Genomic DNA, 112,380 nt, shown 5'->3' with positions numbered 1-112,380 from the left:
TTTGAGCGCCTGACGGCCGGTGAAAATCGTGCCGTCCGCAAGCTTTTGGACCTCGTCACGCGGCAGCTTGCGCCGCTCGGCGACGAGATCGACGAACCAGCCATAGCTGTCGACAATCATATTGTTAATCATGGCCTTGGCCTCTTCGCTCGCCGGATGGAACGGCGAGGGTTCGGCCTTCAACGGTGACGATTTGATTTCTTCCAGTGAAACGCCGATCTTGTCGAGCAGTGGCTTGACCTGCGGGTATTGGAAGATTACCCCGATCGAGCCGGTGATGGAGCTGTCTCCGGCAATAATCATGTCGCCGGCGGTCGCGATCATGTAGCCGGCGGAAGCGGCCAGCGTGCGCACGTCGGATACGACAGGCTTCTTGGCGGCGATGGCGCGGATCGCCTTGAAGATCCGCTCGCCGCCATAGGTCGTACCTCCCGGGGAGGAGATAGAGACGACCACGGCCTTCACCGCATCGTTCTTCTCGATCTTCTTCAGCCGTTCCAGCAGCTCGTCATCATCGGTAATCAACCCGGAAATGGTCACATGGGCGACGTGCGGCCGGCTGGTTGCGATGTCGCCGACGAATAACCGGTAGGCTGCGAATCCCAATACCACCAGCAGCAGTACCGCGACGACGCGCCAGAAACCGACCTTGCGGCGAAGCCTGCGGCGGTCGGCGATCATCGAACTGTCCATTCATTCCTCCAGGATGGCGAACACGCGGGATCCCGTAAATCTAGGGTTCCAGCGCCGTTCGGGCACGTTGATTTGCCACGCGTCGGCGCCTTTCTTGTTTGTTGCAGAAAAAAATCCATATTGGCAAGTCGGTGTAATAATGCGAAACGAACTGTGATCGGGCGCGACAATGCCTATATACGCTGCCTGATCACCCACACGGACCTTGTTTATGCTCAACACTTTGAACAGCACCGGAGAGGCTGACTACGTGAGGCCGGAGCGAAGCGCCTATGGCGCCGCGCGCTTCCATTCGGCGCGCGTGCGCCGCCTGAAGATCATCCTTCCAATCGCCGCCGTCGTGGTGTCGCTGGTCTTTATTGGTGTTTCCGTAATCCGCACCTATCTACCGGAGAACATCAAGATCGAGGGCGCGAAGATCGAGAATGGCAAGGTCGTTATGGAGAAGCCCGCGATCTCCGGTCGCAATTCCGATGGCATCAACTATTCGATGTTGGCCGAACGGGCGCTTCAGGATATCAAGAATCCGAATCTGATGACGCTGCAGAACATCAAGGCCGCGGTGCCGATGAAGGACGATCTGATCGCCCGCGTCGAAGCCACGGCTGCAGATTACGACCGTGCGACCGATAATCTCGATGTCAAATCACCTTTTGCCGTCCTTTTGAGCAACGGGCTGACGGCCAAGTTCCAGAGCGCCAAGGTTGACATCAAGGGCGGGAAACTCACGAGCGAGGATCCTGTAAGTATTCAGAAAGATAGCGCGTCTATTGTTGCGCGCTCGATCAAGATGACGGATAAGGGGCAGACGATCACATTCGAGGGGAATGTACGTATGAATGTCGATCCGTCCGCTATTCACAAACAGGGCACTTAACAGCCGGGTCACCATGACAAACGATTGTCGCATTTCTACCCGCAAGGCGGGAGCAGTATTTCTTAGTGGTGCGGTTGCGCTGCTGCTGTTGGCCGGAGGCGCCCTGGCGCAGGCAACAACCAGTCAGATGGACGGCCTGAAGCTGAACAATGACGAGCCGATCCAGATCGAGAGCGACAAGCTGGAGATCCATGATCAGGAGCATACGGCCGATTTCACGGGCAATGTGAAGGTGGTGCAGGGCAAGACGACGCTGCAGGCCGGACATATGACGGTCTATTACAAGCCGAAGGCCGACGATGCGAATGCGGCTCCGGCGGCTGGCGCAAAGACCGCTTCGGCGTCGATTTCGTCGGGCAACGCCGATATCGATCACATTATCGTCACGGACAAGGTGTTTCTGAACTCCGGTACGCAGACGGCCACGGCCGACAACGGCTCTTTCGATATGGCCAAGCAACTTTTCATCCTCAAGGGCGACAAGGTGATCCTTACTGATGGACCGAACGTCTTCACGGGCTGCCAACTGACGGTGCACATGGAGACGGGACAGGCACAGTTGGAGAGCTGCGGGGGGCGCGTCCAGATTCAGCTTGATCCGAAGTCACAGAAACAGAACTGACCCCGGCCTTACCACGTGAAGTTATTCTCGCTATCGACCATGTTCGGCAGGTCCGGGGCCCAAGTGGCTGCTGAGACCCCCGCCGGTGACAAGAGCCGTTACCAGGGCACGCTGATTGCGCGCGGTCTGACCAAGACCTATAGCACGCGGCGTGTCGTGAACGGCGTGTCGCTGGTCGTTCGACGCGGCGAGGCTGTTGGCCTGCTGGGTCCGAACGGCGCCGGCAAGACGACCTGCTTCTATATGATCACCGGGCTTGTGCCCGTTGACGAGGGTACGATCGAGATCGACGGCAACGACGTGACGACGATGCCGATGTATCGACGCTCGCGGCTGGGCGTTGGCTATCTGCCGCAGGAAGCGTCAATCTTCCGGGGATTGACCGTCGAAGAGAATATTCGCGCCGTTCTGGAAGTGCATATCAACGACAAGGCCGCACGCGAAAAGAAGCTCGACGAACTGCTCGATGAGTTTCACATTCGCAAGCTGCGCAAGAACGCGGCCGTGTCGCTTTCCGGTGGCGAGCGCCGTCGCCTCGAAATCGCCCGCGCGCTGGCAACCGATCCGACTTTCATGCTCCTCGACGAGCCGTTCGCGGGCGTCGATCCGATTTCCGTGGCCGACATCCAGCACCTTGTGCATCACCTGACGGCACGCGGCATCGGCGTGCTGATCACCGATCATAATGTGCGCGAGACGCTCGGCCTGATCGATCGCGCCTATATCATCCATGCGGGCGAAGTCCTGACCCACGGTCGTGCCAACGACATCGTCAACAACCCCGAAGTGCGCCGCTTGTATCTGGGCGACAATTTCAGCCTTTGACGCGCTCCGCCGCCGCGGAAATTCACCTTCTGTGACAGTTCCGCTTGACCAAATAGAATAAAAAAGCAATTTTTGGGCCAACTTGGATTTCCGTGGCCTGAGCCCGTGGCAGGACGCGGTTTCCCGGAGGAGACGAACGGGAGTTTCGCGTCCGCTATGGCACTGTCGGCCAATCTTTTCCTGCGCCAGAACCAGTCGCTGGTCATGACACCGCAACTGATGCAGTCCATCCAGTTGCTGCAAATGACGCATTTCGAGCTGACGCAGTTTATTGCCCAGGAGGTCGAAAAGAACCCGCTGCTCGAGATTCCGTCAAATGATGCGGAATCAGGCAGCGAGCGCGGCGGCACGGAAGAAGAAACCTACGCGCCACAGGTGGAAGAGCCCGGCGACGGTGGCTACGACAGCCGAACCGAGGTCTTGTCGGGCGATTGGTACGAGAGCGGCAACAACAGTGGTGCCAGCCGCCTCAACGACGAGCTCGACGCCAACTATGCCAACGTCTTTCCCGATGACGGCGTTCCGCAGCGCGCCGATGCTCCCGAACTGATCAGCCAGTGGAAGTCGATGCCGGGTAATAGCGAAGGGGCCGACAGCTACGATCTCGATGACTTCGTTGCCGGTCAGATATCGCTTCGCGATCACCTTGCCCAGCAATTGCCCTTTATCCTGCCTGATATGTCCGATCGCCTGATCGCCCAGCACCTTGTCGATCTGCTGGACGAGGCAGGCTATCTCCAGGGCGATGCGACGGAAGCGGCCGATCGACTGGGCGCAAGCGTCGACGATGTCGAGCGCGTGATCACCGCTTTGCAGACGCTTGATCCGCCCGGTGTTTTCGCGCGCAATCTGGCCGAATGCCTGGCGATCCAGCTTCGCCAGAAGGACCGCTTCGATCCCGCCATGCAGGCGCTGGTCTGCAATCTCGAGCTTCTGGCCCGGCGCGACTTCGCGACGCTGAAGCGGCTATGTGGCGTGGATGAGGAGGACCTTCTCGACATGCTGGGCGAGATCCGCCAGCTCAATCCGAAACCGGGCGCCGGCTTCGAGGCGGGAATGTCGGAAGCGATCATGCCCGACGTCGTCGTGCGGGCAGGCTCAGACGGCGGCTGGCTGATCGAGCTCAATCCCGACACGCTGCCGCGCGTTCTGGTCAATCAGGCGTATTTTTCAAAAGTCACGAAGAATGGTGACGATCATGCCTTTCTTTCGGAGTGTCTGCAGACCGCCAACTGGCTGACCCGGAGCCTGGATCAGCGCGCCAAGACGATCATGAAGGTGGCAAGCGAAATCGTGCGCCAGCAGGATGCCTTCCTGATGCACGGTGTCGATCATCTGCGCCCGCTCAACCTGAAGACGGTAGCCGATGCCATCAAGATGCACGAATCCACCGTCAGCCGCGTGACGTCGAACAAGTATATGCTGACACCGCGGGGGCTCTTCGAGCTCAAGTATTTCTTCAGCGTTTCAATCAGCGCCGTTGAAGGCGGCGACAGCCATTCGGCCGAGGCCGTGCGCCACAAGATCCGGACGCTGATCTCGCAGGAAAGCCCGGAAGCCGTGCTTTCCGATGACGACATCGTCGATATCCTGAAGCAGGGCGGCGTCGACCTTGCCCGTCGAACGGTGGCCAAGTATCGCGAGGCGATGAACATCGCTTCGTCGGTCCAGCGCAGGCGGGAGAAGCGGGCTTTGGCGAAGGTCGCTGGCTTTTGATAGTTGCCTGAAGCGACTACTGCGTGTATTCGGTAATTCTAATGCATGTGTCTGTTGACATTTTGGTAACTTCTGGCTAGAAGCGCGCCGCAATTGGCGCTGTGGACAGCGTTGGAAGTTATCCCCATCATCCTCAGGGTGCCTGAAGCCGGGAACTTCGGCCGATCTTGCTTGGGATCGCGCGAAGTGCTTGGATGAGGGTGAGCCTTGGCGTAGACTGGTACTCGCAAACCATCATAAGAAGGGAAACTCCATGAGTGTGCGTGTATCCGGTAAACATATGGAAATTGGTGACTCGTTCCGTCAGCGGATCGAGGACCAAATCGGTGTCGCCGTCACGAAATACTTCGACGGAGGGTATTCCGGTCAAGTGATCGTGCAGAAGGCCAACGCCCGGTTTTCCGCCGACTGCAAGCTTCATCTCGATAGCGGAGTTGTATTGCACGCCGCCGGGGAGGCGATGGATCCGCAGTTGGCCTTTGATGCAGCGTCCGAACGGATTGAGAAGCGTCTTCGCCGCTACAAGCGCAAACTGAAGGATCACCACTCCGGAAATCACCAGAATGGTTCTGCCGAAGTCGCGTATACCGTGATGGGTGGGATGTCGGATCACGACGACGAAATTCCGGATGATTTCGCGCCGGCGATTGTCGCCGAAAGCACCAAGCAACTGAAAACAATGTCGGTCGCGACCGCCGTGATGGCGCTCGACATGACGGACGAGCCGCTGCTGCTTTTTCGCAGCCCAGGCAAGGAACAACTAAACATCGTTTATCGTCGGCATGACGGTAACATTGGCTGGATCGATGCAGCCAGCATCAAAAGCTGAGATCAAGGCGAAGGGCGGCAGTTAGGCTGCCGCTCTCCTTTCTCGGCGCAGAAGGAAAATAAAATGGCATTGGCAGATTTGCTGCAGCAAAATGCGATAATTCCCGCCCTCAGGGTAAATTCCAAGAAACAGCTCCTCCAGGAATTGGCTGCAAAGGCGTCGAAAGTCACAGGGCTTTCGGAGCGGGAAATTTTCGATGTTGTCCTGCAGCGCGAGCGCCTTGGTTCGACCGGCGTCGGCAACGGTATCGCCATACCGCACGGCAAGCTCGCAAGCGTCCACTCCATCGTCGGCATCTTCGCGCGTCTCGATCAGCCGGTCGATTTTGAGGCTCTGGACGATCAGCCCGTGGATCTGGTGTTTCTGCTGCTGGCGCCTGAAGGTGCTGGCGCCGATCACCTCAAGGCCCTGTCGCGCATCGCCCGCGTGCTGCGCGATCATGATCTTGTCGCCAAGCTGCGTGCGACCGACTCCGCTTCGGCGATCTATGCGTTCCTCAACGAGGAGCAGACCTCGAACGCAGCCTGAGCATTCAACATTTCAGTAAAAAGGCGCCTGATTGCTCAGGCGCCTTTTTTTGTTTCAACCGGTCGAACTCGGCTTAGAACTCTTCCCAGTTGTCCTGGGCAAGTGCTGCCGAGCCGTGTGTTTGAGGAGCCGCGCGGCGGGGGGCCGGTGCCGCGGCCTGACGATAGATCGGTGCCGCGGCTGGCGCGCGCATCTGCTGAGCCGTCGAGCGCAGTGCGGAAGCGTGACCCATGCCGGATACCCGGAAACGTGTCACGAGTTGCTTCAGCGTCTGGGCCTCGTCGTTGAGCGTGACGCTGGCTGCCGTCGTCTCCTCGACCATGGCGGCGTTCTGCTGAGTAACCTGGTCCATCTGGTTCATGGCCTGGTTGATCTCCTTCAGGCCGATCGCCTGTTCGCTGGCCGATGCCGAGATCTGGCGGATGAGGCCATTGATGCCCATGACCTGCTCGGAGATCTTGTGCAGCGTATCGCCGGCGCGGCCAACCAGATCAACGCCTTCCTTGACCTGCACGGCCGAGGTGTTGATGAGCGTCTTGATCTCCTTGGCAGCATTGGCGGAACGCTGTGCAAGTTCGCGAACTTCCTGCGCGACGACGGCAAAGCCCTTGCCGGCTTCACCGGCACGTGCCGCTTCGACGCCGGCATTCAGCGCCAGCAGGTTGGTCTGGAACGCAATCTCGTCGATGACGCCGATGATGCGCGAAACCTCGGTGGAGGATTGCTCGATGCCCTGCATCGAGGCGATCGCCTTACGTACCACTTCGCCTGATTTCTCCGCATCCTGGCAGGCGAGGTTGACGTTATCAGCTGCTGTGCGGGCGTTGTCGGCGCTGGAGTTGACCTGTGCGGTGAGCTCGTTGAGTGCGGCCGCCGTCTCTTCCAGGCTTGCCGCCTGCTGCTCGGTGCGCTTGGCGAGATCGGAGGCGCTGCCGCTGATTTCGCTGGTGCCGGAGCCGATGTTCACGACGCTGAGATTCATCGTGTTGATGGTTTCCTCGAGGCTTTCGAGCGCCGCGTTGAAATCCTGCTTCAGCTTTGCGTATTCGCCCGGGAAGTCCTCGGTGATGCGGTGGCCGAGATTGCCCTGCGACAGCTCGGACAGACCGGAGCCGACGATCGAGACGATGTGGCGCTGCAACGTGATCGACTGCTGACGCTCCGTTTCCGAGCGGCCGCGCTCGGCTTCGGCGGCGTCACGCTGGCTGTTCGCCTCGGTCTCAAGGCGCTGTGCGTCAGCTAGCGCAAAGCGGAAGCCTTCAAGGGCCTTCGCCACAGAGCCGATCTCGTCGGCGCGATCCTGGCCGGCTACCGGCTGTTCGTACTTGCCGTCGCTGAGCGCCTTGACGGTGGCGACCAGGCCGCCGATCGGCCGCTGAACGAAGGCGCGGACCGCGAAGTAGAGAGCGATCATGACGGCGGCAAGCACGAGGATGCCAGCGACGATCATCAGGAAGGTTTGATCCTGCACAGGCGCGTTGATGGCTGTGTGTGGCACATCCACGAGGATCGCCCAGGTCGAGTTCACATCCGGCAGGGCGAAGGGATAGATGACGCGGTCGAAGGGTTCGTAGCCGTCGAAAGTCAGGTTCTTGACGACCGCGGGCTGCAACGTCGAGAGCGCGCTCTTGACCGCATCAGCGCCTTCGCCGTCATAGTCCTTCATCGATAGATCGGGGATCGGCGCGACGATCCATTTGCCGGTCTGCGAGAGCAGCGTGACGCGGCCGGAGCCGAATGGATGAAGCGTCGAGAGCTTGTCGCGGAGCGATTTCAGTGAGATATCGACGCCGCTGACACCAATCATCTTGCCGCCGGACATGACCGGATAGGCAATCGAGGTCATCGCGGTGTTTTCGCCGGTCGTCGTTTCCGCGTAAGGCGGCGTCAGCGCGCCCTTCTTGCTTTCCGCGGCAAGCGCATACCAGGCGGCCTTGTAGTCGGAATTGAAGGTGGAGAAGGTGAAGCCGCCATCCTTGCTCTTCGTCCAGTACGGGTTGAAAGTACCATCCTTGGCGGCACCGAAGTCGGCCTTACCTGCCATGGACGGCGACTGGCCGTCGAAGGCGTTAGGCTCTTCGGCAAACCAGCTGCCGAAGGCGAATTGATTGCGCTCGACGTTCGCCTTCAGCATGTCGAGAACGGCCTTGCGATCGAGGTATTTACCTTCCTGACCACGGCCGATCGAACCGGCCATGGAACGTGCCGCGCCGGCCAGTTCTCCAACTGAGGAGGCGACCTCGTTGGCGATCGCCTTCGCTTCGAGATTGGCCTGATCCATGGTGAGGGTCTGGACGCGATTGCGCGTCTCACCGATCAGGAAGTAGTTGGAAACGAGGAGGACGAGCGCGATGGCAATGCCGGTAACGAGGATAAGCTTGGCTGCAAGCGATTTCATGCGAAAGATGAACATGGGTTCCTCGGGAAGCAAGGATGCGCCGAACGGGGCATTCATCGGCACAGGGAACGAGGCGTCGCCCCCTCATGGAGCAGCCGTTACAGAGCCCGGCCCCTGGAGAGGTCCGGTGATGGCAGGACCATCGCCGGAAACCTATTAAATTTGAATGAAATCTAATGAAAATCGACCGCATCTGCGCCAAGCAGTCGCGGCATGTCGCGGGAGGACTTGCCCTATAGCGCTTTTGCGACTTCGGCGTTCAACGGGATCGATGGCTGAGCGCCCTGCTTGAGGCACGCGATCGATCCAGCGACCGCCGCGCGGCGTAGGGAGGCTTCGAAATCCAGCCCCTCGTCCAGGCTCGCCGCGAAGTAGCCGCAGAAGGTGTCACCGGCCCCGACCGTATCGACGGGCTCGATCTTCAGTCCCTTGGCGCGGGAAATGACACCATCGCGGATCGCGATCACGCCGTCCGCGCCGAGCGTCACGATCAGGGTCTGCCCGGTTTCTGCATTGAGCCGCTTCAATGCAGCCTCGCGATCATCCGCCGCCATGTTCTCCTGGCCGGCGAGACGCTCGAACTCTGTTTCGTTTGCGATCACGATGTCGGCAAGGCGACCGAGGCGAGCGGCATCGTCGATCAGCGGGGCGAGGTTGAGGACGGTCGTCACGCCTTTGGCGCGGGCGCCGGCCAGCGCCTGCTCGACGGCCGGAACGGGAACTTCAAACTGAAGCATCAGGATGTCGTCCTTGCTCATGGCCCCCACCGCCGCGTCGGCATCGGCTGGCGTCACCGTACCGTTTGCGCCGGGCACAACGGCAATCATGTTTTCGCCGTCACCGCCGACGAGGATCAGTGCGGTTCCTGTCGGCTCGTCGACCTGCTTGACTGTCCCAAGCTCCGTACCGGCGTCTTTCAGGAGCGCGAGCGCGGGCTCCGCGAAGCCATCGCGGCCGACGGCCCCTGCCATGTGTACGGTGCGTCCAGCGCGTCGTGCCGCCAGCGCCTGATTGGCGCCCTTGCCGCCTGCGGCGGTCGAGAAGCCATTGCCAGCGACCGTCTCGCCGGGTTTCGGCAAGCGTGCGGTGGTGGCGATGAGGTCCATGTTGATGGAGCCGAAAACTGTGATCATGGGTGTCCCGTCCGGTGTTTTTCTTGGGCGCGACACTGCCCGAAGGCCTTACTCGTCGTCAACCACCCTGAGCTTGAGAAGCCCACTGCGACTGTCGACGGATTTTGGTGCGGGATCATTGTCGCGCCCGGCCTTCCCGCCGTCGCCGCCCTCGAATTCCAGAGCCTCGATCTTCGCGCCGCGCTTGGTGAGCTTATCGGCGGAGGTGAGGATCTGGTCGACATCTCTCTGGGCCATGGAAAAATGGTTCTGCAGCTTGCGGACGCGCTCGTCGAGACGACCGAGATCGTCCATCAGATTCGCGACTTCGCCCTGGATGACGTGTGCCTGCGCCCGCATCCGCTGATCCTTCAGCACAGCCTGGATGACCTGGATGGACAGCATCAGCAGCGAAGGAGACACGATGACGATGCGCGATCGATGCGCCTTCTGCACGATCGCTTCGAAATTCTCGTGGATCTCCGCGAAGATCGATTCCGACGGCACGAACATGAAGGCCGTGTCCTGCGTCTCCCCCTGGATCAGGTATTTCTCGGAGATGTCGCGAATATGCGTTTCCATATCGCGGCGAAACTGCTGTGAGGCGACTTTGGCTCCATCCGGACCACCGGCATCTCGGATCGCGTTCCAGGCCTCAAGCGGAAATTTCGCGTCGATCACCAGGGGCGGTGCGCCGTTGGGCATACGGATCGTGCAGTCGGGGCGCGAGCCGTTGGACAGCGTTTGCTGGAATGCATAGGCGCCCATCGGCAGGCCGTCGGCAACGATCGTCTCCATTCGCGATTGGCCGAAAGCGCCGCGCGTCTGCTTGTTGGAGAGGATCGCCTGCAGGCCGACGACGTCCTTCGCCAGCGTCTGGATGTTGCTCTGGGCGGCATCGATGACGGCGAGACGCTCCTGCAGCCGTTGCAGGTTCTCGTGCGTCGATTTGGTCTGTTCGCTGATCGTCGTGCTGACGCGCTGCGACATTCCGTCCAAGCGCTGGTTGATCGCCTGGTTGAGCTCGGACTGTCTCGAGCCGAACACTTCGGCCATCGTCGACATGCGTCCGTGCATCTCTGCCTGGATCTTCAGAAGTTCCGCCATGCGGGCATCCGTTTCGGCCGCACGAAGACTCGCCACCTCGGCCTGCTCGCGTCGCACCTGCCCGCCGCGGACGAGGAGGACGACCAGAAGCAGGATGAGCGCGGCGATTGCGCCTCCGGCGAGGGCCAGCATGGCGGGGCTTGTCTGCGACAGGGCGAGGAGAAACGACTCAGGGCTGGTGTTCATGCCGGCAACAATAGCAAACTCAAATGAGATATCTAGATCAAAACGTGAACAACTCACAAGCGTTTTGGCAAGCGAGATGACCGGAAGGAACAAACGACGGCCGACAAATGAGGGACCTACTTAACTATTGCTCAACCATATTGCGCAAAAGCTCTTCTCAAATTCCCTTTCGTATCAATCACAAAGCAGAGACATCATGACCAGCCAGCAATCCGACAGCGCGCTCAAGCAACGCCTCGATTTTATCGAGCTGGACGATGGAGCTCGCACGGCGCTCCGCGAAATGCGTCCGGCGATCTCGGAGCTACTCGGCGGTGCCCTCGACAAATTCTACGCGAAGCTGGCGAAGACATCCGAAGTCGCGAGTTTCTTTGCCGACAAGGCGCATATGGGGCAGGCCAAGAAGCGCCAGGAAGACCATTGGGCCAATCTGGCTGGCGGCAACTTCGACGAGGCCTATGTGAAAGGTGTTGTCGCGGTCGGCAAGACGCATGCCCGCATCGGCCTCGAGCCGCGCTGGTACATCGGTGGCTATGCCTTGCTGATGAGCGAACTCGTCAAGGGCCTGATGGCCAAGCAATGGCCCTCTATGTTCGCAAGGCAGCAGGGCAAGGTGCTGGCTGAAAAGCTCGCCGCCGTCATCAAAGCCGCGATGCTCGATATGGACTACTCGATCTCGGTCTACCTCGAAGCGCTTGAAGAGAAGCGCCGGAAGCTGGAGGAAGAGCGGGCGAAAGCCGAGCACGATCAGACAATCGCGCTCGATCATCTTCGCCGCAGCCTGGAAGCGCTCTCGAACGGCGATCTTGAGGCGACACTGCCGTCCGACCTTCCGGGCAACTTCAAGGACATGGCCGACGATTACAACCGTGCGGTCGCGGCTCTTCGTACATCTTTTGCCTCAGTGCGGGCAACCTCGGGTGAAATCCTGAGGGGCACCGATATTATCGCCAAGGCTTCCGATGACCTTGCCTTGCGGACCGCCCAGCAGGCCGCGGGCGTCGAGGAAAGCTCGGCGGCGCTCCAGCAGCTTTCCGTCAGCGTCGGTCAGACTGCCGCAAACGCCGAAAAGGCATCGGGTGCAGTTCGGGAGACGCAGCAGAAGGCCAAGAGTTCGGGCGAACTCGTCACCAGCGCCGTTTCGGCGATGGCCGGCATCGAAAAGTCGTCGACCGAGATCGCAAAGATCATCGGCGTGATCGATGAGATTGCCTTCCAGACGAACCTGCTGGCGCTGAACGCCGGTGTCGAAGCCGCGCGCGCCGGCGATGCGGGCAAGGGCTTTGCCGTTGTGGCGCAGGAAGTCCGCCAGCTCGCGCAACGCACCGCCGACGCCGCCAAGGAGATCAAGAACCTGATTTCGGAAAGCTCGGTCCAGGTGAACGAAGGCGTCGACATCGTCAGCAGCACCGGCGAGGCGCTGAGCGACATGATCAACCGTATCGATGTCATCAACCGCTTCGTCGCCGACATCGCCGCCGCCGCCCGTGATCAGGCAACAGGCGTCAATGAGGTCAGCGTCGCCATCCGCAACATGGACACGATCACCCAGCAGAACTCGGGAATGGTCGAGAATACCTCTGCCGAGACGCGGCACCTTCGTGGCGAAGTCGACAATCTGGTGGCATTGCTGCAGCGCTTCCGGACCGGCATTGAAGGTCGTTCGATGATCGCTCCGCGTCGCGCCGCCTGACACGAATACGGCAAATTTCCGGGCTGGAGCGCAAAAAAGCGCTCCGCCCGCCTCTCGGATAATTCCATCCTGGAAAAAGATGCGTTATGGGAACGCCATGACCATCAAGCCACTCATCATTCTCCCCGATCCGCTGCTTCGTCAGGTTTCCAAGCCGATCGAGCGCGTCGATGCCGATTTTCAGCGCCTTGCCGACGACATGCTTGAAACCATGTACGATGCGCCGGGCATCGGCCTTGCTGCCATCCAGATCGGCGTGCCGCGCCGCATGCTGGTCATTGACGTTTCCCGCGAAGGCGAAGAGAAGCAGCCCCTCGTATTCGTCAATCCGGAGATCGTCGTATCGTCCGACGAGCGCTCGGTGTACGAGGAGGGATGCCTTTCTATCCCTGACTACTATGCCGAGGTCGAACGCCCGGCGACCGTCACCGTCAAATATCTCGACCGGGACGGCAAGGAGCAGACGGTGGAGGCCGACGGCCTGCTCGCGACCTGCCTGCAGCACGAAATCGATCACCTGAACGGCGTTCTCTTCATCGACCACATCTCTCGCCTCAAGCGAGACATGGTGATCAAGAAGTTCACCAAGGCGGCCAAGTCGGCGAAGGCGCTTTAGCTCCAGGCTGCGGCGGTAGCCGGCTTGCGATGCGGCGTTGTGGTCCGACCGCGCCGGCACCGGCCCCGTCCGGGTAGCGATGTCGTCGAGCACGGGTTCGCAGGGGGCTTGATATGGCGCTCGCAAAACCCGTTTGAAGAGGCTGACCGGAAACATGGCGGATAAAATGTCGCTTCGCATCATCTTCATGGGCACGCCCGAATTCTCCGTGCCGACCCTGCGTGCATTGGTCGACGCCGGGCATACGATTCTTGCCGTCTACACGCAGCCGCCAAGGCCCGGCGGACGGCGCGGGTTGGACCTGCAGAAGTCGCCCGTGCATCAGGCCGCCGAACTGCTCGATATCCCGGTCTTTACGCCGGTGAATTTCAAGGATCCGGAAGAGCGTGAGCGCTTCAAGGCTCACGATGCCGACGTTGCCGTTGTCGTCGCCTATGGCCTGCTGCTGCCGGAGGCGATCCTGAGCGGCACGCGTTACGGCTGCTACAATGGACACGCCTCGCTTCTGCCACGGTGGCGGGGTGCCGCCCCGATCCAACGGGCGATCATGGCCGGCGACGAGAAGACCGGCATGATGGTGATGAAGATGGACAAGGGCCTGGACACCGGCCCCGTCGCGCTCACCAGCGAGGTTAAGATCGGCGCCAATACCACGGCTGGCGAGTTGCACGACAAGCTGATGCATGTCGGTGCCAAGGCGATGGCTGACGCGATGGTCAAGCTCGAGATGGGCGATCTTCCCCTTATGCAGCAGCCGTCGGACGGCGTGGTCTACGCCGCCAAGATCGACAAGGGCGAGACTCGGATCGACTTCTCGCGGGACGCCGTGGAAGTCCATAACCACATTCGCGGTTTGGCACCATTTCCGGGCGCATGGTTCGAAGTGGCGATCGGCGGCAAGCCTGAGCGCGTCAAGGTGCTGGCCTCCGAACTCGCGCAAGGTAGTGGCAGTGCCGGCGAACTGGTGACAGATGATCTGGTCGTTGCTTGTGGAACCGGCGCCGTTCGCCTGACCAGGCTGCAGAAGGCCGGTGGCAAGCCGTTGCCTGCCGCCGATTTTCTGCGCGGGACACCGCTTGCATCTGGCTCGAGGCTTTCCTGATGCATCGCTACCGCATGATCGTCGAATATGACGGTGGTCCTTATGTCGGCTGGCAGCGGCAGGAAAACGGGCCTTCCGTCCAGGGCGCGATCGAGAAGGCGATCCTGTCGGCAAGCGGTGAGACTGTCTCGATCCGTGGGGCGGGCCGCACCGATTCCGGCGTTCATGCCATGGGTCAGGTGGTTCATGCCGACCTTACCAGAGAGTGGTCGGCCTTCAAGCTCCAGAATGCTCTGAACGCTCATCTCAAGATGGCCGGTGAGCGGGTCGCAATCATCAGCGTGGAAGTCGCCAGCGAATTCTTCGATGCACGGTTCTCGGCGCTCAGGCGCCACTATCTCTATCGCATCATCAGCCGCCGGGCGCCGCTGGCGCTCGAAGCCGGCAAGGCCTGGTGGGTGCCGAAGCCGCTTGACCATGAGGCTATGCATGCGGCGGCGCAGACCTTGGTCGGCAAGCATGATTTCTCGACATTCCGTTCCGCCCATTGTCAGGCAAACAGCCCTGTCCGCACGCTTGATCGGCTGGATGTGACAAGAAATGGCGAGCTGATCGAGATCCGTGCCACCGCCCAAAGCTTCCTGCACAACCAGATCCGTTCCTTCGCGGGAACACTCAAGCTTGCAGGCGAGGGCAAATGGACGCCGGACGATGTCCGCGCCGCATTGGACGCACGCGACCGCAAGGCCTGTGGCCCTGTTGCGCCGCCGGATGGACTCTATTTCATGCTGGTGGATTATCCGGCGGTGATCTCCGATCGCCGGCAGACAATGGCAGACGACGATGACGATCTGTCATGATCCGTCCTGCTGTACCTCCCGCAAAAACTCGCCATGATCCGCCAGTCCGGCGAGGAGCCTTTCAAGATCATCGAATATTTGAAGACGCCTCCGGTTCGGCAGGGCTACAAGGCCCGATAGACGGCCTTGCCGATATCCAAAGGGAATGTGCCGAACAATCCTTCGAGCGCGGTGTTCGTGAGGGCTACCACTGTCAGTTTCCTCTCCTGATCGACGAACCAAGAGTGGCCGTAGACGCCGCCCCACTGGAACGCTCCCCGTGCCAGCGGCAGATCGGCACGATCCGGATCAGTGACCACAGCCCAACCGTAGCCGAAGCCGAGCCCGGGTCGCTCGAGTCCGGCGAGGCCGTTCGTCTGGTCGCGGACCATTGCTGAGACTGTGCTTGTGTCGAGCAGCGGCGCTCCGCCGCGTCTAACGGTTTCGAGGATGGCGAGGATGTTCTCGGCTGTGCCTGCCATGCCGCCGCTGGCGGAATGATAGGTATCAGGATCAAGGATGCGCTCCGTCGAATAGCGGACCACGCCGGAAGAGGTGACAACCGAATCCTCGCATCCCATCGGCTGGGGTTCCGGCGTCGCATTCTTGTAAGGGACGGCAAGGCGGGCGCGATCCGTTACATGAAACGCAGTATCGGAAAGTCCGAGCGGTCGAGTGACGAGCGCGGCGACCGCTTCGCCCAGCGGGCCGCCGGTCTCCTTCTCGATGACGCCGCCGAGCACATCCATCGAGATCGAATAGCGCCAGCCCGTGCCGGGTGCGTAAAGCAACGGTGCGTTTGCAAGCCGGCGAAGCTTTTCTTCGAGCGCGATGCAGGCAGGGTGTCCACCCGCGAGATTGGTACCGCCTAGCCTCCCTTCGCCGGCATCTCCTGGCAAACTGTCGTCGAGGCCAGCCGTATGCATCAGCAGATGATGGATCGTGATGGCAGGCGTGGGCCCGTCCGGAAACCGGGGACGAAAATAGGGCAGCCAGCGGGTAACAGGATCAGCCAGATTGATCCGCCCTTCTTCGACGAGCCGCATCGCGGCGATGGCGACGATTGGCTTGGTCACCGAGGAAAGCCGGAAGATGGTATCCGTGCGCATCGGCAGGCTGTTCTCGCGGTCCGCCATGCCGGCGGCGCGACCGTAGATGATGCTGCCCTCTCGGGCGACGAGGACAACAGTTCCGACGAGCCGCTTCTCCTCCAACGCGGAGTCAATTGCGCTGTCGAGCAACCGAGCCATTTGCGGGTCCGGTCTGATGGCGATTGCGTCGGAAGACATGTTTTTCCTCTCAAAGAAAATGGTGTGCAGTATCGGTCTGCCGGTCGGGGGGCCGGCAGTGTGTAAAGTCGGAAAATGTGGGGTCTCGCCGAGGAGGGGGACTTCCTAGCGTCATTGACGACGGGGAGGACCTTAATACTTGCGCACCATTGCGATAATCGGCTCTATATCTGCAAGAGCTTGGCATGGAGCGCAAAGATGACGGGTTTCGCGGATCGACTGGACATCTTCCTCAAGGTCGTTGCCACGGGAAGCTTTTCCGCTACCGGTCGGGATCTTGGCATGCAGGCGTCATCGATATCGCGGCAGATCGACCTGCTGGAAACTGAGCTCGGAGTCGAGCTATTCTATCGGTCGACGCGCCGGCTCGCATTGACGTCAGCAGGGGAGACACTTCGCCACCGCGCCCGGCAGGCGCTTGGCCAGCTCGAGGAGACCAGGAGCGTCGTCGCGGCAATGGCGAGCGAACCGCAGGGATGGCTTACGATTTCGGCGCCGGTCTGCTTCGGGCAGCGTCATGTTGTACCGCTCGTGCCAATCTATCTGGAACGGTTCCCGAAGGTGCATCTCGAACTGTCTTTGGAGGATCGGGCCGTGAATCCGATCGGGGAGAACATCGATCTCGCTGTCCGCATCGGCAAGCTACAGGATTCCGCGCTTCTCGCGACGAAGCTTGCGACAACGGCGAGCGTCGTCTGCGCCGCGCCGTCCTATCTTCAGCGGCACGGTGTTCCGGCCGTCCCGGCAGACCTCGTGCATCACGCCTGCCTGAGCACGCCGAAGCCGATGAAGGCCGGGATGTGGCAGTTCGACGACGCTGGATCCGAAGACCGGCTCGAGGTTTCCGGTCGTTTTGTCTGCGCCGACATGGATGGGCTTCTTGCAAGCGCCATCGCCGGCCTGGGGATCATCCATCTGCAAACATGGCTGGTAGCCGAACCACTCAGGGACGGCAGGCTGGTGCGGCTCTTCCCAACGCTGCCACCGAGACCGGATGGCAGCGGCATCCACGCGCTCCGACCGCCGGGCGCGCTGACGGCGAAGGTGAAAGGGATGATCGATCTTCTGAAGGCGCGGATGGCCGCACTATCGGAATAGGTCGATTCCGACGGATCTATATCGGATAGATGCCGAGAAAGCGTTGCAGATCTTCGGACAGCATGAGCGACGGCACGAGCAGCACCAGCGTGAGCGCGCCGACCATCAGGCCTTGGCCGTAGAAGATCATCCTCAGGATGCGGGCGATCGCAAAAACCTGCGCAAGCATGAAGGCCAAGAGCAGCAGCGAGACCAGCCCGACCAGCTGCGGCAGGAAGAAAACCAGCGCGAGCAGCAAGCCGTTGATGTAGGAAAGCGGAACGCCGAGCCAATTAACGCTGACAATGACGGGCGCAAAGCGCTCGCCCTTCTTGAAGGCGAGTAGCAGTAAGCCCGCAAAGACCAATGGCACGAACCAATTGGCGGCTTCGACAAGTCCGAGCCGGAAATAGAAGAGCGCCCCGACATTGGTATGCGGCGGCATCGTTTGCAGGAAGGCCTGGCGCCACCAGAGCCACGAGATCCCCATCGGCGGCAGGCACCAGAAGATCGCCCAGAACGAGCGGTTGACGCCCCGCTCCGACATGTCGAGGAAGCGGAAGCCGCGCGGATCCATGCGGATCAGCAGCCAGATCCCCGCTAGATAATACTGAACTTCTCTAAAGCCCGGCATTCGCGAACCAGCGCTCGATGAAGGTTTCATAGATTACCGTGAGTCGCTCGAGGTCGGAAACAGCAACGCGCTCATCGACCATGTGCATGGTCTGGCCGACGAGACCGAATTCCACGACGGGGCAATAATCCTTGATGAAACGGGCGTCCGACGTGCCGCCCGTGGTGGAGAGCTTCGGGGACTGGCCAGTCACGCTCTCGACGGCGGACGAGAGCGAGGCGATCAGTGCATTGTTACGCGTCAGAAAGACGTGGCTCGGTCGCTCCGCCCAGACGATATCATACTTGAGTGGCTCGCGACCGGGACGGAGGACACCCTCAGCCGCGGCGGCATCAAGGCGGCGCAGGATCTCCTGCTGCAGGCTCTCCGCTGTCCAGGTATCGTTGAAACGGATGTTGAAGCTGGCCGTCGCCTTGGCCGGCACGACGTTCGTCGCCGGATTGCCAACGTCGACGGTCGTCACTTCGAGGTTGGATGGCTGAAAGTTGTCGGTGCCGCCATCGAATGGCGGGTGCATCAGCGCGTGCGTCAGCTGCAGGATGCCGCGCACGGCATTGTCGGCAAGATGCGGATAGGCGGCGTGGCCCTGGACACCGTGCACGGTGATCTTGCCGGAGAGCGAGCCGCGACGGCCGATCTTGATCATGTCGCCGAGCTTGTCCGGATTGGTCGGCTCGCCGACGAGGCAGGCATCCCAGCGCTCGCCGCGCTCGGCGGCCCATTGCAGCAGCTTGATCGTGCCGTTGATCGCCGGGCCTTCCTCATCGCCGGTGATCAGGAAGGAAACTGAGCCCTTCGGCGCGCCATGTTTTTCGATATGGCGGGCAATGGCCGCAACAAAGCAGGCGACGCCGCCCTTCATGTCGACAGCGCCGCGTCCGAAGAGTTCGCCGTTCGCGATTTCGGCGGCAAAGGGCGGATGCGTCCAGGTGGCTTCGTCGCCGATAGGCACCACGTCCGTATGCCCGGCAAACATCAGGTGCGGACCCTCGGTGCCGAACCGTGCGTAGAGGTTCTCGATATCGGGCGTTCCCGGCGCCGTCGCCTTCACCTTGTCCACCTTGAAACCGAGCGGCAACAGCATCGCCTCTAGCGCCGAAAGCGCACCGCCCTCGGCGGGCGTGACGGACGGGCAGCGAATCAGGGTCTGAAGATTGGCGACGGGATCGGTAGCGGTCATGGGAGTGGAACTATCCAGCGGTAGTGGCAAAGAAAAGGCAAGGCGACGATGCCGCCTTGTTGAAATGTGCCGTTCATTTTGCCGGATCAAGTCCGACTATCAGCGTTCGGGCGGCGCGCGTCGTTTCAGGCGCGCTGACCGCCGGAACCTCAGGATTTATCAGTCGCGAAGCAGTTCGTTGATGCCAGTCTTCGAGCGGGTCTTTTCATCGACGCGCTTGACAATAACGGCGCAGTAAAGGTGCGGTGCCGGCTGGCCGTTGGCCATGGTGGCATTGCCCGACGGCATCGAGCCTGCGACCACGACGGAGTAGGGCGGCACTTCGCCGTACATCACTTCGCCGGTGGCGCGATCGACGATCTTGGTTGACTTGCCGATATAGACGCCCATGCCGAGGACCGAGCCCTCGCGGATGATGCAGCCTTCGACGACTTCCGAACGCGCGCCGATGAAGCAGTTGTCCTCGATGATCGTCGGGCCGGCCTGCATTGGCTCAAGCACGCCGCCGATGCCGACGCCGCCCGAGAGATGCACGTGCTTGCCGATCTGCGCGCAGGAGCCGACCGTCGCCCAGGTATCGACCATCGTGCCTTCATCGACGAAGGCACCGAGGTTGACGAAGGATGGCATCAGCACGACGTTCTTGGCGATATAGGCGGAGCGACGGACGACGCAGTTCGGCACGGCGCGGAAGCCGGCGGCGCGATATTGGTTTTCCCCCCAGCCTTCGAACTTGGACGGCACCTTGTCCCACCAGGTCGAATTGCCCGAGCCACCCTTCACGACTTCCATGTCGTTCAGGCGGAACGAGAGGAGCACGGCCTTCTTCAGCCACTGATTGACCTTCCAGGCGCCGTCGCTGCCACGCTCGGCAACGCGTGCCTTGCCGCCGTCGAGAAGTTCGAGCGCTGCCTCGACGGCATCGCGAACTTCGCCCTTGGTGGACGTATTGACGTTGTCACGGTTATCGAAGGCGGCTTCGATTGTCTTTTCAAGGGAAGAAAGGTCACTGGCGCTCATGGGAATTCCTTAAACTTCGATCTCTATCGTGGAGACCGAAGCCTCCGGAATTGTGATTGGCGGGATGCGATCTGCTCTATCGCATGAACGGCTAAAATGGAATGATTTTTCCGCGGCGATTCAACGCTTCGAGACGACATACCGGCTATAAAGCCGGCGGTATTGAAAGGCATTTTGACATGGCAAAGGCACGGAACGGCAGGCTGCGGCGCAAGGATGGCGTCTGGGATCCGCTGAAGACGAGCGCAATCGACAAGCACCGTGCCGAGGCCGTGCCGAAGACGCCGCAGACGCTGTCGCCGTCCTATCGCCTTGCCTATGTTGACGAAGAGTTTCTGTGCCGCGAGGAACTGCGGCCGATCCGACTGCAACTCGAACTGCTGAAGGTCGAGATGATGCTGGCGGAACGCGGCATCCGGTCGACGGTCGTGATGTTCGGCGGCGCCCGCATTCCCGCGCCGGGCCAAAGCGCATGGGCCGCTAGAAACGAAACGCAGCGTGCCAACCTCGAGGCGGCATCGGTCTACTACGACGAGGCGCGCAAGTTCGCGCGACTATGCTCGAAATATTCGGCCGGCTTCGATTTCCGTGAATACGTCATCGTGACCGGCGGCGGCCCGGGCGTAATGGAGGCCGGCAATCGTGGCGCAGCCGACGAAGGCGCCCCTTCGATCGGCCTCAACATCGTACTTCCGCATGAGCAGGCACCAAACGTTTACGTGACGCCGGAACTGAGCTTCAATTTCCATTATTTCGCGATCCGCAAGATGCACTTCATGGTGCGCGCCAAGGCCATTGCTGTCTTCCCGGGTGGCTTCGGCACCCTCGATGAATTTTTCGAGTGCCTGACGCTGATCCAGACCGGTCGCATGGAGAAAATGCCGCTCATCCTGTTTGGCGAGAAGTTCTGGAGGAGCATCGTCAATTTCGAGGCGCTTGCGGAGTTTGGCACCATTGCGCCTGACGATGTCGATCTGATCAGCTTTGTCGATACCGCCGATGCTGCCTGGAAAATCATCCAGGATTTCTACGAGCACCACGAATAGAAAAGCCCGCCGAGGTGGCGGGCTTCGGTTTCGGTAAGTTGCCGCTTACAGGAACGGGCGATCAGGCATGTCGTCGAGCGAGATAACGCCGTCCTTGTTGCGATCCATCCAGGTGAAGAACTTGTCGAATGCGGCTTCGGCTTCCTGCTTGGAAATCTGACCATTCTCGTCGGTATCGAAGCGCTGCATCATCATCATGCCTCGCATCATACCGCCATGCATGCCGCGGCGATCCGGTCGGGCGTCGGGCCCAGGCTGCGGTGGTGCCGGCTGGGCGTTGTCGGCATCCGGAGGCGGTGCCATCGGCATAGTGTCGTCATCTGTGGTATCATCAGCGGACGCCTTTACCTTGGCCATCTGGGCTTCGCGGTATTTGCGGATTTCGCCCGGCGTCAGCGAGCCGTCCTTGTCGGTATCAATCGCGACGAAGATCGCCTCCATCCCGTCCTTGGCTTCCTGCTTGGAAATCTGTCCATCCTTGTTCGTGTCGAATTGCTTGAGCATGCGAACGAAGATGACTTCGCGGATCGCGCCCATGCGCGGTCCCATCATCATGCCCATGTCGTGTTGCGGACGGGGCGGATGATGCTTCTTGTCGTGAGACGCAGCAAAACTGGTGCCGGCTGCGGCACCGACGATCATGACGGAGGAGAGTGCGGCCAGTATCAGCTTGTTCCGAGACATTTCAGCTCCTTTCAAAGTGCAATCGCAATGGGATTACAGACAAAAGGGTAGGGCCGATGTAGCAAATCGCCCAATTAAAGATCGGTAAGCTGGATGAAACTTTAGTAATCTAGCCGGCAATCTTCGCAAGAAAATCAGTGAGATCGTCGGTCACGAAGTCGATGTGATCATCCTCGCCACTGGTCTTTTCCCACCATTCGACAACCGTCTCCTCAAGGTTGTTCGGCACCAGCAGGACAGTCTGCATGCCAAGCGTCTTTGGAACCTTGAGATTGCGGGGAAGGTCCTCGAACATCGCTGCCTTGCCCGTCTCGATCCGCTTCAGTGCGGCGAACTTGTCGTAGGTTACCTGCGCTGGCTTCGGCACGAAGTCCGCAGCCACGATGTCGAAGATATCGTCGAAATGCTCGAGTATGCCGAGCGCGCCGGCCGCCATCTCGGCATGCTTGACGCTGCCATTGGTGAAGATGAACTTGCGACCCGGCAGTGCCTTGATGGCTGCACCCAGTTCGGGTTGCGCCGTCAGGCTTGAATAGTCGATCGCATGCGCCTTCTCGAGGAAGTCGTTCGGATCGACGCCATGGTGGATCATCAACCCCTGCAGCGTCGTGCCGTGATCAAGATAATATTGCTTCTGCAGCTTGCGCGCCTCCTCCCGCTCCATCTGCAGCAACGTTGAGACGTAGGCCGTCATGTTCTTGTCGATCTGCGCGAACAGGTTGACATGATGCGGGTAGAGCGTGTTGTCGAGGTCGAAAACCCACTCGGTCACATGCGAGAAGTCCGCCTTGGTCGGCGTGCGATCTATCTTGGTCATGGGGGCGTTATGGCACGGCTGGCCGAGCAAGGAAATCGGCAAGAAAAAATAGACGCCCGATTTGCGGCGGACGCGGCCCGCAAGGAATGGTAGAACGCCTCATGCTCTTCGACCTCCCCAGTGACGATGCGCTCTACGATGCGCTGATTGCCCGCAGCCCGGCCTACGAAGGCCTCGCCTATGTCTGCGTCAAGACAACCGGCATTTTCTGCCGGTTGACCTGCCCGGCTCGCAAGCCGAAGCGGGAAAATACGCTCTTCTACGAATCCATCGCCACCTGCATGCAATCCGGTTTCCGGCCCTGCCAACGGTGTCGGCCACTGCAAGAAGCAGGCCGGGAGCCGATCGTCGACCAGCTCCTCGCCGCGCTCGACCATAGTCCAGCAGCGCGATGGACGGAGGACGATCTGATCGCGCGCGGCTACGATCCCTCGACCGTGCGGCGGGCTTTCAAGCGATCAACAGGCATGACGTTTCTCGATATTGCCCGCTATCGCCGTCTTGGCGAGGCGGCAAAGCAACTGGCGAATGGCGCGCGCGTCATCGATGCTCAGATCGAGGCAGGGTACGAATCGGGCAGCGGTTTCCGCGCCGCGTTTCAGCGGCTGATCGGCAAAGCGCCTGCAATGTCGCAGAATCGCGATCGCCTGTTCGCCGATTGCTTCGAAACGCCGCTCGGCCCAATGGTCGCTGTGGCCGACCAGACACATCTGCATCTCCTCGAGTTCCACGATCGCAAGGCACTGCCTGCGAAGCTGGAAAAGCTGCAGCGCAAGACGCGCTCTACGGTCGCAACCGGCCGCACGCCGGCGATCGATCAGATCGAAGCCGAGCTGAAAGTCTATTTCGATGGCAGGTCGGCCGCCTTCCGGACGCCGCTCGCGCTGGGCTTCGGCACGGCGTTCGAGCGCCGAGTCTGGTCGAAGCTGATGGAGATACCCGTTGGCGAGACACGCGCCTACGGCAACATTGCGCGTGATATGGAAAACCCGCAGATGGTGCGCGCCGTCGGCCGCGCCAATGGGGCGAACCAGATGGCGATCGTCATCCCATGCCACCGGCTGATCGGTGCCGACGGGTCACTGACGGGCTATGGCGGCGGGCTCTGGCGCAAGCAATGGCTTTTGCGACACGAAGATGAGATGAAAACCAAGGGATTGTTTGTGGAGGAGATCCAATGAATCAGGCTGAGAAGGCAAAGGCATTCGGCGCGCTGCATCAGAAGGGTAATCCCGTCGTTCTTTACAACATATGGGACGCGGGAACGGCGAAGGCGGTGACTGAGGCGGGCGCCAAGGCTCTGGCGACTGGAAGTTGGTCGGTTGCCGCAGCACAGGGTTATGGCGATGGCGAGAAGATTCCGATGGACGCGTTGGTCGCCACGACCCGCCAGATCACGGCGGTCAATGACCTGCCGCTCTCCGTCGATTTCGAAGGGGCATACTCAACCGAGCCTGCCGGCGCTGCCGCCAACGTCGAGAAGCTGATCGACGCCGGTGCTATCGGTATCAACTTCGAAGATCAGGTGGTCGGCGGCGATGGGTTGCACCCGGTAGAGAAACAGGTCGCCCGCATCCGCGTCATTCGCGAGTTGGCGGACCGCCGTGGCATTGCCTTCTTCATCAATGCGCGCACCGATCTGTTCCTGCGCGAAGGCGACCTCTCGAAACATGCGAGTCTGGTCGATGCGGCAATCGAGCGTGGCAAGGCTTACGCTGCCGCTGGCGCCAACGGCTTCTTCGTGCCCTGGCTGATTGAGCCGGCGCTGATCCAGAGAATCTGTGACGCGTCGCCACTGCCGGTGAACATCATGATGCGGCCGGGTGCGCCGGATGTGAAGACGTTGGCGAAACTTGGCGTCCGCCGCATCAGCTACGGGCCGGGACCCTACCGGATGATGATGGAGAAGCTGAAAGAGGCAGCCGCGGCGGTCTATGCCGCCGCGGGCTAAAGCAATTCCACGGTTTTTTCGTCCGGAACTGCGTAAAGTAAAGGCTCAGGGAACGATCAGCGTTCCCGCGCCGTGCTCGGTGAAGATCTCGAGCAGCACGGAATGGGCGGTCTTGCCGTTCAGGATGACGACGCCCTGGACGCCCGCCTTGATCGCGTCGATGCAGGTCTCGACCTTCGGGATCATGCCGCCGGAGATCGTGCCGTCGGCGATCAGGGCGTGCGCCTGCGCGACGGAAAGTTCCTTGATCAGGTTGCCCTGCTTGTCGAGGACTCCGGGGACATCGGTCAGGAAGAGCAGGCGGGTGGCGTTCAGCGCACCGGCGATCGCGCCGGCAAAGGTATCGGCGTTGATGTTGTAGGTTGCACCGTCGCGGCCGGGAGCGACCGGAGCGATGACAGGGATCATTTCGGAGCGGGCAAGCAGGTCGAGTAGCGTCCGGTCGACTTCGACCACCTCGCCGACGAAGCCGAGGTCGAGCACGCGTTCGATGTTCGAATCCGGATCCTTGACCTTCTTCTGCGCCTTTTCGGCGAAGACCATGTTGCCGTCCTTACCGCAAAGGCCGATCGCCCATTCGCCCGTCTGATTGATGAGCGCGACGATCTCCTTGTTGATCGAGCCGGCCAGAACCATTTCGACGATCTCGACCGTCTTGGCGTCGGTGACGCGCAGGCCGCCCTCGAACTTCGATTCGATGCCCATCTTGGTCAGCATTGCGCCGATCTGCGGGCCGCCGCCATGGACGACGATCGGGTTGACGCCCGACTGTTTCAAGAGTGCGATGTCGCTGGCGAACGCCTTGCCGAGCTCGGGATTGCCCATGGCATGGCCGCCGTACTTCACGACGATCGTCTTGTTTTCGTAACGCTGCATGAAGGGCAGGGCCTGCGCAAGCAGGCGTGCCTGGGTTTCGCTTTCAGACTGGTTCATGGGATACCCCGCGGAATTGATCGCGGCCTTTTATCGCAAGTTTTTGACAGATGGAATAATCCAGAGACCATTAGTTTAGCGTATCTGCTGGCAAGTGAGGGCAGGACGACACAGCTGTCGCCAAGAGGCATGAAATGACGGGCGACGAAATCGCGCATCTGATCAGCCAGGTTGCAATCGGCGATCGCAAGGCCTTTGCGATGCTCTATCGCGAGACCGGCCCGAAACTCTTTTCCATCTGCTTGCGTATCTTGAAGGACAGAACGGACGCCGAGGAAGCGCTTCAGGAGGTCTATGTCAAGATCTGGCAGCGCGCCGGCGTCTTTGCCGCCGGGGCAGGCGCGCCTTCGTCCTGGCTCGCCGCAATTGCGCGCAACCAGGCGATCGACATCATGCGCGCGCGCAAGCCGATCGCCGACGAACTGGATAGCGCATACGACCTCGCGGATGACGATCCTTCCCCCGAGATACAGACTGTGATCAAGGATGAAGGAAGGCGCATTGACACCTGCATGGAAGAGTTGGAAGCTGATCGGGCAGTGGCGGTGAAGAGAGCTTACGTCGAAGGGCAGAGCTATCAGGAACTGGCCGATCAGTTTGGCGTCCCTTTGAACACGATGCGCACATGGCTGCGTCGCAGCCTCTTGAAACTGAGAGAGTGCATGGAACGATGACATCGCCGGATCAGAGCAAGGGAGGCCGCTCCCGCGACGAGGTACTCGCCGGTGAGTATGTTCTTGGTGTTCTTTCCTTCAAGGATAGGCGGGTGGTGGAAGAGCGTATGCGCCGCGACCGGCAGTTCGCAGCTATTGTCAGCCGCTGGGAGACTAATCTCTCCGCTTTCAACGACGACTACGATGTCGTCAGCCCCGGTCAGGAAACGTTCAAGCAGATCGAAGCGCGGCTGTTCGGTACGTCGGAAGCTGCCCCAACACCGGCACGTGGTCTGTGGGCTTCCATCGTCTTCTGGCGCTGTCTTGCGCTCGTCTCATTGCTGATTACAGCAGGTGCACTGACGATTGCTACCGTTGCTGTCACTCCACCTCAGACCTCCGCGCCGCTCGTGGCCGAGCTGACCGCTTCCAACAGCCAGGTCAACCTACTGGCCTCCTATGAGCGGCAGAGCGGAAAACTGAGGATCGTGCCTATCGCCACTGGCAAACCTGAAGAAAAGTCACTGGAACTCTGGCTTGTTCCGGCAAGCGGTGCGCCAAGATCGCTTGGTGTGTTCCCCCCGGGTCAGGCGGGCGAATTGGTCATACCTGTCGATATGCGCGGCAATATAGACGAGGGCGCGGCCCTTGCCGTCAGCCTCGAACCCTTCGGCGGTTCGCCGACCGGGCAGGTCACCGGGCCGATCGTGGCAAGCGGCACGGCGCACCGTCGCTGACCTTTTTTCACCAAGCTTGCGCTCTCGCTGAAACTCTCCCCACAAGCCTCCCGTAGATCCTCATGTCCGCAGGGAATGTTGGCATTCAGCCGGTCCTTTGCGCGGACGCTAGAGGAGAACCACCATGATGAAGTCTGCACTGCGCCTGACTGCGCTTGCCGCTGCCGTTTCCGCATTTGCGTTTACCGCGCAGGCCAAGAACCCGATGGTTGGCGGAGCTGCCATGTATCCGACCAAGGATATCGTGCAGAATGCGATGAACTCCAAGGATCACACGACACTGGTTGCTGCCGTCAAGGCCGCTGGCCTGGTATCGACGCTGGAAGGCAGGGGGCCCTTCACGGTCTTTGCCCCGACCAATGAGGCCTTCGCGGAATTGCCCGCCGGCACAGTCGATACGCTGCTGAAGCCGGAGAACAAGGCCCAGCTGACAAAGGTCCTGACCTGCCACGTCGTTGCCGCTGACGCGATGGCCAAGACCGTCGCCAAGATGATCAAGGCCGATGGCGGCGAACACGACATCAAGACGGTCGGCGGCTGCGTGCTGAAGGCCAAGGAAAGCATGGGCAAGATCACCCTCACCGATGAAAACGGCGACGTCGCCCATGTGACCATCGCTGACGTGAAACAGTCCAACGGCGTCATCCACGTCGTTGACAGGGTTCTGCTGCCGAAGATGTAAAGAAGTTCAGGCAGTCCGTGGGCGCCCTATTCCCGGGGCGCCTCATTTATTTCCAGTTGGCGACGCCGACCGTCTGCGCGATGGCCTCGCGCAAGTCATCGAGGCCTTCGCTCTTTTCCGATGACGTGGCAATGATCCCGGGGTAAGCGGCCGGTCGCTTCTTGATCTTTTCCGTCGTCTCCGCGAGCAGCTTGGTCACGGCCGGCGGCTTGATTTTGTCCGTCTTGGTCAGAACGATCTGGTAGGAGACGGCCGCCTTGTCGAGCAGATCCAGGACCTCGTCATCGTTCTTCTTCACCCCGTGACGGCTGTCGATCAGCACGTAGACGCGCTTCAGCGTCGCGCGCCCACGCAGGTAATCGAAGACGAGTTTCGTCCAGGCATCGACCTGATCCTTCGGCGCCTGTGCGTAACCGTAGCCTGGCATATCGACCAGCGCCATTGGTGGCAGGTCGCCAGCTTCACCTGAATAGCCCTCCGGCACGAAGTAATTGAGCTCCTGGGTGCGTCCCGGCGTATTGGAGGTGCGTGCCAGCCCCTTGTGACTGACGAGCGCGTTGATCAGCGAAGACTTGCCGACATTCGAGCGACCGGCAAAGGCCACTTCCAGCGGTCCTTCCGGCGGCAGGAATTTCAGGGATGGAACGCCGCGGATAAAAGTCCAGGGGCGCCCGAAGAGCGGCTTGTCGTTCTTGTTGTCGGTCATTCGGCCTTTTCCAGTCCAAGTCCAGTGTGCCTATGGCATTCAGGTTTCGGGCGATTTTGTCAACCGCCAGGCCGGCAGTCGCCCAGATAGGGGGCGATGCCGGCACAAATGAAAAGCCCCGCCGAAGCGGGGCTATCATCACTTTTCTGTTGGAGCCGGCCTTCGTTTGAAGAGCCCCTTCAGATTGTCGAAGAGCTCGATCTTCACGCCGTGGCGCTTCATGATCACCGACTGCTGGATGACCGAGAGCGTGTTGTTCCAGGCCCAGTAGATGACCAGACCGGCCGGGAAGCTCGCCAGCATGAAGGTGAAGACCAGCGGCATCCAATTGAAGATCATTGCCTGCGTCGGATCCGGCGGCGTCGGGTTCATGCGCATCTGCAGGAACATCGTCACACCCATGATCAGCGGCCAGACACCGAGATGCAGGAAGGTCGGAGCCGCAAACGGCAGGAGACCGAAGAGGTTGATGAACGAGGTCGGATCGGGCGCCGAAAGGTCCTGGATCCAGCCGAAGAACGGCGCGTGACGCATCTCGATGGTGATGTAGATCACCTTGTAGAGCGAGAAGAAGATCGGGATCTGCAACGCGATCGGCCAGCAACCGGCGATCGGATTGATCTTCTCTTCCTTGTAGAGCTGCATGGTCGCCTGCTGCAGCGCCATACGGTCGTCGCCGAACTTCGCCTTCAACTCCTCCATCTTCGGCTGCACGCGCTTCATGTTAGCCATTGAAGCGTACTGCTTGCTGGCGAGCGGGAAGAACAGCGCCTTGACGATGATGGTGGTCAGCAGGATCGCCACGCCGAAGTTGCCGAAATAATGGAAGAAGAAGTCCATCAGTCGGAACATCGGCTTCGTCAGGAAGTAGAACCAGCCCCAGTCGATCAGGCGATCGAAGCGCGGGATCTGATAGGTGTCTTTGTAGCTGTCGATGACAGGAACGACCTTGGCGCCGGCAAAGATCAGGTTCTTGAGCTCAGCCGATTGGCCGGGCGCGACAGTGACGGCATTCTGCTTGTAGTCTGCCTGGAAGCGCGGCTGTCCGTCCGTGAAGTGGCTGAAGCGGGCGTCGAAGGCGGTCTGCTGCGGGGGGATGAGCGTCGCTGCCCAATACTTATCGGTGATACCGAGCCAGCCGCCAGTTGCGTTCGCCAGATTGACGGCTTCCTTCTCCACGGCGGTGTACTTGCTTTCGACAAGCCCATTGTCGCCAACAACGCCAATGAAGCCTTCATGCAGCACATAGGTAGAGGCGACAGCCGGCTTGTTGTAGCGCGTGATGCGGCCGTAGCCCGAAAGCGCGACTGGAGCCTGACCGGCATTGGTGATCTTGTCCGTGACGGTGAACATGTAGTTTTCGTCAACAGAAATGGTGCGCGCGAAAGTGACGCCCTTGTCATTGGTATAGGTCAGCGTGACCGGGGTCTTTTCGGTCAGCTTGGCATCAGCGGGCGCCGTCCACAGTGTGGAGGGGCCCGGCACGCTGCCGGTGGCATCGCCGCCAATATAGCCCAGTTCGGCAAAATACCCGTCCTTCGTTTCGGAGGGGCTGAGCAGGGTGATGATTGGGCTGTTTTGGTCGACCGTCTCGTGGTAGCGCTTGAGCCGGAGGTCGTCCAGGCGGGCGCCGACAAGGTTGATCGAGCCGGAAAGTGCCTGCGTATCGATCGTGACGCGCGGGTTCTTCGCGAGCGCATCTGCAATCGATGCCACCGCCGGAACCTGGCCGGTGGGAGCCGCACCGTTCGGCTGCGCCGTACCCGCGCCGCCGGCCGCCGGCGTCTGCACCTGTTCGGTCTTTTGCTGGGCCTTCTGAGCCAGTTCGGCCTTCCGCTGCGCTTCGATGCGCGGGTTCATATAGAGAAATTGCCAGCCGAGAACGATCAGCACCGAGAGAGCGATCGCAATGAAGTAATTGCGGTTGTTTTGCATCATACGTTCCTGGGGCGGCCGTCTCCGGACCGCTTGTGTTTCGGCTTGGTTTCGACGCGAGTTTTGAGCTCTGCGGCTAATTCTTTGAAGGATGCTTTCAGCACGTCCCTTCGCGCGACAACCACATAGTCGTGTCCGGGCTGCATTGCAAATCCTGCATGAAGTCGCACCGCCTCTTTCAGGCGCCGCCGCATGCGGTTTCGCTCAACTGCGTTGCCGTGTTTTTTGGTGACGGTGAAGCCGACGCGGGCTTCGGTTTCGGGTTCCTTCCGGTCGAGCACTTCGAGCAGGAAGAAACCGCCCTTGCGTTTTTCGCCTTGGCGGACAGCAAGAAACTGCGGGCGGCTTTTCAGCCGCCCGGCAGTCATTTTCTTTTTATTGGTCGTCAATTCGCCCGCCATCTCTTATCGGGCAATTCCGGCCTTAGGCCGAAAGACGCTTGCGACCGCGTGCGCGGCGAGCAACGATAACCTTACGACCGCCCTTAGTGGCCATACGTGCACGGAAACCGTGGCGGCGCTTGCGAACAAGCTTGGATGGTTGGTACGTACGCTTCATTTATTTAAACACCGCGGAGTGCGGCCCTTCTTGAATTTGCATATTGCAAGGAGCGTTGTTTTTCGAACGGGCGAGGCTAACGAGAGCCTTATATGACCGGACGTGCGGCGGCTTATACGGATGAAGGCTGCCAAAGTCAATTATCGCCCGGAATTTCCGCGTCTCAGGCTGCGGTACAGGATTTAGCGAAGCGCATTAAGGTTTGTGACGATGTGTTAACCGCTGCGTCTGCGTAATATTTTTCTTCAATCGCAACTGTCGCGCGCATTCTTGCGATAATCTAACGCTTTCGGCGCAAAAAATGAAACGGTGGCGACTAAGTACAGGTAATTTTTTGTAGTGACGCGGGCGAGCATCCGAAAGCGAACGTTAATTTATTTCGGCCAAATTTAGCTATCGGCCGGAATGCTTTCCCGGCTTGTGATTAGTCTTGGGAGGCTTTCTTTGAAAATTCGAGGTAAGATCAATCTGCTTGTCTCCGCCATGTGCGGCGTTGCACTGCTGATCGGGGCAACGGCAATTTGGGCCGTGCGTCAATATGATGAGAACCTGTCGGCGTACGCAGATGCGTCCGATCGCGCCTATGCCGGCGAACGCCTTAACCGTTTTGTGACGGCGACGGTAATGGAGGCACGCGGAATCTACGGTGCGCCGTCGACGAAGGAAGCTGCCACCTTCGCAAAGGGGCTGCTGGCCGACCTCGACCAGATCGACAAGGTCATTGCGTCCTGGACCCCGCTGGTGCCCGAAAGCCAGAAGGACGCGTTTGCAAAGTTGGTTGAGCGCGCCAAGGAGTTTCGGACGTTCCGTGCCGAAACAGCGCGCCTCGGCACTGAAGTGAACCCACAGGCTGCGAACGAGCAGGGCAACAACGACGCTAACCGCGCCAACCGAAAGGCTTTCCAAGCGGAGATCGATGCGATCGTCGCCACCGACAAGGCGACGCTGGACGCCGTCAATGCGCAGGTCGAAAGCTCGCGCACCTTTGTTCTGTGGCTGGTGGTCGCGATCACCGGCATCGGCATCGTTGCTGGTGTCGGTATGGGCGTCTACATCGGCACCATTCAGCTCAGCCGCCCGATCAAGAAAGTGACGGACGCGATCAAGGCGGTCGCCGATGGCAACTTTGATGCTGATGTGCCGTTCGCTGGCCGTCAGGATGAAATCGGCGAGATGGCGGCCGCTGTTGCCGTCTTCAAGGAAAATGGTCTCGCCGTTCGCCGCATGAATGCGCAGGAAGCTGCCATGCGTGCGAAGAGCGACGATCTGCAGTCAAGCATGTCCGTCGTCGTTGCGTCTGCAGCTGCGGGCGATTTTAGCCGCCGCATCGAAAAGGACTACGGCGACGAAAGCCTCAATCAGTTTGCCAGCAACATCAACCATCTGCTGTCAAGCATCGATACCGGCGTCGGCGAAACGCGCCGCGTGATTGCAAGCCTGGCGGAAGGCGACCTGACGCAAACGATGCGCGGTACCTTCCAGGGCGCCTTCGCCGAGCTGCAGCAGAACGTCAACAGCACCTTCGCGACGCTGCAGACGACGATGCGCGAGGTCCGTGAAACCGCTGAAGGCTTCCACGGCAACACGAACGAATTGCGCGCCGCCAGCGACGACCTCTCCAAGCGTACAGAGCAGCAGGCCGCAGCCCTCGAACAGACTTCAGCGGCGCTCGATGAGATCACCGCGGTGGTCAACAACTCGACCGAGCGTGCCCAGGAAGCCAGTGTCATGGTCTCCGAGGCCAAGGACGATGCCGGTAAGTCGGGTGTGGTTGTCCGTAACGCCGTCGACGCCATGGGCCGCATCGAGCAGGCTTCGCGCGAAATAAGCCAGATCATCAACGTCATCGACGAGATCGCCTTCCAGACGAACCTGCTTGCCCTCAACGCCGGCGTCGAGGCTGCCCGTGCCGGGGAGGCAGGCAAGGGCTTCGCCGTCGTCGCTCAGGAAGTCCGCGAACTGGCGCAGCGCTCGGCAACGGCCGCGAAGGATATCAAGGGCCTGATCACCAAGTCGGGCGATGAAGTGCAGGTCGGTGTGAAGCTGGTGCAGGCGACCGGTGAGGCGCTGGCTCAGATCGAACGCCGCGTCAACGCGATCAACGACCACATCCACTCGATCGCGACCGCCGCGAAGGAACAGTCGACGGGCCTCAAGGAAGTCAATACGGCCGTCAACCAGATGGACCAGGTAACGCAGCAGAACGCCGCCATGGTCGAGGAAACCTCGGCTGCGACGCACAAGCTCTCCGGCGAAGCCGACGGTCTCGTCCGTCTCATCTCGCGCTTCAAGGTCTCGAATGCGCCCGCTGCCGCCCCGGTCGCGGTTGCCCGCCATCAGGAGCATCGTCCGGTGGCCTCGCCAGCTCGTCGCGCCATGGGCACCGTCGCGCGGGCGTTCAGCGGCAATACCGCCGTTGCCGAACAGAATTGGGAAGAGTTCTGATCACCTCGTCCTTCTCGATCGATTGAAAACGCCGCCTCCGGGCGGCGTTACCTTTTGCAGCAAACGGGATTGCTCTCAAAGATTTGAAAGCGGACCGTCATCGTCTAATATAGAAGGCGCAAAGGGCGCCCGGCGCCAAGCGGACGAAAGACGATGCAAGGCAACGAACAAGGCGACGATCTTCCTCCAGGCGGTGCTGCCGGGACCGAGACCGATAAGGCCGAACACTGCGCACCCGGCAAATTCGGCGGGCTTTCCGGCAAGCTGCTATGGCTGACGGTTGTCTGCATCATGCTCGCCGAGGTGCTGATATTCTTTCCCTCAGTCGCCAGCATGCGTCTGCGGTGGCTGGATGAGAGGCTGAACGCCGCCGCCGCGGCCGCGATCGTTATCGATGGCCTGCAGCCGGTGGAGCTGCCGCGCGCACTGCAGAAGGAGACGCTGGAGGCGACGGGCACCAAGGCGATCGTGCTGCGCAAGGAGGGCACGTCTCGTCTCCTCGCCACGACCGACATGCCGACCTCCGTCGACAAACAATACGATTTGACCGACGTGCCGGCTCTGACGGCGATCAGTGATGCGCTCGATACGCTGATTTTCGGCGGTGACCGCATGATTCGCGTCTATGGCCCGGTGGAGGACACCAATACCGGCGTCGAAGTGGTGATGAAGGACAAGCATCTGCGCAATGCGATGCTTGGGTATTCACGCAACGTCTTCCTGCTGTCGATCCTGATCTCGTTGTTCACAGCGACGCTGGTGTTCTTCGCGATCGACCGCATTTTGATCCGGCCGATTCGCAAGCTGACCGGCAGCATGCAGCAATTCTCCTCGGATCCAGAAAATCCGCACAACGTCTTCGTTGGCGATGGTGGCCGCGATGAGCTCGCGGTTGCCGGCCGGCACCTGACCTCGATGCAGATGGAATTGCAAAAGACGCTGAAGCAGCAGAAGAACCTGGCCGCGCTCGGCCTCGCCGTCTCGAAGATCAATCACGACATGCGCAACATCCTCGCCTCGGCGCAGCTGATGTCGGACCGCCTCGTCGATGTCGACGATCCGATGGTGAAGGCCTTTGCGCCGAAGCTGCTGCGCACCATCGACCGCGCAGTCGGCTATACGACTGAGGTGTTGTCCTACGGGCAGGCAACCGAAGCAGCGCCGCGCCGCCGCCGCGTCCGGCTTTTCGACCTGACGCAGGACGTTAAGGACATGCTGGCGATCGATGCTCAGAGCGGCATCGAATTCATCGACCAGATGGCGCCGGAGCTCGAGGTCGATGCCGATAGCGAACAGCTGTTCCGGGTGATCCACAATCTCTGCCGCAACGCCGTGCAGGCGTTGAGCGCTCCAGCCGGCGGGCGAGGATTGGATGGTAGCAAGCGAATCACGGTTTCCGCCCAGCGCGTCGGCAGTGTCGTCAGCATCATCGTCGATGACACCGGCCCCGGCATGCCGCAAAAGGCGCGGCAGAATCTCTTCGCAGCCTTCCGCGGCTCGGCGCGTTCCGGTGGCACAGGCCTGGGGCTGGTGATTGCCCGCGAGCTGGTGCTGGCCCACGGCGGCACGATCGCGCTAGTGGAAAAGCCATCCGTCGGGACACAGTTCCGCATCGAGATTCCGGATCGCCCGGTATCCCTGGACGATTACCGCGGCCGCGCGCTTTACGAAAAGTGATGTGTTTCCGCGCATTTCAGATATGCGCTACCAAAGTCGCGATTTTTTCAGAAAGCCTATTGCAATCCCTCAAAGGACCCTTTAGAGAACCGCCCACGCAAGCGGTTCGGCCGCTTCCGGCACGCACCCGTAGCTCAGCTGGATAGAGCACCAGACTACGAATCTGGGGGTCAGGAGTTCGAATCTCTTCGGGTGCGCCATTTCCTCCGCGATAGAACTGACCACCGATATGCGATGGCCGAACTCAGCCATTCGATATCCTCTTCCTGCCTAAAACTAGGAGCGGACCTTTAGACGGCTGGCAGTGAAAGCTGGCGGAGCTTGTGCGAGGGCTCTGCCAGGGAAGCGACTACAAGGGGTTCTTGGCGTAGATCTCATCGTAGGCGAACAATGCTGGAGCACCGCCGGTGTGGATGAACAGAACCTCGTCCGAGGGCTTAAAGATTCCCGCCTCGATCCGACTGAAAAGAGCCGCCATCGCCTTTGACGTGTAGACCGGGTCCAAAAGGATGCCCTCGGACCTCGCGCACTGGACGACGGCCTTCCTCGATGGGTCGTTCGGAAGCCCATAACCCGGAAGGTACATGCTGTCATCGAGTTCGATAGCATCCATGGTTCCTGATTCATGGATCCCGACCAGGGGAGCGACATCAGAGACCAACTGCTCGATAAGAGGACGTTGCATCGCTTTCGACCGCGAGATTGTCGCGCCGACGAGCTTTGCCGTCGAGCCGGTGAGTTTGAGTCCGGCAAGCAGCCCCGCATGCGTCCCGCCTGATCCTGACACGACGAAGATATGGCTGAACGCCTTTCCGAGTTTCCGTTCCTGTTCCGCGATTTCCACGGCGCAGGTCACGTAGCCCAGGCAGCCGATCGCGTTCGACCCGCCCAGCGGCACGACGTACGGCGAAAGCCCTTGCACCCGCAACGACGCCGCATGAGCTTCCACCGCGTCGGCGAGCGGGTCGTTGCGTCCGACCTGCACGATCTCCGCACCGACCAGCCTATCCAGAAGCAGGTTTGCCGAGTTGTGGTAGCTCTCGGAACGGTCGGGAACTTCGTTTTTTAGGACCAAATGGCACCTCAGGCCAAGCTTGGTCGCGACCGCCGCAGTCAAGCGAGCGTGGTTCGATTGCAAGGATCCGGACGTGACGACGGTGTCGCATCCCTTCGCCAACGCGTCCCCCATCAGATATTCGAGCTTCCGCAGCTTATTGCCGCCCATGGCGATGCTGCCGAAATCATCCCGCTTGATGGAGATCCGCGGGCCACCGTAAGCGGCGGAGAGGCGGTCGAGCGTCTCAATCGGCGTCGGCCATTGGGACAGTATCTGCCGTGGGTGTGCATCGTGCTGCATCGGGCTGGAACCTCGCTGGGTATAAGGCAGTGAAATCATCAGGAACGTATAGAGTTATGCAGGGCGCGTACATAGATCGTGGCTGGGCGCAGAGCTCGGTGCGCGGCCAGGATAGGAAAAGCCCCGCCGACTCGGCCGGGCTGTTGAGACTGATTGTTGTACATGTCCCTGGCGGCCTACTCGGGATAGGATTCCACGCCCTCCGACGCCGCCTTGTGGAAGAGGATGAATACCAGGGGGTTGCCAGGCTCGGACATTGCGTCGCTGCGCTGGCCCGTTATCTCTCCGGCCACGCCGCTCGTATACTCCGCGACCACTTCGCCGAAGCTGTTGCGTTGAATAGCCACCTTCTGTCCGGGTTCGACTTTGTCGTTGAGCTTGACCAAATGCTCGACGATCCCGCCCTCAGTTGCCAGGATCGGGAAGGCACTGTTGCCGACGAAAACACTCACGTCCCTGCCTGTCCGGCCCATCGGCCCAGCAACGATGCCGTGATGCTTGAGAACGTTCATCGTGCCTTCGACGAACAGCGAGATCATCTCGATGTCCAGAACGCGAGCAGCGCCGATCTCCGGCGTAAAGGACGGGATGCCTGCGTCCATAAACGCGTTGTGCAGGACACCGGGATAGACATGGTTGTCGAAGATCTGGCCGACGGGATAGAGCTCCACCATTGCCTTGACCTCGGGCACATCCATGCCGCCAATATTGAATGCAGTCACTTCGAATCCGGTTGTTCCGGTGTGGAAGTCGATCGCGAAGTCGGCGTTCGGCCGCAGCAGCCGGTTGAACAACAGCCCGGCGTGTCGGCTGGGCGCGGTGGCGCCGTTCTCGTTCCCGGGCCACTCCCGATTCATGTCGATCAGATCTGGGCCTCTGCCCTGATTGGGCCATCTGCGCTGCATGCTTTCAACGGCCGGGCGCGCTACGTCGGTCACCGCCATGACCGTTCCTGACATCTGCGCCGGATCGAGCTGGTTCATCACGGTCTGGACCGTGTGAATGTTGCTCATTTCGTCGCCATGCACACCACTGGTCAGGACGCCGCGCTTGCCCGGCTTCGCCCCCTTTGCGACCGTGACGGACACATACCAGTGCTGCCCTGTGGGCATCTGCGCACCTTGAAAATAGAGGAAGTGCCTCTGCCCTGGCTCCAAGTCGTTGACGTCGAGTGCGCTGACGACCTTTTTTCCCTGGATAACATCACCGGTATAGACCGTTCCTGATGCCGGATTGGAAGCGGGTGCAGCTGCGCCCTGGGCATTTGCAGCACCAGCGCTGACGGCAAAGGCAGCCGACGCGCCGACCGTGGCGATGGAAGCAATTATGAGATCACGGCGATCGATGCCATTCTTCGATTTGTCCGACATGAAGGAGGGCCCTCTGTGATTGGAAAAGCCACGTTAGAACAACAGCATGCGCATCGGTCGCAGAAATTCTGGACGACTTCAAACTAGGGTATGTTGCTGAAAACTAGGGTATGCTGCTCAACTCGCAAGGTTTGCCGGGCTTGCGATCCTTGCTGCTTTGTTCGGCAAGATCCGGAGAGAACGCGAAGCAGGCATGGTGCATCACGTCTTTCCGAGACCTGCCAAAAAATGTGCGTCTCCTGACGTGCCCAGCCGGCGGGCTTGGTCGACCTTTTTGGGCGGCGTCAAGTCCGCGTCGGCACGAACTCAGGAGCCACGACGTTACGGCCGGTGACTGAAGCGGGCGATCTGCGCATCCTTCATCAGGTTGCGGAAGCTGAGTCCGCTCATATGCACCAGTGTCCTGTGGTCGCCGCCCTCGAAATAGACGTCGCTGGCCGTGCCGAGGCTTTCGTCCAGGATCACCGGCACATTGTAGGCCGATCCGATCGGTGGGACGGCGCCAATGTCGCAGTCGGCGAAAAGCGAACTGACCTCATCTTCCGAGGCGAGGCCTAGGCGTTTGTTCATCACGTCCTGCAACGTGCTGAGCTCGATCCGGTGCGTGCTGGGAACGACGGCCAGAACGTATCCCATTTCGTGATGTACGACGACGGATTTGGCCAGCCGGCTGCCCGGAACATGCGCGGCTTGGGCCGATTGGCTGGTTGTCGCGGTGCGATGATGATCGAGGGTTTCGTAGGCGATGCCTTCACCGTCGATATAGTCCTGAAGTTTCCTTGCGATTGTCATCTTGAGCCCCCTTATATGGCGTGGTGAGGCATAGGGGCATTGTCCTCTCATTGCCTGCGAAGTCAACGGCGAGCGGCCGTAAATGCCTGCCGCGGCCTGCTGCCTGATGACCGCCATGGGCGATGGCGGTCGCCGGGTTTTTCTCGGTGTCGATCGCTGGCTCAAGCCGAGGCTCTCAGTTCGACGCGTACGGCAAGGGCCTCGTCCGTAGAGAGTACCGAGGCGTAGGCAAAAGCGAATGCCGCCATGAAGGCTGCATGCGCCTGTGCGGCGGGGACCAGTGTGCCGTTGAATTCGAGATCGCGCGTTGCGCAGGCATCATGGATGACAGTCACCCGATACCCGAAATCGCTGGCAGCCCGCGTCACGGCATCGACGCACATGTGGCTCATGCTGCCGACCACGGTGACGTCCTCGATGCCATTGCGATCGAGCGTCGCCTTCAGGTCCGTTTCGCGGAACGCGTTGACATGGTTCTTGACGATGACGGTCTCGCCGGGTCGGTTCAGCACTTTCGGATGAAGCTGTGCACCTTCCGAACCGGCCACGAAGAAGGCGGCATTCTCGCCGGCCGACTCATGCCTGATGTGGACGACAAGATCGCCTGCATCGCGGGCAGCCGCGATGATCCGTGCGGCGTTGTCGGCCGCTGCCTCGGCGCCAGCCAATGGCCATTTGCCGTTCGCAAAATAATCGTTCTGAATATCGACGACGATGAGGGCGCGCTTGTTCATGTCCTTGTATCCTTCCATTCCTTCGGGGGGCGACTCCTGCCCGCTGATGGACAAATTACGTCTGACGCGGCATCGTGTGGATTGGCGAAATTGACATTATAGAGGCCAAAACTGACAAATGAGCCAGACCGACGCGCCGGCCGAGATCGGTGTCCTGCTCTATCCGAACGTCCAGCTCGCAGCCGTTTACGGCCTGACGGATCTCTTCTACCTGGCCAATCGGTTCGCAACGGCCCGGCAATCGTCGGGAGGCCCGGCCCTGCGTGTAAGTCATTGGCGAGGGATGGAAACCTCGGCGGCCGTCGAGCGCGTCTTCGATACGGCGCCCGGCACTATGAGATCGCCGACCGTGCTGATCCTGCCTCCCAGCTTCGACGAACCGATGACACCGAAGGAAGCCGCTCCGCTGGCGCGATGGCTTCGTGAGCGGCATGCCGAGGGAACGACGCTGAGCTCCGTCTGCGTCGGCGCCTTCCTTCTCGCCGAAACTGGCCTTCTGGCGCACCGTACGGCGACTACCCATTGGGTCTATGCGGACTTGCTGGCACAACGCTTTCCGGACGTGCGGGTGGACACCGATAAACTCATCATCGACGACGGCGACGTCATTACCGCGGGTGGCCTGATGGCCTGGACCGATCTCGGTCTCAAACTCGTCGACAGATTGCTGGGATCGACCATCATGCTCGACACCGCGCGCCACCTCCTCGTCGATCCGCCGGGGAGGGAGCAGCGCAGCTACAGCAGTTTCTCGCCACGCCTGAACCATGGCGACGAGCAGATACTAAAGGTTCAGCATTGGCTGCACGCGAGCGGCGCGCGCGAGGTGACACTTGCGGCGATGGCGCGGCGTGCCGGCCTGGAAGAGCGTACCTTCCTGCGCCGGTTCCACAGGGCGACAGGCCTTCGGCCAACCGAATACTGCCAGCATCTGCGGGTCGGCAAGGCGCGCGAAATGCTCGAATTCTCGAACCGCACGGTTGAGCAGATCGCCGCGGCGGCCGGCTACGAGGATCCGGGCGCGTTCCGAAAGGTGTTCCAGAAGATCACCGGGCTGTCGCCGGGAGACTACCGCAACCGTTTCGGATTGGTCGGGCGGGTATGAGGTCCGGCATTATGCCGCGCAGGTGTGTGAGAGGTCCGAGCGAAGCCTAATGGTTGGCGGATTCCGACTAGGGGATCGCGCCGTAGCGGCTAGTTGTGCTTTTCAGCATCCATTTCTCCTTCGAGTCTTGCTCGCAACGTCGCCATCACACGGTGTGCTATCCTGATATCCTCAACTGAAAGGTCCTCAGCCAGCGCATCGACCCTCGGGTTGTATGCGTTGATCGCGGAGTCGTAGGCGCGGCGTCCCTTCTCGGTAAGCACCACGAGATGCGCCCTCCGGTGGTGCGGGTTGGGCTCGAACATCACGATCCCTTCCTGGTGCAGATCGTTCACGATGCGCTGCACATTCTGCCGGTTCGCTCCGAGATCGCGGGCGAGCCACGCCACCGGCTGCGGCCGGTGGGCGTGCACGATCGCTCCGAGAATCTGCCACCTGGCACTGGTCAGTCCGTAAGGCCCAACCAGTCTATCACCCCACATCAGGGTCAGGTTGTTAGCCCTGAACAGGGTGAGGATCAGGTCGGTCAAGGCATCGCCCTTCTGGCTTCGAGTCAGTTCACTCATTGTCTTCATCCATCTATATTGACATCATCATGTCAAATTATTATGTATTCATCGTATCGAATTGACATCATGCATACAACTCGGAAGGAGACCGAAATGTCCCACATGAAGCCCATGGACGAGAAACTACCTATCGAACGCCAACTGGCCATCGAAGCCGCACCAGTCGTACTCATCAACCTCTTCACACTCGATCCAGCAGATGAAGCGCGCTTTCTCGAAGTCTGGAAGGACGACGCCGAGTTCATGAAGCGCCAGCCGGGCTTTATCTCGACCCAACTCCATCGCGCCATCGGTGAGAGCCCGACCTACCTGAATTATGCGGTGTGGGAATCGAATGAAGCGTTTCGCGCAGCTTTCACACACCCCGAGTTCCGGGCAAAGCTGACGAGCTATCCGTCGTCCGCAATTGCAAGACCGCACCTGTTTCAGAAGGTCGGCGTCGCCGGTATCTGCACGGCCTGACCCGGCACCCGAGCCGGCGCGCTAGCTTGGCGCAATATTGCGAAGTCATGGTGCGGTCGGCGCTGCCTGCGTGCAGCGATTCATTGCGCGTGGCCGGAGGGAATATGCTGAGGAGTATGGTGCGAGCGTTTGCGTTGTGCGCGGTCGTTGCGGCGCTTGCCGGCTGCGTCGACGCCAATGCTCCGACCCTCGTGCCGGTCGCGGCGCCCTTTGACCCGCCGCTCAATCTGCCGGGCGTCGCGCATCACATCTGTGTCGGCGACGGCAATTTCATGTATCGCGAGGCGAAGAAGCAATACGAACTGCGCGCCGGCATGGGCGGCTATCCGATTGATCCGGCGGTGGAAGAGGCGACTGCGACCGCCGCGGCACACCGGCAGTATGTCACGTGTCTGTCGAGCCAGGGATACCGGATCGCAAGATAACTCGGCGCGGTAACTTTACCGCTCTTAGTGCCGATCGCTTGATACGCCATCGGGGATTCGGGCAGCCATTGCATAAGACCCTCTGGATCACGCCCAGTCGCTGCCGATCACGACTGCTGGAGGCCGCGTGTGATCGCGGAACTTTGCTACGAAAAAACGCATTTTTCACGATAAATCCAGAAGGAGGATTTATCGTGAAAATGTTGAGCTTCGCTTCCGTCCTGTCAGCAGGCGGGCTCCTCGCGCTGGTATCAATCGCTCCTGTTCAGGCGGCGCCGGTGCAACAGGTTCCCCTCCCAAGCGCCTCGAACGTCGAAATGGTGCAATACAATCAGCGGGCGGGCCACTTGAACGGCTATCGCGGCACGCGCACCGAGCGCCCCGGCACTCGCCGCGGTCCGGATGGCTATTGGTATCCGTTGGCAGCCTTCAACGTCGAAGGCGGCACGACAGGCTCGATCGGCACCCAGCCAGTGCGGCCAATGCAACGGCAGGGCTACTGCCAGAACACCTTCAGCGGCACCAATGGCGACGGTAGCATGCCGTGCGACAACGGCTACTGATACCATCAAGCCAGAGCAAAGGCGGGATCAATTCCCGCCTTTGCGTTCATGACTTACTTCAATCGCGGGTGATAGTTTTTGGCGGTTGCCGGCCAGATCGGCGGTAATCCAGCGGCCAGCCTACGTGGCCTGCGGAGCGCTGCTTGTCGTCGCCCGAACCAAGTCTGTCGACAGTTGAAGGGGAACCTTCCTCCCACGGGGCTGCTCTCCGTGCTCAAGAAATTGACCAATTGATCAAAAATGCCACAAAAAGAGGCTGGCCCGTTTGCGAAGCTATGCGTATATCGCATTGCTGCATTGCGGTAATATCCCTATTCCTGATCGAAACGGTGGGCTATCTATTGTCTCGAAGGCAGCGCACTCCTCCTCCCAGCGCTCCTTCATCGGACTGACAACACTCCTCCTCCCAGTTGTCAGTCAGGATCAAGAGCCCGGTGCACCTCCTCCCGCACCGGGCTCTTTTCTATTTTGGTCTCCGTGTCGATAAATCGTAACATTCTCGCTAGCGCGACGCGGTCGCGCTTCAGTGCCCGCGCGTTGCCGGCAATTGGCCATCGCAAGTCCTCACAGACGAAAATTCCCATAGGCAACTGCCGACGATCTGATATATCAGGCTAAAATAATGCCGGACCATAGCGAAATGATGCTGCCTAAGGCGGCGTAACCCGGCACGCTTGAGAGGAGTTGACTGATGAGATGGAAGCGCACGATCCAGCTTCTGGATGTCCACGCCGAAGGTGAGATCGGCAAGGTGGCGATCGGGGGAGTGCCTAAGATCCCCGGCAATACGGTCGCCGAACAGCTGAATTGGCTGAACAGCGATCCGAAGGGTCAGGAGCTTCGCCGTTTCCTCTGCCTCGAGCCACGGGGCGCGCCGATCGGCTCCGTCAATCTGTTGCTGCCGCCGAAACATCAGGATGCCGATGCGGCCTTCATCATCCTGCAGCCCGATCAGGCGCATGCAAGCTCAGGCTCGAATTCGATCTGCGTCACGACGGCGTTGCTGGAATCCGGCATAGTCGAGATGAAGGAGCCGGAAACCGTCGTCACGCTGGAAACGGCCGCCGGCCTCGTCAAGGCGACGGCGACCTGCCGCGATGGGCGCTGCGAGAAGGTCAAGCTCACCATGGTTCCGTCCTTCGTGCATGAGCTCGACGTGGAGATCGATACGCCGCACTGGGGCAAGATCAAGGTGGATCTCTGCTACGGCGGCATCTTCTACGCGCTGGTCGATGTCGGGCAGATCAACCTGACGATCGAGAAGGGCAATGCCGCGGCGCTCGTGCAGGCTGGCATGGTGTTGAAGGAGCTGATTAACCGCAGCATCGAGGTTGTTCATCCGGAAATCCCGGCGATCTCGGGCGTTGCCTATGTCATGTTCCGCGACCTCGAAGCAGACGGCACCGTTCGCACCTGCACGACCATGTGGCCGGGCCGTGCCGATCGCTCGCCTTGTGGCACGGGCAATTCTGCCAACCTCGCGGCACGACATGCGCGCGGCGCGGCGAAGGTCGGCGACGTCTTCAAGTCGCGGTCGATCATCGGTTCCGAGTTCGAAGTCGGATTGTTGGCGGAAACCGAAGTCGCCGGTCGTCCCGCGATCATACCAACGATCGCCGGGCGCGGTTTCACCTTCGGTCTTTCACAGGTCGCGCTTGATCCCTTCGATCCGCATCCGGGCGGTTTTGCCTTGACGGATGTCTGGGGGCCGTTGGCCGGCGAAATCTGACGCTCAGTAGGTAAAGGGGTCGACTTCTGCCTTTTCAACGGCGTGGTCGCCCGCCTGCTCGGGGTAGATGACACCCTTGCGGAGGATGATGTTGGCGTAGAGCCGTGGTTCGCTGGTTTGGATCACGGCGTGTGCGGCCCGCACCCGATTGTAGAACTCCGCGCCGACGAGCGGCACCACCTGTCGGTGCGGCTCGTGGCGGGCGCAGCAGTCGATCATTTCCTCATGAACCGGATCGAGCCTGTCCCGCTCGGCCTTGACGGTCGACCGGAAGATTGCGTCCGGAACGAAATCGTCGATTGGCAGGACGCTGAGAACGGCATCGAGAACGGCCACGATGCCGTGGCCATCGAGGCGGATCAGCCGCCGTGCATGTTCGACGCCGGGGTAATTGCCGTCGACGATGGCGATTTCGTCGCCGTGTCCCATGGCACGCAGCGTCGAAAGCAGTTCCGGGCTCAAAAGTGGGTTAAGTCCCTTCAGCATTTTCGACCTCCTTGAATAAAACGTTCTGGTCCGTGAGATAGCGCGCGAAGATCGGCAGGCTGGCGCCGCCGATGGCGCGCGCATGAGGGCCGATTGCGCCTTCGATGATGTCGGGCATGACGACGCCCTGCAGATCGAGCATCGCGGCCTCGTGGATCGTCGCCTGCACGATCCGTTCGCGCACCCATCCGGGAAAGCCGCCGTCGATTACGGCAGCGCTGAAATCGATGATCGAGGCGGCCGCGACGATCGCCTGTGCGAGCGCTCGGGCGGTGTCCTGGATCCACATCTCCAGAGGCTCGCCGAAATCGATCCAGTCGTCGGCGGAATACCAGAGGGGCTGCGGGTCGATGCCGCGTTCGCGCAGCATGTTCTCGAGAACAAAAATTGAGGCAACTTCAAGCAACTGCAACGTTTCGCCGTGCTTGCCGCGCACCGGGAGCGGGCCGATGGCGCCAGCCGTACCCGTGCGTCCCGAAAAGATCGCGGAATTGAGAACAATGCCGCCGCCGATGAAGGAGCCGATGAAGAAATAGACGAAATCGGGATAGGACGGCCCTATGCCGAACACGAGTTCGGCGCCACAGGCGCTCGTCGCATCGTTCTGCAGGTAGACCGGGTAGGGCACGCGGGCGGCAATCTCGGTGTGGAGATCGAAGTCGCGCCAGACATCCATTGCACCCTTGGGCGAACCGACTTCCTCTTCCCAGTTCCAGAGCTCGAACGGTGCTGCAATACCGATGCCGGCAATGCGGCCGCGCTGCTTCTCGTCGAGCCGGCTTTCGAGCTCGCGGATCCCCGAGGTGATGAAATCCAGAAAGACGTCGGGCAGCGGATAGGCATAGGTCTGGTGAAGCTGCAGGCGGATCTTACCCACGAAATCCATCAGCACAAGGTCGGCGCTGCGTCGACCCATTTTCACGCCAAACGAGTAAACGGCGTCGGCATTGAGCCGCATCGGGATCGACGGTTGGCCGACGCGGCCACGCACTGGCTCGCCGCGGGAAAGCAAGCCTTCCTTCTCCAATGCCCGCATGATGACGGAGACTGTTTGCGCCGAAAGCCCGGTTCGTCGCGCGATATCGGCCTTCGACTGGGAGCCGTAAAGGCGCACCAGCGACAGTACAAGCCGCTCGTTATAGGCGCGCACCCTGATCTGGTTCGCACCGCCTGCCGGACTCAAAATCGGCGGTTGAGCCGGCGTATGTGCCGGACCGTCCAAAGACGACATTGGCCACTCCTCCCATCTGTTGGCCTATGCCCTATTTTTACCAAGCATGCCATATGGAATTAATAATTCAATTGGATTTATTTATTGACAAGGCAATTTCTTTCGCTCTTAATTGCCATCGTCAAACGGCACGGAACGGCTTGGAGGAGGCCGCCGGCGAGCTGCAGCGGTTCTCGTGCCCGTCAATTCCGGCACCGCCAGGGGGTGGGTCGGCTAATCTCAGGGAGGACTCAATGAAGAAATCAGTGCTTTCCGCCGCGCTTGGCGCGCTCGCCCTCGGTGTCGCCTTCTCGGCGCCGGCAATGGCAGCGGACGTTTCCGCCTGCCTCATCACCAAGACCGACACCAACCCATTCTTCGTCAAGATGAAGGAAGGTGCGACGGCCAAGGCAAAGGAACTCGGCGTGACGCTGAAGTCCTACGCCGGCAAGATCGATGGTGACAGCGAAAGCCAGGTTGCCGCGATCGAAAGCTGCATCGCCGACGGCGCGAAGGGTATCCTGATCACCGCGTCCGACACGAAGGGCATCGTCCCGTCGGTCAAGAAGGCCCGCGATGCCGGCCTCCTGGTGATCGCCCTCGACACCCCGCTCGATCCGGCTGACGCTGCCGACGCAACCTTCGCAACCGACAATCTGCTCGCCGGCAAGCTGATTGGCCAGTGGGCCAAGGAAACGCTCGGCGACAAGGCAAAGGATGCCAAGGTTGGCTTCCTTGACCTGACGCCGTCGCAGCCGACCGTCGATGTTCTGCGTGACCAGGGCTTCATGATGGGCTTCGGCATCGACACCAAGGACCCGAACAAGATCGGCGATGAAAACGATCCGCGCATCGTCGGTCATGACGTGACGAATGGCAACGAAGAAGGCGGCCGCAAGGCCATGGAAAACCTTCTGCAGAAGGATCCGAGCATCAACGTCATTCACACGATCAACGAGCCGGCTGCTGTCGGCGCCTACCAGGCCCTTAAGGCTGTCGGTATGGAAAAGAACGTTTTGATCGTTTCGGTTGACGGCGGTTGCCCGGGCGTGAAGTCGGTCAAGGAAGGCGTGATCGGCGCCACCTCGCAGCAGTATCCGCTGCTGATGGCTTCGCTCGGCATCGAGGCCATTAAGAAGTTCGCCGACAGCGGCGAAAAGCCGAAGCCGACCGAAGGCAAGTCGTTCTTCGACACCGGCGTTTCGCTCGTCACTGACAAGCCGGTCTCAGGCCTCAAGTCGATCGACACCAAGGTCGGCACCGACAAGTGCTGGGGCTAAGTCTCACGATATGAATCTAGCGCCGGCCGGGGGCTTGATCCCCGGCCGGTTTCGACTGACCATAGCTGCTGTCTCAGGAACCGGCGAACAAAGACCGGTGTGATATGGGCAGGGGCTTTCCGCGCGCGGTTTGGCGCGAAAGCGGAGGAGGAACAATGACCGGAGCACAGGAATTCGAACGGGTGCTTGACGGCAGCGACAAGAACGTCGCGTCGTTCGAGCATCAAAACGTACCATTTGTGAAACGTGCGCAGCACTTCCTGCACTCGACGCCGGCCGCCGTGCCGCTGATCGTGCTGGTGCTGGCGATCATCATCTTTGGCTTCGCGCTCGGCGGACGGTTCTTCTCGTCCTACACCTTGACGCTCATCTTGCAGCAGATCGCCATCGTCGGCATTCTCGGTGCCGCGCAGACGCTGGTCATCCTGACCGCCGGCATCGATCTTTCGATCGGCGTCATCATGGTCATTTCGGCCGTCATCATGGGCAACTGCGCCATTACCTACGGCATTCCCACACCGATCGCGGTGCTGGCCGGGATGCTCGTCGGTGGTCTCTGCGGCTTGCTGAACGGTTTCCTCGTCGCCTATGTGAAGCTGCCGCCGTTCATCGTCACGCTCGGTACCTGGAACATCGTCATGGCGACGAACTTCATCTATTCCGCCAACGAAACGATCCGCGACACCGATGTCGATGCGCAGGCGCCGCTGCTGCATTTCTTTGCGCTCAGCTTCAGGCTAGGTACCGCCGTGCTCACCCTCGGCGTCATTGCCATGGTGCTGCTCGTTCTCGTGCTCTGGTATATTCTCAATCACACGGCCTGGGGCCGCCACGTTTATGCGGTCGGCGATGACCCGGAAGCGGCCAAGCTCTCCGGCATCCAGGCCAAGAGCGTGCTGCTGACGGTCTATACCGTCTCCGGCATCATTGCCGCCTTCGCAGCCTGGGTCTCGATCGGCCGTAACGGCTCCATCTCTCCCTCGTCCGCGGTGACGGATTATAACTTGCAGGCCATCACGGCGACCGTGATCGGCGGCATCTCGCTCTTCGGCGGTCGCGGCTCGATCCTAGGTACCCTGTTCGGTGCGATGATCGTCGGTGTCGTCTCGATGGGCCTCAACATGCTCGGCGCCGATCCGCAGTGGAAGGTGTTGCTCACCGGCGTGCTCATCATCGCCGCAGTCGCAATCGACCAGTGGATCAGAAAGGTGTCGGTGTAACATGGCAAACGAACCCATTCTTTCGGCTCGCGGGCTCGTCAAACGCTACGGACGCGTCACCGCACTCGATCATGCCGATTTCGACCTTTATCCCGGCGAGATTCTCGCTGTGATCGGCGACAACGGTGCCGGCAAATCGTCGCTCATCAAGGCCATATCGGGCGCGATCACTCCCGATGAGGGCGAAATTACGCTGGAGGGCAAGCCGGTCCATTTCAAATCCCCCATGGAGGCGCGAGAGGCGGGCATCGAAACCGTCTATCAGAATCTCGCGCTTTCCCCGGCACTGTCGATTGCCGACAACATGTTCCTGGGTCGCGAGATCAGGAAACCTGGCTTGCTCGGCAGCTGGTTCCGTATGCTCGATCGCCCGGCGATGGAGAAGCGGGCACGCGCCAAGCTCTCCGAGCTCGGCCTGATGACGATCCAGAACATCAACCAGGCCGTCGAAACGCTTTCGGGCGGTCAGCGCCAGGGTGTGGCTGTGGCCCGCGCCGCGGCCTTCGGCTCGAAGGTCGTCATCATGGACGAGCCGACGGCTGCCCTTGGTGTCAAGGAAAGCCGCAAGGTGTTGGAACTCATCCTCGACGTGCGTTCGCGTGGCCTGCCGATCGTGCTGATCTCGCACAACATGCCGCATGTTTTCGAGGTCGCCGACCGCATTCATATTCATCGGCTAGGCCGTCGTCTGACGGTCATCAATCCGAAGGAATATACGATGTCCGATGCCGTTGCTTTCATGACCGGCGCCAAGGCCGTGCCGACGGAGCCGGTCGCCGCATGAGCGCAACGATCGATGAAATCGCCGGCGATGTCATCGACCGCGCCGGCGATGTCAAACGTTTCCTGATCGCCATCGCCGGTCCCCCCGGCGCTGGCAAGTCCACCATGGCGGACAATCTTGCCGATGCCCTGAGAGCCAGGGGCGAAACGGCTGAGGTCTTGCCCATGGATGGCTTCCATATGGATAATGCCATCCTCATTGAACGCGGTCTTCTGGCGCGAAAGGGTATCCCGGAAACCTTCGATGTCAGGGGATTCCTCGATATCATCAGGGCCGTGCGCCCTGCCGACCAGGAGGTGTTGATCCCCGTCTTCGACCGATCCCGCGAGATTGCCATCGCCTCTGCGCGTGTCGTGTCACCGGAGCATCGTTTCATCATCGTCGAGGGAAACTACCTGCTGTTCAGCCAGGGCAAGTGGGCCGAGCTCGAAGGCATCTTTGACTACTCGGTCATGCTGGCGCCGCCGATCGAGCTGCTCGAGGAACGGCTGTGGGCGCGCTGGCGCGGCTATAAGCTGAGCGAGGAGGAGGCAAGCGCCAAGGTTTACGGCAATGATCTGCCCAATGGCCGGCTGATCCTCGGCAATCGCCGCAGGGCGGATGTGACCCTCGAAACAGCCTGATCTCTCCGCCGTTCCCGACAGGACTTGCAGCGTCAGGTGGAATCGTTGCAGGTTCACCCTCATGCAACTTCTGCTCTAAGCAAAGTGGCCAGATCTGGAGGGAGAGCGCATGGGCTTCACGGAAGCAGTCTCGTCAGTCTTCTCTAAGTATGCCGTCTTCAGTGGCCGCGCCGGCCGACCGGAATTTTGGTGGTTTGCGCTCTTCAACGTCATCGCCTCGCTGATCCTGGCCTTTCTCGACAAGATCCTCTTCGGCCATGAGATACTCGGCGCCCTCTATGGTCTTGCCGTGTTGCTTCCCGGCCTGGGCGTTGCGGTCCGCCGCCTTCATGATATCGGCCGCTCCGGCTGGTGGATTCTGGTCGGCGTCATTCCGCTGGTGGGCTGGATCGTTCTTCTCGTCTGGTATCTCAGCCCCGGCATGCCCGGCTTCAATGAACATGGCGCACCTGTCTAAAAAACGCGGGCAAAATGTTTGCCATGCCCCGCGTCCGGGTGATAATGCGCAGGGCTGAACCTTATAGGCCAGCCTCCGGAGTTTCAGCGCATGCCATCGATCACCATCCGTCGCCCCGATGATTGGCACCTGCATTTGCGTGACGGCGCCATGCTGGAAGGTGTGATCGGCGATACCAGCCGGGACTTCGCCCGCGCAATCATCATGCCGAACCTTGTGCCGCCGGTGGTGACCACGGCGGACGCCGAAGCCTATCGCGGGCGCATCATGGCGGCGCTACCGAAGGACGATAAGTTCCAGCCGTTGATGACGCTCTACCTGACGGAACATACGAATCCCGATGACGTCGAGGCCGGCAAGACAAGCGGGCTGATCACTGCGGTCAAGCTCTATCCGGCTGGTGCTACGACCAACTCGCATGGCGGCGTGCGGGATATCGAAAAGGCGATGCCGGTTCTGGAGCGCATGGCCAGGATCGGCTTGCCGCTTTGCGTCCATGGCGAGGTGACGACACCTGATGTCGACATCTTCGATCGCGAAGCGGTGTTCATCGAAACCGTCCTTGATCCGCTCCGCAAGCGTTTGCCCGAACTCAAGGTCACGATGGAGCACGTGACCACTAAGGACGGCGTCGACTACATCAAGTCCGCAAAGGGCAATCTCGCAGGCTCGATCACCACTCATCACCTGATCATCAACCGCAATGCCATTCTGGTCGGCGGCATTCGCCCGCACTACTATTGCCTGCCGGTCGCCAAGCGCGAAAACCATCGCCTTGCGCTCCGCGCCGCCGCGACAAGCGGCGATAAGCGCTTCTTCCTCGGCACGGATTCAGCCCCGCATGTCGATCCCTTGAAGGAGTGCGGCTGTGGCTGCGCCGGCATTTACACGTCGATCAACACGATGAGCTGCCTTGCGCATGTGTTCGAACAGGAAAATGCGCTCGACCAGCTCGAGGCCTTCGCATCGCTGAACGGACCCGCCTGGTATGGCCTGCCGGTCAACGACGAGAGAATAACGCTGGTCAAGCGCGACAACCCCGTCAGTTTTCCGCGCAAGGTCGAAACCGGCGCAGGCCTGGTTACCGTTTTCGATCCAATGTTCCCGCTTCATTGGGACGTTGAGCGCTAAAGATCTTTTATCGTCACGGAATGTTTACTGCCGCTCTTCTTTGAGGGCCGCCGCGATTTGCTATGCCTGCGGCATCGCTAGTCTAAATGCATGAATTTTTAACGAAATAAGTAAGACATTCGTCATAGCGGACCCGTAGGCTTCGTACGAATGGGGGGCGCGATGGCGGTCGCGATTTCTAAAGCATGACGCTTGATTACAATTCCCTTTTAATGGCGCTTGCTGTCTCGACCACGTGTCTTGCCCTTACGTCGCTGGGCAGTTGGTTTGTGCGCCGTTCCGAGACCTTTCTTTTAACCTGCACCGTAGGCCTTGTTCTTATCGTCAGTGGCATCGTTGCTTACGGCATGTATGTCGACGAACCGGTGGTGGTCCTTGCCGTTGTCGCGTTCGCGCTTTTCTATGCCGGCTTTGCAATTATCTGGGCCGCCGGCTGCCAGTTCCGCACGGACAGATTGCGGCTGCGAGCCACCGTCGCCTGCGCTCTCTTGGCAATGCTCGTCTCTATTCCTCCGCTGCTGATCGGTTATGACGGGCTCGCATTTATCGCCGAGAATGCGGCGATCGCTGCCATGCTCTTCGCGACTGCCTATCAGTATTGGCGGGCGCGCGAGGAGGCGCCGGCGCCTCTGACCGGAATTACCGCGCTCTATTGCCTGACGGCGATCTCTTTCGTCCTTTGCGCCGCCGTCCTGATCGCCAATGGAAAGATGGTTTTGGGCGTTGCGCCGAGCAATTGGGCCGAGGATCTCAGCCTCGCGATCTGCATCGCCAGCATGACCGGCATCGGTGCCCTGTCGCTGGCGCTTCACCAATGGCGGCTCGCCGCAAGGCACCGTCTGGAAGCCATCACGGATCCGCTGACCGGCCTCCTGAACCGCCGCGCGCTTTTTGATCGCTATGGGCAGGGTCTGATGCGACCGGCCAGCGCAGTGCTGATCTTCGATCTCGATCATTTCAAGTCCATCAACGACACTTTCGGCCATGCAGGTGGTGATCGGGTGCTGAAGATTTTCGCCGCCGAGCTAGCGGCGAACTGTCGAACTGGGGATACCGCCGCACGTCTTGGCGGAGAGGAGTTCGCACTGGTGTTGCAAGAGGTTATTCCGGATCGCGCCGAGATAGTGGCCGAACGCATCCGTAAGGCGTTCGCCGGCCGCGAGATCTACCTTGAGGACGAGACCCTGAAATGCACGGTCAGCGTCGGCGTCGCGCCCGGGCGCTCCACGCCAGTGGATTTCGACACCATGTTGAGTGTGGCCGACAAGGCCCTCTATACGGCAAAACGCGCCGGTCGGAACCGGATCGAGGTTGCCGCCCATCTCCATCCTGTGCCGGCAGGCGCCGTCCGCACCGGCTCTTGATTGGAAAGTGTCGCTCGCCTGGCCTTGAAAGAAGTAACGCTGCCAGCGGGAGTCTCGCCTTCTTTCATATCAGCATCAGGGCGCGGACGAAGGCCATAGACGCGAGCAGCGACGCGATCGTCCTTACGTGGTTCCACCAAGTCCAATCCTTGAGGTAGGCCGTCCAGAGCGCCGTCGCCTCGGCGCCGCTGCCGCTGACTTTCGCCAGCGCATCATTCATCGGCACGTTGAAGACGATCGTCGAGAGGAACGACGCAAAGACGTAGAGAGCCGCGCCGGCCAACATCCAGGCGCTGACGCCACCGCGCCAGTTGAAGAACGCGATGGCACCAATAACAAGGCAGAGAACTGCGGTCGGTACGAAAAGCAACATGAAGGGCGAGCGCACGATCGTGACATTGATGGAGTTCATCGCCGCGATGCCCTGCTCGGTGGGAATGCGGGCGAACGACGTCATAATGAAGGTTGAGAAGGCGAAGAAGATACCGGCGACAAGGCCGCTGCCAATCGCAGCCGCCGCCAGAACGATCCCAAGAACAAGCGTCATTGTCATACCCTCCATGTGCCATTGGCTGCGGTATCGCGCGCATAGTCGCCGAAATCCCTGGCAGGACGGCCGAGAACTTCTTCGACCCCATTTGCAACTTGAGAATTTCTGCCGTCGAGTACCTGCGTGAAGAGTTCCTCGAGCAGGTCGACCAAGCCGTTTGGCAGGCCGCCGGCGCCAAGTCCCTCTTTGAATTCAGCCATAGAGACCTGCCGATAGGCAATGTCTCTGCCACATGCAGCGGCGATCTCGCCGACCGCCTCGCGAAACGTCAGTGAACGGGGGCCGGTTAGGTCGTAGGTCTTGCCGATATGGCGGTGATCGGTCAGCGCGGCCACTGCCGCATCCGCGATGTCGCCTGCATCGATGAAGGGTTCTTTTACCGCGCCTGCCGGGAGCGCCAGTTCGCCGGCTGCGACCTGTTCGGCAAAGGCGCCTTCACTGAAATTCTGGCAGAACCACGAGGCGCGCAAGATAGTGCAGCCGATGCCGGATGCCTTGAGTGCTTCCTCCGCGTGTTGCGCGCCTTCCTCGCCACGACCCGACAACAGGACGATATGGGTGAGGCCGCAATCGACCGCCGCGCGGGCGAGCCCACCGATCGCGTCCGCCGCCCATGACACGGCAAGGTCAGGCTGGAAGCTCACATAGGCGCTCCTTGCGCCGGCGAGCGCCGCTGCCCAGTCGGCCGGCTTCTCCCAGTCGAATGGGCGTGCACTGGAGCGTGAGGCAAAGCGGAAGCTGAGATCTCTCTTCGCCAGCTGTTCGGCGATGCGGCCACCTGTCTTGCCTGCGCCGCCGACGAGAATGATTTCGGAATTCTGCATGTGAATACTCCTCCCAATAAAACAAGAGAAAGTCTCTCATTTGCAAAATGAGATAAACTCTCTTATTTTCTTCGTCAACCGAAAAATGGAGGGAAGGATGGGCGAAGAGGTTGCCGCCAGGCGCAGAAGGCAGCTGGAGCCGACCGGCCAGCCGCGCCGGATACCGCAGCAGAAACGGGGCCGCGAGCGTTTCGAGAAGATCCTTTCGGCAGCCCTGGAGCTGATCGAGAAAAACGGCAGCGACGCCCTGAAGATGAGCGAGATCGTTGAAAAGGCCGCGTTATCCTTCGGAGCCCTTTACCAATATTTTCCGGACAAGAGCTCGATCATCCGGACGCTTGCCGAACGCTTCAATGAGCAGGGCAGGGCTTGCGTCGCGGCCGAGCTTGCAACGGTGGCGGACGCTACCACGCTGCGACAGGCGCTCTGCAATATCGCCGACCAATATTACAACTTCTTCCGGCAGGAGCCGGTCATGCGGGACATATGGTTCGCTACACAGGCCGATCGGCTGCTGCAGGAGGTCGATGCCGAAGACATGGAGTTCCATGCCCAGGCCTTGCTTTCCGTCCTCGCAACGCTGGAGCCGGAGCGGAGCAAGGGCGAACTTGTCGCCATTGCCAGACTTACCATGCAGCTGCTGGCTGCCGCCGTACGCTACGCGATCTCACTGGATGATGCGGGGGGACGGGCGGCGATCACTCTCTATCAGCGGATGCTGCCGGCCGATATCGGCCGGCTGCCGTAATCGCTGGGTCCGCCGATCTTTTTCCTGGTATCGGGTTGGTGCAATTGGCTCAGGCGAACAGAAAGCTGCGCGCTGCGAGATAGCCGATCGCTCCGAGCACCACGGCCACCGCCGATGCCTCGCCGAGCGCCATAGCGTACTCCCGCCGTCCGGCTGTGAAGGCAAGCACCACCTTCGTCACCACGTTGACCGCGACGGCGATCAGGATGACATCGGCCGCCGTCGCCACCTTGATCGTCGAGCCGACGAGGCGTGCCGTCGAGAGCGTGATTGCATCCACATCAACAAGGCCGGAGATCGCCGCCACGACGAAGAGCGCGGACGGCCCGACATAGTCGATCGCCATCTTCGAGATGAGGCTGATGACGCCGAGCAGCACCGCGAAGGATATGACTGTCTTGAGCTCGAAGGGGTTTTTTAGGTCGATTTCCGGCGCCTCAGTCGCGGTCTTGGAACGCAACACCGAAAACAGACCGGCCGCCAGGAAGCCGATCATCGCCGGGACGAGCGCGGAAGCGAGCGGCACCAGCATGCTGAAGGAGAGCGCGCTGGCGATGACGAGAACGCGTGCGAACGAAAGGGCACCGGCAATACCTGCCCCTGCCGCAAGGTGTCGTGCACCCTCGGGTGCTTCCGCCGAATAGCGGGCGAAGGAAAGCGTCAACGCGGTCGACGAGACAAGTCCGCCCGCAGCACCCGCCAGCAGGACACCACGGCCCGTGCCCATCAATTTTATCGCGGCATAGCCGGCGAAGGATAGGGCGGCGATGGTGATCGTCAGGAGCCAGAGCGAGTAGGGATTGAGCGCCCCCCAGGGATCGAGCGCCTCGTCAGGCAGCAGTGGCAGCGCGATCGCGGTCATTGCAAGCAGTACGAGGGCGGAGCGGAGTTCCACCCAGGTCAATCCGCGCAGGAAACTATGCAGGCTTTGGCGCGCTGCGAGAATAACAGTCATGGCGACAGCGCCGGCAGCCGCAGTGACAAGATCGCCGACCGCAGCAAGTACGCCGAGCGCGAACACCGCAAGCGCCGCAACCGTCGTGGTGATGCTGTAGTCTTTGTCCTCGATCGTCTCCTGCCATTTACCGGCGATGTAAAGGAGACCAAGGAGGGCCGCGATCGTGGCAGGTAGAAAGGGCCCGGTCATCGACTGAAGCGTGCCGACGACGCCACCGAGAAAGCCTGTGAGGCCGAATGTGCGGATGCCGGCCACTCGCCCGCCGGCGCGGATCTCGCGTTCCTGCCACCCCCGTTCGACGCCGACGAGCAGACCAATTGCAAGCGCAACGCCGAGACGGCGGAAGACTTCGATATGTTCCATGCAGTGCACGATATCGCCACCGCGCCGCCAAGCAAGCGCAAATAGCTGAAAGTATTGGCGCATCAGCGGCGCGCGAGCCGCAGCGCTTCCCTTGTTATCACCGGATCCGCCGGCATGGACGCTTTCTGCCCCCGCGAGCGCTCGCCGTTCTGGAAACTTGCAGCGCTTGCTGCTATTGCCCCATAAACTTGACCAAAGGAGAGAGCGATGATCCAGACGACATTCACCGACCGCGCCGTGATGGCGGAACTCGTGGCGAAGATGCTCTGGGAGATCAAGGCGGTGCACTTCAATGCCGCCCAGCCTTATAAGTTCGCTTCCGGCATGGCGAGCCCGGTCTACATCGACTGCCGCAAGCTGCTCTCCTTCCCGCGTGTCCGCTCGACCGTGATGGATTTTGCCGCCAGCGTCGTGCTCCGCGAAGCCGGTTTCGAGCAGTTCGATTGCATTGCCGGTGGCGAGACCGCGGGCATCCCGTTTGCAGCACTGCTCGCCGATCGCCTCAGCCTGCCGATGATCTATGTCCGCAAGCAACCGAAGGGTCATGGACGCAACGCGCAGATCGAAGGCAACATGCCGGAGGGCTCGCGCGTCCTCGTCATCGAGGACCTGACGACGGCTGGCGGCAGCATGTTCAAGTTCATCGATGCCGTCCGGACTGCCGGCGGCGTGGTCGATCATGGTATCGCACTGTTTTATTACGGCATTTTCGACGAAGGCGCGCTGCGCTTTGCCGATGGCAAGGTGAAGCTGCACTACATCGCAACCTGGCGCGATGTGCTCGCCGTTGCCAAAGCGCAGAAGCTGTTCGACGAAAAGACCTTGAGCGAAGTCGAGGCCTTCCTCGATGCGCCGCTCGCCTGGTCCGGACGCAACGGCGGCATTTCATCACTTTGAATGAAGAATTGCATCGCGGCGCTTTGCTTTTGCCATGAAATTATCTAATCGATTTGAACATCGATGGATCGTAATGCTTGGGAGGCCGGAATGATTTTGTGCTGTGGTGAAGCGCTGATTGACATGCTGCCGCGGGAGACGACTCTCGGCGAGAAGGGCTTTGCGCCATACGCCGGAGGGGCGATCTTCAACACGGCGATCGCGCTCGGACGCCTCGGCATTCCGACGGCCTTCTTCACCGGCCTTGCCGATGACATGATGGGCGAAATCCTGCGCGATACATTGAAGGCGAGCAATGTCGATTTCAGCCTCTGCGCGATCGCGCCTCGTCCGTGCACACTCGCCTTCGTAAAGCTGGTCAACGGTCAGGCGACCTATGCCTTCTATGATGAAGGCACGGCGGGTCGCATGATCACCACCGACGATCTGCCCGTTCTCGGCGACGATTGCGAGGCGCTGCATTTCGGCGCGATCAGCCTCATCCCGAGCCCTTGCGGCGAGACTTATGAGGCGCTGCTCGACCGCGAGTGCGACAAGCGGGTGATTTCGCTGGATCCCAACATCCGCCCCGGCTTCATCAAGAACAAGGAAGCCCACATGGCGCGCATCAAGCGCATGGCGTCGAAGTCCGACATCCTGAAGTTCTCCGACGAGGACCTGGAGTGGTTCGGCCTCGAGGGCAGTCATGACGACCTGGCGGCCTACTGGCTGAAGCAGGGCGCCAAGCTCGTCGTCATCACCAAGGGTGCCGAAGGCGCGTCGGGTTACACCAACGAGCGCAAGGTGACCGTCCCGAGCGAGCGCGTCACCGTCGTCGACACCGTCGGCGCAGGCGACACCTTCGATGCCGGCGTGCTTGCCTCGCTGAAGATCGACGACCTCCTCACCAAGGAAAAAGTAGCGTCGCTCAGCGAAAAGGCGCTGCAGAACGCGCTTTCGCTTGGCGCGAAGGCGGCTGCCGTCACGGTCTCGCGCGCCGGCGCCAATCCGCCCTGGGCGAAGGAAATCGGCCTCTGAGACGAGGCCTATAACCGATCGAGAAAGGCGAGCACTTCGCGGTTGAAGTGCTCGGGCCGCTGCAGCGGCGCGAAATGGCTGACCTCCGGAAGGAGGATCAGTTCGGCATCGGGGATGCTGCGCGCCAGATAATCAGCATGCTCGCGCTTGATGAACTCGTCACTTTCTCCGAGCACGATCGCGACCGGCACCTTGATGCCGGCGAGATCCGCGGCCACGTAGTTCGGTTCGCTTGCCATCATCTTTGACACGTCGGCCACGAAGCTATCGAAGGCGTCAGGCGTGGCGGACAGCGCTTGATAATCCTTGCGATGGCGGCGGAAGCAACGATCAATCACCGGTGTCGGCCTGAATTCAAGCGTGCCGCTCGGATCCATGTTGCAGGCGAAGAAGAACACACCGGAGACGCGGTCCGGCCGCTTGTCGGCGAGGATCAACGATGTGCAGGCACCGTCGCTCCAGCCGACGAGGGCAGCTTCTGCTAGCTCCAGCCGATCCATCACGGTGAGCACGTCTTCCGCCATCTGGGCATAGTGAAAGGGACGTGTGTCGCGCGTGCTGCGGCCATGCCCTCGACTGTCGATGACGACGACCTGCCGGCCCGCGGCAATCAATGCCGGCACCTGATTGCCCCAGTTTCCGGCGTTGCCGAGCCCGCCATGCAGCAGGATCACGGTCGGCCCGGAGCCGTAGGTCGCATACCAGATGCGGGCCCCATCATTCTCGACGAAACCCTCATCCTTGGGTGTCGGCAGCGCCGCCGCACCATATGCCTCGAAATTTACAAGCTCGTCATCCGTTACGTGCATTCAATCTCTCCCGAAACCGCATATAAGAACGCGTTGTGAGGTCGAATTTCGACACTGGTCATGAAAAAAATTGACCGCAAGCGCCGGCACCGCTGCTTCCTCGACCGAGTAACCTCTGTCGCTGCGACGTCAATGCTGCTTGAGGTCCTCAGCGACCGTTCTAGCTGTAGTAGCACGGCGCTTCCCACCCAGGGCATCAGCCCTTGAGCCATCAGCCGCCCGGTCGCGTGCTGGCGAAGAGAATATGCGGACCGGCGCCACTATCTGGGGCATTCGCCGGAGCGTCGAAATAACGCCGCGCGGTCGCATTGGGGCCAAGATCCTCTATGTGGCCGAAGCCCATCGCCGTCAGTTCGGCTGTAAGCTCTGCGGGGTCGAGGAGCGTTATCCACGGCTCCCCGGCCTCAGCCACCCGGGCTGCCATGGCAGCGGCACGTGCGCGCCTTTCCGGTTCATAATTTTCCAGCGGCTCCGAATAGTCGAGAACGATGCCAGCCTCGGCGGAGCCGGCAACGAAGCGGAGCAGCGAAAAGACCGTTTGTTGCTCGAGATAAGGTACCACGCCGAGCCAGATATAAAGCGCCGCCTCGTCCTTACGGAAGCCATTTGCCGAGAGACGTTCCGCCAGGTCGTCACCTTCGAAATCAACAGGCACGAAAGCCAGTTCGGAAGACCGCGCAATCCCCGTGGCGACAAGCCGCTCCCGCTTCCACGCCTGGGTTGCCGGATGGTCGACCTCGAAGACTTTCAGGCCGATGTCGCGATAGGGGTTGCGCAGGCCGAACGTATCGAGGCCAGCGCCGAGGACGACGACCTGGCGCAGGCCACGCTCGGCTTCTCTTGCGATGCAATCGTCCGCAAAGCGGCTGCGCGCCGCCAGGAACAGCCGGAAAGGCCTCGTGCTGGGATCGCGGGCTCGCTCGTCCGCTGCTGCTACGGCCTTCGCGTCAAGGATCACCCGGGCATAGGGATCCTTGAAGACGGAGGCATTATCGACGATCTGATGGGCGGCACGGGAACCCGCCACCATCCGAGCGGTCCGGCTCGGTTCCCTGCCTTCCATAGCGCCGTCCCGATGTTATTTCGCGAGCTTCGCCAGCGCCGCCACCAGACCCTGCGTCGAAGAATCGTGGCCCGCAGCGCTTTCCTTGCCTTCGACGACGGGCAGCAGGCCGGTCGCCAATTCCTTGCCGAGCTCGACGCCCCACTGGTCGAAAGAGTTGATGCGGAACAGCACGCCTTCAACGAAAACGCGGTGCTCATAGAGCGCGATCAGGCGACCGAGCGCATAGGGCGTCAGCTTGTCGTAGACGAAGGTGATCGAGGGGCGATTGCCGGTGAAAACGCGGTGCGGTGCGATGAAATCGGCTTGTCCGTCGTCCATGCCCTTGTCGGTCAGCTGCTTCTTTGCCTCTTCGAAAGTACGGCCCTTCATCAGCGCTTCGGACTGCGCGAGCACATTCGATATCAGAAGCTCGTGCTGATGGCGCAGTTGCGGCTCGAAGGCATTGGCAGCGATCATGAATTCGGCCGGAATGATGCTCGTGCCCTGGTGGATCAACTGGTAGAAGGCGTGCTGGCCGTTGGTGCCCGGTTCGCCCCAGACGACAGGACCGGAATTGCCCTCGACAGGCGTGCCGTCGATCGTCACGCCCTTGCCGTTCGATTCCATGTCGAGCTGCTGCAGATAGGCCGGGAAACGCGACAGTCGCTGGTCGTAGGGCAGGATCGCACGGGTCGGATAGCCGAGTACATTGCGATGATAGAAGCCGATCAGGCCGAGGAGCATTGGGAGGTTCTTGGTGATCGGGGCCGTGCGGAAGTGATTGTCGACGGCATGGGCGCCCTCGAGAAATTTGATGAAATTCTCCGGTCCGATCGCGATCATGATCGGCAGGCCGATCGCCGACCAGAGCGAATAGCGGCCACCGACCCAATCCCAGAAGCCGAAGACGCGTTCGCTCCCGATGCCGAAGGCCGCGACCTTGTCGAGCGCGGTCGAAACGGCGGCGAAATGATGCTGGACGGCGGCCTCGCCGAGCGCGTCGGCAATGAACTTGCGCGCCGTCTGCGCATTCGTCATCGTCTCCACCGTCGTGAAGGTCTTGGAGGCGACGATGAAGAGCGTCGTCTCGGGCTGAACGAGCTTCAGCGTATCGGCGATATGGGCGCCGTCGATGTTGGAGACGAAGTGTGCGCGCGGGCCGTCGTGGAAAGGTGCCAACGCCAGCGTTGCCATGACGGGGCCGAGGTCGGAGCCGCCGATGCCGATGTTGATGACGTCGGTGATCGCCTTGCCGGTCGCCCCCTTGAGGCTGCCGGAACGGATGCCGTCGGCGAATTTGCCCATGGCGGCAAGCACGGCGTTGACATCGGGCATGACATCTTTGCCGTCAACCAGCACCGGTATATTCGAGCGGTTGCGCAGCGCCGTGTGCAGAACGGCACGGTTTTCGGTGAAGTTGATCGCCTTGCCGGCGAACATCTCGTCACGCTTGGCTTCGACGCCGCCCGTTTCCGCGAGCTTGACCAGGAGAGCCAGGATCTCGTCGTTAACCGCCGTCTTGGAATAGTCCATCAGGAGGTCGTCAAGCGACACGCTGAAGCGCGAGAAACGCTGCGGATCGGCGGCAAAGGCGGCGCGCAGGTCGGTTGCCTTGGTGGCGGCCGCAGTGCTCTTCAATTGTTCGACGATGGCATTCATGGGAGGCTCCTTTGCAGGGCGAGAGGGTCGCGGAAACTATTCGCTTTGTAGGGCGCAAATCAAGTTCGGCGACCTCTCGAGATGCAAAAAAGCCACCCGCGCAAAACGGATGGCTCATAATTTCACGCAACCGTCAAACTCAGCCGCGCAGATCCTTGCGCAGGATTTTCCCGACTGGCGTCTTCGGCAATTCGGTGCGGAATTCCACGAAACGCGGACGTTTGTAATTGGTGAGGTTTGCGGCGCAATGCGCCTTCACGTCGGCCTCTGTCAGCGCTGAGTCCTTGCGTACCACGAAAAGCTTGACGGCCTCGCCGGAGTGTCCGTCGGCAATGCCGACAGCTGCGGCCTCGAGAATGCCCGGATGCATCGCCGCCACTTCCTCGATCTCGTTCGGATAGACGTTGAAGCCGGACACGAGGATCATGTCCTTCTTCCGGTCGACGATCTTGGTGTAGCCGCGCGCATCCATGAAGCCCATGTCGCCACTGCGGAAATAGCCATCCGGCGTCATCACGCGGGCGGTCTCCTCCGGCTTGTTCCAGTAGCCGGCCATCACCTGCGGACCACGGATGCAGATCTCGCCGATCTCGCCAAGCGCAAGCGAATTGCCGTCCTCGTCGCGAATGTCAAGTTCAGTGGATGGGATCGGCAAGCCAATCGAGCCGGTGAACTCCGCAGAGTCGAAGCGATTTGCCGTCGCCACTGGCGAGGTCTCCGAGAGACCATAGCCTTCGGTGATGTGGGAGCCGGTGATCTTCATCCAGCGCTCGGCGACCGGTCGCTGCACCGCCATGCCGCCGCCAAGCGACATCACCATGGAGGAGAAGTCGATCTTGGCGAAATCGGCATTGTTCAGCAACGCGTTAAAGAGCGTATTGAGGCCCGGGAAGATGTGGACCTTGACCTTGCCGAATTCCTTGACGAGGGCCGGAATATCGCGCGGGTTGGCAATGAGGATGTTGTGCGCGCCGAGCGACATGCCCATCAGCGAATTCACCGTGAGCGCGAAGATGTGATAGAGCGGCAGGGCACAAAGGAAGTTCAGAACCTCCGGGCGCGGCTTCCTGTCGAAGGCAGATTGCAGCCAGAGTTCCAGCTGCAGCTTGTTGGACAAAAGGTTCTTGTGCGTCAGGATGGCACCCTTGGCGATGCCCGTCGTGCCACCAGTGTATTGTAGGAAGGCGATGTCGTCGCCCTTGAGGTTTGCGGGTTTCAGTGCCTTGCCTGCGCCTTCGCCCAGAACCTGCTTGAAAGTCTTGTGCTTCGGGATCGACCACGAGGGAACGAGCTTCTTCACCTTGCGCACGAGCAGATTGACGATCAGCCCCTTGGCGCCCAGCATCTCGCCGAGCGACGTGACGACGACATGGCGCACGTCGGTCTTGACAAGCACCTGTTCGACGGTCCGCGCGAAATTTTCCAGAACGAAAATGGCCTTGGCACCGGAGTCGCGCAGTTGATGTTCTAACTCGCGGGGCGTGTAGAGCGGATTGACATTCACGACCACGAAGCCGGCGCGCAGGATGCCATAAACGGCGACCGGATTTTGCAGCACGTTCGGCATCATGACGGCAACGCGGTCACCCTTCTCAACGCCGATGCTCTGCAGCCAGGCCGCAATCTTGCGGGTCTGGCCCTCAAGCTCGCCGTAGGTCAGCGTCTTGCCCATGCTGGAGAAGGCAATGCGATTGGCATAGCGCGCACAGGATTTCTCGAGCAGTTCCGCAAGCGATTCGTATTCCAGTGGCGGAAGCTCTGGCGGCACGCTGTTGGGATAGGTCGCAAGCCAGGGCTTTTCGGGCTTCGCACCGCCTGGGTGGACGGAAATGCTGTTCATCTTGTCTCTCTCCCTGTCGCTGCCGGCCGGTCCAACCGGCGAGCCGATTGGACGATCCTCCATCTTCCAACGCAGCAGCTTATGTCATCGCCTGAATGGTTCAAGCCGAGAATAGCGTTACACTAACCTTAACGTAAACGTCAATAATCGTGCGAAGCCAGTTGTCGTGACTAATTGGGAACATCGAGTTCGAGGCAGCGTTCTCGACAGGTGGACCAACCACGAGGAAACAAAAGGAGGTGCACCATGCTGCATCAGGACGCTGACAAAACCCGCCGTGACCCCAATGTGAAGGATACACCGACACTGATTGCCAGCGACCGCGTGGAAGGCACCCGCGTCTATGGAGCCGATGGCAAGCACATCGGCTCGATTGAACGATTGATTCTTGGCAAGCAGGATGGCCGCGTTGCCTACGCCGTGCTCAGCTTCGGTGGCTTCATGGGCATTGGACACGATCACTATCCGCTGCCGTGGGAAAAGCTGACTTACGATACCCAGCTTGACGGGTACCGCATCGACCTGACGAAGGAACAGATCGAAGGGGCTCCGAGCTACGCGGATGATGACGACAGCTGGTACAACGATAATGGCCGCCGAGTGTATGATTACTACGGCGTGCCTCCCTACTGGATGTAACGTCGTCCGCATGCGCGCGGTTCTTTGATCGCGCGCATATGCGCTGCGCCGCAAGCGTTTCTTCCTTGCGCTTCGGCGTGGTAAAACGACCTGGATCGGCCCCGTCGCGGACGGGGCCTATTCAGTTTCTGGCGACGAGATCGTTGGCCGAGCGCAGCACGCTGCCCATGCTGATGTCGCCTACCGACAACGCTTTTGCGGTCCGTAGCGCGAAGACGTGACTTTCCCCTGGAAGCAGCGTTACCAGCATGGAATCAACGACGACATCAGGATCGAGCCGGTCGGCCATCAGGCAAAGGTCCTTCAGCAGGGTCTCTGCCGTCACCTTCACCGCATATCCATCCGTCGTGGCGCTAAGCTCGATCGATGCCTGGGGTGCCGGAAGCTTCAGATCGATGTCCTCGACAAAATAGTGGAACGCGCGCCGGTCGAGCATCTGCACGACGATGAGCTCGTCGCCGGCATCGTCCGGCGCTGCGATATCCGCCGGTAGCGGAAACTCCTTCGCCTCGAAGCGGTCGCAGAGCAGCCGCCAGAACTCGAATTCTGCAAGCACCGTTCCGTCAAGCCGCAGGCGCTTGCCCGATATCTTCGCCCGCCAGAACAGCGTGCGCTCGTTGACAGCGACGGCTGCCAGCCCGCCATTGCGCGGCTGGATTGTCAGCAGCCTCGGATCGAATGCCTGTTGCATCGCATACCAGAGTGGTTTGCGCCGTCCCGCCGAGTCGAGTGCCGCCCAGGACGTCACCGGCCAGCAGTCGTTGAACTGCCAGACGACGGCGCCCTTGCAGACATCTCGGTGCGAGCGCATGTGCTCGATCGCGAGGCGGATAGCGCGCGCCTGGTTCAGCTGCGTGGCGAAATGCCAGTCGTCCATCGTCTGCGGCACCGGCAGATGCCCGGCAAGGCCGCGGATCAGCTTGTCATTGCCCTGCGTCGCCTTCTGATGATGGAACACCCCGTTCGAAACGGGCGTCAGCGGCGTGTCATGCACGCTTTCCTCGATCGTCGCCCAATTCGGAGGCGCCTGCCAGCCGAATTCCGAGCAGAAGCGCGGGATGTAGTTGCGATAGACCTCGTAGCCGACATCGTTCCAGACGTCCCAGATGTGTTTGCAGCCGTGTTCATCGGCGTTCGGCTCGATCTCCATCGTCCCGGAATAGGGGCTGCCGGGATAGTACGGCCGATCCGGGTCGAGTTCGGAGCAGAGCTTCGGCAGAACATCGAGATAGTAGCCGAGCCCCCAGCTGACGCCCTGCTTGATGATCGGCCGCCAGCCCCATTCGTTGAAGCCCCAGATATTCTCGTTGTTGCCATTCCAGACGATCAGCGACGGATGCGGCATCAGTCGCACGACATTGTCGCGCACCTCGGCCTCGACCTCACTTCGCAACGGCTCTTCTTCCGGATAGGAGGCGCAGGCGAACAGGAAGTCCTGCCAGACGAGCATCCCGGCGCGGTCGCAGGCCTCGTAGAACTCGTCGCGCTCGAAGATGCCGCCACCCCAGACGCGCAGCAGATTGATGTTCGCCGCCTTCGCTTCCTCGATCCGCGAGATATAGCGCTCTGCCGACACCCGCGACGGAAAGCAGTCGTCCGGAATCCAGTTCGCGCCGCAGAGGAAGAGCGGCACGTCGTTGATGACGAAGGTGAAGGCGGAGCCGTGTTCGTCGGGTGCGGTATCGAGCCTGACGGAGCGGAAGCCGATCGGCTTCGAGTAGCTATCGAGTAAGTCATCGCTTACGCCATCCCGCAATTCGATCTGTATCGGATAGAGCGGTTGTGCGCCAAGATGATGCGGCCACCAGATCTGCGGCGTCGGAACAGTCAGTTGGAACTCGACCTCGTCAGTTCCTTCCGGAAACTCGGCCACATGGCTGACACCGGCAATAGTTGCGACGAGCTTTGCCGGAACGCCGTCGTGGCGCTCGACGCTAGCGCGAACCGTCACACGCCCGTCGCCGCCTGCAAGTGTCGGCGAAACCCGCGTTTCCGCAAGCCGCGCCCGCTGCCAGCTTTCCAGCCGTACCGGCTTCCAGATCCCCGACGTCACCAGCGTCGGACCCCAGTCCCAGCCGAAGTTGCAGGCCATCTTGCGCATCAGGTTGCCTGGGCCGGGATAGTTGTTCGGCCGATAGCCGTAATGCGCCTCCATCTCGGCACCGTAGGCATAAGCGGAGCGGAAGGTCACGACGAGCTCGTTCGCACCTTGCTTCAGCCGCTTCGACACGTCGAAGCGATAGATGCGGTGCATGTTGAAGGTGCGGCCGAGTTCCTCGCCGTTCAGTACGATCGTCGCGACCGTATCGAGGCCCTCGAACACCAGCTCGTGGACTTTGCCGGCGTCCGGCGATGCATCGAAGCTGCAGCGATATGTCCAGTCTTCCTTGCCGATCCAGTCGTTGGTGATCTCGTTGACGTCGAGATAGGGATCCGGGATCAGCCGGTTGGCGAGCAAGTCGAGATGCACGCAGCCTGGGACATGTGCTGGAATTTCGGCCGGCAGGTCGCTTCGACCTGTAACGTTGCAGGAGAGCGTCCAGCCCCGGTTCAGTTCGGTCTTTTCGATCATGAGAGACTCTTAGAGATAACGGCCGTGACGCTGCAGGACTTCGATCTTGTAGCCGTCGGGATCGGTGATGAAGAAGAACAGAGCCAGCAGCTTGCCGTCGCGATTGAGCTCGACGATCTTGCCGGGGTTCAGGCCGGCCTCCGTCAGGCGCTTGTGCTCGACCTCCACTTCCTGGACGGAGAGGGCTAGATGCCCATAGCCATTGCCAAGATCGTAGGGCTCGGTACGACCCTTGTTGACGGTCAGCTCCAGTTCGAAGCCGGTCTCGTCATTGCTCATATAGATCAGGGTGAAGGTGTCGAAGTCGATGCGATCGGCAACCTTGAGGCCGAAGACCTTGCCGTAGAACTCGACCGATCGCGCCTCGTCGAGAACGCGGATCATGGAGTGAATCATCTTGGCCAAGGCTGCCTCCCATTGCCGATATCACGGCAGCCTTGGTAGCCGTCGCCTCATGCCGGGCGCAAGCCAATTCTTTCAGTGATAACGTTTTCGATCAGCCCCATCGCATCATAGATCAACACCGCCATCAGGCCGACAATCAGGCCGCCCTGCAGGATGAAGGCGGTGTTGTCCGAAATCAGCCCGGCAATGATGACTTCGCCGAGACCCTTGGCCGCCACTGTCGAGCCGATCGTTGCCGTGCCAATGTTGATGACGGTCGCAACCTTCAATCCCTCGAGGATCAGCGGCAGGGCAAGCGGCAGTTCCACCTGAAACAGCCGCTGCGTACCATTCATGCCCATGCCGTCGGCGGCATCGAGCACGGAGGGAGAGACCTGCTTGAGTCCGGAAACGGTGTTCTCGAAAATCGGCAGCAGGCCATAGAGGAAGAGGGCGATCAATGTCGGTCCGGCGCCGAAGCCGGTTGCCGGCACGGCAAGCGCGAGCACCGCCACCGGCGGGAACGTCTGGCCGGCATTGGCGATCGCCCGGGACAAAGGCAGGAAGTCTTCGCCGCTCTTGCGGGTAACGAAAATGCCGCCGAGGATCGCAAGAACGGCGCTGCCGACGATGGAGATCGCCACAAGGAAGAGATGCGAGGCGGCAAGCTGCGGAAGGCTGTTCTGGGTGTAGACGGCTGGCGCATTGTTGCTCGTCAACGGTACGAGCAGGAAGGACAGCCACTCCGTTCTGAACAAGAGGATCAAAAGCAGCACCAACGCGGCAACGCGGAAAAGGTTCGCGGAGACGAGCTTCATGCCTTGCGGCCCAGTTGAAGCAGCCGCGTCATCGAGATCGAGCCGACCGGTACCTTGCTGGCGTCCTGAACGGCGGCTTCTCCCACCCCTTGCCAGATCATTTCAGCCAGCGCGTCGCGCAGGCTGAGCGTCAGCGGCAATGCGTAAGTCAGGCCTGACTTTGCTGGCTCCATGCTCTCCTTCAGCGGCAGCAACGACATCAGCTTCAGCGCCCGGTCGGAGGTGCCGGTCAGTTGCTGCACGAAGGGGTTGGCCGGCTCGGTCAGGATCTTCTCCGGCGTCGAGCATTGCAGCAGCTTGCCGGCGCTCATCACCGCGATCTGGTTGCCGAGGTGGAATGCTTCATCCATGTCGTGCGTGACGAGGACGACGGTCGTGCCGAACTGCTTCTGGATCGCCAGCAGATCGTCCTGCGCCTTGCCGCGGATGACCGGATCGAGCGCCCCGAACGGCTCATCCATCAGCAGCAGTTCCGGTTCCGCCGCTAGTGCCCGCGCCACGCCGACGCGCTGCTGCTGACCGCCAGAAAGTTGATGCGGATATTTCTCGGCAAAGGTCGCCGGGTCCAGGTTGAACAGGCCGAGCAGTTCCTCGACGCGGCCATTGATTTTCGCCGTGTCCCAACCGAGAAGCTGTGGCACCGTCGCGATGTTCTGCGCAACGGTCCGGTGGGGGAAGAGGCCATGCCCCTGAATCGCATAGCCGATCTTGCGGCGCAGTTCCGTAACCGGCACGTCCATGATGTTCTGGCCACCGACAAAGATCTCACCCGACGTGATCGGCACGAGACGGTTGATCATCCGCATCAGCGTCGATTTGCCCGAGCCCGAGGTGCCGACAACGACGGTGATCGAGCCCTTCTCGACATCCATCGAGACATTGTCGACGACGGTCGCTGTGCCGTAGCGTTTGGTGACGTTCCTGATTTCGATCATGCTCATGCGGCGGATCCCCGTATGCTGTCGATGACCGCATCGAGGATGACGGCCGAAGAGAAGGCGAAGAAGACGGTCGGCACGGCGCCGAGCAGAACGAGGTCCATGGCTGTCTGACCAAGCCCCTGGAAGATGAAGATGCCGAATCCGCCACCGCCGATCAGTGCTGCCACCGTCACCAGGCCGATCGCCTGCACGAGGACGATCCGAATGCCGGTGAGAATGACGGGAAAGGCCAGCGGCAGGTCGATGCGCGTGAGGATCTGGCGACGCGTCAAGCCCATCCCCGCCGCGGCGTCGCGTACTGAGGGATCAACCCCCTGGAGCCCGACAACCGTGTTGGCGACGATCGGCAGCAGCGAATAGAGGATGAGGGCGATCAATGCGGGTGCCGCCCCGATGCCGCGAATACCGATGGAGGCAGCGGCTGGAACATGGGTCGCGAGATAGCCGAGCGGCAGCATCAGGATGCCGAAAAGCGCCAGGCTCGGGATCGTCTGGATGAGGCTGAGGCCCTGCAGGACGACCGCCCGCAACTTTGGCACCCAGAAGCACAGGATGCCGAGTGGCAGGCCAATGACGATGGCGATCGCCAGCGAGCCGAACGCCAGCAGCAAATGGGCGAGCGCTTCCGTCCAGAACTGAGCGGATCGGGTCGCGAATTCCTTCATGATCGAGAGATCGTCGAGCAGTCCGGATGCAAGGAAGATGCCGAGCAGTCCGGTGTAGACGACAAGTGCCGCAATGCGCATCCACGGCGTAAGCTCGATTTTCACAAGCGCATCCGAGACGATGAGCCCGATCACGGCAAACAAGACCCAGAACCCACCGCCCGGCGTCATGCGCGCGGCATTGCTGTTGGGTGGCGTGAAGGCCGAGGCCGCAAAACCAATGGTCGCCAGCAGGGCTGCAAAACAGAGGGTCGAAATCACCAGCCGCAACAACGCGTTCTGCAGAAACAGAACGGCCACAGCCGTGACGATAAGGAGAATTGTCAGGATGATGGCGGAGGGTTGATTGAGCAGCTGCGTTAGCAGCATCGGTTTTCCGGCTGCGATACGGTTTGCCTTCACGTAGATGAAAGGCAGGAGCGCAATTGCGACAATGCCGGCCGTCACCAGCACCACGCCGAGCCGGTCCAGCTTACGGACCGCTAAGGTTTCTTCCATCGATCCATCCCTGTCCGGTCACAAAGGATGCTCCGCCCGCGCAGGCGGAGCATCTGGCAACGAGGCTACTTCAGGAAGCCCTTTTCCTTCAGGTAGCCCTCGGCAACGGACTTCGCCGGTTCGCCATCGACCTGGATCTTGCCGTTCAGCTTGCGCAGCTCATCGGCGGTCAGGCTCTTGAAGATCGGTGCGAGCACGACCTCGATCTTCGGGTTCGCCTTCAGCACTTCCTCGCGGATGATCGCGGTCGGCGCATAGACCTGCTGGACGTTCTTGTCGTCCTCGAGAACGGTCAGTTCCGCGGCTTGGATCGCACCGTCAGTGCCATAGACCATGGCCGTGTTGGCGCCGTTTGTCTGATCGGCGGCGGCCTTGATGGTCGCGGCTGTATCACCGCCGGAAAGGACGATTTCCTGGTCCGGCTTCAGCGTGAAGCCATAGGTCGTCTGGAATGCCGGAAGCGCGCCGGCCGAGTTGATGAATTCGGCCGAAGCCACGAGCTTCGCAGCGCCGCCACCGGCGACCCACTTGCCGAAATCCGACATGGTCTTCAGCTTGTTCGGGCCGGCGACATCATTGCGCACGGCAAGCGCCCAGGTGTTGTTGGCCGGCGATGGCGTCAGCCAGACGATCTTGTTGGCATCGTAGTCGAGCTTCTTGGCGAGATCGTAGCCCTGCTGGAGGTTCTTCCAGGCGGCGTCATCGGCCTTGTTGAAGAAGAATCCGGCATTGCCAGTGTATTCCGGATAGATGTCGATTTCGCCGGCGGTGATCGCCTTGCGAAGAACCGGCGTCGTGCCGAGCGCAACGCGGTCCTGCGTCTTGATGCCGTTTGCATTGAGCGCCAGCACGATCACGTTGCCGAGCAGCGTGCCTTCCGTATCGATCTTCGATGAAACCACGACGTCTGCGGCGTGGGCCGCGCCTGCCGCAAAAGCGGAAAGCGAAACGGCAAGAGCGAATTTCTTCAGCATGGATTGTCCCCTTGATTTACACCGTTTGACTGCGCGGAAGACCCTGGCGGAGGCCCCCAACGTATGAAACCACCGGCGAAAGCAGCGTTGCTGCGATCATCCCGGAAATACGTGCGTGATGGAAATAGCGTTCGCGTTCGAAAAATCGATGCAGGCCTCTCCAGTTTTGCGGTCGCGGCGTGATTATGGAGGTGAACACAAACGCTTGCGCGAAAATGCATTTCCTTTTCCATCGCCGTCGCGATTTGTTTTTGTTCCCTTGCGCGTTTCCGCAGATGTCCGGTGCTCTTTCCGTGGTTCTACTGCCACGCCCGGTTTTGTTCTTGACAAGAAACGATAGCCTTCCGATTTCGCGGCAGGGATATCTTTTTTAGCGAACACGTCATATCGTTCGATTTTTCATATTGTTACGGAGAACGCGGTTGCAACTCGGCACGTTGTTTGTTGCTAGTCGGGTGCTGTCATCAGGCTCGGTGAGGGAGACGGCACGCGCCCTTTCACTTGCGGCATCGACGGTTTCGACGGCAGTCCGCAATCTTGAAACCGAGCTGGCACTGAAGCTGACAGAGCGTAGTTCCGGCGAGCTCGCGACGCTGCTTGCCAGCGACGACGTCCGTGAAAAGCTCCTGCCGATCGTGCGGTCGGCCGAGACATTGGCGGAATGGATGGGAAGCGACAGACCATCGCGCCTGCCGTTCAAGATCGCCACGATGGAGCGATTTCTCGAAGTCGCGGACCAGGGCAGCATCAACCGGGCGGCACGGCGGCTAAAGCTTGGTCAGCCACAGCTTTCGCTCCAGATCGCGACGTTGGAGAAGGCGGTGGGTTATCGACTGTTCGAGCGGCAAGCTCAGGGCTCCGCGCTGACCGACCGGGGGAGTGAAATCTATGCCATCTTCCAGGCCATCACCCAGGGATGGAATGACCTGAAGGCATCCGCAGACGAACGCTATCAGCGCACGGCGCGGTCGCTACGCATCGGTTCGATCATTCCAACAGGATCAGAAAGCTGGGTGGCGCGATGCCTTGGGACGCTGGTCGCCGAGTGGAATGCCAGCCGCAGCAAAAACGCGATCTCGCTGGTGTTGATGACGGCGGATGATTTGCGCGAAGCCCTCAAGGCTGGCCGCATTGATGTTGCAATTCTCGACTCCGTCTTCGGGCTCGAGCGTTTCAGGCACCGTGAATTGCTGCAGACGAACATGGTTCTTATCGCACCACTGCAGAGCCGCGAGCGGACCGTAACCGAACTTGTCGAAAGTCACGCGATCTGCACGCCGAGTTCCCGAACCGGCCTCGGACACGCCACGATGGCGCTGAGTCATGAGCGCGCCAACAATCGCCGCTACCGGAACCAGGATATCACGGCGGCTGACTCGCTGCCTGTCATCGTCGACCTTGTGGCCAATCACGGCTACATCTCGTTTCTTGGCCGCGTCAGCGCCATGCCTATTGCCGATAAGGTTCGGATCGTCGAGCTCGATGAGTATATTCCGATGTCCTATCACGTTGCCTTCAACCATCGGAAAGCCTCGGCTGACGCAAGCGCCATGATCATCGATGCCGTTGCCAAAATAATTGCCAGGCCCGTCGCGCAAGAGAGCGCCTTCGCTTAAAGAGACAGCGGCGGACAGGGAGATTCGAACGTGAGTGTTTTGCTGGAAGTATGTGTGGACAGCCCACAGGGCCTTGCGGCCGCGATCGCCGGCGGTGCCAACCGGATCGAGCTCTGCTCGGCTCTAGAGCTCGGCGGACTGACGCCGGTTGCTGGCCTGATGAAGGCTGCGGCTGCCGCGCCTATTCCTGTCTATGCGATGATCCGGCCGCACGCGGGCCCCTTCGTATTCGATGAGGCTGACGAAGAGGCGATGATGGCCGATATCGATGCCGCGCGCGCTTTTGGGCTCGCCGGGGTTGTCATCGGTGCCAATCGTTTGGATGGTGCGCTGGACGTACCGCTGATCAGTCGGTTAAAGGCGCGCGCCGAGGGCCTTGGATCGACCCTTCACCGCGCCTTCGATCTCGTCCCTGATGCCGATGCAGCGCTGGAACAGGCGATCGAGCTTGGCTGCGAGCGCATTCTGACGTCCGGCTGTGTGCCGAAAGCGATCGACGGTTTGGAGACGCTGGGCCGTCTCTCCCGCAAGGCGGCCGGCCGCATCTCGACCATGCCCGGCAGCGGCGTGCGTCCCGGCAACGTGGGCGAGATACTGAGGGCTACAGGCGCAAGAGAGGTTCACGCCTCCTGCAGCTCACGGATCGACAGCATCGATCCACGGGCGGTTGCCTTCGGCTTCGAAGCACCGACGACCAACCGGACGGATGCCGACGTCGTCCGTCAAATGCGCGCGGCGATCGACGCGCTTTAGGCGCTGACCTCGATGACCGCCTTGATCAGGCCGCTCTTTTCGTGAGCCCAGCGTGCCAGGTCTCGCGGTGCGTCGGCGAGCGTCGTGCGGTGGGTGATCAATTGCTCGACGGGCACGAGCCCTCTGGCGATCGAATCCGCGACATGCTCGAAATCCACGCGCGTCGCATTGCGGCTGCCGATCACCATCATTTCGCGCTTATGAAACTCCGGATCGGAGAAACGGATGTCGTCCTTGACGACGCTGACCAGGACCAGCGCGCCGCCATGGGCGACGAAGCTGAAAGCCTTCTCCATCGACGGGCCATAGCCGGTGGCATCGAAGACGACATCGAAACCATCGCGGTCGGTCTTCGCCTTGACAGCTTCGGAGGCGCCTTCGCCGGCAACGATGCCCGAGGAGAAACCAAACCGATCGGCGGCCATCTGCAGTCGTTCCTGACTGGTGTCTAGCAATGTGACCTCATGCCCGGCAATCCGCGAAAAGATCGCCGCGCCCAGCCCGATTGGACCGGCGCCGATAACGAGTGAGCGTGATCCGGCCGGCGCCATGGAACGGCGAACCGCATGGGCGCCGATTGCGAGGAACTCGGTGGTGGCCGCAGCCTCCAGGCTCACGCCCTTTGCAGCGTAGAGATTGCCTACGGGGACGCTGATCTCGTCGCAGAACGCTCCATCCGTATGGACGCCCAGCACCTTGATATCGGTGCAGCAATTCGGTTTGCCCTGGCGGCACGCAACACAGCTGCCACACGAAAGATACGGATTGACGATGACGGGCGTGCCGACCGCCATGGCAACACCGTCACCTGCTTCCAGAACCGTTGCCGAGATCTCGTGCCCCATCACACGCGGATATTCGAGGAACGGATGCTTGCCCTCGAAGATGTGGTAGTCCGTGCCGCAGATTCCGACATGGCTGACCGCAAGCCGTACCCAGCCGGTGTTAGGCGTGCCGGGGGAAGGGCGTTCCACGAGTTCGAGGACACCGGGTTCTTGGCAGAGCACTGCTTTCATAATTGTCTCGCATTCCTGAAATGGAAGAAGCCGGCCTTGGGGCCGGCTCCATATGTCGCTGGCAGCTTACGGATTGCGGCGGCGGCGCAGCTGGTCGAAGTAGACAATCACGATGATCAGCAGGCCGGTGATGATACGCTGCCAGAACGAATTGACGTTAAGCAGGTTCGCGCCGTTGTTGATCGTCGCCAGAATGAAGGCGCCGATGAGCGGCCCCTGGACCGAACCGACGGCGCCGAACAGGCTGGTGCCACCGATTACCGAGGAGGCGATCGCCTGCAGTTCCCATCCGTCGGCCTGCGTGGCGTTGCCAATCGCGATACGTGAGGCAAGCAGAACGCCGACAAAGGCAGCAAAGGTCGCGGAAAGAATGTAGGCGAGATAGATGATGCCGTTCACCCGGACGCCTGAGAGGCGCGCCGCTTCGCGGTTCGAACCGACAGCGAAGAGGTAGCGCCCCCAGCGGCTCAGGTGCAGGAAGACATAGGACGGGACCGCGACGAGAATGACCATCCAGAACAGGCTCGGCACGCCGAGAAAGTCGGCGCGGGCAAAGTTCGTGAAGGGCTCGTTGACGATGTTGATAGTCGAGCCGTTGGTGATCAAGAGCCCGATACCGCGGAGCGACGTCAGCGTCGCGAGCGTGATGATGAAGGGCGGCAGCCCCATTTTGACGATGCCGAAGCCATGGAACACGCCGATGCCAACGCCGATCAGCAGCGTTATCAGGATGGATGCCCAGACCGGCACGCCTGCCTGCAGCAGCCAGGCAAGGATAACGCTGGTGAAGCCGACAATTGCTCCCACCGAAAGGTCGATGCCGGCTGTGATGATCACGAAGGTCTGGCCAAGAGCCAAAATCGCCGTCATCGCGCCTTGGCGCAAGAGGTTGGAGATATTCAGCGGCGTCCAGAAGCTGGCGGTGACGAATCCGAGAACGATCCAAAGGAAAGCCAGCAGACCGATAAGGGTCAGGCCGAAGAGGATGTTCACTTTCCGGCGCGGGGGCGGTGCGGCGATCTCGGTGGGGGTTGCGGTCATTGGTTTTCTCTCCCTCTTGTTCTTTTAGACGCCGATCGCTTCGCTCAGCACTTCTTCATGCGTTGCTGCGTGGAAGTCGTGGCTCGCCACAAGCTGGCCGCGGCGGAATACGTGCAGCCTGTCGGCGAGTTCATAAACTTCAGGCAGATAGGAGGAGATCAGGATGATTCCGGCCCCCTGTTTCAGAAGCTTGGCGAACAGCCGGTAGATTTCCGCCTTGGTGCCAACATCGACGCCCACGGTCGGCTCGTCGAAGATGAAGAGCCGCGCGCCATAGCTCAGCCACTTGCCGATGACGACTTTCTGTTGATTGCCGCCGGACATGGCCGAAACCAGAACGCGCCGGCTGGGCGTCTTGATCGCGAGGTCACGGATCTGCTGGTCGGCATTCTGCGTTTCCTCGGAGTGGCTGATGACGGGACCCTTGCTCAGCCGCTTGAAGACCGGAAGATTGATGTTGAGCCCGATCGGCAGATTGAGGCAAAGACCCTGGTCGCGACGGCTCTCCGGCGCAAGCGCGATGCCGAGTTCCATCGCGGCACGTTCGTCCTTGATATCAACCTTCTTGCCCATCCAGTGGATTTCACCGGACGTCGTCTTTTCCCGGCCGAAGAGGCCAAGCGCGAATTCGCTGCGTCCGGCGCCGATCAAGCCATAGAGGCCGACGATCTGCCCAGCCTTGACCGAGAGCGAGATATCCTCGAAGCCCGGTCCGGAAAGCCCGCGCACGTCGAGGATGGTGTCTCCGATCGGGATTTCTTCCTTGTGATAAATCTGCTCGATTGAGCGGTTGATCATCAGGGCGATCAACTCGGCCTCGTTCGTCTCGCCGATCGTGCGCGTGCCGACATGCGTACCGTCACGCAGCACCGAAACGCGATCCGCGAGCTCGAACACCTCTTCCATGCGGTGGCTGATGTAGACGATCGTCACGCCTTCGCCCTGCAGACGGCGGATCAGCTTGAAAAGCTGCGCGGATTCCTGGCGGGTCAGGTAAGCGGTCGGTTCATCGAAAATCAGAAACTGGGTGCCGCGCATTGCGGCGCGTGCCGTCGCAACAAGCTGCTGCTGACCGATTGTCAGGTCGGCGAGCGGTACGCCGGCGGGCAGTCCGAAGCCGAGATCGTCGAGGACGGCCTGCGCCATCTTCTCCATCTCGCGCTTGCGCATCAGACCGTATTGATTGACCTCGTCGCCGAGAAAGAGGTTGGCCGCCACCGTCAGATGTGGACAAAGGACAACTTCCTGATGGACGGCGTTGATGCCGCGGGCGATTGCCTCATTGGGCGTTGCTAGCGCGACTGGGTGGCCGCACCAGAGGATCTCGCCGGCCGTTCTGGTGATAACGCCCGTCAGCAGCTTGATCAGCGTCGACTTGCCGGCGCCGTTCTCACCGACAATCGCGTGGATCTCACCCGCCAGGAACGTCATCGTCGCCGGCTTTAGCGCCTGGACGTAGCCGTAATTCTTCTGCAATCCCTTGAGTTCGAGGATCGGTGTGCCCGCCGGAATGCGGTTTGCCTCCGTCAGCGTGGCGCTATCATCGTGTCGATGACTGACCTCTTCCAGGCTCATGGGCGTCTCCTCCTCGCGAATTGCCTGCCATCTCCCACCCGCCGTCGGCGCTCTGCGAACGATAACACAGGTGACAGAAAGGCCGCGCGGAGATTCTCCCGCGCGGCCATCGTCAGATGATTACTTGACCTTGGGGTTCAGCAGAGCGTCGATCTTCGGATCGCTCATGTTGGCCTTGGTGACCAGGTTGGCGCCGGTATCGACCTTCTCTTCGACCTTCTCGCCCTTGGAGACGGCAAGCGCCGTCTTCACGCCGTCATAGCCCATGCGGTAGGGATCCTGAACAACGAGACCAGCAAGAGAGCCGTCCTTGAGGAAGCCGACCGTCTTGTCGTCGCTGTCGAAGGCGATGACCTTGATCTTGTCGCCGAGCTTGTTTTCCGCGATCGCCTGGCCGACGCCCTGTCCGAGGATGAGGTTCGAGGCGAAGACGCCTACAAGGTTCGGATTGGCGGTGATCAGGTCGGTCATCATGTTGAGACCGGTCGTTGCCTGGCCGTCACCGTACTTGTCGGCGATGACCTTGAGGCCGGGATGCTTCGTCTTCACCTGGTCGAGGAAACCTTCGCGGCGCTGCTCGAGCGAGCCGACGCCAGGCAGGTTGGTGAGGATGACGACTTCGCCTTCTTCCTTGCCGGTCATTTCCTTGATGGCTGCGGCAAGGCCGTCGGCTGCAATGCGGCCGCCCTGAACGTTGTCGGTCGTCAGGAACGACTTGAATGCCTTGGAATCGGCAGCCGAGTCGATGCCGATGATCGGAACGGACTTGGCGGCTTCATCAATCGGCTTGCCAAGGGCCTTGAATTCAGTCGGCGAGATGACGATTGCAGCCGGCTTGCCGGCGACGGCGTTCTCAAGAATGCTGATCTGGCCGTTAACGTCGGATTCGGCCTGTGCACCGAGTTCCGGCACGTTGACGCCGAGATCCTTGCCAGCCTTGCGGGCACCGGCCAAAACGATCTGCCAGTAGAAGGACGTCGTGTCCTTGACGATGATCGGGATCGTCACATCAGCCGCGAACGACGTCACCGGCATTGCGGTGGCGATGACAGCGGCGCCCGCAAGAGCCGTGAAGGCTCGGCGGGAGAGAATGGATTTCATGCGCATGCGGTTCTCCTCCAAAGTGCGTTCTCCTCCAAGCAAACCGTACCGCTGAACGCGTGCGGACGATTTTTATCGATAAAAAACAGTTTCATCAGAAGCTAGCCGAGCCAAAGTCAAATTGCAAGTAGCTTCGCAGGCTCCATTGTCGTTTCTTTGTCTATCGCAAGTAGTTGTTTTTACAGATGTTCAACCCTGACCTAAAGTTCCGTCAGCCGCGATAGATTTCATGCGGGTGAACGACACCTTTCTTCAAAATCAAGTTACCGTATAGCCGGAATTCTGTCGTCGCCACGATGTAGGCGGCCGTGCGGGCACGCTCATAAAAGGTGAACCGCTCCAGAGAGGCGATCTTGAAGTCGCCAGCGCGCCTCGAGACGATTTCCTGAAATTCGGCGCAGACGTCGGGCACGGCGGTCGGATCGCCGACCACCTCCATGCGCCAGGCCGTTTCCGGCACGAAGGTATCGAGTGGAAAATGCGTCAGGATTGCCTCGGCCATATCGGTCGCGCTGACGCCGTCGGCGCGGATGACGTCCGGCCCCATCGTGCTCGAAGGGAAGTTGGCGTCGGCAATCACGATGTCGTCGCCGTGTCCCATGCGAGCGATCGCGCGCAGCAGGTCGGGATTGAGGATGGGGTGAATACCTCTCAGCATGGTCGATCCTTAAACACGCACGGCATCTTCGCCGAGCGGCGGCGCGACGAGCGTCAGAGCGTCGAATTCGGGGAAGATCGAGCCCGGCAAGGCGGGCTCGAAGAGTTCCATATTGCGCTTGAGGCTGGAAGCCTTTGCCGTGCCGATCAGCACGGACGAGACAAGCGGATCGCGAAGCGGAAACTGCAGCGCCGGGGCGGCCAACGGCACGCCATGCTTGACGGCGATCCTCTCCATGCTCGCGACCTTGGCGAGTACCTCCTCTGTTGCCGGCATGTAGTCGAAGTGCGAGCCGGCCACAGGTCCTGTTGCCAGGATGCCGGAATTGAAGACGCCGCCGACGACGAGTGATGTTCCCTTCTTCCGGCAGAGCGGCAGAAGCTCTGCTTCCGCCGACCGGTCGAGCAAGGTGTAACGCCCGGCCATCAGGATGCAATCGATGTCGGCATTGCGCATCACATCGAGGCAGACCGGAACCTCGTTGACGCCGAGCCCGAAGGCCTTGATCGCGCCGGAGGACTTCAGTTGTTCGAGCGCCTTGATGCCGTTATCCAGGAACTGCTTCTGAAGGACGGCGTTTTTCGCCGCGCCATGAGTGTAGCCGCCGAGATCGTGGACATAGAGGATATCGATCCGGTTCAGTCCGAGACGGGCATAGCTGAACTCCACCGAGCGCATGATGCCATCGTAGGAATAGTCGTAGTCCGCATCGAAAGAGAGCGGATCGACGTAGCTGTAGTCGGGAACCGTTCCCGTTGGCACTGGGCGTAGCAGCCGGCCAACCTTGGTCGAAAGCACCCACTCCTTTTCCGGCTTGTCACGCAGGAAATCGCCAAAGCGACGCTCGGCAAGGCCAAGGCCATACCATGGTGCGACATCGAAGTAGCGAATGCCGCTGTCCCATGCAGCCTCCAGCGTCTCCATGGCCTGCTCGCGCGGGCAGGTCCGATACAGGCCGCCGAGAGCCGCGCCACCGAAGCTAACTTCGGTGACCTCAAGCTCCGTCTGGCCGATCCTCCTCGTCTTCATCATTCCTCCTCGGAAGACTTGATATGCGTGTGATTTAGAGCGTCGCGCCCAGATGCCACGGCACGAACTCATTGTCGCCGTAGCCGAATTCTTCGCTCTTCGTCTTCTTGCCCGATGCCGTGTCGATGATCAGGTTGAAGATCTCGCGGCCCTTGGCGCTGATCGTGGCGTCGCCCGTGGCGATCGTACCGCAGTCGATATCCATGTCCTCTTCCATCGAGGCATAGAGAGCAGAATTGCTGGAAAGCTTGATCGAAGGCGCCGGACGGCAGCCGAAGCAGCTGCCGCGGCCGGTGGTGAAGGCGATCATGTTCGCGCCGCCGGCCACCTGACCGGTTGCGGAGACTGGGTCATAGCCGGGAGTATCCATGAAGACGAGACCGGGCTCAGTGACCCGCTCGGCGTAGCCGTAGACAGCGGTCAAGGGTGAACGACCACCCTTGGCGACGGCGCCCAATGATTTTTCGAGAATGGTCGTCAAGCCGCCGCGCTTGTTGCCCGGCGACGGGTTGTTATCGAGCGATGCGCCGTGCATCGCCACGTACTTCTCCCACCAGGCGATCTTGTCGTCGAGCTTCCTGGCAACCTCGTCGTTGACGGCGCGGCTGCGCAGCAGGTGCTCAGCACCGTAGATCTCCGAGGTTTCGGAGAGGATTGCCGTGCCGCCGGCAGCCGCCAGAAGATCGGCGGCAACGCCAAGAGCCGGATTGGCGGTGATGCCGGAAAAGCCATCCGAGCCGCCGCACTGCAGGCCGATGATGATGTCCCCGATCGGCAGCGCCACCCGCTTTTCCTTGCCGACATCCTGGGCAATCTCGCGCAGCATACCCATGGCGCGCTCAACGGCGCGACGCGAGCCGCCGGCATCCTGGATGTTGAAATGGCGCTTGGAGTTGCCGGCGCCGCTCTGGCCGTAGAGGGTGAGCTGGTTGACTTCGCAGCCGAGCCCGATCATCAGCACGCCGCCAAAATTCACATGCCGCGTATAGCCCGCAAGCGTCCGGTGGAGGACCGCCATGCCGTCGCCGGTGGAACTCATGCCACAGCCCTGGTCGTGGACGATTGGCACGAAACCGTCGATGCCGTCGAAATGCGGCAGGATCGTCCGGTTGGCCTCGTCGGCGATCGCCCGACAGACCGTGGTGGAACAGTTCACGCTGGCAATGATGCCGATGTAGTTACGCGTCGCCGAGCGGCCGTCGGCGCGGCGATAGCCCATGAACGTGCGCGCTCTGTCCGCGGTAGTTGCTTCTTCCGGCGCCGAGTTGGCGGTTGCCGCAAGACGATCGTTCTCGAAGTGCAGGTTGTGGCTGTGAATATGGTCGCCGGCCTTTACGTCCGCTGTCGTGCGTCCGATTGCCTGCCCGTATTTGACGACGGGCTGGCCAAGCGGAATGTCGGTGAGGGCGATCTTGTGGCCGGGGTCGATCTTCTCGCGTGTCTGGATGCCGGCGACCGTCGCGCCGGAGGGGATCGCCGCCGTTGCGACCGCAACGTTGTCGCCGGCAGACAAGATGATCCAAGGGTCTTTGGTCAACATTCTTCTCCCTAGGGAAACACTCGCTGCGTCGGCGAATGCTCATTGATTTTGTTTTTTATCTACAATAAACATTTTCAAGTCAACGGGATTATTGATCCTGTGGACGAGGGAGGCAAACAGCCGCATGCGATCCAAAATAAGATAAGGATTGCTGAGAGATAAGCTTCTGCCACGCTTGGCGCCGCGCCTGTGCGGCCAGCCGATCCGTGTTGCCAGAGCAAGAGGGCGGGGTGCGTATGGCAAGGCAGAACACAGTCTTCAAGGAAGCCTACAACCGCTATGCCGCCGCTTTACGGGCGGATGCAGCATTGCCGTCGGAGCCGGAGATCGCAGCTCAGCTCGGCATCAGCCGCAGCACTGCGCGCGCCATCCTGACAAGGCTCAGCGATGCCGGCATCATTCGCTGGAACAAGCGCCAAAAGGTCGTCCTTCGGCAGCCGACGGAAGCCGATTTTTTCCCCACGGAAGAGACGGATTCGCTGCACGACATCATCGAGCGCAGCTTTATGCAGCGTATTCTTTCGGATGATGCCGCACCAGGCATGCAGATCAACGAACTGGAACTCGCCCGCGAAATCGGCACCGGCACGACCAGTGTTCGCGAGTTCCTGATCCGCTTTTCGCGGTTCGGCCTGATCGAGAAGCGCCCGAACAGCCACTGGATTCTCAAGGGCTTCACACGCGATTTTGCACTTGAACTCGCAGACGTGCGCGAGATGTTCGAGCTGCATTCGGCGGCGGAATTCGGCAAGCTTCCGCCTGAGAGCGACGCGTGGCGCGCGCTGTCGGACATCAAGGCGGATCATCAGGCCATGCTGCGCGACCTCGATACGCGCTACAAGGAGTTCTCCACCCTCGACGAACGCTTCCACCTGCTCATCCACGCAGCTTCGAAGAACCGCTTCATTGCCGACTTCTACGACGCGATCGCGATCATCTTTCACTATCATTACCAGTGGAACAAGGCTTTCGCCCGCGAGCGCAACGAACGCGCGATCCACGAACATCTGGACTATATCGCCGCACTGGAATCACGTGATCAGGCAGCGATCGATGTCGCCTGCCGCCTGCATCTGCGCTCGGCTCGGCAGACGCTGCTGCAATCGATTCCGCTGACGCCCTCCGATGAGGTCCGGGCGCAGGAGTGACCGCGAAAGAAGCCCGATCGAGGCCGGGTTCAGTCTTATCCGCGAGGGTGGTCGCCTGTCGCAAAGAGGAAGAGGGGGGAAGTTCGCGGCTGCTTGGGGGGTGGAGAGAGGCTCCCGCCAGTGATGAAACCCGCCCTCCGCGGCCATGAGACACATCGTCTATTGACCGCCCACAATTAAACGAAGTTCTTCATCGCGTCGAAACCAGGAATTTGCGATAGCTCCAAAAATTCCACGACGTCGACTCTGCGTAGCCCACTTTCTAACCGGGCTGCAAACGACTGATATCTACTACGTTCAAGGCAAAATCCGCCTGCGTGAGGTTCGTCGTCTCGCGCTTCGCATGTAACAGCGCAATAGGCGCTTTGTGTCCTCAGTGCGACGAGATCGGCATCGACGATCTGCGCGACTAAAAGATCATCGCCTTTTCCTGCGACGACACCTGATCGCTGGTCTCGGCTGGGCTTGGCATCGGCTTTGCGCCGGAATGGATGCGTGATCTTCCCAACCGCGCCTTTGCACTGAAGCGGGTGAAGGGCATCGACTGCGGATCGGGCTGGTTGTTGCCTGGAACCGAGAAGATCCGGCCGCCTCGCGGGACAATATCATCGACATCGCAAGGTCGCTTGCGCTCGGGCGGTGACAGAGACGGGCGGTACGGGCGGCGGGTTCGGCTCGGTCTTTCGCGGTGCTGCCGTGAGCCGCCGATTGCTCACCTGCCTGCCTGTCGTCGAATAGCCGCCCTGATCCGGCGCCGCGCGTCCTGCCCGGCTTTGAGGTCCTGCCGGGCCCGCGCCGGCCCGCAACGGCTTTGCCGTCCTCCACTGTCGTTGCGGCCCTTGCGGGTGCCGGCCGGCGCTCAAGGCCCGGCTTTTGGACCGCCGTAGCAGGTCGCGATGGTCGCGACCTCGAACCGGAGGTTTCGAAGATGACGAGGCAGACCACACACCAGCGATCCGATCTCTATAGCCGTATCACCGACACGATCATCGCCGAACTCGAACAGCGCGTGCGACCCTGGATGCAGCCCTGGACCACGGCTCATGCGAACGACCGCATCACCCGGCCGCTGCGCCACAACGGCCAACCCTATTCCGGCATCAATGTCCTATTGCTTTGGGCCGAAGCGATTGCCCGCGGCTTTTCCTCAGCCACCTGGATGACATATCGCCAGGCCCGCGACCTTAGAGCCGCGGTCCGCAAGGGCGAGACCGGCACGACGGTCGTCTTTGCCAGTTCCTTCATTCGCAGCCAGACCAGCGACAGTGGCGAGGAGATCGAACACGACATCCCGTTTCTGAAAGCCTACACCGTCTTCAATGCCGACCAGATCACCGGACTGGACGAACGGTTCCATCAGCTCGCACCGGTTGCCGATCCGATAGCCCGCCTTGCCGATGCCGACCGGTTCTTCGCCAACACCGGCGCCTTGATCCGGCACGGCGGATCGTCGGCCTACTATCAGCCGGCCCGCGACTACATCCAGATGCCGGCCTTCGAAGCCTTCCGCGACGCCGGGTCCTACGTCGCCATCCTCAGCCATGAACTGACCCACTGGACGGCAGCTCCGCATCGTCTTGATCGTGACCTCAGCCGTTATGCCAGGGACAACAGCGCCCGTGCCCGCGAGGAACTGATCGCCGAGCTCGGCAGCTGCTTCCTCTGCGCCGATCTCGGCATTGTTCCAGAGCTTGAGCCACGGCCAGATCATGCCAGCTATCTCGATGGCTGGCTGAAGGTGCTTGCCGGCGACAAGCGCGCAATCTTTGCAGCTGCCGGCCATGCCCAGCGCGCCGTCAGCTACCTGCATCATTTGCAGCCGGGCACCGAATCCGGCGGCGAGGGGGAGGCGGCGTAAGCCGTTTCCTCCTATCCGGCGGCGCGGCTATCTGCCGGCAACGCCGCCGTCGTCCGACTTGTCTTGACCGGCTTTAACTGCGCAGGCGCGCGTCACACACATCCCTGACGAGAGCCTGCAGCACCTTGATCCGCTCGACCAGCCAGGCCAGCTCCTCGGTGGTGATCTCGTAATGCGGCGAATAACGAGCATCGACGTAAGCGCGGTCAAGCCGGGTGAAGCAGCGCCTGGCAAACTTGCTGTCGCGTGGCCATGCCTCGATCAGCCGCGGCGCGACCCGTTCGGCATGCGTGCGAAGAACGCTCAGCCGATGCGACTTCGGGGAGTAGAGCGTGAGCACGAGGAGCGCACAATGATAGGCCCGCTCCGTCGCCTGATGCAGCATGAAGGCGGCGTCGCGCAGAACTCCATTGCCTATGCTGACTTGTGCAAGCTGGCTGGCGTGTATCGCCAAAGGAAACCACTGATCAAAATGCCGCTGCGCTTCCGCTCGCGCCGCCTCCGGTGTCAGCGGTTTCGGCGCGGCCAGCGGATGGCCGGGCGCTTCATAGAGCATGATCCCGTCACGGGCGATGTCCATGAAGAACGGCAGTCCCCGCGAAAGCTTGTCGTTGACGTCGGCGAGGCTATGGGCAATCACCTTGGCCGGTGTTTCGAGATGGCCGGTGACGGCGAACTCCCGTGTCAGCCGATCGTCGATCGCCTGCCAGACGTCGTTCTCCTCGGCGAAGCTCTCGACGTTGACGACGGCCAGCAGGTCGTAGTCGGAACGATAGCCGCTGTCGCGATCCTCAACCCAGTCGCCGCGCGAATAGCTGCCAAACAGGATCAGTTTCAGGATGCGGCCGGCGCGCGCCTTGTCCGACAACTTGTTCTTCTGGGCGTCCTCGAACTCCTCGAAGATGATCTGAACGACGCGGGCAAGCTCACGGCGCTTCTTGTCGGGGAGATGATCGAGCTGTTCAGGAATGATCAAGGCAATCTGCCCTTATGTTCTGCAATTACCAATACCGCAATGCGCGAGATTCTCTACTGCCGATGGCAAAAGCGCAAGAGCTGGCTGGTGCCTTTCCGGGGCAGCAGCGTTCGTGCAAACGGCTTGAGGCCATAGCGCCTGCTATCAAAAGGCCCGCGGCGCCATTGGCTTCTGACGCTTGAAGATCGCAGTAAACAATGCGTCTTTGCCGGTCGCTTCGAAACCATTCCCGTTTCTACGTCGCCTTTCTAAGGGACCGGTCGCAATCAGCGTCAACCCGTGAAGGGTTCCCCTTCGCTGACGCTCCGGTGACGCCTGCGGCCCGGCCCCTTCTTCGGGCGCCATCGGGAATGGTCCCGAGCAACCGAAGGAGAATACCATGGCTACCACGATCGCAACCTTAACGCAGAAGACCGACGGCAGTCTCGAAGGCGTCTTTGCCACCATCCGGGTCAATGCCCCGATCGCCATCATCCCCAATGCCAACAAGGCAAGCGTAGAGGCGCCGGACTATCGCGTCATTCACCGCAAGACCGGCTTCGAGATCGGCGCGGCCTGGACCCGCATCGCCCGCCAGACCGGTGAGGAATACCTCTCCGTCAAACTGGAAGCGCCCGAAATCGGCGTCATCTTCGGCAATCTCGCTCCGGCTCCTGGCGGCGACGCCAATCGCAAGGTCATCCTCTGGAACAACCCGGCCTGACTGATGGGGCCGGTCCCGAGGGGCCGGCCCCGCCACCATTCCGATCTGCCCGATGCCGATTGCATCATTCAGGATTGGCAGCGCCAGACGCTGTGATCCGAGTTCGGCGAGCACAAAGACGAAGCCCGACCTCTGCTGGAGGCCGGGCTTTCGTTTTGATCGTGCAGTTGACTTTACTTGTTCAGCGCGTCCTTCAGCGCCTTGGCCGGCGTAAAAGCCAGCTTCTTTGCGGCGGCGACCTTGATCGTTGCGCCGGTCGCAGGATTGCGCGCCTCACGCTCCGGCGTGTCCTTGACCTTGAACTTGCCGAAGCCGGGCAGCGACGTTTCGTTCCCAGCGACAGCAGCCTCGGTAATCGAAGCGATCACAGCCTCGACGATTGCCTTGCCCTGCGCCTTGGTCAGGCTGTGCGCAGCTGCGATCTTGTCGGCGATTTCATTGGTGGTGGTCATGTTCGTCTCCCCATCGTGATTGTTTGGGAATCCCTGACAGGCGATTCTCCTCCTGTCATCGGCTGAAGATCGAGTTTGCGGGCCTAGTGCCTGGATTTCCACAGCTTCTCATCGGCCGCAGCTCAGGACATCCGGCAACCACGACAAAGTCTGCCGCAGCCAACGTTATCGGTGCCCCAAGAGAGGCTGGATATCTGCTCAGTCACTCCGATCGTGCCATGCCGGCATGAAGGCCCCAAGGACGAACGGTGCCTCCAATTTTGTCGCCGCTCCGGTTCCCTCCGCTCCGACAAAAATCGGCTCCCCCACTCGCCGCCGCTGGCGGTCGCTTGGCGATCCCTGACCCCTCCATGCCGCCGTGACCCGGACGCTCGTCTTTCACATCAGTCAAGGAGGCGACGATGCAACTGGAACAACACATTGAAGAGCTTCGGATGGAGTTGCACCAAGCGATCGACCCTGCCGAGCGGCGCCGGATCGAGATTGAGCTGGAGCTGGCGCGTGCCGAGCTGGCGGTGATCATGGCCGAACAGGACGGCCGCATCAGCACCGAGCCTCCGTTCTGACGGAGGCCACTTGCCATTTCCCGCAGCCACACCCGCCGGATCGACCGGCGAGGCAGTTCGCGCCGCAACCAGGACGACAGATTGCCGGAGAAGTCGTCCGTGCCGCTTTCAAGGCGACATGACAAGCGCACCGATGAGCAGCTTGCGCCGTGTGTCCTCGGCGCGTTCCTGTTTGTCCAATCGGGCCTCCAGGGTCTTGCGTTGCGCGTCCAGCTGCGCCAACCGTTCCTCGATGGTTTTGCGGACCATGCTGTTCTCCAATGAAAGAACACAAGGGGCAAAACGCCGCCGCACCGATTGACGGCAGTCGGCCAATGCTCTTCGGCGAGGCGTTGTCGCCGCCAATCTGAAGCGCGTTGACGTGGTGGTTTGCCATGGTCGGAATTTTGCCATCATACCGCTTTGGTTGCAATCAGCAAAAATACACATGCTGAACGCGAGCTGCATGTGGAAGGCAACAAGGCTCCCAGCACACCCTAAGAGAGTATTGGTAGATGGATTTCTATTCTCGCTTGCGGTGTGCCGTGAACATGATTATCTTAGCGAGTAGATTCCTAAAGGCGCACTTACGAGTTGCTGTGCAAACTCGGTGCATCGATCCCTCGGTGGCACGGGAAATCTGCGATTGGCGATCTATCATGCGAGCATGAAGCCGGTGTCGCGGTCGAGCGGACGAAGCGCTGTCGCCGCTGCCGCCTATCGCGCTGGTGTTCGCCTGACCAACAAGCGGGATGGGATCACGCATGATTTTACCAACAAGCAGGGTGTGGCACATGCTGAGATCGTGCTGCCCGTCGGCGTCGATGCCATGTGGGCGCGGGATCGTTCGGCGCTGTGGAATGCGGCCGAACGAGCGGAGAAGCGTAGCGATGCCCGGGTTGCCCGCGAATTCGAGATCGCGCTCCCGCATGAACTGACCATTGGCCAGCGGCTGGCGCTGACACGGGCCTTCGCGCAGGATCTCGCAGATCGCTATGGCGCTGCCGTGGATGTTGCCATTCACAGGCCGCACGAACAGAGCGACGTGCGCAATCATCATGCGCATCTGTTGATGACGACGCGGCAGGTGAGGGAGGAGGGGCTTGGCGCCAAGACCTATATCGAGCGCGAGAACAAGTGGCTGTTATCGAACGACCTGCCGACCTCGCACATGCAGCTTGGCGATATCAGGCTGGCCTTCGAGCAGCACGCCAACCGGCATCTGGCGATGGCGGGTCTCGATATCCGCATCGATCATCGTTCGCATCAGGAACATGGGCTCGAGATCGAGCCGACCGAGCATATGGGCGTGCATGCGACGCAGCTGGAGCGGCAGGGGATGGCGGTGTCGCGGGCGCGGCTGGATGCGGCGGCGGCGCGGCGCAATGCCGATCTGATCCGGGAGAAGCCGGAGCAGGTCCTGACGCTGATCACCAACGAGAAGAGCGTCTTCGACCGGCATGACGTTGCGCGCACGCTGCATCGCTACATCAATGACGATATTCAGGCATTCCAGAATGCCTTTGCCTCGGTCATGGCGTCGCCGGCGCTGGTCGAGCTGCAGCCGGAGCGGATCGACGAAGGAACCGGTGAGATCGAGCTGGCGCGCTATTCGACGCGGGAGATCGTCGCGCTCGAAAGCGCCATGGCCAGGCGGGCGAGAGTTTTGGGAGAAACCCGCGGCCATGGCGTTGATCGTCGTCATGTCGATCGGGCAATAGCCAGGCAGAACGCGGCGATCCGCTCAAGTCTGGCGGCGTCCGTTTCCCCAGGAATGGAGCGAGACGGCAAAGACGGCGACGCGAAGCGGATGGAGGCTGGGCTTTCCGAACAACAGCGTCGTGCCATCGAGCACATCACCGGAGCGGAGCGGATCGCTGTGGTCGTCGGCTTTGCCGGTGCCGGCAAATCCACCATGCTTGCGGCGGCGCGCCAGGCGTGGGAAGCGCAGGGGTATCGGGTGCATGGCGCGGCTTTGTCGGGGAAGGCGGCCGAGGGGCTGGAGGAATCGTCCGGCATTGCCAGCCGGACATTGGCGTCCTGGGACTATGGATGGCAGGCCGAACGCAATCAGCTTCACCGTGGCGACGTGTTGGTGATTGACGAGGCCGGGATGATTGGCAGCCGGCAGCTCGCGCGGTTCATCGGGGAGGTCGAGGCACGCGGTGCGAAGATCGTCCTTGTCGGTGATCATGAGCAGTTGCAGGCGATCGGAGCCGGCGCTCCGTTCCGGGCGATTGCCGAGCAGATTGGTCACGTCGAACTTTCGGAAATCCGACGCCAACGCGAGGACTGGCAGCGCGTGGCGTCCGTCGCCTTTGCAACACACCGCACGGCGGAAGGATTGGCTGCTTACCGCAAGTACGGCGACATCCGGTTCAGCGACACGAAAGACGATGCTCTTGCCGAAGTGGTGGGCGACTATCTCGCTGATCGCAACCGGTGGCCGGAGGGAACCCGGGTTGCGATGGCGCATCGTCGGGCCGACGTGCGGGCGATCAACGCCAGGATCCGATCAACCCTGCAGGAGCGCGGCGAGCTGGCACGAGGCGCGGTCGAGAGCCAGGAGCTCGGACGCGAGATCAGCTATTCGACCAATGACGGCAAGCGGAGTTTTGCGCCGGGCGATCGGATCGCGTTTCTGGAAAACAACCGTGACCTTGGCGTCAGGAACGGCATGCTGGGCACGGTCGAGAGCGTCGAGACCGGCCAGATCGTCGCGAGACTTGACGGCCGGGGCGACCACATCGTTGTGCCGACCGCCGACTACAGGGCGATCGATCACGGCTATGCCACGACGATCCACAAGAACCAGGGCGCGACCGTGGATCGTGCCTATGTGCTGGCGTCCCGGACGATGGACCGGCATCTGACCTACGTGGCGATGACCCGGCATCGTGACGGCGTGCATCTTTATGCCGACAGGCAAGAGTTCGTCGACCGCAACGCCGGTCGCCTGCTCGCGCACGGCAAGGCTCCCTATCAGAATAATCCTGGCAATCGTGACAGCTATTACGTGACGCTGGAAACCGAGGCTGGCAGGAAGCACACGGTCTGGGGCGTGGATCTCGAACGGGCGATCGCCAAGCTGCGGCCCGCGATCGGCGACACGATCGGCCTTGAGCATGTCGGCTCGCAGACGGTGCGGCTTCCCGACGGCAGCACCGCCACGCGCAATGCCTGGAAGGTGCATGGTGTCGAGGCGCTCGCCTATCGGCAATTGGAAGACCGGCTGAGCCGCTCCGGCGTCAAGGAAACGACGCTCGATTACACCAGGAACTTTGCCGAACGGCGCGGCATTGCGGCGCGGTTCGGCGCTGAGAGTGAGATCGATCTTGCTCCCGCCGCAAAGGCCGGTCCTGTTCAGAAGGATGCTGCTCATTCAATGCAGGAGCGGACGGAGCGTGCCGTGACGCAGCGTCGCGGCATGTTCGATGGCCTGAAGCTGAAACCGGCGCAGGAAGCCTCTCCGGAGGTTCCTGAGCGCAGTGAGAGGGCAGAGAGCTTGCAGCCTTCCGGGTTCGAGCGGGCGGTGAACCGCTATGCCAGGGCCTTCGAGGCGGCGCACCGAAACCAGCAGGCGGGCCTGCCGATGCTGGAAGCCCAGAGGCAAGAGTTGCGGCAGGCCGGGCTTGGGCTCGACCAGGCGCGGGCGGGATCACATCAGCTGATGCGATCGGCCTTGCAGCATGATCCAGAGGTTCAAAACGCCATGACGGAACGGTCGGGCCGTGCGCGCGTCGGTGAACTCATCGCCGGTATGAAGCGGGAAGGGGCCGCGCTGGCGGATCCCGATATCAGGGCTGATCGTTTCGTCGCACGTTGGCAGGAGTTGCGGGGTGAGCACCAGGCGCTTTCCGGCCGGCAGCATGACGAGGCTCGCCAGAAGATCGAGAATGAGATGCGCGGGATGGCGAAGAGCCTGGAGCGCGATCCGCAGGTCGAATCCATCCTGCAAAACCGGACGCAGGATCTTGGCATCCGCCGTGAGCGGCAGAATGAAAGCCTCGCCCGGGACATTGACCGGAGTTTGTCAGAACGCCGCGATCTCGGGCTGGAACGATAGGAGCTGCCGAATGAGTGGTCAGGGCGACGGATACGAAACCGAGGACGAGCGTGACGCCGGCGATCCGGCGCAGGCCTTCGATGCACTGCGGCGGACGGTCGAAAAACTGGTCCGCGAGGTTGGCGGCGAAATGACCGTCATCCGCAAGGGTGTCGAAGCGGTCTTCGAGACATTCGAGACATTCCAGCAGCCGAGCGACTATGGTCCTGACCTCGGGCGGATCGTAAAGCAGCTTCAGACTGTCGCTGAGCATCTCGAGGCGGTCGAGAAATCACCGGCCTTGCGCAACGGTGCGGATCACTATGCTCGTGCGATCGAGGCAGCCGGGAGCCGGGTTTCGGACAATGTCGGGCGGATGATCGAGACCAGAGGACGCGAACTCCAGCATGTCTCGGCTGTGCTCGAAGGCTATATCAAGAGCGCGCGTGATCGCCGCACGCAGGATTGGGGGATGTTGGGCACGGCTGTGGCCGGCCTGATGCTTGGCGTGCTGTTGACGCTGTTTGCGCCGCGCCTGCTTCCCGGCTCCGTCGATATCAGCGTCGCCTCGACCGTCATGAACGCCGATCGCTGGAATGCCGGGATCGCTCTCATGCAGTCGAAAGATCCCCGCGATTGGCAGAATCTCGTCGATGCCAGCAATCTCGTGCGGGCCAACCAAGAGGCGCTTGCCGCCTGTGCCGAAGCTGCCGCCAGGGCGAAGAACGATCAGCGCTGCACGATCAGTGTTTCGGGGGGGGGGGGAGAGGAAGTGACAGGCGTGTATTACGATCGGCTCAGTCTAACGCATTCCCCTCTCACTACTGTACGCCAAGCAAGCCGTTCGGCACCTTAAGTGCCTAAGAAGAATGGTGCCGCTTACGTGACTCGAACACGTGACCCCATCATTACGAATGATGTGCTCTACCGACTGAGCTAAAGCGGCAATCCTGCGGCCGAACGATGCGGCCCGCGATTTGCATGGCGCTGATACAGGCATTGTTTGAAGATTTCAAGCGCCCTGTCATCTCTTCGGCAAAAAAGAAAAGCGCTGTGGAAATCCGTGGCCAGTCCCTAAAGTGACAGGCGCGTCCGGGCGGCCGTATATTCGGCCTCGAGCCGATCGACGAGCCTCCCGACCGGTTCGATCGCCTTGATGGCGCCAATGCCTTGTCCGCTGCCCCAGATGTCCTTCCAGGCCTTGGCGCCGCTGACGGCCTGTTCGAAATCCATCTTCGAGGGATCGGCGACCGGCAGGTTGTCGGGGTCGAGGCCGACGGCTCGGACCGACGGCTTGAGATAGTTGCCGTGTACGCCGGTGAAATAGTTGGAATAGACGATGTCGTTCGCCATGCCGTCGACAATCGCCTGCTTGTAGGCGTCAGAGGCCCGGGCTTCCTCGGTTGCGATGAAGGGAGTGCCTACATAGGCCATGTCGGCTCCCATGGCCTGCGCCGCGAGGATGGCGCTGCCATTGGCAATCGCGCCGGCAAGCAGCAGCGGCCCGTCGAACCACTCGCGGATTTCCTGGACGAGGGCAAAGGGCGAAAGCGTGCCGGCATGGCCCCCCGCGCCAGCCGCAACGGCGATCAGTCCGTCGGCACCCTTGCGGATGGCCGAGCTGGCATGACGGTTGTTGATGACGTCGTGAAGCACGATCCCGCCGTAGGAATGCACGGCGGCGTTCACCTCCGGCACGGCGCCGAGCGACGAGATGACAATAGGCACCTTGTATTTGACGCAGAGCCTGAGGTCATGCTCCAGCCGCTTGTTCGACATATGGACGATCTGGTTGACGGCAAATGGGGCAGCCGGGCGTCCAGGGTTTGCGGAGTTGTAGTCGGCTAGTTCCTCGGTGATCATGGCAAGCCACTCGTCGAGCTGGCTTTCCGGCCGCGCGTTCAACGCCGGAAAGGCGCCGACGATCCCGGCCTTGCACTGCGCCAGGGTCAGCGCCGGGTGCGAAATTATGAAGAGCGGCGAGGCGACGACCGGCAATCTGAGATTTCGGGTCAGGATCGGGGGCAGGGCCATTGGACACCATGAGAATTGACGTTTACGAAAACGTCAATGTGATAGCAGAGAGTTTGGCGGAGGAAAAGCTCGCTCTATCGATTCCACAAATATAGGCTATTCTTGCAAGGACATAGGACGGCCTGCGGCAACCCCGCGTTATCCCCTGCCGATGCGACCTGCAGGCCGAGCGAGGCTTGCGATTTGCCGTAGCAGCGGTTACCGCATTTACGAATTGTTAAGTACTGGCCCAGTCTCAGAATAAAGGACCGGACGTGAGTGGATTAGAAACGGCTATCAGAACGGCGCTCAGCAATGCCGATCGGGACAATCCCGAAGTCCGTGCAAAGATTTACCAGTCCGCGCGTCAGGCTCTCGAAGCTGGTCTTCGCAAACAGGACATCACCGACACGGAAGCGGTTGCCTATCACCGTCACCGGCTCGAGACGACGATCCACAGGATCGAAGCGGAGGAGCGCGAGCGCCTTCATCCGCGGCAGGGGCCGCCGGAAGTTCCCGTTCCACCGGTGGTGGAAATACAGGAGCCTGTTGGCCATTTGGCAGAGGACGACGTGGCGAGCGTTTCCATCGGCGGTGAAACCCGCGGGCATTCGGTCACGGACTCGCGCTTTGACGACGGATCCAGCCTCGCCGGCGTACATGCTGGCAGCGGTGATCATCTGGGCGTCGCGCAGGCTGCTGAGGCGCCGGCAGCGGAGCGAAAGCCGGCCCAGATGGACTTTCGGCCGGAGCGTGCGGCGGTTCGTCGTAAGCCGCGCAAGTTCTTCTCCCGGCTGCTTGTCGCCTGCGTGCTTCTCGCCTTCATCGGCATGGGCGCCTGGTGGGTGTACTCTTCGGGCCTGCTGAAGAGCGCGGCTGAGCGGGATACAAGTGTCGCCAATCCGCCGGCGAGCACCCAGCCGGAAGACTTCGACGGCGTCGAAGGCAACGGCAACGAGAGCGCTGCCGCAGGCGACAATGCGGCACCGGTTACGATCGATCCGCAGAACTCGTTTTCTGCTGACTGGATCGAGGTTTTCAAGCCGTCTGACGCGGATAAGATCAAGACAGGCGCGAAATCTCAAATCCAGAAAGTCGCCGAAAACGATGGCCCGGCCGTGCGCCTGATCTCGCAGAGCAACGCCAGTGATGGCAACATCACCATCAGCGTTCCAGCCGATGTGCTGCAGCAACTGGCCGGCAAGTCTTCGACAATTGCGATCACGCTGCAATCGACCTCCGATGAGGCGACCCAGATCACGGTGGAATGCGATTTCCAGTCGCTCGGCGACTGCGCTCGCCATCGCTTCACTGTTACCCGGCAGAAGTCTGATGTGCTGCTCCAGGTGCGCTTCGATCGATCGCTGGCGCCGAACTCTGCCGGCAGTCTGATGATCAACAGCGACGTCGATGGCAAGGCGCGCGGCATCAACCTCTACGCCGTGCGGATCCTGCCGGGACAGTAAGCTATTTCAGGAAATCGGGACCTGAGCCGATGATCTTCTCGTCGAGCTTGCCGACCGCGTCCCTGTCCTTGCCGTCGTAATCCATCGTCTTAAGCATATGACGAATGAGGTTCAGCCGGGCCCGGCGCTTGTCATTGGCATGGATGACTGTCCACGGCGCGTATTTCGTATGCGTTTCCTCGAGCATCCGATCGCGCTTTTCGCTGTAGTCGTCCCATTTTGTCAGCGCCGCGATATCCATCGACGACAGCTTCCAGATCTTGAGTGGATCGTGGCGGCGATCGTGGAAGCGCTTCAGCTGCATTTCCCTGCCGATGTCGAGATAGAATTTGAAGAAGAAAATGCCCTCGTGAGCGATGACCCTCTCGAGCAGAGGCGCCTGGTTCAGGAAATCCTCATATTGCTTGGGCGTGCAGAAGCCCATTACGGGCTCGACACCCGCACGATTGTACCAGGACCTGTCGAAGAGCACGAACTCGCCTGCTGTTGGAAATTGTGCGATGTAGCGCTGGAAATACCATTGTCCGGCTTCGCGCTCGGTAGGCTTGGTCAGGGCGACCACGCGGATAAGGCGAGGATTCATGTGGGCCGATGAGGCGGCGATCGCACCACCCTTGCCCGCCGCATCTCGTCCCTCGAAAAGCGCCATGACGCGCTTGCCGGTGGCTTGCAGCCAGAACTGCACCTTCACTAGCTCGATCTGCAGCTTTTCCAGTTCCTCAAGGTATTCCTCTTCCTTGAGCTTCTTGTTGTAGGGAAAGTCGCCTGATTGCAAAGCCGCTTCGTCGACCCAGTCCGGCAGCACGGGGTTATCGACATCGAAGACGCGCTTCTTTCCGCCAATGTCCAGTTCAATGGCCCTGCTTTCGACATCGTCGGCCATGGCGTTCTCCCCGCTCCGCGTTTCGTTGAGCACAGGCGACCATATTTCCCGTTAAAAATCAAATATCTTGCAGATGGCGAAAATTCCTGTGCGTTCCTGTTGCGCCGTCTCCCTCCGCTGGTTGCAGTCGAAAACTTCTGTCATGATTCATCGCTATCAGGCAGAGTTTGAAGACAAAAATACGAGCCGAGATCGCGAGGGGCAGTTGGAAGACAAAACGCCATGGACACGAAGCCTGCTTTTGCGCATTCGCCAGGAACGCCCCGTCCTGCTCGTGGCTTTACTGATCGCCTTGATCGCTCTTGCTTCCGGCGTGAACAAGTGGGCTGTGCTCGGTCTTCTGCTGATCGTGATCCTCACCGCCTTGTGGCACGCGGTTCCGGTTGTTCGTCAGGAGCCGCCGCAGCCGGTTCCTGAAGACGTCGAAGTCCTTCGCAGCCGCCTGCCGGAGGTTTCCGCGACGTTGGCCGCGTTGGACATCCCGGTCATGGTCCTTTCCGGTGACGCCTCCGTTCTCTATCAGAACCGAGCGGCGGAAAAGGCGTTTGGCGAGGTGTCCATCGGCGCGCACATTTCGGCACGCCTCCGTTCTCCAGGCATTCTCGACATGATCGGCGAAACGATCGCCACGAACACGCCGAACCAGATCGAGCACTCCGAACGGCTGCCGTCCGAACGCGTTTATGTCGTTCGAAGCGCGCCAGTTGAGCTCAGCGACCAACAGGCAACGGGCGAACGCTTCTTCGTCTTGTCCTTCCGGGATATTTCCGAAGTCCGCCGGATCGACCGCATGCGCTCCGATTTTGTCGCCAATGCCAGCCACGAGTTGCGCACGCCGCTTGCGTCGCTGCGCGGGTTCATCGAGACCATCCAGGGGCCGGCAAAGAGCGACGCGAAGGCGCAGGAGCGGTTTCTCGGCATCATGCTGGATCAGGCCACCCGCATGAGCCGCCTCGTCGATGACCTGCTGTCCCTTTCGAGGCTGGAACTGAAGTCGCATATCGCCCCGGACGAAAAAGTCGATCTCGTTCCTTTGCTCGGGCATGTTAGGGATTCGCTGGTGCCGCTTGCAAATGACGTCGGGGTCGAGATCGCGCTGCATCTTCCGCAAGGCACGGCAGAGGTGCTCGGTGATCGCGATGAGCTAGTTCAGGTCTTTGAAAACCTCATAGAAAATGCGTGCAAGTATGGACAGGAGGGCAAGACCGTCGATGTGTTCCTGAAGAACGGTCAGGGAGAGCCGGTGGAAGTTACCGTGGTCGACAAGGGACCGGGCATTCCAGCCGAACATGTGCCTCGCCTGACGGAGCGATTTTACCGCGTGAGTATTGAGGATAGCCGCTCGAAGAAGGGCACCGGGTTGGGCCTTGCTATCGTCAAACACATCCTAACGCGTCACCGCGCACGCCTGATCGTCAAGTCGGAAGTCGGTAAGGGAACGAGCTTCACCGTGCGGTTTTGACATAAAACTGCAAACGTCTGCCGATGCGTTATAGTTTTTTTGAATAAATTCAAACACATAGACCGTCACAAATGTTTCATCGAATTGACATAAAAGCTCTAGTCATCAGAGGCTAAAGAGAGCGTGCCGCTGATAAGACGGCACCGCCGACGGCCACAGGCCGCACTCAGACCGCAATATGCCCGGGAGATTGTTATGAACGCTTTTAAACTCACGGTCGCAGCACTTGCCGCTTCCGCCGCTTTCGCTGGCGCGGCCGTTGCTCGCGACCAGGTTCAGGTTGCAGGCTCGTCCACCGTCCTGCCTTACGCCAAGATCGTTGCCGAAACCTTCGGCGAAACCTTCAAGGACTTCAAGACGCCAGTCGTTGAATCCGGCGGCACGGGCGCTGGCCTCAAGGAATTCTGCAAGGGCGTCGGCCCGGAGAGCATCGACGTTGCTAACGCTTCGCGTCCGATCAACGCCAAGGAACTGGAAGCCTGCAAGGCAGCCGGCGTAACCGACATCCAGGAAGTCAAGATCGGCTACGACGGTATCGTCTTCGCTACCGACGCTTCCAACCCGGACGTCGCCTACGTCCCGGCAGACATCTACAAGGCTCTGGCCGCTCAGGTCGTCGTCGACGGCAAGCTCGTCGCCAACCCGTACAAGAAGTGGTCGGAAGTCAACCCGAAGCTCCCGGCTGTTGACATTGCTGCCTACATCCCGGGCGAAAAGCACGGCACGCGCGAAGTCTTCGAACAGAACGTTCTCGCAGCAGGCTGCAAGGCTTCCGGCGCTCTCGACGTCATCAAGGCTTCGATCTCTGACGCTGCTGCTCAGACCAAGGCTTGCGTCGCAGTTCGCAAGGACGGCGCTGCTGTCGACATCGACGGCGACTATCCGGAAACGCTGGCACGCATCGCTGCCAACAAGACTGGCGTTGGCGTCTTCGGCCTGTCCTTCTATGAAAACAACGCCGACAAGCTGAAGGTTGCGACCGTCAACGGTATCGTTCCGTCGACCGAGACCATCTCGAACGGCACGTACCCCGTTTCCCGTCCGCTGTTCTTCTACGTCAAGAAGGCACACCTCGGCGTCATCCCGGGCCTGAAGGAATACGTCAACTTCTTCGTTTCCGACCAGATGATCGGCCCCGACGGCCCGCTCGCTGAATACGGCCTCGTCGCTGCGCCGGATGCAGAGCGCGACGCGATCCGCAAGAGCGTTGAAGACGGCAAGACCATGTAATGACCTTTGGCGGCGCGATCTTGATGATCGCGCCGCATTGCCTTGTCTGCGCCATCGCGGACGGCATTTGAAATTCTCCATGATTGGGAGCCGGATCGGTCCGCCTGCCGTTTCCGCTTTTGAGGTCAGAGGGCCTGGGGACCTTACGAATGAGTACATCCGTCATACTCCTGTGCCTCGTGGTGTTGGGCGCCGTTGCCTTTCTGGCAGCCCGCAGCCGCGCTACGGCACTTGTTGGAGGCAAGTCCTCTGCGCTGCATTCACGACCGGGCTACTATGGTGCCTATGCCGCCATCTGGGCGATCTTGCCGGCCCTGATCGTGCTTTGCGCCTGGCTGGCGATCAGCCCTTCCATCATTGAATCCTCGGTACGCGGCGCTTTCCCGGATGAAATCAAAGCGCAGCCTACTGCGCAGCAGAATTTGAACTACGGTATGGTCAGCGCGATCGCGCGTGGCCTGCCGATGCTCACTGCCGATGAGATCATCGGCGCTGCCAGCGATCCGGCAGGCCTCCAGGCAAAGCTTGCTTCGAAGGGCGTTCCGCTCGCCGGTCAACCGCAGCCCTACATGATCGTGGCAGCACAGAAGCTGAATGCCGAATCCGGCTCCAGCCGCCTCGTGATGACGGCGATCGTTCTCGTTCTTGCGGTAGCCGGCGCATTCTACGCGCTCCGGGAAGTCGCGCCGCGGTTCCGGGCACGAAACCGCGTCGAGCGCGTCATGCTCTGGGGTCTCCTGTTGGCATCGTCGATCGCCATCCTGACGACGATCGGTATCGTTCTGTCGATGCTGACGGAGGCAGCCCACTTCTTCGCGGCCGTTCCTGCCGCAGACTTCTTCTTCGGAACGGTGTGGGATCCGCGCTTTGCCGGCGCTGGCAGCTCGTCCTTCGGGCAGTTCGGCCTGATCCCGCTGTTGCTCGGCACGCTCTATATCGGCTTTGTCGCAATGCTGGTCGCGGTGCCCGTCGGCCTCTTCGCGGCAATCTACATGGCCGAGTACGCTGCTCCCAGGGTCCGGTCGATCGCCAAGCCGCTGCTCGAAGTCCTCGCTGGCATTCCAACGATCGTTTACGGCTTCTTCGCCCTTGTCACCGTCGGCCCGTTCCTGCGCGACCTGTCTTCGCAGGTGAGCGGCCTGCTCTCCGGCAACTATACGAACTTCATTCAGGCGCAGAGCGTCCTGACGGCGGGTATCGTCATGGGCATCATGCTGATCCCATACGTTTCGTCGCTGTCGGACGACATCATCACCGCCGTGCCGCGTGCACTCCGCGATGGTTCGCTCGGTCTCGGCGCGACGCGCTCGGAAACGATCAAGAAGGTCGTGCTTCCCGCAGCGCTGCCCGGCATCGTCGGTGCGCTTTTGATGACCGCATCGCGAGCCATCGGCGAAACCATGATCGTCGTATTGGCGGCGGGCGTTGCGGCGCGCATCCAGCTCAATCCGTTCGAGCCGATGACGACAGTGACGGTCAAGATCGTCAACCAGCTGACCGGCGACCTCGAGTTCACCTCGCCGCAGACGCTGGTCGCCTTCGCCCTTGGCATCACGCTGTTTTGCATCACGCTTTGCCTCAACATCTACGCGCTCTACATCGTGCGCAAATACCGGGAGCAGTACGAATGACGGATATTGTTTCTCCGGTTCAGGGCGTTGTCGTTTCGAAGGCGCCTGAACGTCGTGATATCGGCCTGAAGCGCCGCTATGCCGCTGAACGCCGGTTCCGTGCCTATGGCATAGCCGCGATTTCCTTTGGCCTGATCTTCCTGGCGATCCTGCTGACGAGCATCATCAGCAAGGGCTATACGGCCTTTCAGCAGACGGCGATCACGTTGCCGATCGAATTCAGCGAGAAGGTACTTGATCCGAACAACAAGCGAGCGGCTGACCCGTCCGTTCTGGTCGCTGCGAACTACCCGGTTCTCATCCGCGACGCGATGATCAAGGCACTGAACCTCAATGCGTCGAGCCGTCCGGATGTCCGTGACGCGACCGCGATGGTTTCCAAGGGTGCGCCGATCCAGTTGCGTGACATGGTCGTTGCTGATCCGTCGTTGATCGGCAAGACCGTCAATGTAACGCTGCTTGCCGACGCCAACATCGACTCTGCCAACAAGGGTCAGATCGACCTCAAGGTCGACGAAAAGAACCGCAAGGTGAACGATAAGCAGGTTGGCTGGATGAACCAGCTGGCCGAGAGCGGCGCCCTGCACAAGAAGTTCAACACCGGCCTTTTCGTCAACGGCAACTCCAGCCGTCCTGAGGCCGCGGGCCTCGGCGTCGCGCTGATTGGCTCGCTCTACCTGATGCTGATCGTGCTCGTTCTCGCGCTGCCGATCGGCGTTGCCGCGTCGATTTACCTTGAAGAGTTCGCCCCGAAGAACAAGCTTACGGACCTGATCGAGGTGAACATCAACAATCTTGCAGCCGTTCCCTCGATCGTCTACGGCCTGCTCGGTCTAGCCGTCTTCATCAACTTCGCAGGCCTGCCGCGCTCGGCGTCGCTGGTCGGCGGTCTCGTGCTGACGCTGATGACCTTGCCGACGATCATCATCGCCACTCGCGCAGCGCTTCGCGCCGTGCCGCCGTCGATCCGGGCGGCTGCCCTAGGCCTCGGCGCCTCCAAGATGCAGATGGTTTTCCACCACGTGCTGCCGCTGGCGATGCCCGGCATCCTGACCGGCACCATTATCGGCCTGGCGCACGCGCTCGGCGAGACCGCGCCGCTCCTCCTGATCGGCATGGTCGCCTTCGTTGCAAACGCTCCGGCAACGCCGATGGAGCCTTCGACGGCCCTGCCTGTGCAGGTCTATATGTGGGCCAACGAAGCCGAGCGCGCCTTCGTCGAGCGCACGTCGGGTGCCATCATCGTCCTGCTCCTGTTCCTGATTGTCATGAACTTCGGAGCCATTCTCTTGCGTCGTCGCTTTGAGCGCCGCTGGTAAACGGAGTAGACATTATGAACATGTTGACGGAAGCAGCAGTTGAGAAAGCGGTTGATCAGAAGATGAATACCATTCCCTACAAGATGATCGGCCAGGACGTCTCGGTTTATTACGGCGAGAAGCGCGCGCTTTTCGATGTGAAGCTGAACATCCGCGAAAACACTGTGACGGCCCTCATCGGACCATCGGGCTGTGGCAAGTCCACGTTCCTGCGCAGCCTGAACCGTATGAATGACACGATCGACAATTGCCGCGTGACCGGCAAGATCACGCTCGACGGCGAAGATATCTACGATCCGGATATTGACGTGGTGGAACTCCGTGCCCGTGTCGGCATGGTGTTCCAGAAGCCAAATCCGTTCCCGAAGACGATCTACGAAAATGTGGCCTACGGTCCGCGTATCCACGGTCTCGCCAGGTCGAAGGCCGACATGGACCAAATCGTTGAGCTCAGCCTACAGCGCGCCGGTCTGTGGAACGAGGTGAAAGATCGCGTTCATGAAGCCGGCACTGGACTTTCCGGTGGTCAGCAGCAGCGCCTCTGCATCGCCCGCGCTGTTGCCGTCAGCCCGGAAGTGATCCTGATGGACGAGCCGTGCTCGGCACTCGATCCGATCGCCACGGCAAAGGTCGAGGAACTGATCCACGAACTCCGCGAGAACTACACGATCGTCATCGTGACGCACTCGATGCAGCAGGCCGCCCGCGTTTCGCAACGCACCGCCATGTTCCACCTCGGCAACCTCGTCGAGGAGAATGATACCGACAAGATGTTCACCAACCCGGACGACCCGCGCACCCAGGACTACATCATGGGCCGCTTCGGTTGATCGGTCGCTTTGGTAGCACTCACGATATTCAAGGATGAGCCCTATGGCATCGACACATATCTTTTCCGCGTACGACGATGATTTGAAGTTCCTGTCCCGCCGCATTTCGGAAATGGGCGGTTTGGCCGAGCAGATGGTCTCGGATGCCGTTCGCGCCCTCGTCAACGGCGACACGGCTCTCGCCCAGAAGGTCATCTCCGACGACGTGATCCTTGACCACGCCGAACGCGAGATCGGTGACAAGGCGATCGTCACGATTGCGCGCCGCCAGCCGATGGCAGCCGACCTTCGTGAGATCATGGGCTCCATCCGCATCGCGGCGGACCTGGAGCGCGTCGGCGATCTTGGCAAGAACACTGCCAAGCGCGTTATTGCTGTCCAGAGCGCCGGCGTGCCGCGCAAGCTCGCACGCGGCCTCGAGCACCTCTCGGAGCTCGCGCTGGTCCAGCTCAAGGAAGTGCTCGACGTCTACACGAGCCGCGCTGCTGACAAGGCAAAGTCGATCCGTGAGCGCGACGAGGAAATCGACGCGATGTACACCTCGCTGTTTCGCGAGATGCTCACCTATATGATGGAAGATCCGCGCAACATCACCAGCTGCACGCATCTCCTGTTCTGCGCCAAGAACATCGAGCGCATCGGCGACCACGCCACCAATATTGCCGAAACCATCTACTACATGGCCACCGGTGCCCAGCCGGAAGGCGAACGTCCGAAGGACGATACCGCCAACACCGTCGGCGCAGTCACTGAATAATCGCTCCGCGACCGCGCCCCCAGGAGACCGAAACGAATGATCCCAAAAGTAGCTGTCGTTGAAGACGAAGAAGCACTGAGCGTGCTTCTTCGCTATAACCTTGAGGCTGAAGGTTTCGAGGTCGATACCATCCTGCGCGGCGACGAAGCCGAGATTCGGTTGCAGGAACGGACGCCAGACATCCTGATCCTCGATTGGATGCTGCCTGGCGTATCTGGCATCGAGCTCTGCCGTCGCCTGCGTATGCGGCCGGAGACCGAGCGCCTGCCGATCATCATGTTGACGGCCCGCGGCGAGGAAAGCGAACGTGTTCGCGGCCTCTCCACCGGTGCCGACGATTACGTCGTCAAGCCGTTTTCGACACCGGAGCTGGTTGCTCGCGTCAAGGCGATGCTTCGCCGTGCCAAGCCGGAAGTGCTCTCCACGCTACTAAAGTGCGGCGATATCGAGCTCGACCGCGAGACGCATCGCGTTCATCGCAAGAGCCGCGAAGTCCGCCTCGGTCCGACCGAGTTCCGGCTCCTCGAATTCCTCATGGCGTCCCCTGGCCGCGTCTTCTCGCGCTCGCAATTGCTTGACGGCGTCTGGGGTCACGACATCTACGTCGATGAGCGTACTGTAGACGTCCATGTCGGTCGTTTGCGCAAGGCACTGAACTTCTCTAACATGCAGGACGTCATCCGCACGGTTCGCGGCGCCGGCTATTCCATGGAAGCCTAAGCTTTCCCCGGAAAGCCAGCGCGACTTTCATAAAATTTCACAAACGAAAAACGGGCCCGCGAGGGCCCGTTTTCTTTGGTCCTTATCCGGCTTCCGGGTCAAGCGACCCGGTTGGCAGCCTTGCGGCGCTCGTTCACCGGCTGATAGGCCATGCGTTGATGATACGTGCAATAGGGGGAGTTGTCCGGAGACTCGCAGCCGCAGAAGTGGAAATCATCTTTCAGCGGGTCGCCGACCGGCCACTTGCAGGTGCGTTCGGTCAGTTCAGTCAGGCCGAGGCGGCGCGAAATCGGAACGACGACGTTTGCGGCCGGACGATACCGGACTTCCTCGATCGCATCGATCTCGATTTCTTCCTTGAGCATAGTCGCACCCTGCTGGCGGGCGACGGTGCGTGTGGCGACGCGAGACGCATAGTTCGGAGCGCGGGGCGCGGATGTCGTGCGCTTGGGCGTTCTGACAGTCGTTGTCGTGCCCCCGGCCTTGGCGCGGCCAGGCAAACTCAAACGGTGGACTTTGCCAATGACAGCGTTACGGCTTACACCGCCAAGTTGTGCCGCGATCTGGCTGGCGCTAAGCCCTTCGGACCACAGCTTCTTCAGTTTTTCAACGCGCTCGTCTGTCCAGTTCATGCCCCTGTCTCCGCCTTATTAGCGTTGGTGTAGGCAGAATCCTTCACCGTTGCCCTGGACGTATCCAAGGCAAGAAACGCCTGCTCGATTTTGGTGACTAGTTCCGCCGCATGCAGTCTAGTAATTGAGTTTTAACCTAGTGTGAGGCTGACTCCGTGACAAGAGTCGGTTGAATCTCGGCGAATCGAATTTCAAGTTTTCCCCAACTTGCTGGGTGTGAGAGTCATTTTTGCAACATTAGTTGTTGATAGGTCTGCCGCCTTCGGATGGCAGCTTGACGCGTGCTGGAAAACCTCAGTTTTGTTGACATTGCAGTGCGAAAAGTAAATAGTGCTGCTTGCCGCCGAAAGGCGGCATTTTTAATTTCCGGACACTGCGTTCCTTAGCCGGAGTCCGCCCGCTGATGGTTATTGACAGGAGATCGCGCCATGGCTGAAGCCGCGCTTTACGACACCTACTCTCGTGCCCCGCTGCGGTTCGAGCGAGGAGAAGGCGTGTGGCTGATCACCGAAGCGGGCGAGCGATATCTTGATTTCGGCGCAGGCGTTGCCGTGACTTCCGTCGGCCACGGCCATCCGCATGTGGTGGGCGCGCTGAAGGAGCAGGCCGACAAGGTCTGGCACCTGTCCAATATCTACGAGATTCCTGGCCAGGAAACGCTCGCGAAGCGGCTCACCGAGGCGACGTTCGCCGATAAGGTGTTCTTCACGAACTCCGGCGCGGAAGCTCTGGAATGCGCGATCAAGACCGCGCGCCGCTACCAGTTTTCAAAGGGGCATCCCGAGCGGTTCCACATCATCACCTTCGAAGGTGCCTTCCATGGCCGCACGCTGGCGACGATCGCTGCCGGCGGCCAGGAGAAATATCTCGAAGGCTTCGGTCCCAAGGCTCCTGGCTTCGATCAGGTTCCGTTCGGCGATCTCGATGCCGTGCGCGCCGCTATCACAAGCGAGACGGCCGCTATCCTCATCGAGCCTATTCAGGGAGAAGGCGGCGTTCGCCCGGCGACCAACGAGTTTCTGAAGGCGCTCCGCGCAATCTGCGACGAAAACGGCCTGCTGCTGATCTTCGACGAAGTGCAAACGGGTGTGGGCCGTACGGGCAAGCTCTTTGCGCACGAGTGGTCCGGCGCCACTCCCGACATCATGGCAGTGGCCAAGGGTATCGGCGGTGGCTTCCCGCTCGGCGCCTGCCTTGCGACGGCAGAGGCCGCTTCCGGCATGAAGGCTGGCACGCATGGCTCCACCTATGGCGGCAATCCGCTTGCCATGGCTGTGGGCGGCGCCGTGCTCGACGTGATCCTCGCGGAAGGCTTCCTGCAGCAGGTGCGCGACGTCTCGCTGGTCTTCCGCCAGGGGCTGGCCTCGCTCAAGGATCGCTATCCTGATATCATCGAGGACATCAGAGGCGAGGGGCTGCTGCTTGGCGTCAAGGCTGCCGTGCCGTCCTCCGAGTTGCTGCAGGCGATCCGTGACGCTCACCTGCTCGGTGTGCCTGCCGGTGACAACGTCATTCGTCTTCTGCCGCCCCTGGTCGTCACAGCCGACGAAGCCCGCGAGGGCCTTGCCCGCCTCGAACGCGCCGCCGAAAGCGTGCGTGCTTCAAAGGTCAAAAAGACGGCTTAATGGACAGTGCCTGTCGCAAGGCGGGCGTGATAGGTAAAGACAATGGCTTCCCCAAAACACTTCCTCGATCTCTCCGCCGTCACGGCATCCGACCTGCGGCTCATCATGAATGACGCAATGTCACGCAAGCAGGCCTTCAAGGCCGGGCAGGGCGATAAGCCGCTCGCCGGCAAGATGCTGGCGATGATCTTCGAAAAGCCCTCGACCCGTACCCGCGTCTCCTTCGACGTCGGCATGCGCCAGCTCGGCGGCGAGACGCTGTTCCTGTCGGGCACCGAGATGCAGCTCGGCCGTGCCGAGACGATCGGCGATACGGCAAAGGTGCTGTCGCGCTATGTCGATGCGATCATGATCCGCACGACCGATCATGCCCGCATGCTGGAGCTTGCCGAGCATGCAACGGTTCCCGTTATCAATGCGCTGACTGATGATACGCATCCCTGCCAGATCATGGCTGACATCATGACCTTCGAGGAGCATCGCGGTCCGATCAAGGGCAAGACGATCGCCTGGACCGGCGACGGCAACAACGTGCTGCATTCGCTTGTCGAAGGAGCTGCGCGTTTCGGCTATCGCATGAATATGGCGGTCCCCCTTGGTTCTGAGCCGAAGGATCACTATTTGAACTGGGCCCGCGATGAGGGCGCCGAAATCATGCTTTGCCATGATGCAGACCGTGCGGTCGCCGGCGTCGATTGCGTGGTGACCGATACCTGGGTCTCCATGAATCAGGAACATCGGGCCCGGGGTCACAACGTCTTCCAGCCTTATCAGGTCAACGCGGCTTTGATGGCGCAGGCCGACAAGGATGCATTGTTCATGCATTGCCTGCCCGCCCATCGTGGTGAGGAAGTCACGGACGAGGTGATCGACGGCCCGCAATCCGTGGTCTTCGATGAAGCGGAAAACCGTCTTCATGCACAGAAGTCGATTCTTGCTTGGTGCCTGGGCGCGATCTGAACCATACTGGACGCCACATCGGGCCCGAAGGGCCAGTGGCCGTGCGAGCGGATGGACACTCTTGTCCGCCGCTCTCAGACTAGGAGAAGACCATGGCAGAACCTGCAGCCACCCTCGGCGAATTCAATTTCGCCGGCGATGATCATGTCGTTCCTTTTCAGGTGGAAGGCCTGGACGTGCGCGGTCGCGCTGTCCAGCTCGGCCCGATGCTGGACGCGATTCTTGAGCGTCATCGCTATCCTGCGCCTGTCGCGCGGCTTCTTGCTGAAGTCGTCGTGTTGACGGTGCTGCTCGGCACGTCGCTGAAATTTGAAGGAAAGTTCACGGTGCAGACCAAGGGCGATGGCCCGGTCGACCTGCTGGTTTGCGATTTCTCGACGCCGGAGAACGTGCGGGCCTACGCTCGCTTCAATCACGGCCTCCTCGACAAGGCCGTTGCCGCCGGACAGGTTGAACCTGAACAGCTGCTCGGCAAGGGCATGCTGGCCTTTACGATCGATCAGGGCAAATTCAGCCAACCCTACCAGGGCATTGTTGCGCTCGATGGGGCGACGCTGGAGGAGATTGCCGGCACCTATTTCCGCCAATCGGAGCAGATCCCGACGCGCGTACGTCTTGCCGCAGCCGAACTCTTCGACCGCGACGAGGCCGGCAAGCCGCGTCACCGCTGGCGGGCAGGGGGGCTTGTTGCCCAGTTCCTGCCGGAAGCGCCGGAGCGCATGCGCCAGCCGGATCTTCACGGCGGCGATGGCGACACGGCTGGCAGCTCCCACAAGGAAGACGATGCCTGGGCTGAAGCCCGCTCCCTCGTCGACACGATCGATGCCGACGAATTGACGGATCCGCAGGTCGGCACCGAGCGGCTGCTTTACCGGCTGTTCCACGAGCGCGGCGTTCGCGTCTACGAACCGCGCGAGGTCTTCGATCGTTGCAGCTGTTCCCGCGAGAAGATCAAGGGCGTTCTGAAGGGGTTCTCGGCAGAAGAAATTGATGCCAGCCAGGAAGACGGCACAATTTCGGTCACCTGCGAATTTTGCTCGACGACCTATCGCTTCGAAGTGGAAGAGGTGGCGGAGGCTGCCGAGTGATCAGTTCAGGACTCTGAGTAGCCCTGGCGAATCCAGCGAGAAGGCGGGTATTTCGACATTGAAAAGCTCGCCTTCATCGGTTTCCATCTGATAGTGGCCGAACATCAGCCCAGATGGCGTATCCAGCGGGCAGCCCGAGGAATACTCATAGGTATCGCCCGGCGCGAGCCGCGGCTGTTCACCAACAACCCCGGCGCCCGTGACCTCGTCGACGATCCCGTTCTGGTCGGTGATATTCCAATAACGGTTCATCAGCCGCACGGTCTTGTCGGAATTATTGCTGATGACGATCTTGTAGCCCCAGACATAGCGATCGTCGTCCGGATCGGATTGCTCCTCCAGATAAAAGGGTTCGACAACGACTTCAATGTCTCGTGTAAGGGCGCGGTACATGCCTACACCATAGTCAACATACGTTACCGGTATCTTATACGACGGCCGTTCCGTCAATAAACCGATAGTCGATCACGTCCGAAATGCCTGTAATGGCAAGAAGTTTCGCGTGTTAGATCCGATTTTTGACCGCCTTGCTTGCGGCAAAGAGCGGAGGACTACCGGCCGGATTTGCGTCAATCCGGCCGATATTTGGCTGATCAGGCGTTCACTTTGGCGAGTGCCTGGGCGAAATCCTCGATCAGGTCGTCGGTGTCTTCGATGCCCGCAGAGAGACGAACGGTGCCGCCGGAGATACCGAGTTCGGCACGCGCCTCGTCGCTCAGGTTCTTGTGCGTCGTCGTCGCCGGGTGCGTGATCAAGCTCTTGGCGTCGCCGAGATTGTTGGAGATCTTGATCACCTGCAGTGCATTCTGCAGCGCGAAGGCCGCTTCCTTGCCGCCCTTGAGTTCGATGGCGACGAGCGTCGAGCCGCCCTTCATCTGTTTGGCGACGATGTCGGCCTGCGGATGGTCCTTGCGGCCGGGGTAAATGACCTTGGCGACCTTCGGTTGATCGGCCAGGAAGTCGGCGATCTTCGACGCATTTTCGGTCTGCTGCTTGACGCGCAGCGGCAGCGTTTCGAGGCCCTTGAGCAGCGTCCATGCCGTGAATGGCGACATGGCCGGGCCGGTGTGGCGGTAATAATCCTGCAGGTTCTCGTTGACCCATTCCCTGTCGGAGAGGATGACGCCGCCGAGGCTGCGGCCCTGGCCGTCGATGTGCTTGGTTGCCGAATAGACGACGATATGGGCACCGAGTTCGAGCGGCTTCTGGAAGATCGGGGTGGCGAAGACGTTGTCGACCACGACCTTGGCGCCGATCTGGTTGGCGAGCTTCGCAACACCGGCGATATCGATCACCTCAAGCGTCGGGTTCGTCGGGCTTTCCAGGAAGAATACCTTGGTGCTCGGGCGGATCGCCCTTTCCCAGTTCTCAAGATAGCGACCATCAACGAGCGTGCACTCAATGCCGTATTTCGGCGCAAGCGTTTCCACGACCCAGCGGCACGAGCCGAAAAGGGCGCGGGCGGCAACGATGTGGTCGCCGGCCTTCAATTGGCAGAGGATTGCAGCGGTGACGGCTGCCATGCCCGAGGCCGTGGCACGGGCTTCCTCGGCACCTTCGAGGGCGCACATGCGCTTCTCGAACATGTCGTTGGTCGGGCTGCCGTAGCGGGCGTAGATGTAGCCGTCCGTCTCGCCCTTGAAGCGTGCTTCCGCCGCTTCCGCGCTTTCATAGACGAATCCCTGTGTGAGGTAGATTGCTTCGGAGGTCTCGCCATATTGCGAACGCAGCGAACCGCCGTGGACGAGTTGGGTTGCCGGGCGCCAGGTCTTGCTCATGAATCACCACTTTCAAACAACAAAAAAACCGGCCGCGAAAGCAGACCGGTTTTGCACCCGGTCCTTTTAGCCACTTGTTTAACGTGGCTGCAAGCCGACCGGCCAAATCACCACGGGATAAAGGTGCAATACTGCCGTTCTATGCTTGCGTCAATTCCTTGAGTTTGGTTTTGTCTCCGACAAATATGGATGGGGCATGATGGCTCGCGTAACAGGAATTTTGGCAGATCGTGCGATTGCTGGGCTTTTCGAGGCCGGGCGTCTCAGCTCGGAGCGCGATCTGGATCACGACCAGATCCAGCCGGCAAGCCTTGACCTCCGGCTCGGTGCCAAGGCTTTTCGCGTTCGCGCGAGCTTCATGCCTGGCCCTTCGCATCTCGTCTCCGACAAGCTCGATCGCCTGAGCCTCCACGTCGTCGACCTCTCCGAAGGTGCGGTGCTGGAGACCGGCTGCGTCTATATTGTTCCCTTGATGGAGCGCCTCGACCTGCCGGCCGATATGTCGGCCTCGGCCAATCCCAAAAGCTCAACCGGGCGTCTGGATATCTTCACGCGCGTCATCACCGACTATGCACAGGAGTTCGACAAGATCCCGGCCGGCTATTCCGGTCCCCTCTATCTCGAAATCAGTCCACGCACCTTCCCGATCGTCGTGCGCCGCGGCTCGCGCCTGTCGCAGATCCGCTTCCGGGTCGGCCATTCCGTGCTCGGTGAGCCCGAACTGCTGGCGCTGCATGACGCCGAGACGCTCGTTGCCAGCAAGCAGCCGAACGTATCGGGCGGCGGCATTGCGCTCTCGATCGATCTTGCCGGCGACAAGGACGGCCTGATCGGCTACCGCGGCAAGCACCATACCGCCGTCGTCGATGTCGACAAGAAGGCGCAGCACGACATCTATGACTTCTGGGAACCGCTCTATAGCCGCGGCCGCAACGAACTGATTTTGGATCCGGACGAGTTTTACATCCTGGTTTCCCGCGAAGCCATTCATGTGCCGCCGCACTACGCGGCCGAGATGACCCCTTTCGATCCGCTGGTCGGCGAATTCCGTGTGCACTATGCGGGGTTCTTCGATCCCGGTTTCGGCCATGCGCCCGCTGGCGGCCGCGGCAGCCGTGCGGTGCTCGAAGTCCGCAGCCACGAGGTACCTTTCATCCTCGAAGACGGCCAGATCGTCGGCCGCCTCGTTTACGAGCACATGCGGGAGCACCCGGAAAGTCTTTACGGCACCGGCCTCGGCTCAAACTATCAGGCACAGGGCCTGAAGCTCTCGAAGCATTTCCGCATCTAGCGCCCGAACCTAGACCTCGGCGCCACCGCGATGCTGGCTACTCGGCCAAAGGCGGAGCCACTCTGTCGCCGATCTGAAGGAATGGCGTTCGGCGGGTGAAAAAGCGCGGCTTGTGGTGCCGCGGTGAGCCATGCTGCGCCTGTGCGGTGACGGTATTGGGTTCGAGGTCGCCTATCAGTACCGATGGGCGCGCAAACACACGCTTCCAAAGGCCTTTTCCGGCCGCAAGCGGGTGGGCGCGCCGGGGCATAACCTCCGGCATCTCACTGAATATCCTCTGCACCATCTTCTCGCGAACGCCTTGGGCGGTCTTGGTGATTTTCCAGGCATCGCGCCGGTCTCTGATGCCGACGATAGACAGGGACATGCCCGATCGCGCCCGATCCATCGCCGAGACCTGGCCGGCAACATCAAGATCGGGGAAAGGAGTGAAGATAAGAATATCGCCCAACCGCGTCTGACCGAACGCAGCCTCATCGTGCATCGTCAACGTTGCCTTGCCGATGGATATGGTATCGACGGTGCAAGCAGACGATCTGCCGCTGCTCGCGACATGTCCCTGGCCGTCGAGTGGAAACTGGATCTTGTCGAGCGCTTCTCTCGGAAGTTCGATACAGACGAGCAGCGACACGAACGCGTAGACCATGACGACCATGCCTCAGGCGACGCTGAAGCCGTCGAGGTCATTGTAAGTTCCAAGCAGGGGCCCGTTCAGCATCCCGATAAATGTCAGGACGATCACAGCAAGAAAGGTCCCGGCGATTGGATAGATGACTTCGACGCGGCCGCGGTCCTCGCCCTTGGCGGTCACTTGAAGGCTCGACCGAAGGGGTGGAGCAGGGCATGGAAGAGTGCGATGGTGATCGGAATCGCGGATACCATCTGCGACACCTCGGTAAAGAGGGGCAGGCTGCGCCAGCCCGAAACCCATGCGTGGAACGCCCACATTCCGGCAACCATCGGCAGCGCATAGAGGAAGAATGCTTCGGGCTCCATGAGGATCGCTGGCAGGCCAAGGAAATAGTAGAGTAGCGGTGCCGCCATGAGCAGCAGGATGAAGGGGCGGCAGAACCAGAAAAGAAGCCCGTGAAAACAGTGCAGCCGTTGGAGGATCGTGAATCCTTTGCCGAGGAAGGGACCATCGCGAAGGAGCGCCACCTGAATTGTTCCGAGGCACCACCGGCAGCGTTGGGTGATATAGCCGGAGAGACTTTCGGCCGAGAGGCCAACGCTCAAGCGCTCGTTCAGCCAGCGCGTCTTTAAGCCCTTTTGCAGCAGGCGATATTACTATCGGTAAAATGACATTTTATTATTAAAAGGAGGTATTGATTGAACGTTGCGGTAAAGTCGCAGGAGTGGGCGGAGGCCGCAATCCTCTCAGGCAACTTCTTGTCAGCCAGGTATGCCGGCTTGACAGACGCCGCCATCTGTTGAAAGTCTCGGCTGTGCGCGGGTGTAGCTCAATGGTAGAGCAGCAGCTTCCCAAGCTGAATACGAGGGTTCGATTCCCTTCACCCGCTCCAAACCATCTTTGTCCAGCCCGGAGACATAGGTAACAGATCGTACCTCTTATGTTCGTTTGCAAGCTCCTGAGTCATGAATTTGCCTTTCCGGCTTTGACAACGGAATCACATGCGTAAAGCTGGTGAACAAGGTAGGAGACAGGGCAT

107 protein-coding genes, 3 tRNA genes, 3 pseudogenes and 1 riboswitch (1 of these 114 only partly in view) are annotated in these 112,380 nt (G+C 60.7%); of the genes and pseudogenes, 59 read left to right on the top strand and 54 right to left on the bottom strand.

What is annotated here, in order from left to right:
- Positions 1–693, bottom strand: partial view of a signal peptide peptidase SppA gene (gene sppA, locus ATY79_RS12445; RefSeq protein ID WP_088691185.1) — the 5' portion only. 258 nt of this gene lie to the left of the window's left edge; only the first 693 of its 951 coding nucleotides appear in the window; it begins with the start codon at positions 691–693; its stop codon lies off the left edge, out of view.
- 211 nt (positions 694–904) lie between these two features.
- On the opposite strand from sppA, the gene lptC reads away from it, so the two are divergent.
- From lptC to ptsN, 6 genes are all read left to right on the top strand, one after another.
- Positions 905–1,570 carry an LPS export ABC transporter periplasmic protein LptC gene (gene lptC, locus ATY79_RS12440; protein ID WP_088691186.1) on the top strand — a complete coding sequence of 222 codons (666 nt, stop codon included), beginning with the start codon at positions 905–907 and terminating at the stop codon, positions 1,568–1,570.
- A 13-nt stretch (positions 1,571–1,583) separates the two neighbouring features.
- Positions 1,584–2,192, top strand: a complete 609-nt coding sequence (locus ATY79_RS12435) for an LptA/OstA family protein (protein WP_189637079.1) — start codon at positions 1,584–1,586, stop codon at positions 2,190–2,192.
- A 39-nt stretch (positions 2,193–2,231) separates the two neighbouring features.
- Positions 2,232–3,017: an LPS export ABC transporter ATP-binding protein gene (gene lptB, locus ATY79_RS12430; RefSeq protein ID WP_088704022.1), complete on the top strand. Its 786-nt coding sequence runs from the start codon at positions 2,232–2,234 to the stop codon at positions 3,015–3,017.
- 156 nt (positions 3,018–3,173) lie between these two features.
- Positions 3,174–4,733, top strand: a complete 1,560-nt coding sequence (rpoN, locus tag ATY79_RS12425; RefSeq protein ID WP_088704021.1) for an RNA polymerase factor sigma-54 — start codon at positions 3,174–3,176, stop codon at positions 4,731–4,733.
- Between the two features lie 253 nt (positions 4,734–4,986).
- Positions 4,987–5,562: a ribosome-associated translation inhibitor RaiA gene (gene raiA, locus ATY79_RS12420; RefSeq protein WP_007787745.1), complete on the top strand. Its 576-nt coding sequence runs from the start codon at positions 4,987–4,989 to the stop codon at positions 5,560–5,562.
- 63 nt (positions 5,563–5,625) lie between these two features.
- Positions 5,626–6,090, top strand: coding sequence for a PTS IIA-like nitrogen regulatory protein PtsN (ptsN, locus tag ATY79_RS12415; protein WP_007529605.1), 465 nt, complete (start codon positions 5,626–5,628; stop codon positions 6,088–6,090).
- 73 nt (positions 6,091–6,163) lie between these two features.
- Here ptsN and ATY79_RS12410 read toward each other — a convergent pair whose 3' ends face one another.
- The 3 genes from ATY79_RS12410 to ATY79_RS12400 form a co-directional block, all read right to left on the bottom strand.
- Positions 6,164–8,503 carry a methyl-accepting chemotaxis protein gene (locus ATY79_RS12410; protein WP_088704192.1) on the bottom strand — a complete coding sequence of 780 codons (2,340 nt, stop codon included), beginning with the start codon at positions 8,501–8,503 and terminating at the stop codon, positions 6,164–6,166.
- A gap of 218 nt (positions 8,504–8,721) precedes the next feature.
- A complete protein-coding gene (locus ATY79_RS12405; RefSeq protein WP_088704020.1) occupies positions 8,722–9,621 on the bottom strand; it encodes a ribokinase in 900 nt (299 codons plus the stop codon).
- 48 nt (positions 9,622–9,669) lie between these two features.
- Positions 9,670–10,893, bottom strand: a complete 1,224-nt coding sequence (locus ATY79_RS12400; protein WP_088691191.1) for a DNA recombination protein RmuC — start codon at positions 10,891–10,893, stop codon at positions 9,670–9,672.
- A gap of 196 nt (positions 10,894–11,089) precedes the next feature.
- Here ATY79_RS12400 and ATY79_RS12395 point away from each other — a divergent pair, with 196 nt between their 5' ends.
- The 5 genes and pseudogenes from ATY79_RS12395 to ATY79_RS31515 form a co-directional block, all read left to right on the top strand.
- The gene (locus tag ATY79_RS12395) at positions 11,090–12,586 is read left to right on the top strand and encodes a globin-coupled sensor protein (protein ID WP_088704019.1); all 1,497 of its coding nucleotides are present in this window, start codon (positions 11,090–11,092) and stop codon (positions 12,584–12,586) included.
- A 97-nt stretch (positions 12,587–12,683) separates the two neighbouring features.
- Positions 12,684–13,202: a peptide deformylase gene (gene def, locus ATY79_RS12390; protein ID WP_028749410.1), complete on the top strand. Its 519-nt coding sequence runs from the start codon at positions 12,684–12,686 to the stop codon at positions 13,200–13,202.
- A 166-nt stretch (positions 13,203–13,368) separates the two neighbouring features.
- Entirely contained in the window at positions 13,369–14,304 is a 936-nt protein-coding gene (gene fmt / locus ATY79_RS12385) for a methionyl-tRNA formyltransferase (RefSeq protein ID WP_088691489.1), read from the top strand.
- Positions 14,304–15,104 carry a tRNA pseudouridine(38-40) synthase TruA gene (gene truA, locus ATY79_RS12380; RefSeq protein WP_088691193.1) on the top strand — a complete coding sequence of 267 codons (801 nt, stop codon included), beginning with the start codon at positions 14,304–14,306 and terminating at the stop codon, positions 15,102–15,104. Before fmt ends, truA begins: the two co-directional genes overlap by 1 nt.
- Positions 15,088–15,206, top strand: a pseudogene (locus ATY79_RS31515) (arsenate reductase (glutaredoxin)); the annotation flags it as partial. The gene truA and the pseudogene ATY79_RS31515, both read left to right, overlap by 17 nt.
- A gap of 2 nt (positions 15,207–15,208) precedes the next feature.
- Here the strand turns inward: ATY79_RS31515 and ATY79_RS12375 are convergent.
- Complete coding sequence (locus tag ATY79_RS12375; protein WP_088691194.1) at positions 15,209–16,372, bottom strand: serine hydrolase domain-containing protein; 1,164 nt, start codon at positions 16,370–16,372, stop codon at positions 15,209–15,211.
- 198 nt (positions 16,373–16,570) lie between these two features.
- Here ATY79_RS12375 and ATY79_RS12370 point away from each other — a divergent pair, with 198 nt between their 5' ends.
- Positions 16,571–17,470 (top strand): LysR family transcriptional regulator, encoded by a 900-nt coding sequence (locus tag ATY79_RS12370; protein ID WP_189637080.1) that lies wholly within the window; start codon positions 16,571–16,573, stop codon positions 17,468–17,470.
- A 16-nt stretch (positions 17,471–17,486) separates the two neighbouring features.
- Here the strand turns inward: ATY79_RS12370 and ATY79_RS12365 are convergent, their stop codons facing one another.
- The 3 genes from ATY79_RS12365 to dapD form a co-directional block, all read right to left on the bottom strand.
- Entirely contained in the window at positions 17,487–18,083 is a 597-nt protein-coding gene (locus ATY79_RS12365; RefSeq protein WP_088704018.1) for a hypothetical protein, read from the bottom strand.
- Positions 18,070–19,263 carry a succinyl-diaminopimelate desuccinylase gene (gene dapE, locus ATY79_RS12360; RefSeq protein WP_088704017.1) on the bottom strand — a complete coding sequence of 398 codons (1,194 nt, stop codon included), beginning with the start codon at positions 19,261–19,263 and terminating at the stop codon, positions 18,070–18,072. Before dapE ends, ATY79_RS12365 begins: the two co-directional genes overlap by 14 nt.
- A gap of 159 nt (positions 19,264–19,422) precedes the next feature.
- The gene (gene dapD / locus ATY79_RS12355; RefSeq protein WP_016552542.1) at positions 19,423–20,283 is read right to left on the bottom strand and encodes a 2,3,4,5-tetrahydropyridine-2,6-dicarboxylate N-succinyltransferase; all 861 of its coding nucleotides are present in this window, start codon (positions 20,281–20,283) and stop codon (positions 19,423–19,425) included.
- Between the two features lie 179 nt (positions 20,284–20,462).
- Between dapD and ATY79_RS12350 the strand changes: the two genes are divergently transcribed.
- On the top strand, positions 20,463–21,329 hold the full coding sequence (locus tag ATY79_RS12350; protein WP_088691490.1) for an LOG family protein: 867 nt from the start codon (positions 20,463–20,465) through the stop codon (positions 21,327–21,329).
- 45 nt (positions 21,330–21,374) lie between these two features.
- Here ATY79_RS12350 and ATY79_RS12345 read toward each other — a convergent pair whose 3' ends face one another.
- A complete protein-coding gene (locus ATY79_RS12345; RefSeq protein WP_088704016.1) occupies positions 21,375–22,013 on the bottom strand; it encodes an EF-hand domain-containing protein in 639 nt (212 codons plus the stop codon).
- Between the two features lie 109 nt (positions 22,014–22,122).
- Entirely contained in the window at positions 22,123–22,830 is a 708-nt protein-coding gene (locus ATY79_RS12340; RefSeq protein ID WP_088691199.1) for a pyrimidine 5'-nucleotidase, read from the bottom strand.
- 101 nt (positions 22,831–22,931) lie between these two features.
- Here ATY79_RS12340 and ATY79_RS12335 point away from each other — a divergent pair, with 101 nt between their 5' ends.
- Complete coding sequence (locus ATY79_RS12335; protein ID WP_088704015.1) at positions 22,932–24,011, top strand: trifunctional transcriptional activator/DNA repair protein Ada/methylated-DNA--[protein]-cysteine S-methyltransferase; 1,080 nt, start codon at positions 22,932–22,934, stop codon at positions 24,009–24,011.
- Entirely contained in the window at positions 24,008–24,781 is a 774-nt protein-coding gene (locus tag ATY79_RS12330) for an isocitrate lyase/phosphoenolpyruvate mutase family protein (protein WP_088704014.1), read from the top strand. The genes ATY79_RS12335 and ATY79_RS12330 overlap by 4 nt, the downstream gene beginning before the upstream one ends.
- A 45-nt stretch (positions 24,782–24,826) precedes the next feature.
- On the opposite strand, the gene argB is transcribed toward ATY79_RS12330, so the two are convergent.
- Entirely contained in the window at positions 24,827–25,714 is an 888-nt protein-coding gene (gene argB, locus ATY79_RS12325; protein WP_007529633.1) for an acetylglutamate kinase, read from the bottom strand.
- A gap of 134 nt (positions 25,715–25,848) precedes the next feature.
- Between argB and ATY79_RS12320 the strand changes: the two genes are divergently transcribed.
- The 3 genes from ATY79_RS12320 to ATY79_RS12310 all read left to right on the top strand — a co-directional run bounded on the left by ATY79_RS12320 (position 25,849) and on the right by ATY79_RS12310 (position 27,786).
- Positions 25,849–26,388 carry a sigma-70 family RNA polymerase sigma factor gene (locus ATY79_RS12320; protein ID WP_088704013.1) on the top strand — a complete coding sequence of 180 codons (540 nt, stop codon included), beginning with the start codon at positions 25,849–25,851 and terminating at the stop codon, positions 26,386–26,388.
- Entirely contained in the window at positions 26,385–27,104 is a 720-nt protein-coding gene (locus tag ATY79_RS12315) for an anti-sigma factor (RefSeq protein WP_088704012.1), read from the top strand. The genes ATY79_RS12320 and ATY79_RS12315 overlap by 4 nt, the downstream gene beginning before the upstream one ends.
- A 124-nt stretch (positions 27,105–27,228) precedes the next feature.
- Positions 27,229–27,786, top strand: coding sequence for a fasciclin domain-containing protein (locus tag ATY79_RS12310; protein ID WP_088704011.1), 558 nt, complete (start codon positions 27,229–27,231; stop codon positions 27,784–27,786).
- A 46-nt stretch (positions 27,787–27,832) separates the two neighbouring features.
- Here ATY79_RS12310 and yihA read toward each other — a convergent pair whose 3' ends face one another.
- The 4 genes from yihA to rpmH form a co-directional block, all read right to left on the bottom strand.
- Entirely contained in the window at positions 27,833–28,492 is a 660-nt protein-coding gene (gene yihA / locus ATY79_RS12305) for a ribosome biogenesis GTP-binding protein YihA/YsxC (protein WP_088691204.1), read from the bottom strand.
- Positions 28,493–28,630: 138 nt separating this feature from the next.
- A complete protein-coding gene (yidC, locus tag ATY79_RS12300; protein WP_088704010.1) occupies positions 28,631–30,427 on the bottom strand; it encodes a membrane protein insertase YidC in 1,797 nt (598 codons plus the stop codon).
- Positions 30,427–30,828, bottom strand: coding sequence for a ribonuclease P protein component (gene rnpA / locus ATY79_RS12295; RefSeq protein WP_088691206.1), 402 nt, complete (start codon positions 30,826–30,828; stop codon positions 30,427–30,429). Before rnpA ends, yidC begins: the two co-directional genes overlap by 1 nt.
- Positions 30,829–30,850: 22 nt before the next feature.
- The gene (gene rpmH / locus ATY79_RS12290) at positions 30,851–30,985 is read right to left on the bottom strand and encodes a 50S ribosomal protein L34 (protein ID WP_016552555.1); all 135 of its coding nucleotides are present in this window, start codon (positions 30,983–30,985) and stop codon (positions 30,851–30,853) included.
- A 444-nt stretch (positions 30,986–31,429) separates the two neighbouring features.
- Here rpmH and ATY79_RS12285 point away from each other — a divergent pair, with 444 nt between their 5' ends.
- The 3 genes from ATY79_RS12285 to ATY79_RS12275 all read left to right on the top strand — a co-directional run bounded on the left by ATY79_RS12285 (position 31,430) and on the right by ATY79_RS12275 (position 35,307).
- Positions 31,430–33,430, top strand: coding sequence for a methyl-accepting chemotaxis protein (locus ATY79_RS12285; RefSeq protein WP_189638013.1), 2,001 nt, complete (start codon positions 31,430–31,432; stop codon positions 33,428–33,430).
- A 153-nt stretch (positions 33,431–33,583) separates the two neighbouring features.
- Positions 33,584–35,107: a HAMP domain-containing sensor histidine kinase gene (locus ATY79_RS12280; protein WP_088704009.1), complete on the top strand. Its 1,524-nt coding sequence runs from the start codon at positions 33,584–33,586 to the stop codon at positions 35,105–35,107.
- Positions 35,108–35,230: 123 nt separating this feature from the next.
- A tRNA-Arg gene (locus ATY79_RS12275) sits at positions 35,231–35,307 on the top strand.
- A 149-nt stretch (positions 35,308–35,456) separates the two neighbouring features.
- Here ATY79_RS12275 and ATY79_RS12270 read toward each other — a convergent pair.
- From ATY79_RS12270 to ATY79_RS12255, 4 genes are all read right to left on the bottom strand, one after another.
- Complete coding sequence (locus ATY79_RS12270; RefSeq protein ID WP_088704008.1) at positions 35,457–36,464, bottom strand: D-cysteine desulfhydrase family protein; 1,008 nt, start codon at positions 36,462–36,464, stop codon at positions 35,457–35,459.
- A 176-nt stretch (positions 36,465–36,640) separates the two neighbouring features.
- Positions 36,641–37,834 carry a succinylglutamate desuccinylase/aspartoacylase family protein gene (locus ATY79_RS12265; protein WP_088704007.1) on the bottom strand — a complete coding sequence of 398 codons (1,194 nt, stop codon included), beginning with the start codon at positions 37,832–37,834 and terminating at the stop codon, positions 36,641–36,643.
- A gap of 321 nt (positions 37,835–38,155) precedes the next feature.
- Positions 38,156–38,626: an aminoacyl-tRNA deacylase gene (locus tag ATY79_RS12260; protein ID WP_088691492.1), complete on the bottom strand. Its 471-nt coding sequence runs from the start codon at positions 38,624–38,626 to the stop codon at positions 38,156–38,158.
- Positions 38,627–38,787: 161 nt separating this feature from the next.
- Positions 38,788–39,360, bottom strand: a complete 573-nt coding sequence (locus ATY79_RS12255; RefSeq protein ID WP_088704190.1) for a cysteine hydrolase family protein — start codon at positions 39,358–39,360, stop codon at positions 38,788–38,790.
- Positions 39,361–39,478: 118 nt separating this feature from the next.
- Between ATY79_RS12255 and ATY79_RS12250 the strand changes: the two genes are divergently transcribed.
- A complete protein-coding gene (locus tag ATY79_RS12250) occupies positions 39,479–40,465 on the top strand; it encodes a GlxA family transcriptional regulator (RefSeq protein ID WP_088704006.1) in 987 nt (328 codons plus the stop codon).
- Positions 40,466–40,554: 89 nt separating this feature from the next.
- Here the strand turns inward: ATY79_RS12250 and ATY79_RS12245 are convergent, their stop codons facing one another.
- Entirely contained in the window at positions 40,555–41,031 is a 477-nt protein-coding gene (locus ATY79_RS12245) for a MarR family winged helix-turn-helix transcriptional regulator (protein WP_088691212.1), read from the bottom strand.
- 96 nt (positions 41,032–41,127) lie between these two features.
- Between ATY79_RS12245 and ATY79_RS12240 the strand changes: the two genes are divergently transcribed.
- The 4 genes from ATY79_RS12240 (at position 41,128) to ATY79_RS12220 (ending at position 44,213) form a co-directional block, all read left to right on the top strand.
- Positions 41,128–41,496 carry an antibiotic biosynthesis monooxygenase family protein gene (locus ATY79_RS12240; RefSeq protein ID WP_088691213.1) on the top strand — a complete coding sequence of 123 codons (369 nt, stop codon included), beginning with the start codon at positions 41,128–41,130 and terminating at the stop codon, positions 41,494–41,496.
- A gap of 104 nt (positions 41,497–41,600) precedes the next feature.
- Positions 41,601–41,921, top strand: a complete 321-nt coding sequence (locus ATY79_RS12235; protein WP_088704005.1) for a hypothetical protein — start codon at positions 41,601–41,603, stop codon at positions 41,919–41,921.
- Between the two features lie 200 nt (positions 41,922–42,121).
- The gene (locus ATY79_RS12230) at positions 42,122–42,484 is read left to right on the top strand and encodes a surface protein (RefSeq protein WP_088704004.1); all 363 of its coding nucleotides are present in this window, start codon (positions 42,122–42,124) and stop codon (positions 42,482–42,484) included.
- Positions 42,485–43,175: 691 nt separating this feature from the next.
- Positions 43,176–44,213: a 4-hydroxyproline epimerase gene (locus ATY79_RS12220; RefSeq protein ID WP_088704003.1), complete on the top strand. Its 1,038-nt coding sequence runs from the start codon at positions 43,176–43,178 to the stop codon at positions 44,211–44,213.
- A gap of 3 nt (positions 44,214–44,216) precedes the next feature.
- Here ATY79_RS12220 and ATY79_RS12215 read toward each other — a convergent pair whose 3' ends face one another.
- Positions 44,217–44,699, bottom strand: a complete 483-nt coding sequence (locus ATY79_RS12215; protein ID WP_088691217.1) for an RbsD/FucU domain-containing protein — start codon at positions 44,697–44,699, stop codon at positions 44,217–44,219.
- Positions 44,683–45,930 (bottom strand): ROK family transcriptional regulator, encoded by a 1,248-nt coding sequence (locus ATY79_RS12210; protein ID WP_088704002.1) that lies wholly within the window; start codon positions 45,928–45,930, stop codon positions 44,683–44,685. The genes ATY79_RS12215 and ATY79_RS12210 overlap by 17 nt, the downstream gene beginning before the upstream one ends.
- A 233-nt stretch (positions 45,931–46,163) precedes the next feature.
- Between ATY79_RS12210 and ATY79_RS12205 the strand changes: the two genes are divergently transcribed.
- The 7 genes from ATY79_RS12205 to ATY79_RS12175 all read left to right on the top strand — a co-directional run bounded on the left by ATY79_RS12205 (position 46,164) and on the right by ATY79_RS12175 (position 52,768).
- Positions 46,164–47,189 carry a sugar ABC transporter substrate-binding protein gene (locus ATY79_RS12205; protein ID WP_088691219.1) on the top strand — a complete coding sequence of 342 codons (1,026 nt, stop codon included), beginning with the start codon at positions 46,164–46,166 and terminating at the stop codon, positions 47,187–47,189.
- Positions 47,190–47,344: 155 nt separating this feature from the next.
- Entirely contained in the window at positions 47,345–48,409 is a 1,065-nt protein-coding gene (locus ATY79_RS12200) for an ABC transporter permease (RefSeq protein WP_088691220.1), read from the top strand.
- A gap of 1 nt (position 48,410) precedes the next feature.
- A complete protein-coding gene (locus tag ATY79_RS12195) occupies positions 48,411–49,193 on the top strand; it encodes an ATP-binding cassette domain-containing protein (RefSeq protein WP_088691221.1) in 783 nt (260 codons plus the stop codon).
- Complete coding sequence (locus ATY79_RS12190) at positions 49,190–49,816, top strand: nucleoside triphosphate hydrolase (RefSeq protein ID WP_088704001.1); 627 nt, start codon at positions 49,190–49,192, stop codon at positions 49,814–49,816. Before ATY79_RS12195 ends, ATY79_RS12190 begins: the two co-directional genes overlap by 4 nt.
- 109 nt (positions 49,817–49,925) lie before the next feature.
- Positions 49,926–50,273: a DUF805 domain-containing protein gene (locus ATY79_RS12185; protein ID WP_088704000.1), complete on the top strand. Its 348-nt coding sequence runs from the start codon at positions 49,926–49,928 to the stop codon at positions 50,271–50,273.
- A gap of 90 nt (positions 50,274–50,363) precedes the next feature.
- Positions 50,364–51,404 (top strand): dihydroorotase, encoded by a 1,041-nt coding sequence (gene pyrC / locus ATY79_RS12180; protein WP_088703999.1) that lies wholly within the window; start codon positions 50,364–50,366, stop codon positions 51,402–51,404.
- A 185-nt stretch (positions 51,405–51,589) separates the two neighbouring features.
- Positions 51,590–52,768: a GGDEF domain-containing protein gene (locus ATY79_RS12175; RefSeq protein ID WP_088703998.1), complete on the top strand. Its 1,179-nt coding sequence runs from the start codon at positions 51,590–51,592 to the stop codon at positions 52,766–52,768.
- Between the two features lie 64 nt (positions 52,769–52,832).
- Here ATY79_RS12175 and ATY79_RS12170 read toward each other — a convergent pair whose 3' ends face one another.
- Both ATY79_RS12170 and ATY79_RS12165 read right to left on the bottom strand, forming a co-directional pair.
- On the bottom strand, positions 52,833–53,315 hold the full coding sequence (locus ATY79_RS12170) for an anthrone oxygenase family protein (RefSeq protein WP_088703997.1): 483 nt from the start codon (positions 53,313–53,315) through the stop codon (positions 52,833–52,835).
- A gap of 2 nt (positions 53,316–53,317) precedes the next feature.
- Positions 53,318–54,142: an NmrA family transcriptional regulator gene (locus ATY79_RS12165; RefSeq protein WP_088703996.1), complete on the bottom strand. Its 825-nt coding sequence runs from the start codon at positions 54,140–54,142 to the stop codon at positions 53,318–53,320.
- A 97-nt stretch (positions 54,143–54,239) separates the two neighbouring features.
- Between ATY79_RS12165 and ATY79_RS12160 the strand changes: the two genes are divergently transcribed.
- Positions 54,240–54,890 (top strand): TetR/AcrR family transcriptional regulator, encoded by a 651-nt coding sequence (locus ATY79_RS12160; RefSeq protein WP_088703995.1) that lies wholly within the window; start codon positions 54,240–54,242, stop codon positions 54,888–54,890.
- Between the two features lie 49 nt (positions 54,891–54,939).
- On the opposite strand, the gene ATY79_RS12155 is transcribed toward ATY79_RS12160, so the two are convergent.
- Positions 54,940–56,211, bottom strand: a complete 1,272-nt coding sequence (locus ATY79_RS12155; protein ID WP_088704189.1) for an MgtC/SapB family protein — start codon at positions 56,209–56,211, stop codon at positions 54,940–54,942.
- Positions 56,212–56,418: 207 nt separating this feature from the next.
- On the opposite strand from ATY79_RS12155, the gene ATY79_RS12150 reads away from it, so the two are divergent.
- Positions 56,419–57,108, top strand: coding sequence for an orotate phosphoribosyltransferase (locus tag ATY79_RS12150; protein WP_088703994.1), 690 nt, complete (start codon positions 56,419–56,421; stop codon positions 57,106–57,108).
- A gap of 90 nt (positions 57,109–57,198) precedes the next feature.
- Entirely contained in the window at positions 57,199–58,125 is a 927-nt protein-coding gene (locus ATY79_RS12145) for a carbohydrate kinase (protein WP_088703993.1), read from the top strand.
- 8 nt (positions 58,126–58,133) lie between these two features.
- On the opposite strand, the gene ATY79_RS12140 is transcribed toward ATY79_RS12145, so the two are convergent.
- From ATY79_RS12140 to ATY79_RS12125, 4 genes are all read right to left on the bottom strand, one after another.
- Complete coding sequence (locus tag ATY79_RS12140; protein ID WP_088703992.1) at positions 58,134–58,934, bottom strand: alpha/beta hydrolase; 801 nt, start codon at positions 58,932–58,934, stop codon at positions 58,134–58,136.
- 211 nt (positions 58,935–59,145) lie between these two features.
- Entirely contained in the window at positions 59,146–59,997 is an 852-nt protein-coding gene (locus ATY79_RS12135) for an SAM-dependent methyltransferase (RefSeq protein ID WP_088703991.1), read from the bottom strand.
- A 15-nt stretch (positions 59,998–60,012) separates the two neighbouring features.
- On the bottom strand, positions 60,013–61,638 hold the full coding sequence (pgi, locus tag ATY79_RS12130) for a glucose-6-phosphate isomerase (RefSeq protein ID WP_088703990.1): 1,626 nt from the start codon (positions 61,636–61,638) through the stop codon (positions 60,013–60,015).
- A gap of 139 nt (positions 61,639–61,777) precedes the next feature.
- A complete protein-coding gene (locus ATY79_RS12125) occupies positions 61,778–63,478 on the bottom strand; it encodes a long-chain fatty acid--CoA ligase (protein WP_088704188.1) in 1,701 nt (566 codons plus the stop codon).
- Between the two features lie 246 nt (positions 63,479–63,724).
- Here ATY79_RS12125 and ATY79_RS12120 point away from each other — a divergent pair, with 246 nt between their 5' ends.
- Positions 63,725–64,117: a PRC-barrel domain-containing protein gene (locus ATY79_RS12120; RefSeq protein WP_088703989.1), complete on the top strand. Its 393-nt coding sequence runs from the start codon at positions 63,725–63,727 to the stop codon at positions 64,115–64,117.
- A 121-nt stretch (positions 64,118–64,238) separates the two neighbouring features.
- Here ATY79_RS12120 and ATY79_RS12115 read toward each other — a convergent pair whose 3' ends face one another.
- From ATY79_RS12115 to ATY79_RS12090, 6 genes are all read right to left on the bottom strand, one after another.
- Positions 64,239–66,689, bottom strand: coding sequence for a glycoside hydrolase family 2 protein (locus tag ATY79_RS12115; RefSeq protein ID WP_088703988.1), 2,451 nt, complete (start codon positions 66,687–66,689; stop codon positions 64,239–64,241).
- Positions 66,690–66,698: 9 nt separating this feature from the next.
- A complete protein-coding gene (locus ATY79_RS12110) occupies positions 66,699–67,094 on the bottom strand; it encodes a VOC family protein (RefSeq protein WP_047516444.1) in 396 nt (131 codons plus the stop codon).
- A 47-nt stretch (positions 67,095–67,141) separates the two neighbouring features.
- The gene (locus ATY79_RS12105; RefSeq protein WP_088703987.1) at positions 67,142–67,891 is read right to left on the bottom strand and encodes an ABC transporter permease; all 750 of its coding nucleotides are present in this window, start codon (positions 67,889–67,891) and stop codon (positions 67,142–67,144) included.
- A complete protein-coding gene (locus ATY79_RS12100) occupies positions 67,888–68,832 on the bottom strand; it encodes an ABC transporter ATP-binding protein (RefSeq protein ID WP_088691237.1) in 945 nt (314 codons plus the stop codon). Before ATY79_RS12100 ends, ATY79_RS12105 begins: the two co-directional genes overlap by 4 nt.
- Positions 68,829–69,995, bottom strand: a complete 1,167-nt coding sequence (locus ATY79_RS12095; protein ID WP_088691238.1) for an ABC transporter permease — start codon at positions 69,993–69,995, stop codon at positions 68,829–68,831. The genes ATY79_RS12100 and ATY79_RS12095 overlap by 4 nt, the downstream gene beginning before the upstream one ends.
- A gap of 65 nt (positions 69,996–70,060) precedes the next feature.
- Positions 70,061–70,969 carry an ABC transporter substrate-binding protein gene (locus ATY79_RS12090; RefSeq protein WP_088691239.1) on the bottom strand — a complete coding sequence of 303 codons (909 nt, stop codon included), beginning with the start codon at positions 70,967–70,969 and terminating at the stop codon, positions 70,061–70,063.
- A 422-nt stretch (positions 70,970–71,391) separates the two neighbouring features.
- Between ATY79_RS12090 and ATY79_RS12080 the strand changes: the two genes are divergently transcribed.
- Positions 71,392–72,585: a LysR family transcriptional regulator gene (locus ATY79_RS12080; protein ID WP_088691241.1), complete on the top strand. Its 1,194-nt coding sequence runs from the start codon at positions 71,392–71,394 to the stop codon at positions 72,583–72,585.
- Between the two features lie 30 nt (positions 72,586–72,615).
- Positions 72,616–73,338, top strand: a complete 723-nt coding sequence (locus ATY79_RS12075) for a copper homeostasis protein CutC (protein WP_088703986.1) — start codon at positions 72,616–72,618, stop codon at positions 73,336–73,338.
- Here ATY79_RS12075 and ATY79_RS12070 read toward each other — a convergent pair.
- The 7 genes from ATY79_RS12070 to ATY79_RS12040 form a co-directional block, all read right to left on the bottom strand.
- Positions 73,335–74,354, bottom strand: a complete 1,020-nt coding sequence (locus ATY79_RS12070) for a zinc-binding alcohol dehydrogenase family protein (RefSeq protein WP_088691243.1) — start codon at positions 74,352–74,354, stop codon at positions 73,335–73,337. The genes ATY79_RS12075 and ATY79_RS12070 overlap by 4 nt on opposite strands.
- Positions 74,355–74,420: 66 nt before the next feature.
- Positions 74,421–75,395 (bottom strand): ABC transporter permease, encoded by a 975-nt coding sequence (locus ATY79_RS12065; RefSeq protein ID WP_088691244.1) that lies wholly within the window; start codon positions 75,393–75,395, stop codon positions 74,421–74,423.
- 24 nt (positions 75,396–75,419) lie between these two features.
- On the bottom strand, positions 75,420–76,970 hold the full coding sequence (locus tag ATY79_RS12060) for a sugar ABC transporter ATP-binding protein (protein WP_088691245.1): 1,551 nt from the start codon (positions 76,968–76,970) through the stop codon (positions 75,420–75,422).
- A 120-nt stretch (positions 76,971–77,090) separates the two neighbouring features.
- Positions 77,091–78,077, bottom strand: a complete 987-nt coding sequence (locus ATY79_RS12055; protein WP_088691246.1) for an ABC transporter substrate-binding protein — start codon at positions 78,075–78,077, stop codon at positions 77,091–77,093.
- 205 nt (positions 78,078–78,282) lie between these two features.
- Positions 78,283–78,729: an RbsD/FucU domain-containing protein gene (locus tag ATY79_RS12050; RefSeq protein WP_088703985.1), complete on the bottom strand. Its 447-nt coding sequence runs from the start codon at positions 78,727–78,729 to the stop codon at positions 78,283–78,285.
- 9 nt (positions 78,730–78,738) lie between these two features.
- The gene (locus ATY79_RS12045) at positions 78,739–79,758 is read right to left on the bottom strand and encodes an aldo/keto reductase (protein WP_088691248.1); all 1,020 of its coding nucleotides are present in this window, start codon (positions 79,756–79,758) and stop codon (positions 78,739–78,741) included.
- A gap of 34 nt (positions 79,759–79,792) precedes the next feature.
- Positions 79,793–81,295, bottom strand: a complete 1,503-nt coding sequence (locus ATY79_RS12040; RefSeq protein ID WP_088691496.1) for an altronate dehydratase family protein — start codon at positions 81,293–81,295, stop codon at positions 79,793–79,795.
- 239 nt (positions 81,296–81,534) lie between these two features.
- Here ATY79_RS12040 and ATY79_RS12035 point away from each other — a divergent pair, with 239 nt between their 5' ends.
- From ATY79_RS12035 to ATY79_RS12025, 3 genes and pseudogenes are all read left to right on the top strand, one after another.
- Complete coding sequence (locus tag ATY79_RS12035) at positions 81,535–82,446, top strand: GntR family transcriptional regulator (protein WP_088691249.1); 912 nt, start codon at positions 81,535–81,537, stop codon at positions 82,444–82,446.
- Between the two features lie 383 nt (positions 82,447–82,829).
- Positions 82,830–83,089: pseudogene (locus ATY79_RS30510) on the top strand (LysR family transcriptional regulator); the annotation flags it as partial.
- Between the two features lie 285 nt (positions 83,090–83,374).
- Positions 83,375–84,304: a zincin-like metallopeptidase domain-containing protein gene (locus ATY79_RS12025; protein ID WP_088704187.1), complete on the top strand. Its 930-nt coding sequence runs from the start codon at positions 83,375–83,377 to the stop codon at positions 84,302–84,304.
- A gap of 73 nt (positions 84,305–84,377) precedes the next feature.
- Here the strand turns inward: ATY79_RS12025 and ATY79_RS12020 are convergent, their stop codons facing one another.
- Positions 84,378–85,280 carry a HEPN domain-containing protein gene (locus ATY79_RS12020; RefSeq protein WP_088703984.1) on the bottom strand — a complete coding sequence of 301 codons (903 nt, stop codon included), beginning with the start codon at positions 85,278–85,280 and terminating at the stop codon, positions 84,378–84,380.
- A gap of 379 nt (positions 85,281–85,659) precedes the next feature.
- Here ATY79_RS12020 and ATY79_RS12015 point away from each other — a divergent pair, with 379 nt between their 5' ends.
- The gene (locus tag ATY79_RS12015) at positions 85,660–85,983 is read left to right on the top strand and encodes a DUF736 family protein (RefSeq protein ID WP_088703983.1); all 324 of its coding nucleotides are present in this window, start codon (positions 85,660–85,662) and stop codon (positions 85,981–85,983) included.
- A 173-nt stretch (positions 85,984–86,156) separates the two neighbouring features.
- On the opposite strand, the gene ATY79_RS12010 is transcribed toward ATY79_RS12015, so the two are convergent.
- On the bottom strand, positions 86,157–86,435 hold the full coding sequence (locus tag ATY79_RS12010; RefSeq protein WP_088703982.1) for an HU family DNA-binding protein: 279 nt from the start codon (positions 86,433–86,435) through the stop codon (positions 86,157–86,159).
- A 401-nt stretch (positions 86,436–86,836) separates the two neighbouring features.
- Between ATY79_RS12010 and ATY79_RS30860 the strand changes: the two genes are divergently transcribed.
- The gene (locus ATY79_RS30860; RefSeq protein ID WP_189638012.1) at positions 86,837–87,001 is read left to right on the top strand and encodes a hypothetical protein; all 165 of its coding nucleotides are present in this window, start codon (positions 86,837–86,839) and stop codon (positions 86,999–87,001) included.
- Positions 87,002–87,051: 50 nt separating this feature from the next.
- Here ATY79_RS30860 and ATY79_RS12005 read toward each other — a convergent pair.
- Positions 87,052–87,250: pseudogene (locus ATY79_RS12005) on the bottom strand (mobilization protein); the annotation flags it as partial.
- 376 nt (positions 87,251–87,626) lie between these two features.
- Between ATY79_RS12005 and traA the strand changes: the two are divergent.
- Together traA and ATY79_RS11995 are read left to right on the top strand one after the other, a co-directional pair.
- Positions 87,627–91,046 (top strand): Ti-type conjugative transfer relaxase TraA, encoded by a 3,420-nt coding sequence (gene traA / locus ATY79_RS12000; RefSeq protein WP_088703981.1) that lies wholly within the window; start codon positions 87,627–87,629, stop codon positions 91,044–91,046.
- Positions 91,047–91,056: 10 nt separating this feature from the next.
- Entirely contained in the window at positions 91,057–91,881 is an 825-nt protein-coding gene (locus tag ATY79_RS11995; RefSeq protein ID WP_189638011.1) for a DUF6118 family protein, read from the top strand.
- A 14-nt stretch (positions 91,882–91,895) separates the two neighbouring features.
- Here ATY79_RS11995 and ATY79_RS11990 read toward each other — a convergent pair.
- Together ATY79_RS11990 and ATY79_RS11985 are read right to left on the bottom strand one after the other, a co-directional pair.
- Positions 91,896–91,971: transfer RNA gene (locus ATY79_RS11990), tRNA-Thr, on the bottom strand.
- Between the two features lie 128 nt (positions 91,972–92,099).
- On the bottom strand, positions 92,100–93,059 hold the full coding sequence (locus ATY79_RS11985; protein WP_088691250.1) for a nitronate monooxygenase family protein: 960 nt from the start codon (positions 93,057–93,059) through the stop codon (positions 92,100–92,102).
- Positions 93,060–93,313: 254 nt separating this feature from the next.
- Here ATY79_RS11985 and ATY79_RS11980 point away from each other — a divergent pair, with 254 nt between their 5' ends.
- Positions 93,314–94,504: a hypothetical protein gene (locus ATY79_RS11980; protein ID WP_088691251.1), complete on the top strand. Its 1,191-nt coding sequence runs from the start codon at positions 93,314–93,316 to the stop codon at positions 94,502–94,504.
- A 1-nt stretch (position 94,505) separates the two neighbouring features.
- Here ATY79_RS11980 and ppk2 read toward each other — a convergent pair whose 3' ends face one another.
- Positions 94,506–95,387: a polyphosphate kinase 2 gene (ppk2, locus tag ATY79_RS11975; protein WP_088691252.1), complete on the bottom strand. Its 882-nt coding sequence runs from the start codon at positions 95,385–95,387 to the stop codon at positions 94,506–94,508.
- A 205-nt stretch (positions 95,388–95,592) separates the two neighbouring features.
- Here ppk2 and phoR point away from each other — a divergent pair, with 205 nt between their 5' ends.
- From phoR to phoB, 7 genes are all read left to right on the top strand, one after another.
- Complete coding sequence (gene phoR / locus ATY79_RS11970; protein WP_245312372.1) at positions 95,593–96,849, top strand: phosphate regulon sensor histidine kinase PhoR; 1,257 nt, start codon at positions 95,593–95,595, stop codon at positions 96,847–96,849.
- Positions 96,850–97,044: 195 nt separating this feature from the next.
- Complete coding sequence (locus ATY79_RS11965; protein ID WP_088691254.1) at positions 97,045–98,079, top strand: substrate-binding domain-containing protein; 1,035 nt, start codon at positions 97,045–97,047, stop codon at positions 98,077–98,079.
- Positions 98,080–98,228: 149 nt separating this feature from the next.
- Positions 98,229–99,710: a phosphate ABC transporter permease subunit PstC gene (gene pstC / locus ATY79_RS11960; RefSeq protein ID WP_088691255.1), complete on the top strand. Its 1,482-nt coding sequence runs from the start codon at positions 98,229–98,231 to the stop codon at positions 99,708–99,710.
- The gene (gene pstA / locus ATY79_RS11955; protein WP_088691256.1) at positions 99,707–101,029 is read left to right on the top strand and encodes a phosphate ABC transporter permease PstA; all 1,323 of its coding nucleotides are present in this window, start codon (positions 99,707–99,709) and stop codon (positions 101,027–101,029) included. The genes pstC and pstA overlap by 4 nt, the downstream gene beginning before the upstream one ends.
- 14 nt (positions 101,030–101,043) lie before the next feature.
- Positions 101,044–101,859, top strand: coding sequence for a phosphate ABC transporter ATP-binding protein PstB (gene pstB, locus ATY79_RS11950; RefSeq protein ID WP_088691257.1), 816 nt, complete (start codon positions 101,044–101,046; stop codon positions 101,857–101,859).
- Between the two features lie 43 nt (positions 101,860–101,902).
- Positions 101,903–102,616 (top strand): phosphate signaling complex protein PhoU, encoded by a 714-nt coding sequence (gene phoU, locus ATY79_RS11945; protein WP_007796220.1) that lies wholly within the window; start codon positions 101,903–101,905, stop codon positions 102,614–102,616.
- Positions 102,617–102,652: 36 nt separating this feature from the next.
- Positions 102,653–103,336 carry a phosphate regulon transcriptional regulator PhoB gene (phoB, locus tag ATY79_RS11940; RefSeq protein ID WP_016552616.1) on the top strand — a complete coding sequence of 228 codons (684 nt, stop codon included), beginning with the start codon at positions 102,653–102,655 and terminating at the stop codon, positions 103,334–103,336.
- Between the two features lie 98 nt (positions 103,337–103,434).
- Here the strand turns inward: phoB and ATY79_RS11935 are convergent, their stop codons facing one another.
- Positions 103,435–103,968, bottom strand: coding sequence for a GcrA family cell cycle regulator (locus tag ATY79_RS11935; protein ID WP_088703980.1), 534 nt, complete (start codon positions 103,966–103,968; stop codon positions 103,435–103,437).
- Between the two features lie 428 nt (positions 103,969–104,396).
- Between ATY79_RS11935 and ATY79_RS11930 the strand changes: the two genes are divergently transcribed.
- The 3 genes from ATY79_RS11930 to ATY79_RS11920 all read left to right on the top strand — a co-directional run bounded on the left by ATY79_RS11930 (position 104,397) and on the right by ATY79_RS11920 (position 107,641).
- Positions 104,397–105,593, top strand: a complete 1,197-nt coding sequence (locus tag ATY79_RS11930) for an aspartate aminotransferase family protein (protein ID WP_088703979.1) — start codon at positions 104,397–104,399, stop codon at positions 105,591–105,593.
- A 42-nt stretch (positions 105,594–105,635) separates the two neighbouring features.
- Complete coding sequence (gene argF, locus ATY79_RS11925; protein WP_088691260.1) at positions 105,636–106,553, top strand: ornithine carbamoyltransferase; 918 nt, start codon at positions 105,636–105,638, stop codon at positions 106,551–106,553.
- 92 nt (positions 106,554–106,645) lie between these two features.
- Positions 106,646–107,641, top strand: coding sequence for an Hsp33 family molecular chaperone (locus tag ATY79_RS11920; RefSeq protein WP_088691261.1), 996 nt, complete (start codon positions 106,646–106,648; stop codon positions 107,639–107,641).
- Here the strand turns inward: ATY79_RS11920 and apaG are convergent, their stop codons facing one another.
- On the bottom strand, positions 107,642–108,034 hold the full coding sequence (apaG, locus tag ATY79_RS11915; protein WP_088691262.1) for a Co2+/Mg2+ efflux protein ApaG: 393 nt from the start codon (positions 108,032–108,034) through the stop codon (positions 107,642–107,644).
- 200 nt (positions 108,035–108,234) lie between these two features.
- Positions 108,235–109,419 carry an O-succinylhomoserine sulfhydrylase gene (locus ATY79_RS11910; protein ID WP_088703978.1) on the bottom strand — a complete coding sequence of 395 codons (1,185 nt, stop codon included), beginning with the start codon at positions 109,417–109,419 and terminating at the stop codon, positions 108,235–108,237.
- 45 nt (positions 109,420–109,464) lie between these two features.
- A riboswitch (SAM riboswitch) is annotated at positions 109,465–109,543 on the bottom strand.
- A 72-nt stretch (positions 109,544–109,615) separates the two neighbouring features.
- Between ATY79_RS11910 and ATY79_RS11905 the strand changes: the two genes are divergently transcribed.
- Complete coding sequence (locus ATY79_RS11905; RefSeq protein WP_189637083.1) at positions 109,616–110,710, top strand: 2'-deoxycytidine 5'-triphosphate deaminase; 1,095 nt, start codon at positions 109,616–109,618, stop codon at positions 110,708–110,710.
- Positions 110,711–110,747: 37 nt separating this feature from the next.
- On the opposite strand, the gene ATY79_RS31505 is transcribed toward ATY79_RS11905, so the two are convergent.
- The 3 genes from ATY79_RS31505 to ATY79_RS31495 are packed head-to-tail and all read right to left on the bottom strand — an operon-like array spanning position 110,748 to position 111,868.
- Positions 110,748–111,356: a hypothetical protein gene (locus tag ATY79_RS31505; RefSeq protein WP_245312371.1), complete on the bottom strand. Its 609-nt coding sequence runs from the start codon at positions 111,354–111,356 to the stop codon at positions 110,748–110,750.
- Between the two features lie 12 nt (positions 111,357–111,368).
- Positions 111,369–111,521, bottom strand: coding sequence for a hypothetical protein (locus tag ATY79_RS31500; protein ID WP_245312370.1), 153 nt, complete (start codon positions 111,519–111,521; stop codon positions 111,369–111,371).
- Positions 111,518–111,868 (bottom strand): hypothetical protein, encoded by a 351-nt coding sequence (locus tag ATY79_RS31495; protein ID WP_245312369.1) that lies wholly within the window; start codon positions 111,866–111,868, stop codon positions 111,518–111,520. Before ATY79_RS31495 ends, ATY79_RS31500 begins: the two co-directional genes overlap by 4 nt.
- A gap of 291 nt (positions 111,869–112,159) precedes the next feature.
- On the opposite strand from ATY79_RS31495, the gene ATY79_RS11895 reads away from it, so the two are divergent.
- Positions 112,160–112,233 (top strand) — tRNA-Gly (locus ATY79_RS11895).
- Positions 112,234–112,380 lie beyond the last annotated feature (147 nt).

The sequence above is a fragment of the Rhizobium sp. R693 genome, from assembly GCF_002211315.1.
Lineage (GTDB): Bacteria > Pseudomonadota > Alphaproteobacteria > Rhizobiales > Rhizobiaceae > Rhizobium.
This window is presented reverse-complemented; position numbering and strand designations above follow the sequence as displayed.

What these genes read in the sequence shown, in the direction of transcription:
- lptC (WP_088691186.1), top strand. Translation starts at nt 905, where the DNA reads ATGCTCAACACTTTGAACAGCACCGGAGAGGCTGACTACGTGAGGCCG.
- ATY79_RS12435 (WP_189637079.1), top strand. Translation starts at nt 1,584, where the DNA reads ATGACAAACGATTGTCGCATTTCTACCCGCAAGGCGGGAGCAGTATTT.
- lptB (WP_088704022.1), top strand. Translation starts at nt 2,232, where the DNA reads ATGTTCGGCAGGTCCGGGGCCCAAGTGGCTGCTGAGACCCCCGCCGGT.
- rpoN (WP_088704021.1), top strand. Translation starts at nt 3,174, where the DNA reads ATGGCACTGTCGGCCAATCTTTTCCTGCGCCAGAACCAGTCGCTGGTC.
- raiA (WP_007787745.1), top strand. Translation starts at nt 4,987, where the DNA reads ATGAGTGTGCGTGTATCCGGTAAACATATGGAAATTGGTGACTCGTTC.
- ptsN (WP_007529605.1), top strand. Translation starts at nt 5,626, where the DNA reads ATGGCATTGGCAGATTTGCTGCAGCAAAATGCGATAATTCCCGCCCTC.
- ATY79_RS12410 (WP_088704192.1), bottom strand. Translation starts at nt 8,503, where the DNA reads ATGTTCATCTTTCGCATGAAATCGCTTGCAGCCAAGCTTATCCTCGTT.
- ATY79_RS12405 (WP_088704020.1), bottom strand. Translation starts at nt 9,621, where the DNA reads ATGATCACAGTTTTCGGCTCCATCAACATGGACCTCATCGCCACCACC.
- ATY79_RS12400 (WP_088691191.1), bottom strand. Translation starts at nt 10,893, where the DNA reads ATGAACACCAGCCCTGAGTCGTTTCTCCTCGCCCTGTCGCAGACAAGC.
- ATY79_RS12395 (WP_088704019.1), top strand. Translation starts at nt 11,090, where the DNA reads ATGACCAGCCAGCAATCCGACAGCGCGCTCAAGCAACGCCTCGATTTT.
- def (WP_028749410.1), top strand. Translation starts at nt 12,684, where the DNA reads ATGACCATCAAGCCACTCATCATTCTCCCCGATCCGCTGCTTCGTCAG.
- fmt (WP_088691489.1), top strand. Translation starts at nt 13,369, where the DNA reads ATGTCGCTTCGCATCATCTTCATGGGCACGCCCGAATTCTCCGTGCCG.
- truA (WP_088691193.1), top strand. Translation starts at nt 14,304, where the DNA reads ATGCATCGCTACCGCATGATCGTCGAATATGACGGTGGTCCTTATGTC.
- ATY79_RS12375 (WP_088691194.1), bottom strand. Translation starts at nt 16,372, where the DNA reads ATGTCTTCCGACGCAATCGCCATCAGACCGGACCCGCAAATGGCTCGG.
- ATY79_RS12370 (WP_189637080.1), top strand. Translation starts at nt 16,571, where the DNA reads ATGACGGGTTTCGCGGATCGACTGGACATCTTCCTCAAGGTCGTTGCC.
- ATY79_RS12365 (WP_088704018.1), bottom strand. Translation starts at nt 18,083, where the DNA reads ATGCCGGGCTTTAGAGAAGTTCAGTATTATCTAGCGGGGATCTGGCTG.
- dapE (WP_088704017.1), bottom strand. Translation starts at nt 19,263, where the DNA reads ATGACCGCTACCGATCCCGTCGCCAATCTTCAGACCCTGATTCGCTGC.
- dapD (WP_016552542.1), bottom strand. Translation starts at nt 20,283, where the DNA reads ATGAGCGCCAGTGACCTTTCTTCCCTTGAAAAGACAATCGAAGCCGCC.
- ATY79_RS12350 (WP_088691490.1), top strand. Translation starts at nt 20,463, where the DNA reads ATGGCAAAGGCACGGAACGGCAGGCTGCGGCGCAAGGATGGCGTCTGG.
- ATY79_RS12345 (WP_088704016.1), bottom strand. Translation starts at nt 22,013, where the DNA reads ATGTCTCGGAACAAGCTGATACTGGCCGCACTCTCCTCCGTCATGATC.
- ATY79_RS12340 (WP_088691199.1), bottom strand. Translation starts at nt 22,830, where the DNA reads ATGACCAAGATAGATCGCACGCCGACCAAGGCGGACTTCTCGCATGTG.
- ATY79_RS12335 (WP_088704015.1), top strand. Translation starts at nt 22,932, where the DNA reads ATGCTCTTCGACCTCCCCAGTGACGATGCGCTCTACGATGCGCTGATT.
- ATY79_RS12330 (WP_088704014.1), top strand. Translation starts at nt 24,008, where the DNA reads ATGAATCAGGCTGAGAAGGCAAAGGCATTCGGCGCGCTGCATCAGAAG.
- argB (WP_007529633.1), bottom strand. Translation starts at nt 25,714, where the DNA reads ATGAACCAGTCTGAAAGCGAAACCCAGGCACGCCTGCTTGCGCAGGCC.
- ATY79_RS12320 (WP_088704013.1), top strand. Translation starts at nt 25,849, where the DNA reads ATGACGGGCGACGAAATCGCGCATCTGATCAGCCAGGTTGCAATCGGC.
- ATY79_RS12315 (WP_088704012.1), top strand. Translation starts at nt 26,385, where the DNA reads ATGACATCGCCGGATCAGAGCAAGGGAGGCCGCTCCCGCGACGAGGTA.
- ATY79_RS12310 (WP_088704011.1), top strand. Translation starts at nt 27,229, where the DNA reads ATGATGAAGTCTGCACTGCGCCTGACTGCGCTTGCCGCTGCCGTTTCC.
- yihA (WP_088691204.1), bottom strand. Translation starts at nt 28,492, where the DNA reads ATGACCGACAACAAGAACGACAAGCCGCTCTTCGGGCGCCCCTGGACT.
- yidC (WP_088704010.1), bottom strand. Translation starts at nt 30,427, where the DNA reads ATGCAAAACAACCGCAATTACTTCATTGCGATCGCTCTCTCGGTGCTG.
- rnpA (WP_088691206.1), bottom strand. Translation starts at nt 30,828, where the DNA reads ATGGCGGGCGAATTGACGACCAATAAAAAGAAAATGACTGCCGGGCGG.
- rpmH (WP_016552555.1), bottom strand. Translation starts at nt 30,985, where the DNA reads ATGAAGCGTACGTACCAACCATCCAAGCTTGTTCGCAAGCGCCGCCAC.
- ATY79_RS12280 (WP_088704009.1), top strand. Translation starts at nt 33,584, where the DNA reads ATGCAAGGCAACGAACAAGGCGACGATCTTCCTCCAGGCGGTGCTGCC.
- ATY79_RS12270 (WP_088704008.1), bottom strand. Translation starts at nt 36,464, where the DNA reads ATGCAGCACGATGCACACCCACGGCAGATACTGTCCCAATGGCCGACG.
- ATY79_RS12265 (WP_088704007.1), bottom strand. Translation starts at nt 37,834, where the DNA reads ATGTCGGACAAATCGAAGAATGGCATCGATCGCCGTGATCTCATAATT.
- ATY79_RS12260 (WP_088691492.1), bottom strand. Translation starts at nt 38,626, where the DNA reads ATGACAATCGCAAGGAAACTTCAGGACTATATCGACGGTGAAGGCATC.
- ATY79_RS12255 (WP_088704190.1), bottom strand. Translation starts at nt 39,360, where the DNA reads ATGAACAAGCGCGCCCTCATCGTCGTCGATATTCAGAACGATTATTTT.
- ATY79_RS12250 (WP_088704006.1), top strand. Translation starts at nt 39,479, where the DNA reads ATGAGCCAGACCGACGCGCCGGCCGAGATCGGTGTCCTGCTCTATCCG.
- ATY79_RS12245 (WP_088691212.1), bottom strand. Translation starts at nt 41,031, where the DNA reads ATGAGTGAACTGACTCGAAGCCAGAAGGGCGATGCCTTGACCGACCTG.
- ATY79_RS12240 (WP_088691213.1), top strand. Translation starts at nt 41,128, where the DNA reads ATGTCCCACATGAAGCCCATGGACGAGAAACTACCTATCGAACGCCAA.
- ATY79_RS12235 (WP_088704005.1), top strand. Translation starts at nt 41,601, where the DNA reads ATGCTGAGGAGTATGGTGCGAGCGTTTGCGTTGTGCGCGGTCGTTGCG.
- ATY79_RS12230 (WP_088704004.1), top strand. Translation starts at nt 42,122, where the DNA reads ATGTTGAGCTTCGCTTCCGTCCTGTCAGCAGGCGGGCTCCTCGCGCTG.
- ATY79_RS12220 (WP_088704003.1), top strand. Translation starts at nt 43,176, where the DNA reads ATGAGATGGAAGCGCACGATCCAGCTTCTGGATGTCCACGCCGAAGGT.
- ATY79_RS12215 (WP_088691217.1), bottom strand. Translation starts at nt 44,699, where the DNA reads ATGCTGAAGGGACTTAACCCACTTTTGAGCCCGGAACTGCTTTCGACG.
- ATY79_RS12210 (WP_088704002.1), bottom strand. Translation starts at nt 45,930, where the DNA reads ATGTCGTCTTTGGACGGTCCGGCACATACGCCGGCTCAACCGCCGATT.
- ATY79_RS12205 (WP_088691219.1), top strand. Translation starts at nt 46,164, where the DNA reads ATGAAGAAATCAGTGCTTTCCGCCGCGCTTGGCGCGCTCGCCCTCGGT.
- ATY79_RS12200 (WP_088691220.1), top strand. Translation starts at nt 47,345, where the DNA reads ATGACCGGAGCACAGGAATTCGAACGGGTGCTTGACGGCAGCGACAAG.
- ATY79_RS12195 (WP_088691221.1), top strand. Translation starts at nt 48,411, where the DNA reads ATGGCAAACGAACCCATTCTTTCGGCTCGCGGGCTCGTCAAACGCTAC.
- ATY79_RS12190 (WP_088704001.1), top strand. Translation starts at nt 49,190, where the DNA reads ATGAGCGCAACGATCGATGAAATCGCCGGCGATGTCATCGACCGCGCC.
- ATY79_RS12185 (WP_088704000.1), top strand. Translation starts at nt 49,926, where the DNA reads ATGGGCTTCACGGAAGCAGTCTCGTCAGTCTTCTCTAAGTATGCCGTC.
- pyrC (WP_088703999.1), top strand. Translation starts at nt 50,364, where the DNA reads ATGCCATCGATCACCATCCGTCGCCCCGATGATTGGCACCTGCATTTG.
- ATY79_RS12175 (WP_088703998.1), top strand. Translation starts at nt 51,590, where the DNA reads ATGACGCTTGATTACAATTCCCTTTTAATGGCGCTTGCTGTCTCGACC.
- ATY79_RS12170 (WP_088703997.1), bottom strand. Translation starts at nt 53,315, where the DNA reads ATGACGCTTGTTCTTGGGATCGTTCTGGCGGCGGCTGCGATTGGCAGC.
- ATY79_RS12165 (WP_088703996.1), bottom strand. Translation starts at nt 54,142, where the DNA reads ATGCAGAATTCCGAAATCATTCTCGTCGGCGGCGCAGGCAAGACAGGT.
- ATY79_RS12160 (WP_088703995.1), top strand. Translation starts at nt 54,240, where the DNA reads ATGGGCGAAGAGGTTGCCGCCAGGCGCAGAAGGCAGCTGGAGCCGACC.
- ATY79_RS12155 (WP_088704189.1), bottom strand. Translation starts at nt 56,211, where the DNA reads ATGGAACATATCGAAGTCTTCCGCCGTCTCGGCGTTGCGCTTGCAATT.
- ATY79_RS12150 (WP_088703994.1), top strand. Translation starts at nt 56,419, where the DNA reads ATGATCCAGACGACATTCACCGACCGCGCCGTGATGGCGGAACTCGTG.
- ATY79_RS12145 (WP_088703993.1), top strand. Translation starts at nt 57,199, where the DNA reads ATGATTTTGTGCTGTGGTGAAGCGCTGATTGACATGCTGCCGCGGGAG.
- ATY79_RS12140 (WP_088703992.1), bottom strand. Translation starts at nt 58,934, where the DNA reads ATGCACGTAACGGATGACGAGCTTGTAAATTTCGAGGCATATGGTGCG.
- ATY79_RS12135 (WP_088703991.1), bottom strand. Translation starts at nt 59,997, where the DNA reads ATGGAAGGCAGGGAACCGAGCCGGACCGCTCGGATGGTGGCGGGTTCC.
- pgi (WP_088703990.1), bottom strand. Translation starts at nt 61,638, where the DNA reads ATGAATGCCATCGTCGAACAATTGAAGAGCACTGCGGCCGCCACCAAG.
- ATY79_RS12125 (WP_088704188.1), bottom strand. Translation starts at nt 63,478, where the DNA reads ATGAACAGCATTTCCGTCCACCCAGGCGGTGCGAAGCCCGAAAAGCCC.
- ATY79_RS12120 (WP_088703989.1), top strand. Translation starts at nt 63,725, where the DNA reads ATGCTGCATCAGGACGCTGACAAAACCCGCCGTGACCCCAATGTGAAG.
- ATY79_RS12115 (WP_088703988.1), bottom strand. Translation starts at nt 66,689, where the DNA reads ATGATCGAAAAGACCGAACTGAACCGGGGCTGGACGCTCTCCTGCAAC.
- ATY79_RS12105 (WP_088703987.1), bottom strand. Translation starts at nt 67,891, where the DNA reads ATGAAGCTCGTCTCCGCGAACCTTTTCCGCGTTGCCGCGTTGGTGCTG.
- ATY79_RS12100 (WP_088691237.1), bottom strand. Translation starts at nt 68,832, where the DNA reads ATGAGCATGATCGAAATCAGGAACGTCACCAAACGCTACGGCACAGCG.
- ATY79_RS12095 (WP_088691238.1), bottom strand. Translation starts at nt 69,995, where the DNA reads ATGGAAGAAACCTTAGCGGTCCGTAAGCTGGACCGGCTCGGCGTGGTG.
- ATY79_RS12090 (WP_088691239.1), bottom strand. Translation starts at nt 70,969, where the DNA reads ATGCTGAAGAAATTCGCTCTTGCCGTTTCGCTTTCCGCTTTTGCGGCA.
- ATY79_RS12070 (WP_088691243.1), bottom strand. Translation starts at nt 74,354, where the DNA reads ATGAAAGCAGTGCTCTGCCAAGAACCCGGTGTCCTCGAACTCGTGGAA.
- ATY79_RS12065 (WP_088691244.1), bottom strand. Translation starts at nt 75,395, where the DNA reads ATGACCGCAACCCCCACCGAGATCGCCGCACCGCCCCCGCGCCGGAAA.
- ATY79_RS12060 (WP_088691245.1), bottom strand. Translation starts at nt 76,970, where the DNA reads ATGAGCCTGGAAGAGGTCAGTCATCGACACGATGATAGCGCCACGCTG.
- ATY79_RS12055 (WP_088691246.1), bottom strand. Translation starts at nt 78,077, where the DNA reads ATGCGCATGAAATCCATTCTCTCCCGCCGAGCCTTCACGGCTCTTGCG.
- ATY79_RS12050 (WP_088703985.1), bottom strand. Translation starts at nt 78,729, where the DNA reads ATGCTGAGAGGTATTCACCCCATCCTCAATCCCGACCTGCTGCGCGCG.
- ATY79_RS12045 (WP_088691248.1), bottom strand. Translation starts at nt 79,758, where the DNA reads ATGAAGACGAGGAGGATCGGCCAGACGGAGCTTGAGGTCACCGAAGTT.
- ATY79_RS12035 (WP_088691249.1), top strand. Translation starts at nt 81,535, where the DNA reads ATGGCAAGGCAGAACACAGTCTTCAAGGAAGCCTACAACCGCTATGCC.
- ATY79_RS12025 (WP_088704187.1), top strand. Translation starts at nt 83,375, where the DNA reads ATGACGAGGCAGACCACACACCAGCGATCCGATCTCTATAGCCGTATC.
- ATY79_RS12015 (WP_088703983.1), top strand. Translation starts at nt 85,660, where the DNA reads ATGGCTACCACGATCGCAACCTTAACGCAGAAGACCGACGGCAGTCTC.
- ATY79_RS12010 (WP_088703982.1), bottom strand. Translation starts at nt 86,435, where the DNA reads ATGACCACCACCAATGAAATCGCCGACAAGATCGCAGCTGCGCACAGC.
- ATY79_RS30860 (WP_189638012.1), top strand. Translation starts at nt 86,837, where the DNA reads ATGCAACTGGAACAACACATTGAAGAGCTTCGGATGGAGTTGCACCAA.
- ATY79_RS11995 (WP_189638011.1), top strand. Translation starts at nt 91,057, where the DNA reads ATGAGTGGTCAGGGCGACGGATACGAAACCGAGGACGAGCGTGACGCC.
- ATY79_RS11985 (WP_088691250.1), bottom strand. Translation starts at nt 93,059, where the DNA reads ATGGCCCTGCCCCCGATCCTGACCCGAAATCTCAGATTGCCGGTCGTC.
- ppk2 (WP_088691252.1), bottom strand. Translation starts at nt 95,387, where the DNA reads ATGGCCGACGATGTCGAAAGCAGGGCCATTGAACTGGACATTGGCGGA.
- ATY79_RS11965 (WP_088691254.1), top strand. Translation starts at nt 97,045, where the DNA reads ATGAACGCTTTTAAACTCACGGTCGCAGCACTTGCCGCTTCCGCCGCT.
- pstC (WP_088691255.1), top strand. Translation starts at nt 98,229, where the DNA reads ATGAGTACATCCGTCATACTCCTGTGCCTCGTGGTGTTGGGCGCCGTT.
- pstA (WP_088691256.1), top strand. Translation starts at nt 99,707, where the DNA reads ATGACGGATATTGTTTCTCCGGTTCAGGGCGTTGTCGTTTCGAAGGCG.
- pstB (WP_088691257.1), top strand. Translation starts at nt 101,044, where the DNA reads ATGAACATGTTGACGGAAGCAGCAGTTGAGAAAGCGGTTGATCAGAAG.
- phoU (WP_007796220.1), top strand. Translation starts at nt 101,903, where the DNA reads ATGGCATCGACACATATCTTTTCCGCGTACGACGATGATTTGAAGTTC.
- phoB (WP_016552616.1), top strand. Translation starts at nt 102,653, where the DNA reads ATGATCCCAAAAGTAGCTGTCGTTGAAGACGAAGAAGCACTGAGCGTG.
- ATY79_RS11935 (WP_088703980.1), bottom strand. Translation starts at nt 103,968, where the DNA reads ATGAACTGGACAGACGAGCGCGTTGAAAAACTGAAGAAGCTGTGGTCC.
- ATY79_RS11930 (WP_088703979.1), top strand. Translation starts at nt 104,397, where the DNA reads ATGGCTGAAGCCGCGCTTTACGACACCTACTCTCGTGCCCCGCTGCGG.
- argF (WP_088691260.1), top strand. Translation starts at nt 105,636, where the DNA reads ATGGCTTCCCCAAAACACTTCCTCGATCTCTCCGCCGTCACGGCATCC.
- ATY79_RS11920 (WP_088691261.1), top strand. Translation starts at nt 106,646, where the DNA reads ATGGCAGAACCTGCAGCCACCCTCGGCGAATTCAATTTCGCCGGCGAT.
- apaG (WP_088691262.1), bottom strand. Translation starts at nt 108,034, where the DNA reads ATGTACCGCGCCCTTACACGAGACATTGAAGTCGTTGTCGAACCCTTT.
- ATY79_RS11910 (WP_088703978.1), bottom strand. Translation starts at nt 109,419, where the DNA reads ATGAGCAAGACCTGGCGCCCGGCAACCCAACTCGTCCACGGCGGTTCG.
- ATY79_RS11905 (WP_189637083.1), top strand. Translation starts at nt 109,616, where the DNA reads ATGATGGCTCGCGTAACAGGAATTTTGGCAGATCGTGCGATTGCTGGG.
- ATY79_RS31505 (WP_245312371.1), bottom strand. Translation starts at nt 111,356, where the DNA reads ATGGTCTACGCGTTCGTGTCGCTGCTCGTCTGTATCGAACTTCCGAGA.